The 111834-nt window shown below is 66.3% G+C and carries 107 protein-coding genes, 1 tRNA gene and 1 pseudogene (2 of these 109 running past the window's edge); 42 read left to right on the plus strand and 67 right to left on the minus strand.

Going from position 1 to position 111834, the window contains the following annotated elements:
- The 3 genes from hprK to VSR34_RS03820 form a co-directional block, all read left to right on the plus strand.
- Nucleotides 1–525, plus strand: the 3' portion of a protein-coding gene (hprK, locus tag VSR34_RS03810) for an HPr(Ser) kinase/phosphatase (RefSeq protein WP_028209343.1). Its footprint begins 444 nt before the window's first position; only the last 525 of its 969 coding nucleotides appear in the window; the start codon falls outside the window, past its left edge; it ends in the stop codon at nucleotides 523–525.
- A 103-nt stretch (nucleotides 526–628) separates the two neighbouring features.
- Nucleotides 629–1522, plus strand: coding sequence for an RNase adapter RapZ (rapZ, locus tag VSR34_RS03815; RefSeq protein WP_342961900.1), 894 nt, complete (start codon nucleotides 629–631; stop codon nucleotides 1520–1522).
- Between the two features lie 42 nt (nucleotides 1523–1564).
- On the plus strand, nucleotides 1565–2200 hold the full coding sequence (locus VSR34_RS03820) for an LON peptidase substrate-binding domain-containing protein (RefSeq protein WP_028209341.1): 636 nt from the start codon (nucleotides 1565–1567) through the stop codon (nucleotides 2198–2200).
- Between the two features lie 50 nt (nucleotides 2201–2250).
- Here the strand turns inward: VSR34_RS03820 and mutY are convergent, their stop codons facing one another.
- Together mutY and mutM are read right to left on the minus strand one after the other, a co-directional pair.
- A complete protein-coding gene (gene mutY, locus VSR34_RS03825) occupies nucleotides 2251–3384 on the minus strand; it encodes an A/G-specific adenine glycosylase (RefSeq protein WP_081723310.1) in 1134 nt (377 codons plus the stop codon).
- Between the two features lie 14 nt (nucleotides 3385–3398).
- Entirely contained in the window at nucleotides 3399–4229 is an 831-nt protein-coding gene (gene mutM / locus VSR34_RS03830; RefSeq protein ID WP_028209339.1) for a bifunctional DNA-formamidopyrimidine glycosylase/DNA-(apurinic or apyrimidinic site) lyase, read from the minus strand.
- A gap of 122 nt (nucleotides 4230–4351) precedes the next feature.
- Between mutM and VSR34_RS03835 the strand changes: the two genes are divergently transcribed.
- From VSR34_RS03835 to hisC, 8 genes are all read left to right on the plus strand, one after another.
- Complete coding sequence (locus tag VSR34_RS03835) at nucleotides 4352–6166, plus strand: tetratricopeptide repeat protein (protein ID WP_342961901.1); 1815 nt, start codon at nucleotides 4352–4354, stop codon at nucleotides 6164–6166.
- 29 nt (nucleotides 6167–6195) lie between these two features.
- Nucleotides 6196–6828 (plus strand): lipoprotein insertase outer membrane protein LolB, encoded by a 633-nt coding sequence (gene lolB / locus VSR34_RS03840; RefSeq protein WP_342961902.1) that lies wholly within the window; start codon nucleotides 6196–6198, stop codon nucleotides 6826–6828.
- Nucleotides 6829–6903: 75 nt separating this feature from the next.
- The gene (ispE, locus tag VSR34_RS03845; protein ID WP_028230019.1) at nucleotides 6904–7806 is read left to right on the plus strand and encodes a 4-(cytidine 5'-diphospho)-2-C-methyl-D-erythritol kinase; all 903 of its coding nucleotides are present in this window, start codon (nucleotides 6904–6906) and stop codon (nucleotides 7804–7806) included.
- 52 nt (nucleotides 7807–7858) lie between these two features.
- Nucleotides 7859–7935 (plus strand) — tRNA-Gln (locus VSR34_RS03850).
- Between the two features lie 87 nt (nucleotides 7936–8022).
- Entirely contained in the window at nucleotides 8023–8979 is a 957-nt protein-coding gene (locus tag VSR34_RS03855) for a ribose-phosphate pyrophosphokinase (protein WP_028209335.1), read from the plus strand.
- A gap of 166 nt (nucleotides 8980–9145) precedes the next feature.
- Nucleotides 9146–9754 (plus strand): 50S ribosomal protein L25/general stress protein Ctc, encoded by a 609-nt coding sequence (locus tag VSR34_RS03860; RefSeq protein ID WP_028209334.1) that lies wholly within the window; start codon nucleotides 9146–9148, stop codon nucleotides 9752–9754.
- Between the two features lie 146 nt (nucleotides 9755–9900).
- The gene (pth, locus tag VSR34_RS03865) at nucleotides 9901–10503 is read left to right on the plus strand and encodes an aminoacyl-tRNA hydrolase (protein ID WP_028209333.1); all 603 of its coding nucleotides are present in this window, start codon (nucleotides 9901–9903) and stop codon (nucleotides 10501–10503) included.
- A 13-nt stretch (nucleotides 10504–10516) separates the two neighbouring features.
- Entirely contained in the window at nucleotides 10517–11596 is a 1080-nt protein-coding gene (gene hisC / locus VSR34_RS03870; protein ID WP_028230018.1) for a histidinol-phosphate transaminase, read from the plus strand.
- Between the two features lie 69 nt (nucleotides 11597–11665).
- Here hisC and VSR34_RS03875 read toward each other — a convergent pair whose 3' ends face one another.
- The 3 genes from VSR34_RS03875 to rsmD form a co-directional block, all read right to left on the minus strand.
- Nucleotides 11666–11926 carry a YfhL family 4Fe-4S dicluster ferredoxin gene (locus VSR34_RS03875; protein ID WP_028230017.1) on the minus strand — a complete coding sequence of 87 codons (261 nt, stop codon included), beginning with the start codon at nucleotides 11924–11926 and terminating at the stop codon, nucleotides 11666–11668.
- 87 nt (nucleotides 11927–12013) lie between these two features.
- The gene (gene coaD, locus VSR34_RS03880; protein WP_028209330.1) at nucleotides 12014–12511 is read right to left on the minus strand and encodes a pantetheine-phosphate adenylyltransferase; all 498 of its coding nucleotides are present in this window, start codon (nucleotides 12509–12511) and stop codon (nucleotides 12014–12016) included.
- A gap of 108 nt (nucleotides 12512–12619) precedes the next feature.
- The gene (gene rsmD / locus VSR34_RS03885) at nucleotides 12620–13258 is read right to left on the minus strand and encodes a 16S rRNA (guanine(966)-N(2))-methyltransferase RsmD (protein WP_028230016.1); all 639 of its coding nucleotides are present in this window, start codon (nucleotides 13256–13258) and stop codon (nucleotides 12620–12622) included.
- A gap of 285 nt (nucleotides 13259–13543) precedes the next feature.
- Between rsmD and ftsY the strand changes: the two genes are divergently transcribed.
- A complete protein-coding gene (ftsY, locus tag VSR34_RS03890; RefSeq protein WP_342961903.1) occupies nucleotides 13544–14707 on the plus strand; it encodes a signal recognition particle-docking protein FtsY in 1164 nt (387 codons plus the stop codon).
- An 81-nt stretch (nucleotides 14708–14788) separates the two neighbouring features.
- On the opposite strand, the gene maiA is transcribed toward ftsY, so the two are convergent.
- Both maiA and VSR34_RS03900 read right to left on the minus strand, forming a co-directional pair.
- On the minus strand, nucleotides 14789–15436 hold the full coding sequence (maiA, locus tag VSR34_RS03895) for a maleylacetoacetate isomerase (protein WP_342961904.1): 648 nt from the start codon (nucleotides 15434–15436) through the stop codon (nucleotides 14789–14791).
- A 58-nt stretch (nucleotides 15437–15494) separates the two neighbouring features.
- Complete coding sequence (locus VSR34_RS03900) at nucleotides 15495–16193, minus strand: fumarylacetoacetate hydrolase family protein (protein WP_342961905.1); 699 nt, start codon at nucleotides 16191–16193, stop codon at nucleotides 15495–15497.
- A gap of 304 nt (nucleotides 16194–16497) precedes the next feature.
- Here VSR34_RS03900 and ybiB point away from each other — a divergent pair, with 304 nt between their 5' ends.
- Both ybiB and leuA read left to right on the plus strand, forming a co-directional pair.
- A complete protein-coding gene (ybiB, locus tag VSR34_RS03905; RefSeq protein ID WP_342961906.1) occupies nucleotides 16498–17463 on the plus strand; it encodes a DNA-binding protein YbiB in 966 nt (321 codons plus the stop codon).
- Nucleotides 17464–18014: 551 nt separating this feature from the next.
- Nucleotides 18015–19661 (plus strand): 2-isopropylmalate synthase, encoded by a 1647-nt coding sequence (leuA, locus tag VSR34_RS03910; RefSeq protein ID WP_342961907.1) that lies wholly within the window; start codon nucleotides 18015–18017, stop codon nucleotides 19659–19661.
- A gap of 153 nt (nucleotides 19662–19814) precedes the next feature.
- Here the strand turns inward: leuA and VSR34_RS03915 are convergent, their stop codons facing one another.
- On the minus strand, nucleotides 19815–20198 hold the full coding sequence (locus tag VSR34_RS03915; protein ID WP_028209323.1) for a nuclear transport factor 2 family protein: 384 nt from the start codon (nucleotides 20196–20198) through the stop codon (nucleotides 19815–19817).
- Between the two features lie 559 nt (nucleotides 20199–20757).
- Between VSR34_RS03915 and rpoH the strand changes: the two genes are divergently transcribed.
- From rpoH to cydB, 4 genes are all read left to right on the plus strand, one after another.
- Nucleotides 20758–21693, plus strand: a complete 936-nt coding sequence (gene rpoH, locus VSR34_RS03920; RefSeq protein ID WP_028209322.1) for an RNA polymerase sigma factor RpoH — start codon at nucleotides 20758–20760, stop codon at nucleotides 21691–21693.
- Nucleotides 21694–21897: 204 nt separating this feature from the next.
- Nucleotides 21898–22182, plus strand: a complete 285-nt coding sequence (cydP, locus tag VSR34_RS03925) for a cytochrome oxidase putative small subunit CydP (protein WP_028230009.1) — start codon at nucleotides 21898–21900, stop codon at nucleotides 22180–22182.
- Entirely contained in the window at nucleotides 22169–23758 is a 1590-nt protein-coding gene (locus VSR34_RS03930; protein ID WP_342961908.1) for a cytochrome ubiquinol oxidase subunit I, read from the plus strand. The genes cydP and VSR34_RS03930 overlap by 14 nt, the downstream gene beginning before the upstream one ends.
- 31 nt (nucleotides 23759–23789) lie before the next feature.
- Nucleotides 23790–24926: a cytochrome d ubiquinol oxidase subunit II gene (gene cydB / locus VSR34_RS03935; protein WP_342961909.1), complete on the plus strand. Its 1137-nt coding sequence runs from the start codon at nucleotides 23790–23792 to the stop codon at nucleotides 24924–24926.
- Between the two features lie 374 nt (nucleotides 24927–25300).
- Here the strand turns inward: cydB and nagE are convergent, their stop codons facing one another.
- The 11 genes from nagE to VSR34_RS03990 form a co-directional block, all read right to left on the minus strand.
- Nucleotides 25301–27061, minus strand: a complete 1761-nt coding sequence (nagE, locus tag VSR34_RS03940) for an N-acetylglucosamine-specific PTS transporter subunit IIBC (RefSeq protein ID WP_342961910.1) — start codon at nucleotides 27059–27061, stop codon at nucleotides 25301–25303.
- 149 nt (nucleotides 27062–27210) lie between these two features.
- The gene (gene ptsP / locus VSR34_RS03945; RefSeq protein ID WP_342961911.1) at nucleotides 27211–29802 is read right to left on the minus strand and encodes a phosphoenolpyruvate--protein phosphotransferase; all 2592 of its coding nucleotides are present in this window, start codon (nucleotides 29800–29802) and stop codon (nucleotides 27211–27213) included.
- Nucleotides 29803–29814: 12 nt separating this feature from the next.
- Nucleotides 29815–30822 (minus strand): SIS domain-containing protein, encoded by a 1008-nt coding sequence (locus tag VSR34_RS03950; protein ID WP_028230004.1) that lies wholly within the window; start codon nucleotides 30820–30822, stop codon nucleotides 29815–29817.
- The gene (gene nagA, locus VSR34_RS03955) at nucleotides 30815–31918 is read right to left on the minus strand and encodes an N-acetylglucosamine-6-phosphate deacetylase (protein ID WP_342961912.1); all 1104 of its coding nucleotides are present in this window, start codon (nucleotides 31916–31918) and stop codon (nucleotides 30815–30817) included. Before nagA ends, VSR34_RS03950 begins: the two co-directional genes overlap by 8 nt.
- Before the next feature lie 96 nt (nucleotides 31919–32014).
- Nucleotides 32015–32749 (minus strand): GntR family transcriptional regulator, encoded by a 735-nt coding sequence (locus VSR34_RS03960; protein WP_342961913.1) that lies wholly within the window; start codon nucleotides 32747–32749, stop codon nucleotides 32015–32017.
- A 521-nt stretch (nucleotides 32750–33270) separates the two neighbouring features.
- Complete coding sequence (locus VSR34_RS03965; RefSeq protein WP_028230002.1) at nucleotides 33271–34083, minus strand: MetQ/NlpA family ABC transporter substrate-binding protein; 813 nt, start codon at nucleotides 34081–34083, stop codon at nucleotides 33271–33273.
- Nucleotides 34084–34251: 168 nt separating this feature from the next.
- Complete coding sequence (locus tag VSR34_RS03970; RefSeq protein WP_342961914.1) at nucleotides 34252–34893, minus strand: SCO family protein; 642 nt, start codon at nucleotides 34891–34893, stop codon at nucleotides 34252–34254.
- 4 nt (nucleotides 34894–34897) lie between these two features.
- Complete coding sequence (gene cyoE, locus VSR34_RS03975; RefSeq protein ID WP_028209311.1) at nucleotides 34898–35803, minus strand: heme o synthase; 906 nt, start codon at nucleotides 35801–35803, stop codon at nucleotides 34898–34900.
- A 9-nt stretch (nucleotides 35804–35812) separates the two neighbouring features.
- Nucleotides 35813–36922 carry a COX15/CtaA family protein gene (locus VSR34_RS03980; RefSeq protein WP_028209310.1) on the minus strand — a complete coding sequence of 370 codons (1110 nt, stop codon included), beginning with the start codon at nucleotides 36920–36922 and terminating at the stop codon, nucleotides 35813–35815.
- A 36-nt stretch (nucleotides 36923–36958) separates the two neighbouring features.
- Nucleotides 36959–37612, minus strand: a complete 654-nt coding sequence (locus VSR34_RS03985) for a cytochrome C oxidase subunit I (RefSeq protein ID WP_342961915.1) — start codon at nucleotides 37610–37612, stop codon at nucleotides 36959–36961.
- A gap of 103 nt (nucleotides 37613–37715) precedes the next feature.
- A complete protein-coding gene (locus VSR34_RS03990) occupies nucleotides 37716–38498 on the minus strand; it encodes an SURF1 family protein (protein WP_051390680.1) in 783 nt (260 codons plus the stop codon).
- Nucleotides 38499–38603: 105 nt separating this feature from the next.
- Here VSR34_RS03990 and VSR34_RS03995 point away from each other — a divergent pair, with 105 nt between their 5' ends.
- Nucleotides 38604–38813: a twin transmembrane helix small protein gene (locus VSR34_RS03995; protein WP_028201826.1), complete on the plus strand. Its 210-nt coding sequence runs from the start codon at nucleotides 38604–38606 to the stop codon at nucleotides 38811–38813.
- 123 nt (nucleotides 38814–38936) lie between these two features.
- Here VSR34_RS03995 and VSR34_RS04000 read toward each other — a convergent pair whose 3' ends face one another.
- From VSR34_RS04000 to VSR34_RS04035, 8 genes are all read right to left on the minus strand, one after another.
- Nucleotides 38937–39794 (minus strand): cytochrome c oxidase subunit 3, encoded by an 858-nt coding sequence (locus VSR34_RS04000; RefSeq protein WP_028209308.1) that lies wholly within the window; start codon nucleotides 39792–39794, stop codon nucleotides 38937–38939.
- 100 nt (nucleotides 39795–39894) lie between these two features.
- Complete coding sequence (locus VSR34_RS04005; RefSeq protein ID WP_036017473.1) at nucleotides 39895–40116, minus strand: DUF2970 domain-containing protein; 222 nt, start codon at nucleotides 40114–40116, stop codon at nucleotides 39895–39897.
- Nucleotides 40117–40177: 61 nt separating this feature from the next.
- Complete coding sequence (locus VSR34_RS04010; RefSeq protein ID WP_042288253.1) at nucleotides 40178–40756, minus strand: cytochrome c oxidase assembly protein; 579 nt, start codon at nucleotides 40754–40756, stop codon at nucleotides 40178–40180.
- Nucleotides 40757–40795: 39 nt separating this feature from the next.
- Complete coding sequence (locus VSR34_RS04015; RefSeq protein ID WP_209439859.1) at nucleotides 40796–40936, minus strand: cytochrome oxidase small assembly protein; 141 nt, start codon at nucleotides 40934–40936, stop codon at nucleotides 40796–40798.
- 133 nt (nucleotides 40937–41069) lie between these two features.
- The gene (gene ctaD / locus VSR34_RS04020; protein WP_028209306.1) at nucleotides 41070–42683 is read right to left on the minus strand and encodes a cytochrome c oxidase subunit I; all 1614 of its coding nucleotides are present in this window, start codon (nucleotides 42681–42683) and stop codon (nucleotides 41070–41072) included.
- 184 nt (nucleotides 42684–42867) lie between these two features.
- Complete coding sequence (gene coxB / locus VSR34_RS04025) at nucleotides 42868–44517, minus strand: cytochrome c oxidase subunit II (RefSeq protein ID WP_028209305.1); 1650 nt, start codon at nucleotides 44515–44517, stop codon at nucleotides 42868–42870.
- A gap of 88 nt (nucleotides 44518–44605) precedes the next feature.
- Nucleotides 44606–45082: a DUF2244 domain-containing protein gene (locus VSR34_RS04030; RefSeq protein ID WP_028209304.1), complete on the minus strand. Its 477-nt coding sequence runs from the start codon at nucleotides 45080–45082 to the stop codon at nucleotides 44606–44608.
- Nucleotides 45083–45349: 267 nt separating this feature from the next.
- Nucleotides 45350–46327, minus strand: coding sequence for a methyltransferase domain-containing protein (locus tag VSR34_RS04035; protein WP_028209303.1), 978 nt, complete (start codon nucleotides 46325–46327; stop codon nucleotides 45350–45352).
- 207 nt (nucleotides 46328–46534) lie between these two features.
- Between VSR34_RS04035 and VSR34_RS04040 the strand changes: the two genes are divergently transcribed.
- Complete coding sequence (locus VSR34_RS04040; protein WP_342961962.1) at nucleotides 46535–47278, plus strand: ComF family protein; 744 nt, start codon at nucleotides 46535–46537, stop codon at nucleotides 47276–47278.
- A gap of 45 nt (nucleotides 47279–47323) precedes the next feature.
- The gene (gene trmL, locus VSR34_RS04045; protein ID WP_028209301.1) at nucleotides 47324–47794 is read left to right on the plus strand and encodes a tRNA (uridine(34)/cytosine(34)/5-carboxymethylaminomethyluridine(34)-2'-O)-methyltransferase TrmL; all 471 of its coding nucleotides are present in this window, start codon (nucleotides 47324–47326) and stop codon (nucleotides 47792–47794) included.
- Between the two features lie 14 nt (nucleotides 47795–47808).
- On the opposite strand, the gene VSR34_RS04050 is transcribed toward trmL, so the two are convergent.
- From VSR34_RS04050 to VSR34_RS04070, 5 genes are all read right to left on the minus strand, one after another.
- Nucleotides 47809–48336, minus strand: a complete 528-nt coding sequence (locus tag VSR34_RS04050; protein ID WP_028209300.1) for an O-acetyl-ADP-ribose deacetylase — start codon at nucleotides 48334–48336, stop codon at nucleotides 47809–47811.
- A 96-nt stretch (nucleotides 48337–48432) separates the two neighbouring features.
- A complete protein-coding gene (locus VSR34_RS04055) occupies nucleotides 48433–49431 on the minus strand; it encodes an NAD(P)H-dependent glycerol-3-phosphate dehydrogenase (RefSeq protein WP_028209299.1) in 999 nt (332 codons plus the stop codon).
- A gap of 43 nt (nucleotides 49432–49474) precedes the next feature.
- Nucleotides 49475–49939 carry a protein-export chaperone SecB gene (secB, locus tag VSR34_RS04060; RefSeq protein WP_028209298.1) on the minus strand — a complete coding sequence of 155 codons (465 nt, stop codon included), beginning with the start codon at nucleotides 49937–49939 and terminating at the stop codon, nucleotides 49475–49477.
- 169 nt (nucleotides 49940–50108) lie between these two features.
- On the minus strand, nucleotides 50109–50369 hold the full coding sequence (gene grxC / locus VSR34_RS04065; RefSeq protein WP_028209297.1) for a glutaredoxin 3: 261 nt from the start codon (nucleotides 50367–50369) through the stop codon (nucleotides 50109–50111).
- Nucleotides 50366–50791 (minus strand): rhodanese-like domain-containing protein, encoded by a 426-nt coding sequence (locus tag VSR34_RS04070; RefSeq protein ID WP_028209296.1) that lies wholly within the window; start codon nucleotides 50789–50791, stop codon nucleotides 50366–50368. The genes grxC and VSR34_RS04070 overlap by 4 nt, the downstream gene beginning before the upstream one ends.
- A gap of 179 nt (nucleotides 50792–50970) precedes the next feature.
- Here VSR34_RS04070 and gpmA point away from each other — a divergent pair, with 179 nt between their 5' ends.
- The 3 genes from gpmA (at nucleotide 50971) to moeB (ending at nucleotide 54636) form a co-directional block, all read left to right on the plus strand.
- Nucleotides 50971–51717 (plus strand): 2,3-diphosphoglycerate-dependent phosphoglycerate mutase, encoded by a 747-nt coding sequence (gene gpmA, locus VSR34_RS04075; protein WP_028209295.1) that lies wholly within the window; start codon nucleotides 50971–50973, stop codon nucleotides 51715–51717.
- A gap of 390 nt (nucleotides 51718–52107) precedes the next feature.
- A complete protein-coding gene (locus VSR34_RS04080; RefSeq protein ID WP_028209294.1) occupies nucleotides 52108–53679 on the plus strand; it encodes a S41 family peptidase in 1572 nt (523 codons plus the stop codon).
- 195 nt (nucleotides 53680–53874) lie between these two features.
- Entirely contained in the window at nucleotides 53875–54636 is a 762-nt protein-coding gene (gene moeB, locus VSR34_RS04085) for a molybdopterin-synthase adenylyltransferase MoeB (RefSeq protein ID WP_342961916.1), read from the plus strand.
- 84 nt (nucleotides 54637–54720) lie between these two features.
- Here moeB and ptsP (VSR34_RS04090) read toward each other — a convergent pair whose 3' ends face one another.
- From ptsP (VSR34_RS04090) to VSR34_RS04120, 7 genes are all read right to left on the minus strand, one after another.
- Nucleotides 54721–56460 (minus strand): phosphoenolpyruvate--protein phosphotransferase, encoded by a 1740-nt coding sequence (gene ptsP, locus VSR34_RS04090; protein WP_028209292.1) that lies wholly within the window; start codon nucleotides 56458–56460, stop codon nucleotides 54721–54723.
- 231 nt (nucleotides 56461–56691) lie between these two features.
- Nucleotides 56692–56961, minus strand: a complete 270-nt coding sequence (locus VSR34_RS04095; protein ID WP_028209291.1) for an HPr family phosphocarrier protein — start codon at nucleotides 56959–56961, stop codon at nucleotides 56692–56694.
- A gap of 96 nt (nucleotides 56962–57057) precedes the next feature.
- Nucleotides 57058–57636, minus strand: coding sequence for a PTS sugar transporter subunit IIA (locus VSR34_RS04100; protein WP_081715779.1), 579 nt, complete (start codon nucleotides 57634–57636; stop codon nucleotides 57058–57060).
- Between the two features lie 482 nt (nucleotides 57637–58118).
- Nucleotides 58119–59072, minus strand: coding sequence for a glutathione synthase (gshB, locus tag VSR34_RS04105; protein WP_028209290.1), 954 nt, complete (start codon nucleotides 59070–59072; stop codon nucleotides 58119–58121).
- A gap of 111 nt (nucleotides 59073–59183) precedes the next feature.
- Nucleotides 59184–60473 (minus strand): glutamate--cysteine ligase, encoded by a 1290-nt coding sequence (gene gshA / locus VSR34_RS04110; RefSeq protein ID WP_028209289.1) that lies wholly within the window; start codon nucleotides 60471–60473, stop codon nucleotides 59184–59186.
- A gap of 415 nt (nucleotides 60474–60888) precedes the next feature.
- Nucleotides 60889–62406, minus strand: coding sequence for an ammonium transporter (locus VSR34_RS04115; protein WP_342961917.1), 1518 nt, complete (start codon nucleotides 62404–62406; stop codon nucleotides 60889–60891).
- 37 nt (nucleotides 62407–62443) lie between these two features.
- Nucleotides 62444–62782, minus strand: a complete 339-nt coding sequence (locus VSR34_RS04120; protein WP_028209287.1) for a P-II family nitrogen regulator — start codon at nucleotides 62780–62782, stop codon at nucleotides 62444–62446.
- A 523-nt stretch (nucleotides 62783–63305) separates the two neighbouring features.
- Between VSR34_RS04120 and VSR34_RS04125 the strand changes: the two genes are divergently transcribed.
- Together VSR34_RS04125 and VSR34_RS04130 are read left to right on the plus strand one after the other, a co-directional pair.
- The gene (locus VSR34_RS04125) at nucleotides 63306–63563 is read left to right on the plus strand and encodes an accessory factor UbiK family protein (RefSeq protein ID WP_028209286.1); all 258 of its coding nucleotides are present in this window, start codon (nucleotides 63306–63308) and stop codon (nucleotides 63561–63563) included.
- A 282-nt stretch (nucleotides 63564–63845) separates the two neighbouring features.
- A complete protein-coding gene (locus tag VSR34_RS04130) occupies nucleotides 63846–65510 on the plus strand; it encodes a YifB family Mg chelatase-like AAA ATPase (protein WP_342961918.1) in 1665 nt (554 codons plus the stop codon).
- Between the two features lie 423 nt (nucleotides 65511–65933).
- Here VSR34_RS04130 and VSR34_RS04135 read toward each other — a convergent pair whose 3' ends face one another.
- Nucleotides 65934–66530, minus strand: coding sequence for a hypothetical protein (locus VSR34_RS04135; RefSeq protein ID WP_238327579.1), 597 nt, complete (start codon nucleotides 66528–66530; stop codon nucleotides 65934–65936).
- Nucleotides 66531–66676: 146 nt separating this feature from the next.
- On the opposite strand from VSR34_RS04135, the gene VSR34_RS04140 reads away from it, so the two are divergent.
- Nucleotides 66677–67210: a TlpA disulfide reductase family protein gene (locus VSR34_RS04140; RefSeq protein ID WP_028209283.1), complete on the plus strand. Its 534-nt coding sequence runs from the start codon at nucleotides 66677–66679 to the stop codon at nucleotides 67208–67210.
- An 83-nt stretch (nucleotides 67211–67293) separates the two neighbouring features.
- On the opposite strand, the gene VSR34_RS04145 is transcribed toward VSR34_RS04140, so the two are convergent.
- The 9 genes from VSR34_RS04145 to VSR34_RS04185 form a co-directional block, all read right to left on the minus strand.
- Complete coding sequence (locus VSR34_RS04145) at nucleotides 67294–68643, minus strand: sigma-54 dependent transcriptional regulator (protein WP_342961919.1); 1350 nt, start codon at nucleotides 68641–68643, stop codon at nucleotides 67294–67296.
- 98 nt (nucleotides 68644–68741) lie between these two features.
- Entirely contained in the window at nucleotides 68742–70619 is a 1878-nt protein-coding gene (locus VSR34_RS04150; RefSeq protein ID WP_036017470.1) for an ATP-binding protein, read from the minus strand.
- A 302-nt stretch (nucleotides 70620–70921) separates the two neighbouring features.
- On the minus strand, nucleotides 70922–72208 hold the full coding sequence (locus VSR34_RS04155; RefSeq protein ID WP_081715790.1) for a dicarboxylate/amino acid:cation symporter: 1287 nt from the start codon (nucleotides 72206–72208) through the stop codon (nucleotides 70922–70924).
- Between the two features lie 298 nt (nucleotides 72209–72506).
- The gene (locus VSR34_RS04160) at nucleotides 72507–73394 is read right to left on the minus strand and encodes an ABC transporter permease subunit (RefSeq protein ID WP_342961920.1); all 888 of its coding nucleotides are present in this window, start codon (nucleotides 73392–73394) and stop codon (nucleotides 72507–72509) included.
- The gene (locus VSR34_RS04165; protein ID WP_028209279.1) at nucleotides 73391–74182 is read right to left on the minus strand and encodes an ATP-binding cassette domain-containing protein; all 792 of its coding nucleotides are present in this window, start codon (nucleotides 74180–74182) and stop codon (nucleotides 73391–73393) included. The genes VSR34_RS04160 and VSR34_RS04165 overlap by 4 nt, the downstream gene beginning before the upstream one ends.
- Before the next feature lie 35 nt (nucleotides 74183–74217).
- Nucleotides 74218–75300: a taurine ABC transporter substrate-binding protein gene (tauA, locus tag VSR34_RS04170; RefSeq protein WP_342961921.1), complete on the minus strand. Its 1083-nt coding sequence runs from the start codon at nucleotides 75298–75300 to the stop codon at nucleotides 74218–74220.
- Nucleotides 75301–75538: 238 nt separating this feature from the next.
- Nucleotides 75539–76528 (minus strand): lipoyl synthase, encoded by a 990-nt coding sequence (gene lipA, locus VSR34_RS04175; protein ID WP_342961922.1) that lies wholly within the window; start codon nucleotides 76526–76528, stop codon nucleotides 75539–75541.
- Between the two features lie 13 nt (nucleotides 76529–76541).
- A complete protein-coding gene (lipB, locus tag VSR34_RS04180; RefSeq protein ID WP_342961963.1) occupies nucleotides 76542–77408 on the minus strand; it encodes a lipoyl(octanoyl) transferase LipB in 867 nt (288 codons plus the stop codon).
- A 158-nt stretch (nucleotides 77409–77566) separates the two neighbouring features.
- Entirely contained in the window at nucleotides 77567–77893 is a 327-nt protein-coding gene (locus tag VSR34_RS04185; RefSeq protein ID WP_028209276.1) for a DUF2917 domain-containing protein, read from the minus strand.
- A 101-nt stretch (nucleotides 77894–77994) separates the two neighbouring features.
- On the opposite strand from VSR34_RS04185, the gene VSR34_RS04190 reads away from it, so the two are divergent.
- On the plus strand, nucleotides 77995–78972 hold the full coding sequence (locus VSR34_RS04190) for a transcriptional regulator GcvA (protein WP_028229990.1): 978 nt from the start codon (nucleotides 77995–77997) through the stop codon (nucleotides 78970–78972).
- Between the two features lie 79 nt (nucleotides 78973–79051).
- Here the strand turns inward: VSR34_RS04190 and VSR34_RS04195 are convergent, their stop codons facing one another.
- The 10 genes from VSR34_RS04195 to VSR34_RS04240 form a co-directional block, all read right to left on the minus strand.
- On the minus strand, nucleotides 79052–79342 hold the full coding sequence (locus VSR34_RS04195) for a DUF493 family protein (protein ID WP_238327578.1): 291 nt from the start codon (nucleotides 79340–79342) through the stop codon (nucleotides 79052–79054).
- On the minus strand, nucleotides 79339–80319 hold the full coding sequence (locus VSR34_RS04200; protein WP_342961923.1) for a D-amino acid aminotransferase: 981 nt from the start codon (nucleotides 80317–80319) through the stop codon (nucleotides 79339–79341). The genes VSR34_RS04195 and VSR34_RS04200 overlap by 4 nt, the downstream gene beginning before the upstream one ends.
- Nucleotides 80316–81533, minus strand: coding sequence for a D-alanyl-D-alanine carboxypeptidase family protein (locus VSR34_RS04205; protein WP_028229989.1), 1218 nt, complete (start codon nucleotides 81531–81533; stop codon nucleotides 80316–80318). The genes VSR34_RS04200 and VSR34_RS04205 overlap by 4 nt, the downstream gene beginning before the upstream one ends.
- 292 nt (nucleotides 81534–81825) lie before the next feature.
- Nucleotides 81826–82467 (minus strand): alpha/beta hydrolase, encoded by a 642-nt coding sequence (locus VSR34_RS04210; RefSeq protein WP_342961924.1) that lies wholly within the window; start codon nucleotides 82465–82467, stop codon nucleotides 81826–81828.
- Between the two features lie 37 nt (nucleotides 82468–82504).
- On the minus strand, nucleotides 82505–82831 hold the full coding sequence (locus tag VSR34_RS04215; RefSeq protein ID WP_028209271.1) for a ferredoxin: 327 nt from the start codon (nucleotides 82829–82831) through the stop codon (nucleotides 82505–82507).
- A gap of 197 nt (nucleotides 82832–83028) precedes the next feature.
- Nucleotides 83029–84411 (minus strand): VanZ family protein, encoded by a 1383-nt coding sequence (locus VSR34_RS04220; protein WP_342961925.1) that lies wholly within the window; start codon nucleotides 84409–84411, stop codon nucleotides 83029–83031.
- Nucleotides 84412–84505: 94 nt separating this feature from the next.
- Nucleotides 84506–85204: an ABC-type transport auxiliary lipoprotein family protein gene (locus VSR34_RS04225; protein WP_342961926.1), complete on the minus strand. Its 699-nt coding sequence runs from the start codon at nucleotides 85202–85204 to the stop codon at nucleotides 84506–84508.
- A 26-nt stretch (nucleotides 85205–85230) separates the two neighbouring features.
- Entirely contained in the window at nucleotides 85231–86196 is a 966-nt protein-coding gene (locus tag VSR34_RS04230) for an MlaD family protein (protein WP_028209268.1), read from the minus strand.
- Nucleotides 86197–86254: 58 nt separating this feature from the next.
- Nucleotides 86255–87172: an ATP-binding cassette domain-containing protein gene (locus VSR34_RS04235; RefSeq protein ID WP_042288267.1), complete on the minus strand. Its 918-nt coding sequence runs from the start codon at nucleotides 87170–87172 to the stop codon at nucleotides 86255–86257.
- Entirely contained in the window at nucleotides 87169–88302 is a 1134-nt protein-coding gene (locus tag VSR34_RS04240; protein ID WP_028229984.1) for an ABC transporter permease, read from the minus strand. Before VSR34_RS04240 ends, VSR34_RS04235 begins: the two co-directional genes overlap by 4 nt.
- Before the next feature lie 353 nt (nucleotides 88303–88655).
- On the opposite strand from VSR34_RS04240, the gene VSR34_RS04245 reads away from it, so the two are divergent.
- From VSR34_RS04245 to VSR34_RS04255, 3 genes are all read left to right on the plus strand, one after another.
- Entirely contained in the window at nucleotides 88656–89567 is a 912-nt protein-coding gene (locus tag VSR34_RS04245; protein ID WP_342961927.1) for a biotin--[acetyl-CoA-carboxylase] ligase, read from the plus strand.
- Nucleotides 89564–90355, plus strand: coding sequence for a type III pantothenate kinase (locus tag VSR34_RS04250; RefSeq protein ID WP_028209264.1), 792 nt, complete (start codon nucleotides 89564–89566; stop codon nucleotides 90353–90355). Before VSR34_RS04245 ends, VSR34_RS04250 begins: the two co-directional genes overlap by 4 nt.
- Nucleotides 90356–90426: 71 nt before the next feature.
- A complete protein-coding gene (locus tag VSR34_RS04255; RefSeq protein ID WP_028209263.1) occupies nucleotides 90427–90666 on the plus strand; it encodes a hypothetical protein in 240 nt (79 codons plus the stop codon).
- 160 nt (nucleotides 90667–90826) lie between these two features.
- Here the strand turns inward: VSR34_RS04255 and rfaE2 are convergent, their stop codons facing one another.
- The 7 genes from rfaE2 to VSR34_RS04290 all read right to left on the minus strand — a co-directional run bounded on the left by rfaE2 (nucleotide 90827) and on the right by VSR34_RS04290 (nucleotide 98249).
- On the minus strand, nucleotides 90827–91318 hold the full coding sequence (gene rfaE2, locus VSR34_RS04260) for a D-glycero-beta-D-manno-heptose 1-phosphate adenylyltransferase (RefSeq protein ID WP_342961928.1): 492 nt from the start codon (nucleotides 91316–91318) through the stop codon (nucleotides 90827–90829).
- Between the two features lie 136 nt (nucleotides 91319–91454).
- Entirely contained in the window at nucleotides 91455–92324 is an 870-nt protein-coding gene (locus VSR34_RS04265) for an acyl-ACP desaturase (protein WP_028209261.1), read from the minus strand.
- Nucleotides 92325–92751: 427 nt separating this feature from the next.
- Nucleotides 92752–93957, minus strand: a complete 1206-nt coding sequence (locus tag VSR34_RS04270; protein WP_342961929.1) for a patatin-like phospholipase family protein — start codon at nucleotides 93955–93957, stop codon at nucleotides 92752–92754.
- 102 nt (nucleotides 93958–94059) lie between these two features.
- A complete protein-coding gene (locus tag VSR34_RS04275; protein WP_342961930.1) occupies nucleotides 94060–94812 on the minus strand; it encodes a PhaM family polyhydroxyalkanoate granule multifunctional regulatory protein in 753 nt (250 codons plus the stop codon).
- Between the two features lie 217 nt (nucleotides 94813–95029).
- Entirely contained in the window at nucleotides 95030–95854 is an 825-nt protein-coding gene (locus VSR34_RS04280) for an enoyl-CoA hydratase/isomerase family protein (RefSeq protein ID WP_028209259.1), read from the minus strand.
- A gap of 56 nt (nucleotides 95855–95910) precedes the next feature.
- Nucleotides 95911–97083 (minus strand): ABC transporter substrate-binding protein, encoded by a 1173-nt coding sequence (locus VSR34_RS04285; protein ID WP_342961931.1) that lies wholly within the window; start codon nucleotides 97081–97083, stop codon nucleotides 95911–95913.
- A gap of 179 nt (nucleotides 97084–97262) precedes the next feature.
- Nucleotides 97263–98249, minus strand: a complete 987-nt coding sequence (locus VSR34_RS04290) for a fumarylacetoacetate hydrolase family protein (protein WP_342961932.1) — start codon at nucleotides 98247–98249, stop codon at nucleotides 97263–97265.
- A gap of 124 nt (nucleotides 98250–98373) precedes the next feature.
- On the opposite strand from VSR34_RS04290, the gene VSR34_RS04295 reads away from it, so the two are divergent.
- The 7 genes and pseudogenes from VSR34_RS04295 to VSR34_RS04325 all read left to right on the plus strand — a co-directional run bounded on the left by VSR34_RS04295 (nucleotide 98374) and on the right by VSR34_RS04325 (nucleotide 107018).
- Nucleotides 98374–99291: an IclR family transcriptional regulator gene (locus tag VSR34_RS04295; RefSeq protein ID WP_342961933.1), complete on the plus strand. Its 918-nt coding sequence runs from the start codon at nucleotides 98374–98376 to the stop codon at nucleotides 99289–99291.
- Between the two features lie 129 nt (nucleotides 99292–99420).
- On the plus strand, nucleotides 99421–100824 hold the full coding sequence (locus VSR34_RS04300; protein WP_342961934.1) for a DUF3108 domain-containing protein: 1404 nt from the start codon (nucleotides 99421–99423) through the stop codon (nucleotides 100822–100824).
- 451 nt (nucleotides 100825–101275) lie between these two features.
- The gene (gene pcaD, locus VSR34_RS04305; RefSeq protein ID WP_342961935.1) at nucleotides 101276–102064 is read left to right on the plus strand and encodes a 3-oxoadipate enol-lactonase; all 789 of its coding nucleotides are present in this window, start codon (nucleotides 101276–101278) and stop codon (nucleotides 102062–102064) included.
- Nucleotides 102065–102237: 173 nt separating this feature from the next.
- Complete coding sequence (locus tag VSR34_RS04310) at nucleotides 102238–102495, plus strand: DUF3567 domain-containing protein (RefSeq protein WP_028209255.1); 258 nt, start codon at nucleotides 102238–102240, stop codon at nucleotides 102493–102495.
- 212 nt (nucleotides 102496–102707) lie between these two features.
- A complete protein-coding gene (locus VSR34_RS04315) occupies nucleotides 102708–103778 on the plus strand; it encodes a homocysteine S-methyltransferase family protein (RefSeq protein WP_028209254.1) in 1071 nt (356 codons plus the stop codon).
- Between the two features lie 33 nt (nucleotides 103779–103811).
- Nucleotides 103812–106547: pseudogene (metH, locus tag VSR34_RS04320) on the plus strand (methionine synthase); the annotation flags it as partial.
- A 267-nt stretch (nucleotides 106548–106814) separates the two neighbouring features.
- Nucleotides 106815–107018, plus strand: a complete 204-nt coding sequence (locus VSR34_RS04325; RefSeq protein ID WP_028209252.1) for a hypothetical protein — start codon at nucleotides 106815–106817, stop codon at nucleotides 107016–107018.
- A gap of 142 nt (nucleotides 107019–107160) precedes the next feature.
- On the opposite strand, the gene VSR34_RS04330 is transcribed toward VSR34_RS04325, so the two are convergent.
- Nucleotides 107161–107490 carry a DUF1840 domain-containing protein gene (locus VSR34_RS04330; RefSeq protein ID WP_036044212.1) on the minus strand — a complete coding sequence of 110 codons (330 nt, stop codon included), beginning with the start codon at nucleotides 107488–107490 and terminating at the stop codon, nucleotides 107161–107163.
- A gap of 357 nt (nucleotides 107491–107847) precedes the next feature.
- Between VSR34_RS04330 and argS the strand changes: the two genes are divergently transcribed.
- The 4 genes from argS to VSR34_RS04350 form a co-directional block, all read left to right on the plus strand.
- Nucleotides 107848–109632 (plus strand): arginine--tRNA ligase, encoded by a 1785-nt coding sequence (argS, locus tag VSR34_RS04335; RefSeq protein WP_342961936.1) that lies wholly within the window; start codon nucleotides 107848–107850, stop codon nucleotides 109630–109632.
- A gap of 125 nt (nucleotides 109633–109757) precedes the next feature.
- The gene (locus VSR34_RS04340; RefSeq protein WP_028209249.1) at nucleotides 109758–110615 is read left to right on the plus strand and encodes an SPOR domain-containing protein; all 858 of its coding nucleotides are present in this window, start codon (nucleotides 109758–109760) and stop codon (nucleotides 110613–110615) included.
- A gap of 211 nt (nucleotides 110616–110826) precedes the next feature.
- A complete protein-coding gene (locus tag VSR34_RS04345; RefSeq protein WP_028209248.1) occupies nucleotides 110827–111480 on the plus strand; it encodes a thiol:disulfide interchange protein DsbA/DsbL in 654 nt (217 codons plus the stop codon).
- 11 nt (nucleotides 111481–111491) lie between these two features.
- Nucleotides 111492–111834: the 5' portion of an SDR family oxidoreductase gene (locus VSR34_RS04350; protein WP_342961937.1), read on the plus strand. It continues 434 nt past the right edge of the window; 343 of the gene's 777 nt are visible here — the first part of the coding sequence; it begins with the start codon at nucleotides 111492–111494; the stop codon falls past the right edge of the window.

Here is a 111834-nt window from a genome sequence, read left to right on the forward strand (position 1 = left end):
TTCCTCGACATCCTCGGCATGGGCGTGCTGCTCACCGGCGACTCGGGCCTCGGTAAAAGCGAACTGGGTCTGGAGTTGATCAGCCGTGGACACGGCCTCGTGGCCGACGACGCCGTGGACTTCGTGCGCCTCGGCCCCGATTTCGTCGAAGGCCGCTGCCCGCCGCTCTTGCAGAATCTGCTCGAAGTGCGGGGCCTCGGTCTTCTCGATATCAAGACGATCTTCGGTGAAACGGCCGTGCGCCGGAAGATGAAGCTCAAGCTCATCGTGCAACTGGTGCGCCGCCCGGACGGCGAGTTCCAGCGCCTGCCGCTGGAGAGCCAGACGGTCGACGTGCTGGGACTGCCCATCAGCAAGGTCACGATCCAGGTGGCCGCGGGCCGCAACCTCGCCGTGCTGGTCGAGGCCGCCGTGCGCAACACGATTCTGCAATTGCGCGGCATCGACACGCTGCGCGACTTCATGGACCGTCAGCGTCTCGCCATGCAGGATCCCGACAGCCAGTTTCCCGGCAAGCTGATCTGACGCTACCGCGCGGCCGGTCAACACACGCCGCGCGGCCCGGAGCGCCAATACGGGCGCGCGTATCGGATGCTATGATGACCCAATCGGGTTCATCGACTTTCCCATGCGTATCATCCTGATCACCGGCATTTCGGGCTCCGGCAAGTCAGTGGCGCTCAACGCGCTCGAAGACGTCGGTTACTTCTGCGTCGACAATCTGCCGCCGCGCTTTCTGCCTCAGCTCGCGCAATATTTGAGCGACGACGGTTACGAGCGCCTGGCGGTTGCCATCGACGCGCGCTCGAGCGCCTCGTTCGACGATATGCCGGAGATGATCCGCGACCTCGCGCTGCGCCACGACGTGCGCGTGCTGTTCCTCAACGCGAGCACGCAATCGCTCATTCAGCGCTTTTCGGAAACGCGCCGCCGCCATCCGCTGTCGGGCTCCGTCGCCCACGACGCCAATGTGGGCATGCTCAAGTCGCTGGAAGAAGCGATCGAGCACGAGCGCGAACTCGTCTCGAACCTCGCCGAATTCGGCCATCAGGTCGATACGAGCAATCTCAGCGCGAACGCGCTGCGCCAGTGGGTGAAGATCTTCGTCGAGGGCGAGCGCGGCTCGCTCATGCTCACGTTCGAATCGTTCGGCTTCAAGCGCGGCGTGCCGCTCGACGCGGACCTCGTATTCGACGTGCGCACGCTGCCGAACCCGCATTACGACGCCCGCTTGCGCCCCCTCACCGGACTCGATCGGCCCGTGATCGACTTTCTCAGCGCGCAGCCGGCCGTTCACGAAATGATCGACGATGTGTACGCGTTCGTTGCGAAGTGGCTGCCGCATTTTCGCGCCGACAACCGCAGCTATCTGACCGTCGCGATTGGATGCACCGGCGGCCAGCATCGCTCGGTGTACATCGCCCAGACGCTCGCCACGCGCTTTGCCGGCGGGGCGAACGTTATCGTGCGTCACCGCGACGCGCCTCTCGATGTCGGAGAGTCGTCACGGCTGATCGCCTAACCGGCTGCGCATCGCGCGGCCCTTAACCGAAAGCGTTGCGCTATGTCCTCGTCTCCTGCCGTGCTTGCCGATTTGCCGCTGTTTCCGCTGCATACGGTGCTCTTCCCCGGCGGCCTGCTGCCGCTCAAGATCTTCGAAGCGAGATACCTGGACATGGCGAGCGAGTGCCTGCGCGAGCACACGCCGTTCGGCGTGTGCCTGCTCAAGAGCGGCGCCGAGGTCGCGCAACCCGACGAGCCTGCCGTGCCTGAGACCGTTGGCTGCCTCGCCGTCATCGAGCAATGTGATGTCGAAACCGTCGGCATGCTGCACATCCAGGCGCACGGCACCCAGCGCTTTCACCTGCTCTCGCACCGCGTGCAGGCCGACGGCCTGCTCGTGGGCATGGCCGAGTTGCTCCCCGAAGACATACCGCTCGAAGGCGGCGAACAGCTCGCGAAGTTCGGCGCGTGCTCGGAAGTGCTCGAGCGGATCATCGCGACGATACGCGAGCGCGACCCGGCGAGCCTGCCGTTCGCGGAGCCGTTCCGCTTCGACGATCCCACGTGGGTGTCGAACCGTCTCGCCGAAGTGCTGCCAATTCCACTGCGCGCGCGCCAGAAGCTCATGGAGCTGAACGACGCGGGCGCGCGCATCGACATCGTGCATCACTACATGCAGCAGCATCAGTTGCTTTGAAGACGGGCTGAAGCCGATCTGGGCCGGCCTCGCGCCGACTCAGCGCCGACTCAGATCAGCGGTCCACGCAACCCGTCGAGCAATTTGCGCACAGGCGCGGGCACGCCATACGCGTCGATCTCGCCCAGCGGCACCCATGCGGTTTGCGTTTCGTTCGCTTCGAGCAACGCCGCTTCGCCCTGCAGTTCAACGACTCGCGGTTCGATGTCGAGCTTGAAATGCGTGAACGTGTGCGCGAGCGGCGCGAGCGGCGAAGCCGCCGCCGCGCGCTCGCGGCTCGCGCCCAACGCCTGCGCGCGCTCGGCGAGCGCCGCTTCGTCGGCGGCTTCGGGCAAGCTCCACAATCCGCCCCAGATGCCCGATGGCGGGCGCTTCTCCAGCATGACCGCGTCGCCGTCGAGCAGCACGAGCATCCAGGTGCGCCGCGTGGGCACGGTCTTCTTCGGGCGCGCGGCGGGCAGCTCGCGCTGGCGCCCCGTCGTCTTCGCCACACAGTCATCCGCAAACGGACAGCGCGCGCAGTCGGGCTTGCCCCGCCCACAGAGCGTCGCGCCCAGATCCATCAAGCCTTGCGTGTACGCGCTCACGTCGGCGTCGCTTGCCGTGGAACCCGGCACCAGCGATTCGGCCAGCGTCCACATCGCGTTCTCCACGCGCTTCTCGCCCGGAAAGCCTTCCACGCCGAACACGCGCGCGAGCACGCGCTTCACGTTGCCGTCGAGGATCGTGGCGCGCGCACCGAATGCGAACGACGCGATCGCCGCCGCGGTCGAGCGGCCGATGCCGGGAAGCTCCGCCAGCGCCTCGACCGTCGATGGAAACTTGCCGCCGTGCGTTTGCGCCACGACCTGCGCGCAGCGATGCAGGTTGCGCGCGCGCGAGTAGTAACCGAGGCCGGCCCAAAGGGCCATCACGTCGTCGTCGGGCGCGGCGGCGAGCGCCTCCACCGTGGGGAAGCGCTCGAGAAAGCGCGCGTAGTACGGAATCACGGTCGAGACCTGGGTCTGCTGCAACATGATTTCCGAGAGCCAGATGCGGTATGGGTCGCGCGTGTTCTGCCATGGCAGGTCGTGACGGCCATGCTCGCGCTGCCAGGCGATCAGACGTGGCGCGAAGCCCGTGAGCAGTTGTTGGGGATACGCGTTTTCAGGAAGCGCCGCGGACGCATTGGAAGTTCGGTACATGGAGAAGCTTGCGGTCAGCGCTGGCAGCGCGGACAGAAATAAGTGGAGCGCTGGCCCTGCACGATCTGCCTGATCGGCGTGCCGCACACGCGGCAGGGTTGGCCCGCACGGTCATAAACGAAGTATTCGAGCTGGAAATAGCCGCTTTCGCCATTGCTGCCGACGAAATCGCGCAGCGTGCTACCGCCCTTCTCGATGGCCGAGGCAAGCACGGCGCGCACGGCGTCCGCGAGGAGTTCGTAACGCGCGAGCGAGACGCGCCCCGCAGGGGTCGTCGGCCGGATTCCCGCGCGAAAGAGACTTTCCGAGGCGTAGATATTGCCCACGCCCACGACGATGTCGCCCGCGAGCAGCGCCTGTTTGACGGCGACCTTGCGACCGCGCGTCTCGCGATAGAGCAGCGCGCCGTCGAACGCAGGCGCGAATGGCTCGATGCCGAGCGTCGCCAGCAGCGGATGGCCCAGCACGTCGCCGGCTTCGCGCGGATGCCACAGCACGGCGCCGAAACGGCGCGGATCGCGAAAGCGTAGCGTGAAGTCGTCAAAGTACCAGTCGACATGATCGTGCTTTTCCGCAGCGGGCGGCTTGGGCAGATTGCGCAGCACGCGCAGCGTCCCGGTCATGCCGAGGTGCACGATGAACCAGCCGTCGTCGACTTCGAACAGCAGATACTTGCCGCGCCGCCCCACGGAACGGATCGTGTGACCGCGTAGCGTGCGCGCAAGCGTGGCCGGCACCGGCCAGCGCAAAGCGGGGTTGCGCACCTCCACGCGCTCGACCCGGCGGCCCGCGACCCACGGCTCGATCCCCCTTCGGGTAACTTCGACTTCTGGCAACTCTGGCATATCTCGCGGCCTGATTGGGATGCGGATCCGGGCTGGTCTACAACTTGCCCAAACGCGTGTGCGCGTTGTGCGCGTATTGTAGCCAGCGCGTTACAATCGACCGAAACATTCGACGGAATTCCATGGAACTGTCTTTCGTTAAGCTGTTCGCGAAGCGTCCCGCAACGCCCCGCGTGCCCTCCGCCATCGCGCGCCGCCTCGTCGGCGCCGCGGTTGTCGCGGCTTGGGCACTGACCACGTCGAGCGCGTACGCGCAGGATACGTCCGTCACGATGCCGGACGCCTTCGGCCCCGCGTCGCCCGACGAGAAGAAGGATCTGCCGGGCGTGCCGCTGTCGAGCCAGATCGTCTTCCAGGTGCTCGCCGCGGAAATCGCGCTGCAGCGCGACCAGCCCGCGCCCGCCTTCCAGACGTATCTCGCGCTTGCGCGCGATACGCACGACCCGCGTATGGCGCAGCGCGCCACCGAGATCGCGCTCGCGGCGCAAAGCCCTTCTGACGCACTGACGGCCGTGCAACTCTGGCAGCAGTACGCCCCCGATTCGGAACGCGCCGCGCAACTCGACGCCTCGCTGCTGGTGCTCGCCGGCAAGCCCGACGACGCCCAGCCGCTGCTCGCGCGCGAACTGGCGCGCGTGCCGGCCGACAGCCGGGGCCAGGCGATCCTCTCGCTGCAGCTTCTGCTTTCGCGCGGCCCCAATCGCGTGGGCGGCCTGAATGTGCTCAAGACGCTGCTCAAGAACGACATGAATCGTCCCGAGGCGCAGCTCGCGATCGGCCGCCAGCAACTGCTCGCCGACGACGTGCCGGGCGCGCGAAAGTCGTTCGAGCAGGCGCTCGCGCTCAAGGCCGACTACCTTCCTGCCGCGCTGATGCTGGCCCAGATGGGGCCGGAGGAGCGTGCCGAAGGCATCGCATCGATCGAAAGGTACGTCCAGCAGAACCCGAAGTCGCGTGAAGGCCGGCTTGCGCTCGCACAGACCTACCTCGCCGCCGACCGCCTCGACGACGCGCAAAAGCAGTTCGAGATCCTGCACAAGGAGAACGCGACCGACCTGATGCCGCTCATGGCGCTCGCGCTCATCAGCGTGCAGCAGAAGAAGTTCGACGCCGCCCAGAAGTACCTGGCGCAATACGCGCAGATCGCCGAGAAGAATCCGGCTGCGGACCCGGGCCAGGCCTATATCTACCTTGCGCAACTCTCGGTCGAGCAGAAGGATGACGCCGGCGCGCAAAAGTGGCTCGACAAGATTCAGCCCAATAGCCAGCAATACGTGCCGGCCCAGATCACGCGCGCCCAGATTCTCGACAAGGAAGGCAAGACCGACGCCGCGCGCCGCCAGCTCGCGAGCATCCAGGCCGACGACCCGCGCGACCAGGCGCTGATCGCACGCACCGATGCCGCGATCCTGTTCGACGCGAAGCGCTACCCGGAGGCCGAAGCGCGCCTCGCGAAGGCGACCGGCGACTTCCCGGAAGATCCCGATCTCACCTATGACTACGCGATGGCCGCCGAAAAGACCGGCCATTACGACGTCATGGAAGCGCAGCTGCGCAAGCTGATCAAGACGCAGCCCGACAATCCCCAGGCTTACAACGCGCTCGGCTACTCGCTCGCGGACCGCAACCAGCGCCTCCAGGAAGCCGACAAGCTCGTCGAGAAGGCCTCGGCGCTCGCGCCCGACGACGCGTTCATCATGGACAGCGTTGGCTGGGTGAAATTCCGCCTCGGCGACAACGCGAACGCAATCAAGCTGCTGCGCAAGGCGTACAGCCTCCAGCCGAACGCCGAAATTGGCGCGCACCTGGGCGAAGTGCTCTGGAAGAATGGCGACCAGGATGGCGCACGCGCGGCCTGGCGCGAGGCCCGCAAGCTCGAACCCGATAACGACACGCTCCTGAAGACGCTCAAGCGCTTGCAGGTCAACGATCTCTGATGGCAGATTTTTTCACGTCAGTTCCCCCGATGGCCCTCCCCGCAGCGCGCGTCGCCCGTTTCGCGCGGCGCGCGTCGCTCGGCGCCGCGGCAGCGGCGCTCCTCGTGCTCGCAGGGTGCGCCACGCAGCAACCGCCGCGTCAACCGTCCACCTCGAACGCCACGACCTCGCTCAGCACGCAGACGAACCGCGCCTATCACGGCCGCTTCGCCGTGCAGTACGTCGACCAGAACGGTCAGCAGCGCAATGCCTACGGCAACTTCGACTGGCACGAGACCGACTCCACGGTGACGCTGCAACTGCTCAACCCGCTCGGCCAAACGCTTGCGCTCGTGACTTCCGCGCCTTCCCAGGCCACGCTTGAGCTGCCGAACCGCCAGCCGCTCACGGCCGACAACGTGAGCACGCTCATGCAGCAGGCGCTCGGTTTCGCGCTGCCCGTGGAAGGACTGCGCTACTGGCTGCAGCCGTCGGTTGCGCCCACGTCGCACGCGCGTACTGCGCCCGACCCGCAGGATCCGCAACGGCTCTCGCAGATCGAGCAGGACGGCTGGACCATCGATTACGTCGCTTACGCCGATGCGCCCGCGACCGCCGTGAAGCGCGTCAATCTCACGCGCGACGAGCCGCCGTTGCAGATCAGGCTGGTGCTCGACCAGTAAGCGCGCAGGCGCGCCTCCGGGGCGCTACCCATCACCCGTATTTCCGGGCCGGCACTCGCCGGCCGCGAAGGTATCATGATCGAAACCCAGGACTCGCTGCGCGACTGCCTCGCGCCCGCGAAACTCAATCTCTTCCTGCACATCACGGGCCGCCGCCCCAACGGCTACCACGATCTGCAAACCGTGTTTCAGCTTCTCGACTGGGGCGACACGCTACATTTCACACGCCGTCGCGACGGCCGCATCACGCGCACCGTCGAAGTGGAAGGTGTACCTGCCGAAGACGACCTCACTGTCCGCGCGGCGAAGCTGCTCAAGGAGTACACGGGCACGACCGAAGGCGTCGAAATCGATATCGAAAAGCGACTGCCGATGGGCGCCGGACTCGGCGGCGGCAGTTCGGACGCGGCCACCACGCTGCTCGCGCTCAACCGTCTCTGGAAGCTCAACTTGCAGCGCGAGGCGTTGCAGGCGCTCGCACTCAAGCTGGGCGCGGATGTGCCGTTTTTCGTGTTCGGAAAAAATGCGTTCGCCGAGGGTGTTGGCGAAGCCCTCGAGGCTGTACAATTGCCCCCGCGTCATTTTTTGGTGGTGACGCCGCGGGTACATGTTCCTACTTCTGAGATTTTTTCAGAAAAGTCATTGACAAGGGACACAAAGACCTGCACAATAGCAGTCTTTCTTGCACAGCATGCAACGCAGAACGGATGGCCAGATAGTTTCGGTCATAACGATATGCAAGCGGTTGTCGCGGGAAAATACGCGGAAGTAGCGCAGGTGCTTCGATGGTTTGAAAGTGTTTCAAACAGTATCGCGCCAGCGCGGATGACCGGATCGGGTGCCAGCGTTTTTGCAGCATTCGCCAGTCGGTCCGGGGCAGAAGCGGCGCAAGCCAGACTGCTCGCGGAACAACCGGACTGGAGAAGCGCGGTAGCCTCGAGTCTGGATACGCATCCACTCTTCGCTTTCGCGGCATAGTTTTGCGTGGCTGATCGGACCTAGCCGGCCAGCCAGGCTCAAAGTTGAGTGTAGGGGAGTCGCCAAGTTGGTTAAGGCACCGGATTTTGATTCCGGCATGCGAGGGTTCGAGTCCTTCCTCCCCTGCCAAGATTTCAGGCAGTTCGCTCTGTGGGTTACCCGGAGCAATTCGCCTAAGTAGTTCCTCTCGCCCCCCAAGTCCGCAGCAGGTGCATGATGAGCAGCCATGACGGCCTGATGGTTTTTACTGGCAACGCAAATCCGGCGCTTGCTCAGGAAGTCGTCAAGATCCTCGGTATTCCCCTCGGCAAGGCTATGGTTAGCCGCTTCTCCGACGGTGAAATCCAGGTCGAAATCCAGGAAAACGTGCGTGGCAAGGACGTCTTCGTCCTCCAGTCGACCTGCGCACCGACCAACGACAACCTGATGGAACTGATGATCATGGTCGATGCGCTCAAGCGCGCATCCGCAGGCCGGATCACTGCAGCCATTCCCTACTTCGGCTATGCCCGTCAAGACCGCCGCCCCCGTTCGGCGCGCGTCGCCATCTCGGCGAAGGTCGTGGCGAACATGCTGGAAATCGCCGGCGTCGAGCGGATCATCACGATGGATCTGCATGCCGACCAGATCCAGGGCTTTTTCGATATTCCCGTCGACAACATCTACGCTACGCCCGTGCTGCTCGGCGATCTGCGCAAGCAGAACTACGAGAACCTGCTGGTCGTTTCGCCGGACGTCGGCGGCGTGGTGCGCGCCCGTGCGCTCGCCAAGCAACTGAACTGCGATCTCGCGATCATCGACAAGCGTCGTCCGAAGGCGAACGTCGCCGAAGTGATGAACATCATCGGTGAAGTCGAAGGCCGCACCTGCGTGATCATGGACGACATGGTCGACACCGCCGGCACGCTCTGCAAAGCCGCGCAAGTGCTGAAGGAACGCGGCGCGAAGAAGGTGTTCGCTTACGCCACGCACCCGGTTCTCTCGGGTGGCGCGGGCGAGCGCATCGCCGCATCGGCGCTCGACGAACTGGTCGTCACCGACACGATTCCGCTGGGCGCCGAAGCGCGTTCGTGCGCGAAGATCCGCTCGCTCACGAGCGCAGGCCTGCTCGCCGAAACGTTCTCGCGTATCCGCCGCGGCGACTCGGTGATGTCGCTCTTCGCGGAAAGCTGACAAGCATTGACGCGCAAGGCGCGGCGTTCGCAAGAATGCCGCGCTTTTGCACGTAATCGGCGCGAACGGACGAAGGTTCGCGCTGCATCGCCGGGGGCCCGAAGGCAGTCATTTGCTGAAGGCCCCGTTTTACTGCCTGGTCGCGGGCAGTGCATTGGAGAATCAAATGAAAGTCGTCGCTTTTGAGCGTAGCGTGCAAGGTACGGGTGCGAGCCGCCGCCTGCGCAACGCTGGCAAGACCCCTGGCATCGTGTACGGTGTCGGCGCCGAGCCGCAACTGGTCGAACTCGACCACAACGCGCTGTGGCACGCCCTGAAGAAGGAAGCCTTCCACTCGTCGATCCTCGACCTCGAAGTGGCCGGCAAGTCGCAGCAAGTTCTGCTGCGCGACGTGCAATACCACCCGTTCCGTCAGCTCGTGCTGCACGTGGACTTCCAGCGCGTGGATCCGAACAAGAAGATCCACACGAAGGTGCCCCTGCACTTCATGAACCAGGAAACCAACCCGGCCGTCAAGCTGGGTGGCGCGATCATCTCGCACGTCCTCGCCGAAATCGAAGTGGTGTGCCTGCCGGGCGCGCTGCCGGAATTCCTCGAAGTCGACCTCGCGAAGATCGAAGCGGGTCAATCGCTGCACGCCAAGGACATCACCCTGCCGGCAGGCGTGACGCTGGTTGCGCACGTCGAAGCGGAAAACCCGGTCGTCGCGTCGGCACCGGTGCCGGCTGGCGCCCAGGCCGCTGCTGAAGGCGAAGAAGCGCCGGCTGCGGAGTAAGCGCAGCGGCGAAGAGCCGATCCTCTCGATCCGTTTCCCTGAAACGGACGACGTGACCCGCCGCGGTTCGCCCCGGCGGGTTTTTTTTCGCACTTTTTCGTACACTTGCGGATCGATTCAGCGATTCACGCAGGCGGAACACCACAATGATCAGGTTGATCGTCGGGCTCGGCAATCCGGGCGCCGAATACACGGCGACGCGCCACAACGCGGGCTTCTGGTTCGTGGACCAGCTCGCGCGCGAAGCCGGTACGACGCTGCGCGACGAGCGGCGCTTCCACGGCCACTATGCGAAGGCTCGCCTCTACGGCGAGGAAGTGCATCTGCTCGAGCCGCAGACGTACATGAACCGCTCGGGCCAGTCGGTCGTCGCGCTCGCGAACTTCTTCAAGATCCTGCCCGACGAGATCCTCGTCGCGCACGACGAGCTCGACTTGCCGCCCGGCTCGGTCAAGCTCAAGCTCGGCGGCGGCAGCGGCGGCCACAACGGGCTGAAGGACATTTCCGCGCATCTTTCCACGCAGCAGTACTGGCGTCTGCGCGTCGGCATCGGTCACCCGCGCGACCTGATTCCCGAGGGCGCACGCGCGGGTGCGAAGCCCGATGTCGCGAACTTCGTGCTCAAGCCCCCGCGCCGCGAGGAACAGGACGTCATCGATGCGTCGATCGAGCGCGCGCTCGCGGTCATGCCGACCTTCGTGAAAGGCGAGGCTGAGCGCGCAGTCATGCAGCTGCATCGAACCAGCTGAAAAGGAGAGCGTTTTGAGTCGTTACTGGAGTGACATCGTCCACAGCCTCGTGCCCTACGTGCCCGGCGAACAGCCCGCGCTCGCGAAGCCGGTCAAGCTCAACACCAACGAGAATCCGTATGCGCCTTCTCCCCGCGTGCTGGAGGCGATCCGACACGAGTTGGGAGAAACGGGCGAGTCGCTGCGCCGCTATCCCGATCCCGTCGCGAAGCGACTGCGCGCCGCAGTCGCTGCGCATCACGGCATTCGCGTGGAGCAGGTATTCGTCGGCAACGGCTCCGACGAGGTGCTCGCGCACGCCTTCCAGGCGCTCCTCAAGCACGACAGGCCAATACTTTTCCCCGACATCACCTACAGCTTCTACCCGACCTATGCGCGGCTCTATGAAGTCGAATACCGCACCGTGCCGCTTACCGGGGAGTTCGCGATTCGCATCGACGATTACCTCCCGCGAGCCGGCAACGAGCATGGCGGCGTGATCTTCCCGAATCCGAACGCGCCCACGGGCCATGCGCTGCCGCTCGCCGAGATCGAGCGGCTGGTAGCGGCCAACACGGAAACGGTGGTGGTGATCGACGAGGCGTATGTGGATTTCGGCGCGGAATCGGCAATCGCGCTGATCGACCGCTATCCGAATCTGCTCGTCGTGCACACGACGTCTAAATCGCGTTCGCTCGCGGGCATGCGCGTGGGTTTCGCGTTCGGCCACGCCGACCTGATCGATGCGCTCAATCGCGTGAAGGACAGCTTCAATTCGTACCCGCTCGACCGGCTTGCGCAGGCCGCCGCGACGGCCGCTTATGAGGATGACGAGTGGCTGCGAATGACTAGCGCGCGAGTAATCGCCAGCCGCGAGCGGCTCACGACCGCGCTCGCGGCGCTCGGTTTCGAAGTCGTTCCCTCGGCGGCGAATTTCGTCTTCGCGAAGCATCCCGCGCACGATGCGTCAGCAATCGCGGCCCGGTTGCGCGAAAAAGAGATCTTCGTGCGCCACTTCAACGCACCGCGCGTGAACCAGCACTTGCGGATTTCGATCGGTACGGATGCCGAATGCGATACGCTCGTCGACGCGTTGAAGGGCATCGTCGCGTAACAGCAGGGCAAGACGGAATAAAAAACGCGCCGGTTGGCGCGTTTTTTATTTGCCGTTCGATCTGGCGCGTCAGGCGTTGTTCTTCGCCGCCATCAGCGCGTGGTACTTCTGCATCAATTGCTCCGGCGACTCGATGTGCTCCGGATTCCTGGGGATGCACTCCACGGGGCACACCTGGATGCACTGCGGCTCGTCGAAATGACCGACACACTCGGTGCACTTGCCAGGATCGATCACATAGATTTCCGGGCCCATCGATATCGCGTCGTTGGGGCACTCGGGCTCGCAGACGTCGCAATTGATGCACTCGTCGGTAATCATCAGGGCCATGCTTATCTCACTTCCTGCCGGCGCGCGGGCCGGTAACACACGTTGCTCGACCCGATAGTTTACGCTTGTTTCGCCATGCGTTCACGCCTACGCAACGGGGCCGCCCATCGAAGCCACCTTGTCCTCCAAACGCTTTTCCACCGAAGGAAACACGAACTTGCTGACATCCCCGCCCAGCTGGGCGATTTCACGCACGATCGTGCCCGAAATGAACTGGTACTGGTCAGAGGGCGTCATGAACATCGTCTCGACGTCGGGCAGCAGGTAGCGGTTCATGCCCGCCATCTGGAACTCGTATTCGAAGTCCGACACCGCCCGCAGGCCGCGCACGATCACGCGCGCATTGTTGGTGCGCACGAAGTCCTTGAGGAGCCCCTTGAAGCTCATGACCTGGACGTTCGGGTAGTGACCGAGCACCTCGTGGGCGATTTCGAGCCGCTCGTTGAGCGAGAAGAAGGGCTTCTTGTTGCGGCTGTCCGCAACGCCGACTACCAGCGTGTCGAAAATGCTCGACGCGCGCCGCACGAGATCCTCGTGACCGCGTGTGAGCGGATCGAAGGTACCGGGGTACACGGCGACTACCATGAGGCTTCTCCTCTCAACGGAAATGGGGCGCAATGCAGCGCCGTGGCGACGCATGCGCATTCGCGTGCGTGACGGCCAGGCCGCCCGCCTCTTCTTATCGAACGCGCATTATTCCTCATTTTCGCGCTGCAGCAAATGATAGTGAACCGCCCCTGCCTTGCCTTCGCGCGCCACGACCCAGCCCGCCAGCGCAGGCTGCGCGGCCGGATCGATCGCCTGGCCCGACTCGACGTAGAGCCAGCCGTCCGGGGCGACCAGCGGCGCGGCCAACTCGAGCGAGCGATCGAGCAGCGCGGTGTCGCCAAACGGCGGATCGAGGAAGACGACGTCGAACGAGCCCGGCGCGAGATTGGCCGCGAGGCGCAGCGCATCGGCCTCCGCGATTTCGATCGTGCGCGCGCCGAGGCGCGCCTGATTCGCGCGCAACTGCGCGGCCGCGCGTGCGCTGCGCTCCACCATCACGACGCGCGCCGCGCCGCGCGAGGCCGCTTCGAAGCCAAGCCCGCCGCTGCCCGCGAAGAGGTCGAGGCAGCGCAAGCCGTCCAGCCGCTGACCCAGCCAGTTGAAGAGCGTTTCGCGCACGCGGTCGGGCGTCGGACGTAGGCCGTCCAGATCCAGCACCGGCAGCGGCGTGCGTTTCCAGTCGCCGCCGATGATGCGGATCGTGTGCGTGCCGCCGCCACGTGCGCGTGGATCGGACTGACGGGAGCGGGCGCCCTGGCCGCGCGGAGAAGAAGAACGGGTCATGCGTTGGGTCGTATGGCTTGTTTGTACTGCACTTGACCGCAGGCATTCAGCCTGCCGGCGGAACTGGAATGCGGTGGCCTGGCGCAACGTTTTCGCATCGCGCCCTCCAATGCGCGCACGTTACCACAGGGGCGCTCACGTGCCGCACGGACGCCGCAACGACGCGGCAGCGACTCCGGCGAATGCGCCTGATAAAATGCCGTGTTTTCCGCGCGTTACCTCCTCCCATGCCGTCGCTGACCGCCCCTCGGTCCGACCCGCAACGCGCCTGACCCACCTCAGACCATGTTCAGTTTCTTCAAACGATTCCGCGGCTCGAAGGACGCCGAAAACGCGCCGACAGACGCCGCCGACGTCGCCGACTCCCCCGGCGCGCCCGAAGCGCCGGCCGCCGAGGCACGCGAGGCGCCGTCCATTTCGCCAGCCGTAACCGCGCCGGCCGCGAGCGCCCCGGCGAAGCCGATCGAGCCGCCGCAAACCACCGGCCCGGACGCCGACGAACCCGAAGCGGTCGAGATCGTCCCGCCGCCCGCGCCCGAGCCCGCGGCGAAGCAATCGTGGCTCACGCGCCTGAAGTCGGGCCTGTCCAAAACGAGCTCGAATATCCAGAGCATCTTCGTCAATGCGAAGATCGACGACGATCTCTACGAAGAGCTCGAAACCGCGCTGCTGATGTCGGATGCGGGCGTCGACGCGACCGAATATCTGCTCGAACAGCTGCGCCAGAAAGTGCGCGCCGAGCGCCTGACCGACGCCCAGCAGGTGAAGAACGCGCTGCGCGAGCTGCTGATCGGTCTGCTTGAGCCGCTCCAGAAGTCGATGATGCTCGGCCGCGCGCAGCCACTCGTGATGATGATCGCGGGCGTGAACGGCGCGGGCAAGACCACGAGCATCGGCAAGCTCGCCAAGCACCTGCAGCGCTTCGACCAGAGCGTGCTGCTCGCCGCCGGCGACACGTTCCGCGCGGCCGCGCGCGAACAGCTCGCCATCTGGGGCGAGCGCAACAACGTGACGGTCGTGCAGCAGGAAAGCGGCGACCCGGCCGCGGTGATCTTCGACGCGGTGAGCGCCGCGCGCGCGCGCCGCATCGACGTGGTGATGGCCGACACCGCAGGCCGCCTGCCCACGCAATTGCACCTGATGGACGAACTGAAGAAGGTCAAGCGCGTGATCGGCAAAGCGTTCGATGGCGCGCCGCACGAGGTGCTGCTGGTGATCGACGCGAATACCGGCCAGAACGCGCTTGCCCAGGTCAAGGCATTCGACGACGCGCTCGGCCTGACCGGCCTCATCGTCACGAAGCTCGACGGCACGGCCAAGGGTGGCATTCTCGCCGCGATCGCGCGGCAACGGCCTGTGCCCGTGTACTTCATCGGCGTGGGCGAAAAGGTCGAAGACCTCCAGCCGTTCGTGGCCGAAGAGTTCGTCGATGCGCTTCTTGGCAGCTAAAGGCGCGCTATTGTCCGGCTTTGAATGCAAGCAGGGCGTCGTTCTCGCGAACGACGCCCTTTTTTTGTGCACGCCTGAGGCTTACTCCGAATCGGGCTGCACGCCCGGCTCGGCGCGCGCGAACGCATCGAGCGTGAGCGCGTAGTCGTTGATGCGCTGAATGGTCGGGTAACGCGTCGTGTCGATCTTGAAGCGGTTCGCGTTGTAGACCTGCGGCACGAGGCAGAGGTCGGCGATGGTCGGCGTGTCGCCATAACAGAGCTTGCCCGTGCGCGCATCGCCGGCGAGCCGCTGTTCGAGCGTCGCGAAACCCGACTCGATCCAGTGGCGGTACCAGGCGTCCTTCGTCGCATCGTCGACGCCCACCGAATGCTTGAGGTACTTCAGCACGCGCAGGTTGTTCAGCGGGTGAATCTCGCACGCCACCTGCAGCGCGAGCGAGCGCACGTGCGCGCGATCGGCGGGCGACTTCGGCAGGAGCGGCGGCTCGGGGTGCGTCTCCTCGAGGTATTCGATGATCGCGAGCGATTGCTGGATCGTGTGCGCTTCGTCGTCGACGAAGGTTGGCACGATCGCGTCAGGATTGACCTGGCGGTAGGCCGGCTTGAGCTGCTCGCCGCCTTCGCGCACGAGGTGGACGGGCACGTATTCGTACGGCAGGCCCTTCACGTTCAGCGCAATACGTACGCGATACGACGCCGAACTGCGGAAATAGCTATAAAGCTTCATGCTCCTCTTGCTCCTCTTGTCTCGAATCTGGATGCGGCTTGCGCCCGGTTTGCGCCGCTCAAACGACCCGCACGGCGAATTCGCCGATACCGTCCACGCCGCCCGTCATCACGTCGCCCTTGACCACGGCGCCCACGCCTTCGGGCGTGCCAGTGAAGATCAGGTCGCCGGCCTTCAGCTCAAACAACGTCGAAAGAAACGCGATCGTGTCGGCGACCGGCCAGATCATCTGCGAAATATCTGAACGCTGTTTGTCCTCGCCGTTGACGGCGAGCCAGATCTCGCCTTTCGCGAGCTGCCCGATCTGCGAAACCGGGTGTATCGGACCAATGGGCGCGGAGTGGTCGAAGCCCTTTGCCGTGTCCCACGGACGGCCGAGTTTCTTCGCTTCGCCTTGCAGGTCCCGGCGCGTCATGTCGAGACCGAGCGCGTAGCCGTAGACATGGTCGAGCGCGCTCGCGACAGGAATGTCCTTGCCGCCCTTGCCGATCGCCGCGACGAGTTCCATTTCGAAATGCACGTTTTGCGACTGCGCGGGATACGGGAACTCGGCGGTCGAGCCGGGCGCGACGTAGAGCAGAGCATCGGCGGGCTTGGAGAAGAAGAACGGGGGCTCGCGCTCAGGATCGTGGCCCATCTCGCGTGCATGCGCCTCGTAATTGCGGCCAACGCAGTAGATGCGCCGCACCGGGAAGCGTTGGTCGCTGCCGGCCACCGGCACCGAGGCGAGCGGCGTCGGTTCGAATACATACGTCATGGGAGTTCTCCGTCTTTGTGATGGGGCGGGCGCGAGGCCCGCGGGCCAGTGGACTTGCGAGGCTCGTCAGGCGCGGCGGCGGGGCAGGCGCCCCGCCCGGAACATCCGCGAGTGTAACGCGCGACAGTGGGCATGCGCGGCGCAGCTTTCGCGCGGCCGACGGCCAGGTACGGCGGGCAAGTTGTGCCACGCTCATGCGATACTTGGCCGATCCCCATTCCTGTACGACGGCGGCCTGCTGCGTCGCGTAGCGTTTGCCGCGCTCGATGCAACCGCAATGCCGCTGAACGAACCACGCTTGCCCATGACGACCGCCGACTCCATCGACATCTTTCCCTGCGCCCGCTTCATCAAGGAGATCGGCCGCGGACCGAATGGCGCGCGCGCTCTCTCACCCGAAGACACCCGCGCGCTCTACGCCGCGATGCTCGAAGGGCGCGTGCCCGAACTGGAACTCGGTGCGGTGCTGCTCGCTTACCGCCTCAAGGGCGAGACCGCGGACGAGCTCGCAGCCATGCTGTCGGCCGCGCACGCCTCATTCGCGCCCCTCGTGGTACCGCATGGCGACTACCGGCCCGTGTCGATCCCGAGCTACAACGGCGCGCGCAAGCAGCCGAATCTCGTGCCGCTGCTCGCGATGCTGCTCGCGCGCGAAGGCGTGCCGACGCTCGTGCACGGCGTCACCACCGATCCGGGCCGCGTGACGAGCGCGGAAATTTTCGCGGCCCTGAACCAGCCCGAAGCGCGCGATCACGCCGGGATCGAGGCGCTGCTGGCCTCGCGCCGCGTGGCGTTTGCATCGATCGAGACGCTCGCGCCGCAACTCGCGCGCCTGCTCTCGCTGCGCCGGCGCATGGGCGTGCGCAATTCCACCCACACGCTCGTGAAGCTGCTGCAGCCGTTCGCCGAGCCGGGCCTGCGGCTCGTGAACTACACCCACCCGCCGTATCGCGAGAGCCTGAGCGCCCTCTTCGCGGCGCATCCGGAAGCCGCGGCGGGCGGCGCGCTGCTCGCGCGCGGCACCGAAGGCGAGGCGGTCGCAGATACGCGCCGCCAGGTCCAGGTGGACTGGCTCCACGACGGCATATGCGAGACGCTGATCGCCCCGGAGCGCTCGTCGCCTGAGGCCCCCGATGTCGATCTTCCTGAAGGCCGCGACGCCCCCACTACCGCCGCATGGATCAACGCCGTGCTGCGGGGAGAAGCACCGGTGCCCGAAGCACTCGCGCGCCAGGTCGAGACGATCAAGCGGATCGCGAAGCGCGCCTGACTTCGCCGCCCGCGCGTGCGCCGTTCGCGAAACGCGCGCAAGCGCCTTCAGCAAGCTTTTGCGCTGATCTTCGTGCATCTTCACTCGCACCTGCCGCCCATTCGCCGTTGACACATCCGCCCAACCTGGCTTACATTGGACAAATGCGTTCCTTCCCGAACACCCTCCGAATTACCTTCGGCCGTCTAGCGGCCCTATCGCTACGTCTAGCGTAAGCCAGGCGTAGCGCTGCGCGACCACCTCTTCGGTCGTGTAGTCCTCCCAAAGCAGTTCTCGCAGTACCCCAAACCCGTAGTTTTCTTACAACCTGTCGTCTCTATTCGTCCGTTTACCGCCCGGACGAGTCGCGAGGGTCAAAATGCACGTTGCATGGGCATCGTTTTCGTCGTCTTCGTTCGCAGCCGCGATGGCCACCACCATCGCCATCATTGCCGCGTTCGTCACGTCGGTTCGTTCCACCCGTTCGTCTGCAGCCGTGCCGCCCCGTCGTCAGCAAGCGAGCCGCCCGCTCACGACCGCCATCGCACACGACAAAACGAACGAGGCATGCCATGTTGCGTAATCCCGCCGAGAAGTACCGCCCCTTTCCCGCCGTCCGTTTGAATGGCCGACGCTGGCCCACGCGCACCGTCGAGCGCGCGCCGATCTGGATGAGCACGGACTTGCGCGACGGCAACCAGTCGCTCATCGAGCCCATGAACATCGCGCAGAAGACCGAGTTCTTCGAGATGCTCGTGGCGATCGGCTTCAAGGAAATCGAAGTCGGCTTTCCGTCGGCGTCGCAGACCGACTTCGATTTCGTGCGCAAGCTGATCGAGGAAAAGCGCATACCCGACGACGTGACGATCGAAGTGCTCGTGCAGTCGCGCGAAGACCTCATCGCACGCACCTTCGAAGCGCTCGAGGGCGTGCCGCGCGCCATCGTGCATCTCTACAACGCGATTTGCCCGTCGTTCCGCAAAATCGTCTTCGGGCAATCGAAGGACGACGTGAAGGCGCTCGCGGTGGACGGCACACGCATGATCCGCGAACACGCGGACAAACATCCGGAAACGCACTGGATCTACCAGTACTCGCCGGAAACGTTCAGCATGACCGAGCTCACGTTCGCGCGTGAAGTGTGCGACGCGGTTGCACAAACCTGGCGCCCGACACGCGATCACAAGATGATCGTGAACCTGCCGGCCACCGTCGAAGCCGCGATGCCCAACGTCTATGCCGACCAGATCGAGTGGATGGACCGCAATCTCGCCTACCGCGACAGCATCATTCTCTCCGTGCATCCGCATAACGACCGCGGCACCGCCGTCGCCGCGGCCGAAATGGCGCTGCTTGCGGGCGCGGACCGCATCGAAGGCTGCCTGTTCGGCAACGGCGAGCGCACCGGCAACGTCGATCTCGTCACGCTGGCGATGAACCTCTACACGCAGGGCATCGACCCAGGCCTCGACTTCTCCGACATCGACGCCGTGCGCCGCGTGGTCGAGCGCTGCAACCAGCTTCCCGTGCATCCGCGCCAACCGTACGCGGGCGACCTCGTGTTCACGGCCTTTTCGGGTTCGCACCAGGACGCGATCCGCAAGGGCTTCGCCCAGCAACGCCCGGACGCCATCTGGGAAGTGCCCTATCTGCCGATCGATCCCGCCGACCTCGGCCGCAGCTATGACGCCGTGATCCGCGTGAACAGCCAGTCGGGCAAGGGGGGCGCCACGTATCTGCTCGAGCGCGGCATGGGCTTCACGCCGCCGCGCCGCGTGCAGATCGAGTTCAGCCACGCGGTGCAGAGCGTCGCCGATACATCGGGCGAGGAAATCACCGGCGATGCCGTATGCGCGCTGTTCGCTCGCGAGTACTTCGAGACACATGCGCCGGCGGCCCACGTGGGCGCGGGACGCGCGCGCTGGGAAGGCCGCGACGTGGCGATACCGTCCGCCGCCGGCGCTGACGAGGCGCATGCGCGAGCCGTCGCCGCCGCTATCGCGGCCGTGGCCGGCGAGGGTATTGAAATCGCGTCGTTCGAGACCGCGCACACGGCCCACGGTGCGACGGCCATATTCGTCGGCGCGCGCGTGGGGGGCCAGCCTTTGCGCCACGGCGTCGGCGTCGCCGACGACGCGGTCCATGCGTGCGTGGCGGCCGTCGTCAGCGCGGTCAATCGCGCGGACTGGCCGCACGTGGATCGCCGTGCGGCGGCGTGACGTGGGGCACGCAGGAGATTCGCGCGCAACACGGAAGATCGTTCGAGTTTCAGCAGGAAAGCGGCGGCATTGTTGAGCGCCAGCGGCAAACGGGCCGCCGGCGTGCGCCTGAAACGCCTTATCCGGCGCTTCAGCGAGTGGACTTACCGGTCGTCACTCGATCGCGCAACGGGTCGCCTGCCACGCGAGCAAACGCCATTGACCGTTCTCGTGCGTCAGGATCGCCGTGTAGGCGATGGGAAAGAGCAGCGCGCCGTTGTTCGCTTCCATTTCGATGAGCACGCGCCCCGACACGACGCAGGCTTCGTTGCCCGCGTGCACCACCTCCTGCGACTGGATCTCGATTTGCCGGTAGCGCCGGCGCCCGCCCGTGATCGCGTCGATGAACTGCTGCTTGGTCTCCCGTTTGCCGTTCGTATGGACGAACGTCGCCTGGTCGGACAACAACCGGTCCAGCGATGCGCCGTCGCCGTCCACCATCGCGCGAAAGCGCTCGCGCTCCAGACCGCGAATCGCATCGATTAGTTTTGCCGCCATCGATCGAGCCCCTTGCGCGCCGGTCCGCGCGGCTCCCGCGGACCGGCGCTGAAGATTATCTCCATGCGCCTCCGCTGCAATTTATACCAGGATTTGGCGCATGGATACTTGCGATCAAAGGAGCCACCCCCATCTGGAAACGGCATGCGGGCAGCGACCCGCTGGCGATGGCCGGCCCTCCCTCGCCGCGCCCTGACGTCGCAGTGCAGCACTTTCGGCTTTGTCCGATGTCTATTTGTCGATTGATGTCCGCGCGCGGCACGTCTACCGGAATTCGCTCATTCAACCCTTTTTTCCCGCTCGGCGCCTCGAATTCGCGTTCCGGTTCTAGAGTGTTCCTTCGGACCACCCCCAGCCCGAACCTGCGCTGGCTTTCGAGCCCCGCCCCGCTTGGCGCCCAGCTTTTGGTGTAATCTATCGATACATCAATGTCGATAGAAATCGAGGAACCTTGAAGCCCTACCAGACTCCAAGTATTAGCACTCGGTAATTCAGAGTGCTAACATCCACCGTGGAGTCGCTGTCTGACTTTTTGCAAGATTCCTGAGGAGTTCGCTACGTGAGCAACGCAATGACCATGACCCTTCCGAGTACGCTGAGCCCGTCGTCGGCCAAGGCCGGGGGTTCACTGGCGCTCGCGAATGCTTCCCTGCTGCCCGGCCAGCTGGGCAACATCGACGCCTACATCCAGGCCGTGAACCGGATCCCGATGTTGACGCCGCAAGAGGAGCGCCAGTTCGCGACCGAGTTTCGCGAGCAAAACAATCTCGAGGGCGCCCGCCGTCTGGTGCTGTCGCACCTTCGCCTCGTGGTGTCGATTGCGCGCAATTACCTGGGCTATGGCCTGCCGCACGCCGACCTGATCCAGGAAGGCAACATCGGCCTGATGAAGGCCGTGAAGCGTTTCGACCCCGAGCAGAACGTTCGCCTCGTGTCGTACGCGATGCACTGGATCAAGGCTGAGATCCACGAGTACATCCTGCGCAACTGGCGCATGGTGAAGGTCGCGACGACCAAGGCGCAGCGCAAGCTGTTCTTCAACCTGCGCAGCCACAAGCAGGGCCTGCAGTCGTTCACGCCGGAGGAAATCGACGGCCTCGCGCAGGAACTCAATGTGAAGCGCGAAGAAGTCGTAGAGATGGAAACGCGCCTCTCGGGCGCCGACATCGCGCTCGAAGGCCAGACCGAAGACGGCGAGGAGTCGTTCGCCCCGATCGCCTGGCTCGCCGACTCGCACAGCGAGCCGAGCGCCGTGCTGGCCGCGCGTTCGCGCGACCGCCTGCAATCCGACGGCATTGCGAGCGCGCTGGAGGCGCTGGACGCGCGCAGCCGCCGCATCATCGAGGCGCGCTGGCTCAACGTCGAAGACGACGGTTCGGGCGGCTCGACGCTGCACGAACTGGCCGACGAGTTCGGCGTATCGGCCGAGCGCATTCGCCAGATCGAGGCGAGCGCCATGAAGAAGATGCGCACCGCGCTCGCTGACTACGCGTAAGCGCCAGTCTCGAAGTTCCCCCGAAGCCCCGTTCACCGAACGGGGCTTTTCTTTTGCGCGCGCCGCGTCTCCCGGCGTCGGGCTGACAGCGCCTGCGCACCTTCGCGACGCCCTCGCTGATTCCGCCCTAAGATGATTTCGAGGTGATGAGCCCCAGACCGCCCTGCGGTCTGGCCTCGCAACGCGTTCGGGGGCACCAACGTCATGATCCCGGCATCTGGCCAACGCCAGCGCACACCGTCGCCGCTGCGCACGCGGATCCTCCAGTGGATGCGCGGGCCGACCTTCGCGCGCGACATCGCCCTCGTTCTCGCCGTCAAGCTCGTCCTTCTGATGGCGCTCAAATACGCCTTCTTCAATCACCCGCAGGCAGAAGACATGAACATGCCGCCTGCCGCCGTCGCTCGCGCCATTCTCGACGTGCCCGCGCCAACGGCGCCAGCGCGGGAAACGCCATCGCAACGAGGGGATCGCCATGCCCACGATTGAATCAGTGGATCTTTCGCGTCTTCAGTTCGCCATCACCGCGCTTTATCACTTTCTGTTCGTGCCGCTCACGCTCGGCCTCTCCTGGATGCTCGTCATCATGGAGTCCGTGTATGTCATGACGGGCAAAGAGATCTACAAGGACATGACGCTCTTCTGGGGCAAACTCTTCGCCATCAACTTCGCGATGGGCGTGACCACCGGCCTCACGATGGAGTTCCAGTTCGGCACCAACTGGTCGTACTACTCCCATTACGTAGGCGATATTTTCGGCGTGCCGCTCGCCGTGGAAGGACTCGCGGCCTTTTTCCTCGAATCGACCTTCGTCGGGCTGTTCTTCTTCGGCTGGAACCGTCTGTCCAAAGGCGCGCATCTTCTCACCACGTTCCTCGTCGCGCTCGGCTCGAATCTTTCGGCGCTGTGGATTCTCATCGCCAACGCGTGGATGCAGAACCCCGTCGGCGCGGAATTCAACTACGAAACCATGCGCATGGAGCTCACCAGCCTGTTCCAGGTGATCTTCAACCCCGTCGCGCAGGTGAAGTTCGTGCACACGGTGTCGGCCGGCTATGTGACGGCCTCCATGTTCGTGCTCGGCATTTCGTCGTGGTATCTGCTGCGCCGCCGCGACGTGGAGTTCGCGCTGCGCTCGTTCGCCATCGCCGCTGGCTTCGGACTTGCCTCGACGCTGTGCGTGCTGCTGCTCGGCGACGAATCAGGCTATACCGACGGCGAAGTGCAGCAGGTCAAGCTCGCCGCCATCGAGTCCGAATGGGAGACCTCGCCCGCCCCCGCCCCGTTCACGCTGTTCGGCTTGCCCAACCAGCGGGAGGAGCGCACCGACTTCGAGATCCGCATTCCGTGGCTGATGGGCATCATCGCCACCCGCTCGCTCGACACACCGGTGATTGGCCTGAAGGACCTCATGGGCCGCGCCGAGGTGCGCATCCGCAACGGCATGCTCGCCTACGCCGCGCTACAGAAGATGAAGGAAGGCACCGCCGACACAGCATCGCGCAACGTGTTCGACGCGCACAAGGCCGACCTGGGCTACGGCCTGCTCCTGAAACGGTTCACGCCGAACGTCGTCGACGCCACTTCCGAGCAGATTCGGGCCGCGTCGAGAACGGCAATCCCGCCTGTCGCGCCCGTGTTCTGGTCGTTCCGTCTGATGGTGGGTCTCGGCATCCTGTTTCTCGGGACTTTCGTGCTCGCCTTCTGGTTCTGTGCGCAGCGCTCGCTGCTCAAAGGCAGCCGGCGCTGGTTCCTGCGCTGGGCCCTGCTGGCGATTCCGCTGCCCTGGCTCGCGGCCGAATTGGGCTGGGTCGTCGCGGAACTCGGCCGCCAGCCGTGGACCATCGCCGAAGTGCTGCCCACCCGTCTCTCGGCTTCGAGCCTCGCGCCCGGCGACGTCATGCTCAGTATCGGGGGCTTCGTGTTTTTCTACACGCTGCTCTTCATCATTGAGATCACGCTGATGTTCAAGTACGCGCGCCTCGGCCCTTCGTCGCTGCATACGGGCCGTTACCACCACGAGCAGAACGTGGCCGAAGTGACCCGCAGCAGCAACGTCGCCTGACGCGCCCGCGAACGCCAAAAGGAACCACACCATGGACTATGACACGCTCAAATTGATCTGGTGGGTGCTGATCGGCGTGCTGCTGATCGGCTTTGCGCTTACCGACGGCTTCGACATGGGCGCGACCGTCCTGCTGCCCTTCATCGGCAAGACCGACGAAGAGCGCCGCATCGTCATCAACACGGTCGGCGCGACCTGGGAGGGCAACCAGGTCTGGTTCATCACGGCGGGCGGTGCGATGTTCGCCGCCTGGCCGCTTGCCTATGCGGCGTCTTTCTCGGGTTTCTATTTCGCGATGCTGCTCGTGCTCTTTTCGCTGTTCTTCCGGCCCGTGGGCTTCGACTACCGGGGCAAGCGCGTCGATGTGAGGTGGCGCCAGGGGTGGGACCTGGGCCTCTTCGTCGGCGGCTTCGTGCCGGCGCTCGTCTTTGGCGTCGCGTTCGGCAATTTGCTGCAGGGCGTGCCGTTCGCTTTCGACAGCGATTTGCGCGTGACGTATCACGGCAGCTTCTTCGGACTCCTCAATCCGTTCGCGCTGCTCTGCGGGCTCCTGAGCCTTTCCATGCTCACGGCGCACGGCGCCGCTTTCGTGAAAATGAAGAGCGACGGCGTCGTCGCCGCCCGCGCATCGAACGCACTGCGGCTCTTCGCGGGACTCACCATCGTGTTGTTCGTCGTCGCAGGCGCACTCGTGGCGACACTCATCGGCGGGTACACGATTACCTCGCCCGCGCCTCCCGACACGGTGGCCAATCCGCTGCTGAAAAGCGTCGACGCGGGGCCCGGGCTCTGGCTCGCGAATTACGGGCTCTATCCGTGGATGGCAGCGGCGCCGGTGGTGGGCTTGCTTGGCGGCGCGCTCGCCTTCGCGCTCGCGGGCTCGCGCTTCGAGCGGCTCGTATTTCTGTGCACCGGGCTTCAGATCGTCGGCGTGATTCTCACGGCGGGCTTCTCGATGTTCCCGTTCATCATGCCCTCGTCGCTCGACCTGCGTTCGAGCCTGACGGTCTGGGACGCGACCTCGAGCAAGATGACGCTCGAGATCATGCTCGTGGCCGTCGTCATTTTCCTGCCGATCGTGCTCGGCTACACCGCCTGGGTCTATCGCGTCATGCGCGGCAAGATCACGTCCCGTGCGATACGGGAAAACGAGCACACGTTGTACTAGGGCCTGTTCACGCTAATAACAGGCTTGCGAACGTGCCTTCCCGGCTGCAGTGCAAGGAGCAAGGAGCGCCGTTGTTTTGGCCTTGCCAGACAAGCGACGCGCGAGCCGCAATGCGGCCGGCAAGGCACGTTCCCCAAACTTGAATTTCATTCCAGGGGCTGGCCGCCAGAAGGGCCGATCGCTGCGTCATGCTCCTCACGAATACGTCGAGTATTCGCTTCGTCGCAATCCCTGCGATCGGCCCTTCTGGCGGCCAGCGCAAGCCTGTTATTAGCGTGAACAGGCCCTGGCGTCGAGGCTCGCTTTAGCAGGTGGCAAAACAGAAACGCCGCGGCATTGGGCCGCGGCGTTCTTCATCGGCTTACGCGCCCCGATTAAGCTGGCTGCAAAGCCAGCTCACGCGCATAGCGTGCCGCCGCGTCACCCACGACGATGTGCAGCGTATCCGCCGAGACCCACGCCACGTCGAGCGCCGCGAGCTTCTCGCGATCCACGGCCGCCGCATCGCGCACGATCACGCGCAGGCGCGTGGCCGCGACCGCATCGAGCGAAACGATGTTGCCGACGCCGCCGAGCACCGCGAGCCAGCGCGCCGGATCCGGATCGAGCGGACCCGTTACGCCACCCGCGTTTGCGGCCGCTGCCGCCTGAACTGCCTGGGCGCCGTGCGAGCCAGGAGCTATGGGTTGAGCCACCGGCACCGCGCCGCCGCGTGCGATCTCGCCGCGGATTTCATCGGCGATGATGTCGGCTTCCGGCCCGATGATGACCTGCACGCTTTCGCCGCCGCGCTTGAGCACGCCGCGCGCGCCAATCGCCTTCAATGCCGGCTCCGAGACATGCGCCGGATCGGCCACCGTGAGACGCAGGCGCGTCGTGCATGCGTCGACCACCTTCAGGTTGGCCGCGCCGCCGAGCGCATCGATATAGCGCGCGGCACGCGAGAGCGAGGCCGCCGGGGCCGCGCCGCCAGCCGGCACTGCAACGCCCGACATCGACGAGGCGATCGCCGTGTCGCCCGCCGAGGCTTCACGGCCCGGCGTGGGCAGATTGAAGCGGCGGATGAAGAAGCGGAACAGCGCGTAGTACACGACGGCATAGGCCACGCCGAGCGGAATGGCATACCAGCCGTGCGTGGAGAGCCCGAAGTTCAGCACATAGTCGATCGCGCCAGCCGAGAACGTGAAGCCGAGCTTGATGCCGAGCAGCGAGCAGATCGCGAGCGAGAGCCCCGTGAGCACCGCGTGGATCGCGTAGAGCACGGGCGCGAGGAACATGAACGTGAACTCGATCGGCTCGGTCACGCCCGTGAGAAATGAGGTGAGCGCCATCGAAAGCAGCAGGCCCCCGACCATCGCGCGCTTTTCCTTCGGCGCCTCGTGCAGCATGGCGAGGCACGCCGCCGGGAGGCCGAACATCATGACCGGGAAGAAGCCGGCCATGAAGCTGCCCGCCGTCGGGTCGCCCGCGAAGAAGCGGTGCAGGTCGCCCGTTACCGCAGCGCCGCCCGCCGGCGTGAACGAGCCGAACACGAACCATACGAGCGAGTTGAGGATGTGATGCAGACCGGTGACGAGCAGCAGGCGGTTGAGCAAACCGTACACGAAGGTGCCGATCGCGCCCGCAGTCGTGAGCCAGTGGCCGGCGGTGTCGATCACGCCCTGCACGGGGCCCCAGATATAACCGAAAACGACGCCCAGCACGACGCATGTGAGCCCGGTGACGATGGGCACGAAGCGTTTGCCGCCAAAGAACGCGAGGAACTCGGGCAGCTTGATGTCCTTGAAGCGGTTGTACAGCATGCCCGCGACGATACCGGCCACCACGCCGGACAGCACGCCCATGTTGAGCTTGTCGTTGATGTCCTTCATCACGGCCGTCTGGACCAGATAGCCCAGCGCGCCCGCGAGCGCCGCGACGCCGTTGTTGTCTTTCGCGAAGCCCACGGCGATGCCGATCGCGAACAGGAGCGGCAGGTTATCGAAGATCGCGCCGCCCGCGTCGGCGATGATCTTGATGTTGAGCATATCGGCCTGGCCGAAGCGTAGCAGGATGCCGGCAACCGGCAGCACTGCGATCGGAAGCATCAGCGCGCGGCCGAGGCTCTGTATCTTGAGAAACGGATTGCCATCCATTGAACTGCCTCCAGTCCCTGTCTCTTGCGTGACGTGGTTGGTGAGAGAGGCCGGCGCACATTGACCGCGCACGCCGGCGTGATTTTAAGGATTACTTACGGTGTCGAGAATCGAACGGATGAAACCGGTTAGAAACGCATGAAGCGCAGTCAGTCGAGCGGCCAGCTTTCGCGGCTCGCGGCGCGCACCGCTTGCGCCGATTCGAGCGCGAGCGCCTGCTGCGCGCGCTCGCGACATTCGTCGTAGTCGAGCTTGCGCACACGTGCCTTGATCGACGGCACCGAAACCGGGTCGACGGAAAGCTCGGCCACGCCAAGGCCCACGAGCAGCGGCACGGCGAGCGGATCGCCCGCCAGCGCGCCGCACACGCCCACCCACTTGCCGTGCTTGCGGGCGCCTTCGACCGTCGCCGCGACGAGCCGCAGCACGGCCGGGTGCAGGCCGTCGGCCTGCGCCGCGAGATCGGGCTGGCAGCGATCCATGGCGAGCGTGTACTGCGTGAGGTCGTTGGTGCCGATCGAGAGGAAATCGGCGTGGCGGGCGAGCTGGTCGGCGAGCAGCGCCGCCGAGGGCACCTCGATCATCACGCCCACTTCGATCGGCTCGGTGCGGCCCGCTTCGCGTGCGAAGGCGTCGATGCGTTCGCGCAAGCGCACGAGCTCGCCCACATCGGTGACCATCGGCAGAAGGATGCGCACCTTGCCCGCCGGCTTGACAGCCACGAGGCCGCGCAACTGGTCGTCGAGCAGATCGGGGCGCACCTGCGCGAGGCGGATGCCACGCAGACCCAGCGCCGGGTTCGGCTCGGGCGGGAGCGTCAGGTAGTCGACTTCCTTGTCCGCGCCCACGTCGAGCGTGCGGATGATCGCCGTGCGGCCCGCGAGCGCGTCCGTGATCGCCTGGTAGCTCTGGCGATGCTCTTCCACCGTCGGCGCGGCCTGGCGATGGATGAACAGCAGCTCCGTGCGCAGCAGACCCACGGCGTCGGCGCCGTTTTCCACCGCCGTGCTGGCGTCTTCGAGCGTCGCGATGTTCGCGGCGACTTCCACCGCGTGGCCGTCGCGCGTGGCCGCGGCCTCGTGCGACGTGCGGCGGTTCGCTTCGCGCACGCCCGCGAGGCGCTGCTTCTCGCTGCGCGCGCGTTCGACGTCGAATGCGCTCGGCGTATAGGCGAAGCGGCCCGCGCCCGCATCGACGACGACTTCCGTGCCCTCGGGCACCGCATGGAGCGCGTCGCCGAGCGCGACGATCGCCGGAATGCCGGCCTGGCGCGCGATGATCGCCGCATGCGAGGTGGCGCCGCCGCGCGCCATCACGAGCGCGGTCACGCGTGCGCGGTCGAGCGTAGCGAGGTCGGACGGCGTGAATTCGTCGGCGGCTAGCACGGCTTCCTCAGGTAGCGTGCGCGCGGCCGTGTTCGAGAGGCCGAGCGCGCGCAGCACGCGCTTTTCGAGGTCGCGCAGGTCGGCGGCGCGCTCCGCGAGCAACGGATCGTCCACCTTGCCGAGCACCGCGATCTGCGCGCGGATCGCTTCGCGCCACGCGTAGCCCGCGCTATTGCCGAGGCTGATGGCATCGCGCGCGGCGTCGACGAGCGTCGGGTCTTCGAGCAGCACGCGGTGCATCGTGAAGATGCCCGCCTCGCCAATCGCGCCACGCTGCGAAGCGGTGCGCACGCTCTGGTTCAGCTCGGCATCGACGACGGCAATCGCCTTGTCGAGCAGACGGCTTTCCGCCGCCGAGGTGCCGCTCGCGAGTTCCGGCGGCGTGAGTTCGGCTTCCTCCCAGCGCACCAGCTTGCCCACCGCGACGCCCGGCGCGGCGCACACACCCGCCAGCACGCCGGGCTCGGCCGAAGAGGCTGCCGCGACAGCCCGAGGCTGCACGGGCGCGGGCGAAAGCTGCCGCGCCGGCGCTTCGCCACCCTCGCCCGGCGCTTCGCGCAGGAGTTCGTTCGCGACGGCATCCACGGCGCGCTGCGCGTCCTTGCCGATGCCGACGAGTTCGATGGTCGCGCCCTCGCCCGCGCCCAGACCCAGCAGGCCGACGACGCTCTCGATGGCGGACTTGCGCTCGCCGAAGCGAACCTCGACGCGTGCGTCGATGCCGCGCACGGCTTCGCGCGCGCGTGCCGCCGGCCGCGCATGGAGGCCGCCCGCATGCGTGAGCGTGACGCTGCGGCGCACTTCGTTCGCGACCAGGTCGGTATGGGCGACGACCTCCACGCCTTCCCGTGCGCGCAGCACGAGCAACGCCGTGGTACCCGCTTCGACGTGGCCCGCGCCCGCGCGCCGGACCACCTCGAATGCGTCCGAGTTGGCCACCGCGACGACCGAGACGAGGCTCGGCGCGCTGCACGCCACGACGTCGAGATCGAACTCGATGAGCGTGTCGCCGCGGCGCACGTGCGCACCCTGCGCGACCTTCGGCGTGAAACCCTTGCCGTTCAGTTCGACCGTGTCGATGCCGATGTGCACGAGCACCTGTGCGCCTTCGACCGTTTGCAGCGTGACGGCGTGGCCGGTGCGCGCGAGATGCATGACGACGCCGTCGCACGGCGCGACCAGCCGGCCGACGAGCGGATCGACGCCGATCCCGTCGCCGAACAGCCCTTCCGAGAACACGGGATCGGGCACCGACGCGAGCGGCACGACCGGCCCGGTGAGCGGCGAGACAATCAGGATGTGCCCCTCGACGCGTGTATGCGGATCCATCAGGCGAGACTCCTCGATGCGTTCCATTCGCTTTCCAATCTAGTGGGTTTCGGTGACTTTGTTCAAATAGCGCGGCTCGTCCGGATTGCGGCCGCGCGCGGCGGCAAGGCGCGCCGCCATCACGTAGAACGAGAGAATGGCCGCGATGGGATCGAGCGCGGCGTCGGCCGTCGTCGCGAGCGGCAGCGCTGCGCCGGATACGTCGGCGGGCGCGGCGAGCAGCACGCGCGCACCGCGCTTTTCCATGTCGCGGGCGAACTCGATCAGGCCCGCCTGCTCCGGCCCGCGCGGCGCGAACACGAGCAGCGGATAGTCGCGATCGATCAGCTCCATCGGGCCATGCCGCACTTCGGCGCTCGAAAACGCTTCGGCCTGAATACCCGAGGTTTCCTTGAGCTTGAGCGCCGCTTCCTGGGCAATGGCGAGGCCCGGTCCACGACCGATGACGATCATCTGCGTGACGTCGCGCAGTTCCTCCACGGCCTTCGACCAGTCGAGCGTGCCCGCGCGCTCGAGCGCGTCGGGCAGCGCGCGCACGGCATCGAGCAACCCGCTGTCGCGCTGCCAGAAGCCGACGAGTTGCGCCGACATCGCGAGCATGGCGATATAGCTCTTGGTGGCGGCCACGCTGAGCTCGGGACCGGCGAGGAGCGGCAGTTCGGTGCCGGCGGCCTCGGCGAGCGGCGAGCCCGCGACGTTGACCATGGCGGCCGTCAGCGCGCCGGCTTCGCGCAGCGCCTTGATCGTCGCGACGAGGTCAGGACTCCTACCCGATTGGGAGAAAGCAAGGGCGAACTGGCCGCGCACGCGTAAGGGCGCCTGTTGCAGCGTGGCGATCGACATCGGGATCGAGGCCACCGGCACGCCGATGCGGCTCATGGTGAGCGCGGCGAAGTAGCTCGCCGCGTGGTCCGAGCTGCCGCGCGCGACAGTGAGCGCGACGTGGCGCGGCTCGGCTTCGAGCACGCGGGCGAGCGCCTCGACGCGCGAGGTGTCCGCGAGTTGTGCGGCGACGACGCCGGCCGAGGCCAGCGCTTCATTAAGCATATTCGACAATCGATTCTCCTTCGACATAGGTCGCGGTGAGCGCCAGCTCGCGATCGAACACGTTGACATCGGCCCATGCGCCGCGCACGAGGCGGCCACGGTCTTCGATGCCGAGGTAGTCGGCGGCATAGCGCGACAGACGCGCGGAAACATCGGCGATCGGCAAGCCGATCGAGACGAGGTTGCGCAGCGCCTGGTCCATGGTGAGCGTGCTGCCCGCGAGCGTGCCGTCGGCGAGGCGCACGCCGCCGAGGCATTTCGTCACGCGCTGGCTGCCGAGGCGGTATTCGCCGTCGGGCATGCCGGTGGCCGAGGTGCTGTCGGTCACCACATAAAGGCGCGGAATGGCGCGCAGCGCGGCGCGGATCGCGCCCGGATGCACGTGCAGCAGGTCGGGAATGATCTCGGCGTACTCGGCATGCGCGAGCGCCGCGCCAACGACGCCCGGATTGCGGTGATGCAGCGGCGACATCGCGTTGAAGAGGTGCGTGAAGCCGCAGGCGCCGTGCTTGAGCGCGGCCACGGCGTCGTCGTAGGTGGCGAGCGAGTGGCCGAGTTGCACGCGCACGCCGCGCGCCGCCATCTCCCCGATGATCTCGATGTGACCGGCGATTTCGGGTGCCACGGTCACCACGCGGATCGGCGCAATCGCGAGGTACTTGAGCACTTCGTCGAGCACGGCCGAAACAGCGGCGTCGGGTTGCGCGCCGAGCTTGCCCGGGTTGATGTACGGCCCTTCGAGGTGCACGCCCAGCACGCGCGCGCCGCCCGCCGTGCGGTTGCGCGTGACGTTGCCGAGGCCCGCGACCACGGCCATCAGCTCGTCGCGCGGCGCCGTCATGGTGGTGGCGAGCAGGCTCGTGGTGCCGTAGCGGGCATGCGTGCGTGCGATGGTTTCCATTGCATCGCCGGCTTCCATGACGTCGGCGCCGCCGCCGCCGTGCACGTGCAGGTCGATGAAGCCCGGCAGGATGTAGGGCGCGTCGTTCTTCGCCGGATCGGTGGCCTCGCCCGTGATCGCGGTGATGCGTCCGTTCTCGAACGACAGCGTGCCGTGGATCCAGCCTTCAGGGGTGAGTATGTTTCCGCTCAGCATGAGATTTTTCCGATGAAGTGCATCAAAGCGCGGTAGGACGTTTCGGTGAATTGCATGAGAGAGAGTGCGCCGGCGCTCCGTTCCTGCGGGCGGCGCTCACTGGCGCAGCTCCGCAACGAAGTCGTAATAGCCGTCGCGGCAATAAGTGTCGGTCAGCTCGATGGCGCGCTGATCGGCGGAAAAGCCCACACGCGTGATGACGAGCAGCGCCGCGCGCGCCTCGACGCCCATCAGCGCGGCGATCTCGCCGGTCGCGTTGACGGCGCGAAAGTGTTGCAGCGCGCGCACCACGGGCACGCGGCGCTGCTCCAGGTAAGCGTACAGCGAGCCGTCGATGGCTTCGGGGTCCGGCACGATCGAAACCGGCAGCGCCGAATGCTCCACGGCCATCACGATGCCGTCGGCGCGCCGCAGCCGGCGCATGCTGGCCACCGAGGCGGCCGGCGAGAGCCCGAGCTGCACGATCTCCTCGCGGCGCGCGGGGCGCACTTCGCGCTCGAGCCATACCGAGTCGGGCGTGAAGCCCCGCTGTTCCATCTTCTTCGTGAAACCGGTCAGGCGCGAAAGCGGGTCCTCCACGTGCGGCGTGATGAAGCTGCCCGCGCCGCGCGCGCGCCGGATCAGCCCCTGCTCCACAAGCAGCTCGATCGCCTTGCGCGCCGTGATGCGCGACACGCCGATGGCGTCCGAAAGCGTCCGCTCCGAGGGCAGCGCCTCGCCGGCGGACCACACGCCGCAATGAATGGCCGTGGCAAGGTTGTGCGCCAGCTGCAGATAGAGCGGCGTCACATTGCGCGCATCGGGCATCAGGGCAGACCAACGGGTTTCCATGGACTTGGCGCCAGCGGTTGGAGAGATCGTGGAGGGCCGGGCCGGCATGCCTTGTGGCGATGCAGTGGGTTCCGGCGCGAATGAGAGCCCATTATATAACCACAATAAGACCAGTCAACACATGAGAACCGGCAACAGGCAGGCTTGAAATATCCCTTAAAATCAAAAACTTATACGAACACACAAGGCGCGGAGCGCACACTGCATAGCATCGGGATTTACCCTGAAAAGAGCTTTTTCGGGCTCCGCGAGGAGACCAGATTGGTTTCATACAGGTCATTGTGGATAGCCCAGCGTAATACCGGCATAGCACCAGCGACATGGATTCGCGAGAAAGATAGCGCGCGCCCAGGAGATCGCCGGGCGGGCGCCGTCAAACCAGCGCGCCTGGATCGGCACGATCCATCGACTCGCCACAATTCGTGCGCAATAAAAAACGCCGCGGCTCTCGCCACGGCGTTCGGATCCTGCAAGGGCTGCCCGCGTCGACTAGACGCAGGCCCAGGCTTCTCGAATAGTCCTTAGAACGACGGAACCATCGACCCCTTGAATTCACCCTTGATGAACTGACGCACGTCTTCGGACTGATAGGCGGCGACCAGCTTCTTCACCCAGGGCTTGTCCTTGTCCTGCGTGCGCACCACGATCACGTTCGCGTAGGGGCTGCGGATGTCTTCCAGCGCAATCGCATCTTTCGTCGGCTGCAGGCCGGCGGCCAGCGCGTAGTTCGTGTTGATGACGCCCGCGTCGACGTCGGCGAGCGAGCGCGGCAGTTGCGCGGCGTCCAGTTCGACGAACTTGATCTTCTTCGGGTTCTCGGCGACGTCGAGCGGCGTGGCGTTGCTGCCGTTCACGCCAGCGCCCGCGCGCAGCTTGATGACGCCCTTCGACTGCAGGAGGAGGAACGCGCGGTTCTCGTTCGACGGGTCGTTCGGCACCGCGATCTTCGCACCTTGCGGGAGGTCGTTCAGCGACTTGAGCTTCTTCGAGTACACGCCGATCGGCGAGATGTACGTGAGACCGACGCTCTGGATCTTGTAGCCGCGCTGCTTGACCTGGCTGTCGAGGTAGGGCTGGTGCTGGAAGCTGTTGGCGTCGAGGTCGCCGGCGTCGAGCGCGGCGTTCGGCTGCACGTAGTCGTTGAATTCGACGACCTTGACGTTCAGGCCTTCGCGCTTCGCAACCTTCTGGACGACGGCCCAGACCTTGGCGTCCGGACCCGAAACGGTGCCGACCTTGATGGTCTGGTCGTCGGCGCGGGCGCCGAAGCTGGCTGCGAGCGTGGTGGCGGCTACGCCGGCGAGGAGTGCTTTAATCAGATTTCTGCGCTGCATGGAGGGTGATGTTCCTGCGTGGTTTGTTGTCGCTCCGGTTGCGCGGCGTTGTGCGCCGTCCGCCGGACGATATAAATCGTCTCATATGGACCCAGCTCTGCGAAATAAAGAATTCGCATACTGGTATGCCGGCGGGCAAGGAGGCGCCCGCGGCGGCGGGCTTCTCCTTCAGGCGGGATTTGAGCCGAGGAGGATCTTCAGGTCGTGCAGCCAGGGCGTGACGCCCTGCCCGTCGCGCGCGAAAAGGCGCAGCTTGCCGGTCGTGTCGAACACGTAGCTCGCGGCGGTGTGGTCCATCGTGTAGCTGTCCGGCGCGTTGCCGGGCACCTTCGCGTAGTAGACGCGGAAGTCCTTCGCCACTTGCTTGAGTTGCGCGTCATCGCCGGGACGCAGTCCGACGAAAGTCGGATTGAACGCGGCCACGTACTGGCCGAGGATCTGCGCGGTGTCGCGCTCGGGATCGACGGTGACGAACAACACCTGCACACGCTTCGCAGCATCGGGCCCCAGTTGCTGGAGCGCCTGCGAAAGCTCGGCCATGGTGGTCGGGCAAACATCGGGGCAATGTGTGTAGCCGAAGAACAGCACGACCACCTTGCCCCGGAAATCGGCGAGCGTACGGGTCTTGCCGTTCGCGTCCGGCAGCGAGAAGTCCTTGCCAAACTGCGTGTTGCCGGTGATGTCGAGGTTCGAGAACGACGGCGGCTGCTGCCCGCAGCCTTCCAGAACCAGCGTGCCCCCTACCGCGCCCGCTACGGCGAGCGCAACGAGCGTGGCACGCGCCACGCGCGCGAACGTTGAGCGCGCCATATCGTTACGCTCCGATGAGCGCATGCACGTAATGGTCGACGAGCAGCGCCGCGAACAGCAACGACAGGTAGACGATCGAATAGCGGAAAGTCTTGCGCGCGAGCGCGTCCGAGTACTCGAGATAGATCTTCCACGCGTAGGCGAGGAACACCGCGCCGAGCAGCACGGCCGCAGCCAGATACAGCACGCCGCTCATGCCCGAGATGTACGGCATCAGCGTGACCGCGAACAGGATCACGGTGTAGAGCAGGATATGCAGGCGCGTGTATTTCTCGCCGTGCGTGTTGGGCAGCATCGGCAGGCCGGCGTTTTCGTAGTCCTTGCGGCGGTAGAGCGCGAGCGACCAGAAGTGCGGCGGCGTCCACACGAAGATGATGAGCACGAGAATCCAGGCGTCGCCGGGCACGTGGCCCGTCACGGCGGCCCAGCCGAGCGCCGGCGGCATGGCGCCCGAGGCGCCGCCGATCACGATGTTCTGCGGCGTGGCGGGCTTGAGCAGCAGCGTGTAGATGATCGCGTAGCCAACGAAGGTCGCGACGGTCAGCCACATCGTGAGCGGATTGGTGAACGTGTACAGCACCCACATGCCGAGGCCGCCGATCACCGCGGAGAAGATCAGGATCTGCATGCTCGTGATCTCGCCGCGGGCCGAGGGACGCCAGGCCGTGCGACGCATGCGCGCATCGACCTTTTGCTCGACCAGGCAGTTGATCGCGAAGGCCGCGCCGGCCGTGAGCCAGATGCCGACGGTGCCGCCGATCAGCTGTTTCCAGGGCACCATGCCCGGCACGGCGAGGAACATGCCGATGACGGCGCAGAACACGGCCAGTTGCGTGACGCGCGGCTTGGTGAGCGCGAGATATTGGGAAATCCGGCTACCGGGCGTCTGGGAGAGGGTTGTACTTTCCATAGGGCGGGATCACACCGCAGCGGTGTCGCGCGCAGGGAGTACGGCGCGGCCGGGGCGGCTACAAGCAATTCGAAAGTTTAGCACGACGACAAGAAGCAGCAGGATCGCCGCGCCACCGTTGTGCGCCACGGCGACAGGCAGCGGCCACTGCAGCACGATGTTGGAAAGTCCTGTCAGGAACTGGATCAAAACAATAATGAGAACCCAGTTCGCCGGGCGTCGCAACGAGGCGTAGCGCCGCATGCGGAGCGCGAACCATACCAGATAAGCGATCACCGCGAACGCGAACGTGCGGTGCGTCCAGTGGATCGCGACGAGCGCGTCCTGCGTGATCACGTCGCCGTTGCCGTCCATGCCGAGCGCGCGCCAGAGGTGGAAGCCGTGATGGAAATCCATCGGCGGAATCCATGCGCCGTTGCAGGTCGGGAAGTCGGTGCAGGCGAGCACCGCGTAGTTCGTGCTGACCCAGCCGCCCAGCGCGATCTGCGCGACCAGCAGCCCGAGCGCCGCCAGCGCGGCCACGCGCCAGCGCGCGGCGTCGGGCTCGAACGCGGGCAGCGGCGTCATGCGCGCGGCGAGCCACGCGAGCGTGCCGAGCAGCGTGAGACCGAGCAGCAGGTGTGTCGTGACGATGATGGGCTGCAGCTTCATCGTCACCGTCCAGGCGCCGAACACGCCTTGCACGAGGATCAGCCCGAGCAGCGCGGTGGGCCACCAGGGCGACACATGCAGCGGCAGGCGCTTGATACGCGCACGCCAGGCAATCGCCACTTGCGCAATGATCAGGATACCGATCGCCATGGCGAAATAGCGGTGGATCATCTCGATCCACGCCTTCGTCATGCTCACGGGGCCGCTCGGCATGGCAAGATGCGCTGCGGCAATTTGCGCATGGGCGATGAACGGCGACGACGTCCCATAGCACCCCGGCCAGTCCGGGCAACCGAGACCCGAATCGGTGAGACGCGTGAAGCCGCCGAACATCACGAGGTCGAGCGTCATGAATGTCGTGAGCCAGACGAGCTTGCGAAACTTGTTGTCGTCGGCCTTCACCCAGACCCATGACAGCGGCAGCAACGCGATGCACAGGCCGATCAGGGCCAGCTCCAGGATAAACATCTCTCTACTCTTTCTGTCAGATTCGCGCTGCGCACCTTAACCGATGCGCGACCACTTGAGGAGTTTAGTGACGTCCTGTTTGATTTTCGACGGATCGGCATTCGCGGGGAACCGCATCATCAGATTGCCGTTCGGGTCGATCAGGTAGACGTGATCGGTGTCTTTCGTCGCATCCGTGGCGGGCAGCCACGCCGCGACCGCACCCGGATCGACGCGCAGCATGCGCGTGTCCGCGTAGGCGCCCTTGATCTTCGCGGGAACGCTCGCGTCGTCGGTGCGCAGCCAGACCGTGACGATGCGCTCGCGCTCCGGCCCCTGCGTCGCTCGCACCTGGCGCATGAAATAGAGCTTCGTCGCGCAAGCTTCACCGCAGGCTCCGCTGTCGACCGACACCATCAGCCAGCGCCCGCGCAGCGAGGCGAGCGGCACTTCGTGGCCGTCGTCGCCCATTGCCATGAGCGCGTCCGGAATGGGCCGCTGCGGCTCGATCAGCGCGCCGTAACTCGTCGTGCCGCCCTTGGGCTTGATCACGTAGTACGTGAAGTACGAAAGCACGATGGGCGCGCCGCAGATCAGCACGATCAGAAGGAGTATCCAGCGGCCGCGCCGCCGCGAGCCTTTCGGGCCCTGGGCGGCATGCGGGCCGGCCTTCTGCGCGACCCGGGGAGAACGGGGGGATTGCGTCGACACTCTCGTGGAACCTCACATCTGTCGCTTTCGGTTGTTCATGAACTGCATCAGCAGCGCCGATTTCTGGGTATGTCCGGATGAAATCGGTTCGTCCGACGAATCATCAGGCGTCCTTCGCGCTGCCTTCTTTTTCCCGGCCGGGATTATCGACGCGCGCTTCGGCTTCGCCTTCGCCGCGCGCTTTTGTCGCAGCCTTGCGGGCCGCAAAAAGACCGAACCCGAGCGCCGCGAGGGCCATGCCCCACCACTGGAGCATGTAGCCGTAGTTGCGCTCGACGTCGGTATCCGGCACGGGCCAGTCGCGCACGAGGCCGTCCTTGAAGGACGGCACGAAGCCGGTTTGCTGGATCACGAACGGTTGCAGCGGCAACCCGGTTTCCGCTGCATAGGAAGCGACGCCGAGATTCTGCCGTATCTTCTGATGCGCTGCAGAGCCGCCCGCACCGAGTTCGAATGCGCGCGAGGCGTTCGCGCGCGCAATGCCCACCACTTCGACGGGTCCCGGCTGCGTGACATAGGGCGCGATCGCGGTGCGGTCCGCGATGTTGCGCGGCAGCCAGCCGCGATTGACGAGCACGTACCCGCCGCCTTCGAGTTTAAGCGGCATGACGACATAAAAGCCCGGTTGATCGTTATACGGACGATTGTCGAGATACACGACGCGCTCGGGCACAAAGGTGCCCTTGGCACGCACGCGGTGGAACTCGATGTCCTTCAGCGCGAGCGGCGTGGCGCCGACCGTTTGCGGCGTGGACGATTCGTATTGCGTGATCTGCGCCTGCAGCACCTCCTTCTGATGCGCGCGATCGCGCTGCCAGAAGCCGAGCCGGATCGTGACGGCCATCACGATCAGGATCAGCAATGCGGGGACGAGCCGGATCTTCATGGGGCACGTCCGATGCGAGCCTGGCGGCGGATCGAACCCCGCGCGACGCAGCGCGGTGCGATAATGAGACAGACGTTTTCAGGCATGCCAAATTCCGTGAACTTCATGCACATACTGGTCCCCGTCGCGTTCGCGCTGATCATCGCGAGCATGATCTCGGCGCTCTACTTCATGATGCACGACCGGGGCCGCACCAAGCGGATGGTCTGGTCGCTCGCCACGCGCGTGGGCCTTTCCATTTCGCTCTTTCTCTTCATCCTGTTCGCGCACTGGATGGGCTGGATCCAGTCCACCGGGATTCCTTACGGCCGCTGAGCGCAGCGCCAAAAGTCACCGCATCGCGCAAAACACAAGGCGCCGCGTCGACGAGGTCGGGCGGCGCCTTGCTTCGTTCCGGTTCTCCTTTCTTGCGCCGCGAAAAATGCGGCGCGCGAGGCGTCACAGCCAGTACACGACGACGTAGAGGCCGAGCCAGACCACATCGACGAAGTGCCAGTACCACGCCGCGCCCTCGAAGGCGAAGTGATGGTCGGCGGTGAAGTGGCCGCGAATGAGCCGGATCATCACGACAGTCAGCATCGTGCCGCCCAGGAACACGTGGAAGCCGTGAAAGCCCGTGAGCAGGAAGAACGTCGAGCCATAGATGCCCGAAGCCAGCGTGAGGTTCAGTTCGCCATACGCATGGATATATTCGAACGCCTGCAGGAAAAGGAAGCACACGCCCAGCACGATCGTCGCGGCGAGCCAGGCGATGGCCTTGGTGCGATGATTGTCGCGCAGCGCGTGGTGCGAGACCGTGAGCGTCGCGCCTGACGAAAGCAGCAGCGCCGTGTTGATGGTCGGTACGGGCCACGGCGTCATCGAGCGGAAATGCGATACGAGTGCTGCCGGGCCGGTGTTCGGCCACACCGCCGAGAAGTCCGGCCAGATGAGCTTGTAGTCAAGGCTGCCGAGCTGGTGCAGAGCGATCGCGCGCGCGTAGAACAGCGCGCCGAAGAACGCGCCGAAGAACATCACCTCGGAGAAGATGAACCAGCTCATGCTCCAGCGGTACGACACGTCGACGCGCTTGCCGTACATGCCGCCTTCGGACTCGGCGATGGCGTCGCCGAACCAGTGCCACAGTGTGAAGAGCAGCCATAGCAGGCCGACGAGCACGCCGATCGGCCCCCACGACTCGCCGTTGATCCACGACGCGAGCGACGCGAGCATGATCAGCAGACCGATGGACGCGCTGATCGGATGCCGCGACGGGTGCGGTACGAAGTAGTACGGGCTATCGTTTTGGCCGCTCATGCCTCTTTCTCCAGTTTCCAGTTGCGCCGGACGCCGCCGGCTGCATTGACTCGAGTGTGTCCTCGTTATTCACTGCTTCGCGCGCGAGATTGCACACGCTTCATCCCACCACCGCGTGCACGATCAACAGCAGCACGACGATGAACAGCACCGCGCCAACGATTCCCGCGATGATCAATTGCGCGGGATGCAGGTTCGCGGCGTCGGCTTCGAGGTCGGCGCGCTTGCGCACGCCGAGGAAGGACCAAGCCACCGCCTTCATCACTTGCAGGATGCCGCCTTTCTTCCTGGCCGGCCCTGCTCCGCCGCCTTCGTCGCTCATGCGCCATTCGCCTCTTGAGCCTCTTGCGCTCGTTGGTCCCGTCGATCTCGCCACCCGTGCCTCATGCGCCCGCCGGCTGCTTCGGCGGCGGCGGCACGGCCGGCTTGTTCAACTCGAAGAACGTGTACGACAGCGTGATCGTCTTCACGTCCTTCGGCAGCTTCGGATCGATCACGAATACCACCGGCATGCGCTTCGTCTCGTTCGCCTTCAAGGTTTGCTGCGTGAAACAGAAGCACTCGATCTTGCGGAAGTACTCCGTTGCCTGCTTCGGCGCGTAGCTCGGAATGGCCTGCGCGTCGATCGTGCGTCCTTCGTTGTTCGAAATGTCGTACATCACCGTCATGACTTCGCCCGGATGCACGTCGAGGCTCGTCTGTTCCGGCTTGAAGCCGAGCAGCCCGCGCGCATTCGCGTCGAACTCCACCGAGACCGTACGCGTCATGTCCACCTGCGTGTTGCGCGCCTCGCGCTCCGTGGCGTCGCGCTGCACGAGGTTGTTGATCCCGGTGACCTGGCAGATCGCGCGATACATCGGCACCAGCGCGAAGCCGAAGCCGAACATCAGCAACGCCACGACGACGAGCTTGACGAGCATCGACCGGTTGATTGCGCGATCACTTCGAGCTTGCGTGGACATCGAACTTCCTCGAACGGTCTGCCGGCACACGCCTTGGCGTCAGTGGCCGGGGAAATACACCTGCTTGACGACGGCAGCCACAAAGAATCCGACTACGACCGCCAGCAAAACGAGGCCGAGCCGCAGATTGCCCGCGCGGATCTGCGCAGGCGTGCGTCTTTTTTGTGGATCCCGGGTCATGCGTTCAGCGCGGTTGGCCGCGGCTTCTCCTTGCATCGTGAATCACCCTTCGTGCCTCTCGCGCATCGGTCGATAAAGACTGCGACTTCGCTCGCGTCCGGCTGCCCGCAGCCGGACGCTACGACTCAACGGCTCATTCGACCGTCGGCGGATTCTCGAACGTATGGAACGGGGCCGGGCTCGGCACGGTCCACTCGAGGCCCGTCGCGCCGTCCCACGGCTTGTCGCTGGCCTTCTCCAGTTCGCCGCCGCCGCGATAGGCGGGCAGCGCCACGGCAAACAGGAAGTACACCTGAGAAAGCCCGAAGCCGAAGGCGCCGATCGAGATCACCTGGTTCCAGTCGGTGAACTGGGCCGGATAGTCGGCATAGCGGCGCGGCATGCCGGCGAGGCCGACGAAGTGCATCGGCAGGAACGCGAGGTTGAAGAAGATGAGCGAGCACCAGAAGTGGATCTTGCCGCGCATCTCGTTGTACATCCAGCCGGTCCATTTGGGTGACCAGTAATACCACCCGGCGAATAGCGCGAACAACGACCCCGCCACCAGCACGTAGTGGAAATGCGCCACCACGAAGTAAGTGCCGTGGTACTGGATGTCGAGGGGCGCCATCGCGAGCATCAGGCCCGAGAGACCGCCGAACGTGAACACGATGAGGAAGCCCACCGCGAACAGCATCGGCGTTTCGAAGCTGAGCGAGCCGCGCCACATCGTGGCGACCCAGTTGAACACCTTCACGCCCGTGGGCACGGCGATGAGCATGGTCGCGTACATGAAGAACAGTTGTCCCGTGACCGGCATGCCGGTCGCGAACATGTGGTGCGCCCAGACCATGAACGAGAGAATCGCGATCGAAGCGGTGGCGTACACCATCGAGCTATAGCCGAACAGCGGCTTGCGCGAGAACGCCGGGATCACCTGCGAAACGATCCCGAACGCGGGCAAGATCATGATGTAGACCTCGGGGTGCCCGAAGAACCAGAAGATGTGCTGGTACATGACGGGGTCGCCGCCGCCCGCCGCGTTGAAGAAGCTCGTGCCGAAGTGGCGGTCGAACAGCACCATCGTGATCGCGCCCGCGAGCACCGGCATCACGGCGATCAGCAGATACGCGGTGATGAGCCACGTCCACACGAACATCGGCATCTTCATGAGCGTCATGCCCGGCGCGCGCAGGTTCAGGATCGTCACGACGATGTTGATGCCGCCCATGATCGACGAAGCGCCCATGATGTGCACCGCGAAGATCGCCAGGTCCATGCCTGGACCCATCTGCGTGGAGAGCGGCGCGTACAGCGTCCAGCCCGCGGCGGTCGCGCCGCCCGGCGAGAAGAACGAGCCGACCAGCAGACACGCGGCGGCCGGCAGCAGCCAGAAGCTGAAGTTGTTCATGCGCGCGAACGCCATGTCCGAGGCGCCGATCTGCAGCGGGATCATCCAGTTCGCGAAGCCCACGAAGGCCGGCATGATCGCGCCGAACACCATGATGAGGCCGTGCATCGTGGTGAGCTGGTTGAAGAACTCGGGGCGCATGATCTGCATGCCCGGCTCGAACAGCTCCGCGCGAATCGCGAGCGCCATGACGCCGCCCGAGAGGAACATCACGAACGAGAACAGCAGATACAGCGTTCCGATGTCCTTGTGGTTCGTCGCCAGCAGCCAGCGCCGCCAGCCGTGAGGCGTGGCGTGCGCGTGATCGCCGTGCACGTGGCCGTGCCCCCCAGCTACATCGTGTCCGATGCTAGACATGACTATCTCCTGTCGGTCCGGTGCCGGCGCTGTCGCGCCTGACTCCTGCCCCATGCAATTGAGTTGCGGAAGCGAATTGCCTTTGCGTCTCTTGCTGCGGCGTTTGCCTGCTTTGTTATGTGCTCGCGCAGCGCTTGTCCTGCGTTTCTTGCTGCTTGCCGTACTTGCGCCCGGCCCTGGCCCTTCAGGCCGCCGTGCCGATCTCCACCCGGCGCGCTTCCTTCGCGTTCGCGCCGCCCGTGATCGTTTCCGGCTTCTTCAGAATGATGTGGTCTTCGGCGATACCGGCCGCCTTCATTGCGTCGCGCACCGCTTGCGCACGGCGCTTCGCGAGGTCGGCGTTCGTGCTGGCGTTGCCGCTCGAATCGGTGTAGCCCGAGAGCGTGAACTTCGCATCGGGGTGTGCCTTCGCGTAATCGGCGGCGGCCTGGATGGCGTCCTTCGCGTCGGCGGGCAGCGTGCTCTTGCCCACTTCGAAGTAGACGCTCGCCGGCAGCGCCGCCGTGGTCTGCGCCGCGCCGGAAGCCTGCTCGGCGCCGCTTGCCGCGGTCGTGCCGCTCGCCGCACTCGCTTCGGTGGCACCGCTTGCCGCGCCGGCCTCTGCCGCGCCGCTCGCCGCGCCCGCTGCGGCGGTGTGATCGCCGCCCTCGGGCATCTTGCCGTTGCGCGCGTCGGTGACCTGGCGCGGCTGCAGCACGTCGCCCGTATGGTTGCCCCACGAGTTGCGCTCGAACGTGATGACCGAGGCGATCTCGACGTCGTTGAGCGTGGGCGCCCACGAGGGCATGGCGTTCTTGCCCTGCAGGACGATGCTCACGTGCTGGGCGAGCGGGCCGTTGGCGACCTTGCTGCCGTCGAGCGCCGGGAACGCGCCCGCGCCCTTGCCGGTGGGCTGGTGGCAGACCGCGCAGGTCGACGTGTACACCTTCTCGCCACGCTCCTTCAGCTCGGCCAGCGTGTAGGTCTTGTTCGGGTCGTCGTTGGCGGCGGCCATCTTCGCCTTTTGCGTCTGCACCCACTTCGCGTAGTCGTCGTCGGACAGCACTTCGACCACGACGGGCATGAATGCGTGCTCCTTGCCGCACAGCTCCGTGCAGAAGCCGCGATAGGTGCCGACCTTGTCGGCCTTGAACCAGGTGTCGCGCACGAAGCCCGGAATCGCGTCCTGCTTCACGCCGAACGCGGGCACGTACCACGAGTGCACGACGTCGTTGGCCGTGGTGATGATGCGGATCTTCTTGTTGACCGGCACGACGAGCGGGTTGTCGACTTCCTGGAGATACGTATCCGTGATCGGCACACGGTTGTTCACCTCGGAGCGCGGCGTGCTCAGCGTGGAGAGGAAGTTGATGCCCTCGCCCGGCCCCTTCACGTAGTCATAGCCCCACTTCCACTGGTAGCCGGTGACCTTCACGGTGAGGTCGGCGTTGGACGTGTCCTTCATCGCGACGACGGCCTTGGTGGCGGGCAGCGCCATCAGCACGACGATGATGAACGGCACCACCGTCCAGATGATCTCGACCGTGGTGCTTTCATGGAAATGGGCGGCCTTGTGGCCCTTCGATTTGCGGTGCGCGTAGATCGAATAGAACATGACGCCGAACACACCGATGAAGATCACGGTGCATAGAAGCAGCATCATCATGTGGAGGCTGTAAAGCTCTGAGGCGATGCGCGTGACGGGCGGCTGGAAATTGATCTCGTTCACCGCAGGACCGCCGGGGCTGTCTCCGACTGCGAGTGCCGCGCCGGCGACGAGGAATCCGCTGCACGCCAGCACCCCCTGGAGGGCTCGCTTGATTGTTTTCATAGCTTCCTTACCCATAATTTCCATTCAAACCCTCGACCCCGCAGGAAGGTTTTGCAACCAGGGCGCCCCCTGGGACGCTCACGCCGCGCCGGCCGTGCTCACGCGCCGCGCATCAAGCCGCGCGCGCAAGCCAGATGCGCAGTTCCCGCGCGAACTGCGCACGCCGATATTGCGGCAGATGCAACCCGACAGCGACCGCCTGGCCGCGGGACACGAGACGCACCGGGTCGCGTGGGGTCGCGCCCGGCTCGACCCGGACCCAGCGGGGATTGAATTCGAACTGCACGAGCGCGTTGGCGCTCATCTGTTCGATCACCAGCCGGTTCGGATAAAGCCTGATACGTTCGTAATCGACAGCATGGCGCGCATGAATGACAAAAGCGCCGCCTACTACCAACAGATCGATACCGGTAAACGGCAAAACCAGCCAGGCGCCGTGGATCAACAACAGAACGGCGATCGCGATGGAAACCAGCGCCAGCGACACATAGAAGAACACGAATTGCCTGGGCGAAACCGAACAGTTGCGCTTCATGGTCCAGTCCTGCAGGACCGGCTCCGCACTCGCCAGCAGATCAGACGCCTGCATCGCTCGCTTCCCCCCACAACAACCTCGCCAGACTATCGCCGTGCCGCGCCGCGCACAACTACGGGGAGATCTGGACTTGCCACAGCGGATTTTGGGGACCCTTCCGTGCAGCAAACTGACGCATTATAGGCGCGATCCCAAGCCCTCACAAGCAACGCCCAATCGCCAGCAAACCCATACAGGACGGGCATTTCAGCGATTTTTCAGGCATTCCCGGGGGGCTTTTATGGCGCTAATTTCAGGCATAACGAAAGCCCCCTTACCGCATTACCGATTCCTTGCCGGACCGCGTCCGATGTCTTCGATGCGCACGATGCCATGGCCTTCGGCGGTCATGCGCGGCACGGCCTTCCACGCATGTCCGTAGATGATCTCGAAGGTCAGCGGGATCGTGCCCGCGTGCGGTCCGTCCGTGCAGCGGCGCGCCTCGAGCGCGGCGACGAGCGCCCGGTGCAGGCGCCGCGCGCCATGCACGCCGTCACCCTCGCGCTCGAACGGGTAGGCGCCCCAGCGGCGCACGTCGGCGAGCAGTTTCTCAGGCGTCGTGTAAGTGACGGTGAGCGTTTCCTGGTCCATCACCGGAATCTCGAAACCGTTCTCGACGAGCATGTCGCCGAGATCGTGCATGTCGACGAAATCGACGATGTGCGCACGCGTCGGCACGCCGTGCGCGGCCTCGACTTCGGCGAAGGCGCCGCGCAGTTGCTTGAGCGTGTCGGGCCCGAACGTGCTGAACATCAGCAGGCCGCCCACCTTGAGCACGCGCTGCCACTCGCCGAACACGAGGTCGGGGCGCGGATGCCAATGCAACGCGAGATTGGACCAGAGCAGTTCGAACGCGCCATGGGCGAACGGCAGTTCCGCGAGGTCGGCCTGCGCAAAACGCGGGCCGCGCGAGCCGAGCGCGCGGCCAACCGATGCGGGCAGAAAGCGGCGCCAGCTCGTATCGGCGGCATCGTTTGCGCGCGCGCGGCGCAGCATGGCGAGCGAGAGATCGGTGCCGAACACGGGCGCTTCGGGAAAGCGCTCGCGCAAGCCTGGCAGGTCGTCGCCTGGGCCACAGCCGACGTCGAGCACGGCTGCGGGGCTCACCTTGATGTATTCGAGCCGCTCGCGCATGCGCTGCGCGATTTCACGCGGAAGGAAGGCAACCTCGTCGAAAGTCGCCGCACGGCGATCGAAGATGCGCCGCAGGTGCCGGGTATCGTAGTCCGGACGGCCAGTTCTTGCGGGAGACGGGGACATGTCGGTCGTATTGGCGAAGTCGGCGAAGTATACTCGCTCACTCCCATCCTTTCAGTTGCACGCCCTTGCCGGGGCCGTCCTTCAATGCCGCTGCGCCTTTTTTCACGCGCGTCACGCCATGCATCGCGTGTCATGACACCCGAATCGAACCGCATACGTCTTGCGGGCGCAGTGCGCGCGTGTCGGGAAGCGCGCGAGCAAGTGGCAATGCGGCTTGCGCCGCGTTTATCGCAGCTGGCCCACTTCGCGTTGCCTAACCTTTGTCCATTATGCGGCAATTTGTCGCGAACCACGCTCTGCGTGTGCTGCGATGCGGCGTACTGCAACGAGGCGCGCCTGCGCTGCACGGTGTGCGCCATGCCGCTCGCGCACCGGCGCCGCATGAGGGGGCCAACGATGGGAAGCACTCGCTACCGCTGCGAAGCCTGCATCGAGACGCCGCCAGCGTTCGACGCGACGCTCGCGCTCGCCGATTACCGAGCGCCGCTCGATCTGCTCGCGCGCGGCCTGAAGTTCCGTGCGCGCCTTGCGCTCGGCGAGGAGTTCGCGCGACGCCTCGCGCTCGCGGCGCAAGACAACCTCGACCCGCACACCAGGCCCGATATCGTCGTGCCCGTGCCGCTTTCGCGCGAACGCCTCATCGAGCGCGGCTACAACCAGGCGTGGGAGATCGCGCGGCCGCTCGCGCGCCGGCTCGGCACGCCGGCGGACGCCACGCTAGTGCGACGCACCCTGCATACGGCGCCGCAATCGAAGCTCGATCGCGAAGCACGCCGCCGCAATGTCGGGCGCGCGTTCGCGCTCGCGCGGCCCGTCGCCGGGCAGCACGTGGGCGTGGTCGACGACGTGATGACCTCGGGCGCCACGCTCGATGCGCTCGCGCACACGCTCAAGGCCGCAGGCGCACGGCGTGTGACCAACTTCGTCGCGCTGCGCACGCCGAAAGACTGACCGGCACCATCCCTATCCAGGACATATAGAAAGAGTTTCATCGTCATGTTCAACGTCGTTCTCGTCGAGCCCGAAATTCCGCCGAACACTGGCAACGTCATCCGCCTGTGCGCGAACACGGGGGCGCGGCTGCATCTGATCGAGCCGCTCGGCTTTCCCCTCGACGACACGAAAATGCGCCGCGCGGGCCTCGACTATCACGAGTACGCGCAGATGCACGTGCACGGCAACTGGGAGGCGTTCATCGCGAAGGAAGCGCCCGATCCGTCGCGCATGTTCGCGTTCACGACGCGCGGCTCGGGGCGCTTTCACGCACACGCCTTCCAGCCCGGCGACTGGTTCGTTTTCGGTGCAGAAACACGCGGCCTGCCCGACGCGGTGCTCGATCGCTTCGAGACGCAACAGCGCGTGCGCCTGCCGATGCGGCCCGGCAACCGCAGCCTGAATCTCTCGAATACGGTGGCGGTCGTGGTATTCGAAGCGTGGCGCCAGGCGGGGTTCGAAGGCGGCGAATGACCCCGCGTGGGGCGCTACGCCTTGCTGGCCAGCTCGCGCTCGTAGCGCGTCAGCATCGACTGGTCGAAGCACGCGAAGATCACTTGCGCGAGCGCAGGCGACTTCGGCAGCTCGTCCATCACGGTCGCGACAGCGATGGTCACGGCGTCGTCGGCGGGAAAACGGTAGATGCCGCAACTGATCGCCGGAAACGCGATACTCGTGACACCTGCCTCGCGAGCGCGTTCGAGCGAGCGCCGGTAACACGAAGCGAGCAGACGCGCCTCGTCATTGCCGCCGCCGTACCAGACGGGGCCCACAGTGTGGATCACGTGTTTCGCGGGAAGGCGATAGCCGCCGGTGATTTTGGCGTCGCCGGTCGGGCAGCCGTCGAGGGTCTCGCACTCGCGCAGGAGGTCCGGCCCGGCAGCGCGGTGGATCGCGCCATCGACACCGCCCCCGCCGAGCAGTGAGGAATTCGCGGCGTTGACGATCGCATCGACGGCCAGCGTGGTGATGTCCACGGCTTGCGCCTCGATGCGGCAGCTTCCGATGATCAGCATACGGTCCTCCTTTGCCTCGGCACTTGCTCCGGCCCCACGCAGGGCTTGCGTGCCCCACACAGGGCGCAGCAGGATCGCCCGACGCGCAAACGCGCCCTATTCGGCCTTCGCGTCGCGTCTGAGCAGCGCGCTCACGGCGTCGCGCGGCGCGACACCGTCGAAAAGCACGGCGCATACCGCCTGGGTGATCGGCATGTCGATGCCATGATCGCGCGCCAGCGCGAGCACCGCCTGCGCACAGCGCACGCCTTCGGCCACATGGCCGAGCGCGCCGAGGATGTCGTCGAGCGTGCGCCCGCTCGCGAGCTGCTTGCCCACGGTGCGGTTGCGCGAGAGGTCGCCCGTCGCGGTAAGGATCAGGTCGCCGAGGCCGGTCAGGCCCGTGAAGGTTTCCGCGCGCCCGCCGAGCGTGACGCCAAGGCGCGTCATCTCCGCGAGGCCGCGCGTGATCAGCGCGGCGCGCGCATTCAAACCGAGGCCCAAACCGTCCGAGATGCCGGTCGCGATCGCAAGCACGTTCTTGACCGCGCCGCCCACCTCCACGCCCACGACGTCGTCGCCCGTGTAGATGCGCATGGCGCGGTGGTGGAACGCGGCGAGCGTGCGTTCGCGGCACACCGCCGAGGCGCTCGCCACCGTCAGCGCGACGGGCAGGCCCTCGCTCACTTCGCGCGCGAAGCTCGGCCCCGACAGCACACCGTTGCTCGCGTGGCCCGGCAGCTCAGCCGCCACGACCTGGTGGGGCATCAACTGCGTTTCGGCTTCGAAGCCCTTGCAGAGCCAGATGAAGTGCGCGGGCACGCGGCCCATGTCGCGCAGCGTGCAAAGCATGCCGCGCAGGCCCGCAACGGGCGTGGCGAGCACGACGAGATCCGCCTCGCCCGACGCATGGTCGAGCGCGGCGGCGAGATCCGTTTCGTAGTGGAGTGTCGTGGGCAGCGCAATGCCCGCGAGATAGCGGGCGTTTTCATGCGTCTTGCGCAAGGTGTCGACGAGCGCGCCATCGCGCGCCCACAACACCGTGTCATGCGCCTGGGCGAGATGCCCTGCCAGCGCGGTGCCCCACGCTCCGGCGCCGAGAACGGCGATGTTCATTCCGATACTCCGCACCGGTAGTTCGTGGAGACGATCGACGCAATCAGTGCGTCGCGCTGCTTGCGCCGTCCTGCTGGGCGAGCTGCTGCAGGCGTTGCTCGTAGAGCGCCTGGAAGTTGATCTCGGCCAGGTGGATCGGCGGGAAGCCTGCGCGCGTGATCGCGTCGGCGATGTTCGAGCGCAGGTACGGGAACAGGATGGTCGGGCAGGCGATGCCGACGAGCGGGTCCACCTGCTCGGCCGGAATGTTGCGGATATCGAAAATGCCGGCCTGCTTGGCTTCGATCAGGAACGCAACCTTGTCCTTGACCTTGGCCGTGACGGTGCCGGTGACGAGGATTTCGAACACCGACTCGGCCAGGCGCTCGGCCTTGACGTCGACTTCCACTTCCACCGAGGGCATGTCCTGCTCAAGGAAGATGGCCGGCGAATTCGGCTGTTCGAGCGACATGTCCTTGAGGTAGATGCGCTGGATGTTGAAGAACGGCTGGTTGTTCTCGTCAGACATGATGTATGGCTTCCCTGATTGAATGGATCACGGCCGCATTATCGTGACATCTCGAAGTCCCGAAAAGGCGCCGCGCTACGGCAATGAACGGCAACAGGCCCGCGCAAGCCTTGGGGGCTCGCGCGGGCCGCAATCCTGCGGCGCTAGGTCGCTACGTCGTCAGGCTGGGTCAGGCGGCTTCGAGCAGCGGCATCAAGCCGCCCGCCCGGTCGAGCGCGGAGAGGTCATCGTAACCGCCCACGTGCGTCTCGCCGATGAAAACCTGCGGCACGGTGCGCCGGCCGGTGCGCGTCATCATCTCGTCGCGCCGCGCCGGATCCCGGTCGATCAGCACCTTTTCGATGTGCTCGACGCCGCGCGACTTTAAAAGACGTTCGGCCATCTGGCAATACGGGCACACCTGGGTGCTGTACATGACGACTTTGCTCACTTCAAACCTCCTTGTTTCACGACCGGCATACCGGCCTGCTGCCAGGCGTTGACGCCGCCGTCCAGCACGTGGACCTCGGCAAAACCGGCGTCCTTCACGAGGCGCATGGCCTTGTGCGACTGCTGGCCCGTCTGGCAGACCAGCAACACCGGGTTGCTCTTGTTCTTCACGAACTGGCCGATCTTCGCCTCGAGCTCGCCGAATTCGATCTGGCGCGCCGAAGGCAGATGGCCCTTCGCGAATTCACCCGCGGGGCGCAGGTCGATCACCACCGCGTTGCGGCGGTTGATGAGCTGCGTCGCCTCGGCGGTGGAAACACCGCCGCGCCCGCCGCGCTTGAGCGACGGCCACAGGAGCAACCCTCCCGAGATGAGGACGATCGCGATGAGTACAAGGTTGATGTAATTGGTGAAGAACGTCACGGAGAGTCCGCCGGAAAAAGGAAAGTCGGAGAAATCGGATTCGGGCAATCCGCTCATTATAAAATAAGCGTTTTGTCGCAGGGTGACCGCCCCCCAGCCCGGGCGCGCCGCCCGCGGGACCGGGCCGCCGCGGCTGTGTCCCCGATTAACTGCTTCCCTTACTACCGACCGGCATCTTCATGTACAAACTCGTACTCATCCGCCACGGCGAATCGACGTGGAACAAGGAAAACCGCTTCACCGGCTGGGTGGACGTCGACCTCACCGAGCAGGGCAACCGCGAAGCCCAGCAGGCGGGCCAGCTGCTCAAGGAGTCCGGCTACACGTTCGACATCGCCTACACCTCCGTGCTCAAGCGCGCGATCCGCACGCTCTGGCACGTGCAGGACCAGATGGACCTGATGTACCTGCCCGTGGTCCACTCGTGGCGCCTGAACGAGCGTCATTACGGCGCGCTTTCGGGCCTGAACAAGGCCGAAACGGCGGCAAAGTTCGGCGACGACCAGGTGCTCGTCTGGCGCCGCAGCTACGACACGCCGCCGCCCGCGCTCGAACCGACCGACTCGCGCACGTCGTACGACGACCCGCGCTACGCCCGTGTGCCACGCGAGGAACTGCCGCTCACCGAATGCCTGAAGGACACGGTGGCGCGCGTGCTGCCCGTCTGGAACGAGTCGATCGCGCCCGCCATCAAGTCGGGCAAGAAGGTGGTGATCGCCGCGCACGGCAACTCGATCCGCGCGCTCGTGAAGTACCTCGACAACATCTCCGATGACGACATCGTCGGCCTGAACATCCCGAACGGCGTGCCGCTCGTGTATGAGCTCGACGAGAGCCTCAAGCCCATCAAGCACTACTACCTGGGCGACGCCGAAGCCATCGCGAAGGCGCAGGCCGCCGTGGCCAACCAGGGCAAGAAGGCCTGACGCCTTTCCGCCCGTGCCTTATCGGCCGTTCGGGCAGCTGCCGCGCGCGGCGGCTGCCCGGGGGCCATGCGCACCGGCCCGAGCCGCCCTGCCGCTGCCTTCCGCCGGGGATCAGCGGCCGTTGCAGCACAACTGGTTGCACACTCCCCTTTTCATTTCCCGCCGTTTCACGCCGCAACTGGCAGAACTGCCAGCTTCCTGTCAGCGCCGCGCCAGGCCTCGCTTTGCGACGCACGTCTTGCGAACCACGCTGCGCCGCCGCTGTCTTACCCCGTTCTTACACACCCTATGCACAGCCTCGGCAGGTGTGCAGTTATACTTGTCCGTCGCTTTTCCATTAGACGCTGCCACGCGCCTTCCGACGCGCCTCGACCGCACGCAACATTCTCTATGCGAAAAAACCTGAAAAACATCGGCCTGATTGCCGCTGGCCTTGCGACCGGCGTATTTGCCACCCTGCAGATTTCCGCCTCCGCGCAGCAAACCCAGCAGACGGTCGTAGAACCGCTGCCGCTCGATCAGCTGCGGCTCTTCGCCGAAGTGTTCGGTCAGATCAAGCATGAGTACGTCACGCCGGTCGACGACAAGAAGCTTCTCACCGCCGCCATCAAGGGCATGGTGTCGAGCCTCGACCCGCACTCGTCGTATCTCGACAAGACCGATTATCAGGAGCTCCAGGAGCAGACCAAGGGTCGCTTCGCGGGCCTCGGCATCGAGATCTCGTCGGAAGACGGCCTGATCAAGGTCATCTCCCCCATCGAAGACACGCCCGCGTACCGCGCCGGCATCCGTCCGGGCGATCTCATCACGCGCATCAACGACAAGCCCGTGCGCGGCATGACGCTCGACCAGGCCGTCAAGCAGATGCGCGGCGAGCCGGGCACCAAGGTCACGCTCACGATCTTCCGCAAGACCGACGACCGTACCTTCCCGCTCACGATCACCCGCGCCATCATCAAGGTGCAGAGCGTGAAGGCGAAGATCCTGCAGCCGGGCTACGCGTACATCCGCATCACGAGCTTCCAGGAGCGCACGGTCCCCGACCTCGCCGCGAAGCTGCAGGACATCGCGCGCCAGGAACCGAACCTGAAGGGCATCATCCTCGACCTGCGCAACAACGGCGGCGGTCTGCTGCAAAGCGCCGTGGGCGTGGCGGGCGCGTTCCTGCCGCCGGACTCGGTCGTCGTCTCGACCAACGGCCAGATCCCGGACTCGAAGCAGGTCTACCGCGACACCTACGACAACTACCGCCTGCCCTCGTTCGACGGCGACCCGCTCAAGGGTGAAGCGGCCCAGTTCAAGACCGTGCCGATGATCGTGCTGACCAACGCCTATTCGGCGTCGGCCTCGGAAATCGTGGCGGGCGCGCTGCAGGACCAGAAGCGCGCGCTCATCGTCGGCAAGACGACGTTCGGCAAGGGCTCCGTGCAAACGGTGCGCCCGATGACGGCCGACACCGCGCTGCGTCTGACCACGGCGTACTACTACACGCCGAGCGGCCGCTCGATCCAGAACAAGGGCATCCGTCCTGACATCGCAGTCGACCAGTACTCCGACGGCGACCCGGACGACGCACTCGTCACGCGCGAAGTGGACTACCAGAACCACCTCGCCAACACGCAGGACCCGGACGAGAAAAAGGAGCAGGAAGTGCGCGAGCAGGAGCGCATGGACATGCTGCGCCAGCTCGAAGAGCAGAACGACAAGAAGACGCCGGAACAGCGCCAGAAGGATCGCGAGCGCAAGCCCGTCGAGTTCGGCTCCACCGACGACTTCCTGCTCCAGCAGGCGCTGAACAAGCTCCAGGGCAAGCCGGTGAGCGAATCGAAGTCGCCGATGGAACGCCGCCTCGCGCAGCAGAAGCCGCCCACCTCGGCTTCGGCGCCGATCGCCGTGAAGCCCGGCGCGCTCATCATGGTCCCGGGCTCGGCCCCTGCGCCGGCCTCGGCTCCGGCGAAGTAACAGGCTGCACCTGCGTTGTACCTGCCTCGCGGCCCGCGCCTCTCGTGCGCGGGCCGCGGGCCCCCTCCTCCAGCCGCTGGCGTCGTTACAATAGGCGACACCGTATTTCCCCGGCGCGCGTTTCTCCATTAAGAGCCAACGAGGCTCTCCAGGTCCATCGCAGCGCCATCGACCCAGCGCACCCGAGCGCCCGCGATGAACGACGACCAACTCCTCCGCTATTCCCGCCATATCCTCGTCGACGAGATCGGCATCGAGGCGCAGCAGCGCTTTCTCGACGCGCATGCGATCGTCGTCGGCGCAGGCGGCTTGGGGTCGCCTGCCGCGATGTATCTCGCGGCCTCGGGCGTGGGCGCGCTCACGCTGGTCGACAACGACACCGTCGACCTCACCAACCTGCAGCGGCAGATCATGCACGAGACGGCATCGGTCGGCCGCGCGAAGGTCGAGTCGGGCCGCGACGCCATCGCGCGCCTGAATCCGGAGGTGAAGGTGAACGCGCTGCAAACGCGCATCGACGACGCCTGGCTCGACACCCACGTGCCGGGCGCGACCGTCGTGCTCGACTGCACCGACAACTTCGCCACGCGCCACGCCATCAACCGCGCGTGCGTGAAGCACGGCGTGCCGCTCGTGTCGGGCGCGGCGCTGCGCTTCGACGGGCAGATCAGCACGTTCGACTTCCGCGACGACGCGTCGCCCTGCTATGCCTGCGTGTTTCCCGAGGATCAGCCGTTCGAGGAAGTGGCGTGTTCGACCATGGGCGTCTTCGCGCCCACTGTCGGCATCATCGGTGCGATGCAGGCCGCTGAGGCACTGCGTGTGATCGGCGGCATCGGCTCGCCGCTCGTCGGGCGGCTCATGATGCTCGACGCGTTGCGCATGGAGTGGAACACGATGCGCGTGGCACGGCAGCCGGATTGTCCGGTGTGCGGCGAGCGGCGGGCGCACGCTTGAGTTTTGTTGGAACCATCCTGCAAAAAGCCCCGGACACGCCGGGGCTTTTTTTCATCGATGCCGCCCGTGCTTGCGGGCAGCGGGTCACGCCTGTGCCACTCTGCGCAGCGCCGCCTGCAGCTCCTCGGGCTCGTAAGCCGCCAGCACCTCGGCCACCGGCTTTTCGAGCGACTTGAGCTGCGAGCGCAGGATCTCCTGCTTCACCACGAGCAGCTGGCTCGGATGCATGGAAAACTCGGTGAGCCCCATGCCGAGCAGCAAGCGCGTGTACGACGGGTCGCCCGCCATCTCCCCGCACACCGAAACGGGCACGCCCGCGCGCTTCGCCTCGCGCAGCGTATGTGCGATCAGCTGCAGCACGGCAGGATGCAGCGGATCGTAGAGATCGGCCACTGCGTTGTCGGCCCGGTCGATGGCGAGCGCGTACTGGATCAGGTCGTTGGTGCCGATCGAGAGGAAGTCGAGCCGGCGCAGGAACATCGGCAACGCGAGTGCCGCCGCCGGGATTTCGATCATCGCGCCAACCTGAATGTTGGGATCGTAGGCGAGGCCGGCGTCGTCGAGCTGGCGCTTCGCCTCGCGGATCAGGTCGAGCGTCTGGTCGATCTGCTGGGCGTGCGCGAGCATCGGGATCAGGATCTTGACCGAGCCGAACGCCGAGGCGCGCAGGATCGCGCGCAGCTGCGTGAGGAACATCTGCGGCTCGGAGAGGCTCCAGCGGATCGCGCGCAGCCCGAGCGCCGGATTCGCGGCGGTTTCGTAGCCGTCCCCGGCGCTCATGGAGTCGAGCGGCTTGTCGGCACCCACGTCGATCGTGCGGATCGTCACGGGCAGTCCGTTCATGAGCTCGACCGCGCGGCGGTAGGCGGCGAACTGTTCGTCCTCCTCCGGCAACTGGTCCTTGTGGTTCATGAACAGGAACTCGGTGCGAAAGAGGCCCACGCCCGTCGCGCCCGAGTCGAGCGCGGCCTGCGCGTCCTCGGGCAGCTCGATGTTCGCGTAGAGCTGGATCTTCGTGCCGCACAGCGTTTGCGTGGGCGAGAACTTCAGCCGCTGCAGCTTGCGCCGCTCGAGCGCCATCTCGCTTTGCCGGTAGGTGTACTCCTCCAGCACGATGGGAGCGGGATCGACGATCACGATGCCGTGGTCGCCATCGACGATGATGAGATCGTCCTGGCGGATCAGCGCGCTCGCCTGCTGCACGCCCACGGTCGCGGGAATGCCGAGGCTGCGCGCGACGATGGCCGTGTGCGAAGTGCGGCCGCCCAGATCGGTCACGAAGCCCTGGAAGGTTTGCCCCTTGAACTGCAGCATGTCGGCGGGCGCGATGTCGTGCGCGACGACGATCATCTCGTCACAGCCGCCGTGCAGCGCAGCGGGCGTCGCGCCCGCGAGCGCCTTCAGCACGCGCTCCACGACCTGCTCGATGTCGGCCTTGCGCTCGCGCAGATATTCGTCCTCGACGTCGTCGAAGTGGCGCGACAGGCGTTCGAGCTGTTCGGTAAGCGCCCACTCCACATTGAAGCGGCGCGTGCGGATGAGGTCGATGGTCTCCTGCACGAGCATCACGTCGTTCAGGATCATGAGGTGAACGCCGATGAACGCGCCCATTTCAGAGGGAGCGTCGGCGGCCAGGTCGGCGCGCAGCGTGTCGAGCTCGCGCTCGACGGACGCAAGCGCCGCGCGAAAGCGCACGATTTCCTCTTCGATCTGCGCGTGCTCGATGAGGTAATGGTCGACGTCGAGCGCAGCCGGGGCGATCAGATACGCGCGCCCGATGGCGATACCCCGTGAAACGGGAATTCCATGCAGCGTGAACGGCACGCGCACCTCCTCTGGTTATTTGATGCTGCGGCAACCCGCTGCAATGCGCTCTCTCAGACCCCGGTCATGATTATAAATTCCACGGCGGCCGATTGTGGTCATGCACACGTCTTCGCGCCTGACTGCGGCCATGTGCAGTAGGGCCCGCACGCGTTGCGAGGCTGGCGCTTCAAATGCAAAACGCCGCGGCTGACCGCGGCGTTCCGATGACGCGCTACGACTACGCGCCGTTCACTGACCTTCACCGAACTTGTCGGCGATCAGCTTGAGCAGCGCGCTCATGGCGTCGGCCTCGTCCGGGCCTTCGGTTTCGATCACCACCGTGCTGCCGATGCCGGCGGCCAGCATCATGACCCCCATGATGCTCTTGGCGTTGATACGGCGGCCGTTGCGGCTCATCCAGATTTCCGACTGAAAGTTGCCTGCCAGCTGCGTCAGCTTCGCCGACGCCCGCGCATGCAGGCCGAGTTTGTTCACGATTGTCGTTTCTTGTTGCAGCATGGTTCGATCGATCCGGACGCAGTGTATGGAAGTGGAGCTAGGTTCTTTCGGTTTGCCTTCTCGTGGGCAGCGTGGCTGCGTGGGCTCGCGCCGGACTCAGGTGGTACCCGCGGGCCGGAGCACGCCGGCCGCAACGCCGCCGGTGTCACCCGGGCCACGCGCCGCGCTGGCTGCGGGGCTAACTGCCGTGCTCACTGCCTGGTTTGCGGTGCGGTCTGTGGCGGCAGCTACGGCCTCGGCACAGGGAGCAGGCGGACAGCCGCACGCCGCGTCGGCGGCAGCCGGCATGGTCGGCCCGATGGTCTGGACGCCCTTGCTCGCACCGGCCAGCGCCTTTTCGACGAGCGTATCGAGCGGCGTTGCGCGGTAGCAGACGGCGCGCACCAGCATCGGCAGATTCACGCCGGCGAGCACGCGCACCTCGGGCACGGTGGCGAGACGCGCCGCGATGTTCGAAGGCGTCGCGCCGAACATGTCGGTCAGCACGAGCGCGCCGTTCTCCTCGCGCAGTCGCTCGATCTCCGCATTCGCCTGCGCGACCACTTCCGCCGGGTCGCTGTCGGGGAGCACGTCGAGCGCGCCGATTCGCGCCGGACAACCGCCGTAGATATGCGCGATGCACTCCCGCAGCGCGGTGGCGAGCGGTGCGTGTGCGATGATCAGAATCCCTGCCATGTCAGTACTCGCCGGGTCGCCCCGAGAGGACCGACACCCCTTTGCGGGGCAGCGACCGTAGGGCGCGTTGGGGATGGTTCATATCAGCTTGACCGCAAGCGGCTCCTTTGATCCACTGGATCGCATCCAGCAGCGCCGACCCTGCCGCCAGCCGTGGGCTCGCAGGGTCGGAACACGCGCCGTGGCGACGCCGTCCTGCCAGCCCGGAATTCAGGCTCGCGGCATTGTAGCAGGGTCATTTTCGCGCATGCGAGGCGGTTCTGCTCACGGCAGTCGCCTCGCAGTCGCCTCTGTGGCGCGCGGGCTCCGGGCGCCTCGGAGAACCCTTCGTGGTCCGAACCTGCCGCCCGCCAGCATGGGGCGCATCGAGCGCTGCCCCGGAAGGCGCCCACACCGGGCAGATGCCGCCATACACGCGGCATTCAAGCCCGAATACCAGGTACGCACTTCAAATGCGCCTGCCCAGCCACCACCAGCCGGACTCAGGCCGCTGCGCGCTCCAGCGCGTCGATGAACATCGCGGCCACGTCGAAGCCGGTCTGCTCCATGATTTCGCGAAAGCACGTCGGGCTCGTGACATTGACCTCGGTGAGCCAGTCGCCAATCGCATCGAGCCCAACGAGCAGCAGGCCCCGCGCCGCCAGCGCCGGCCCGAGCGCTCTCGCGATTTCCATGTCGCGCGCGGTGAGCGGCTGCGCGACGCCGAGGCCGCCCGCGGCCAGGTTGCCGCGCACCTCGTTGCCTTGCGGAATGCGCGCAAGCGAATACGGCACCGGCTCGCCGCCGATCAGCAGAATGCGCTTGTCGCCGGCCTTGATCTCGGGGATGAACTTCTGCGCCATCACGCTGCGTGTGCCGTCGTGGCTCAGCATTTCGATGATCGAGCCGAGGTTCATGCCGTCCGCCTTCACGCGGAACACACCCATGCCGCCCATGCCGTCGAGCGGCTTGAGGATCACGTCCTGGTGCTCCTCATGGAACTTGCGCAGACGCGCGGCGCTGCGCGTGACGAGCGTGGGCGCGACGAACTGCGGAAATTCGCCGATGGCGAGCTTTTCCGAATGGTCGCGAATCGACTGCGGCTTGTTGAAGATCTTCGCGCCCGCGCGCTCGGCGATCTCCAGCAGCCACGTGGACGTCACATACTCCATGTCGAAGGGCGGATCCTTGCGCATGACGACGGCGTCGAAGCCGGTGAGCGCGCGCGCATCGGGCGTGTCGTCGAACCACGTTGCGCGATGCAGGTCCGCCGTATCGCCGACGATCGTGAAGCGCCGCACATCGGCTTCGACCCGGCCGTTCACCCAGGCGAGGTGCTGCGGCTCGCACGCAAAGAGCGTGTGGCCGCGCTTCGCGGCCTCGGCCATCATCGCGTAGGTCGAGTCCTTGTAGATCTTGAACCGCTCGAGCGGATCGGCGATGAAAAGAATGTCCATATCGTCCCTGCCTTGTCCCTGTCGTGTCCCCGCGTACTTGCGGGTGTCATGACGGCAGCGCCCGCACGGTGGCGGGCGCTGCGTTCAATTGTGCGAATGATGACGGCCGGATCAGACCTGGATCGCCTCGGGATCGGTCTTCTCCAGCTCGACCGAAGCCGCCAGCAAACCGAGTCGCGCCACCACGCCGTACATGTAGAAGCGGTTCGGCGGCGCCGCACCGGCCTTGGCCCGCGTGTCGGGCAGCGCCGTGTGCTCGAAGCCGAGCGGCACGAAGTGCATGCCCGGCGCGTTCAGGTTCTGGTCGCGCTCGCGGCTGCCGTGCGCGCGGTAGAAGCCGCCCACCACGTAACGGTCGATCATGTAGACGACCGGCTCGGCCACTTCGTCGCCGATGTGCTCGAACGTGTAGACGCCTTCCTGCACGATCACGTCGCGCACCTCGAGCCCGTCCTTCGTGGCCGACATCTTCGCACGTTCGCGCTTCGTGAGTGCGGCGACCTCGGAGGCGTCGTGCACGGTCATCACGCCGCGGCCGTCCGTGCCGGCATCCGACTTGATGACGACATAGGGCTTTTCGGTGATGCCGTACTCGCGGTACTTCTTCGCGATTTTCTTGAGCACGACGTCGATGGCGGCGGCGAGCGGCTCCTCGCCCGTGCGCGCCTCGAAGTCCACGCCTTCCACGTGCGCGAAGTACGGGTTGATCATCCACGGGTCCACGCCCACCATCTTCGCGAACTTCTTCGCCACGTCGTCATAGCAGGAGAAGTGCGTGGACTTGCGGCGCACCGCCCAGCCCGCGTGCAGCGGCGGCAGCAGGTATTGTTCGTGGAGATTCTCGAGCACCGGCGGAATGCCGCCCGAAAGATCGTTGTTCAGCAGGATCGAGCACGGATCGAAGTTTTTCAGACCCAGGCGGCGCTGCGAACGCTCGAGCGGCTCGAGCACGATTTTCTGGCCGTCCGCCAGCGAAATCGTCACCGGCCCGGCGATGCTCTCGTCGAACGTGCCGAAGCGCACGTTCAATCCCGCCTGGCGCATGATCGTGGCGAGACGCGCGACGTTCTCCAGATAGAACGCGTTGCGCGTGTGCATTTCCGGAATCACGAGCAGGTTCTTGGCGTCCGGGCAGATCTTTTCGATGGCCGCCATGGCCGCCTGCACGGCGAGCGGCAGCACCTCCTGCGGCAGGCAGTGGAAGGCGCCGGGAAAGAGGTTGGTATCGACCGGCGCGAGCTTGAAGCCGGCGTTGCGCAGGTCCACCGAGCAGTAGAACGGCGGCGTGTGCTCCTGCCATTCGAGGCGGAACCAGCGCTCGATGGCCGGCGTCGCATCGAGGATGCGCTGCTCCAGTTCGAGGAGCGGGCCGTTCAACGCCGTAACCAGATGCGGGACCATAAGGGGTGACTCGCGGACGAAATGCTTGAATTGTTGGGAAACCGGTCGCGTATCTGGGGACGATTACATCAGATGCAAGACGGGCTGCCCTCGTGAATCCCTCGCGAGTCCCTTGAAACACCAAGGTCGCTCGATCCAGCCGGGCCCAAAGCGGCCCACTCGGGAATCCACGCCGGATATCCATTCTGGACCGCCTGCTGCACCCAGCGCAATTGTGCACACGATTTGAAGGGGCACTATGCCAACGCGCGAGCGGGACGCTTATTCCCGCCCGGATCCATCGGCGGCAGCAAAGGCCGCACCCGGCGCGGGAGCCCAAAAAAGAAAAAGGGCCCGCCAAGACGGCGGGCCCAGGTCGCTGCTACTTGCTCCCCTACTGGCTCAAACGAGCTTCAATGCATGCTGAGCGGCTTGCTTACTCCACGCGCTCGCCATGCAGGATCACATCGAGACCTTCGCGCTCTTCTTCTTCCGTGACGCGCAGGCCCATGACCATGTCGATCACCTTCAGGAGGATGAAGCTCACCACGCCGCTGTAGATGAGGGTCGTGAGCACACCCTTGGCTTGCAGGATGAGGCTGCCATCCGCGCCGCCGATATCCTTCACCGCGAACACGCCGGTCAGGAGCGCGCCGATGATGCCGCCGATGCCGTGCACGCCGAACGCGTCGAGCGAGTCGTCGTAGTTGAACTTGTGCTTGAGCCACGTGGCCGACCAGAAGCAGACCACGCCCGCCACCACACCGATCACGAGCGAGCCCAGCACGCCGACGAAGCCCGATGCCGGCGTAATGGCCACGAGACCCGCCACGGCGCCCGAAGCGATGCCGAGCACCGACGGCTTGCCCTTGGCGATCCACTCCGCGAACATCCAGCCGAGCGCCGCGCAGGCGGTGGCGATTTGCGTCGTGAGCATCGCGAAGCCGGCACGGCCGTCAGCCGCGACTGCCGAACCCGCGTTGAAGCCGAACCAGCCCACCCACAGCATGGCCGCACCCATCAGCGTGAGCGTGAGGTTGTGCGGGGCCATCACTTCGCGGCCGTAGCCAACCCGCTTGCCGAGCACGAGGCAGCACACCAGACCCGCGATACCGGCGTTGATGTGCACGACCGTGCCGCCCGCGAAGTCGAGGATGCCGGCGCTGGCGAGCCAGCCCGTCGGTTCCCAGACCATGTGCGCGATCGGCGAGTAGACGATGATCGACCACAGCGACATGAACACGAGCATCGCCGAGAACTTCATGCGGTCGGCGAACGCGCCGGTGATGAGCGCCGGCGTGATGATCGCGAACGTCATCTGATAGACGAAGTACACCGTCTCGGGGATGGTCGGCGCGAGGTGGCTCACGGTGAGCGTCGTCGCCTTGTCGCCCTTGATGTAGTTCATGCCCTCAAGGAAGATGCGCGAGAAGCCGCCGATGAACGAACCGCCCGGCGTGAACGCGATGGAGTAGCCCACCACCGTCCAGATCACCGTGACGACGCAGGTGATCGCGAAGCTCTGCATGAGCGTCGCGAGCACGTTCTTCTTGCGGACCATGCCGCCGTAGAAGAGCGCGAGGCCCGGGATCGTCATGAACAGCACGAGCGCGGTGGAGGTCAGCATCCACGCAGTGTCGCCCGAGTTGATCTTCGACGAATCGAGCGAGAACGGCGCGGTCGGCGCGGCGGGTGCGGCTGCGGCGGCAGCCGATGCGTCGGCCGGGGCGCTCGCGGCGGCGGCCGGGGCCGATGCGGCGTCGGCCGCGGGTGCCGAAGCAGGTGCCGCGGCCGGTGCCGAAGCGGGAGCCGCGGCGGACGCGTCAGGCGTCGAAGCGGTGGCCGCAGGCGCGGAGGCCGCGGCCGGTGCCGATGCGTCGTCCGCCAGCGCGGTGCCGACGCCGGCGGCCAGCAGCGAGCCGGCCATCAGCAAGGACATGATGTGTTTGCGCATCTTGGTTTCCTCTTGTCTCTCTGGTCTCGTAATTCCGTTACAGCGCGTCGGCGCCGGTCTCGCCGGTGCGGATGCGGATCACTTGTTCGATCGGCGTGACGAAGATCTTGCCGTCGCCGATCTTGCCCGTGCGGGCTGCGCGCTCGAGCGCTTCAATGGCCTGCTCGACGATGTCGTCGGCCACGGCGGCCTCGATCTTCACCTTCGGCAGGAAGTCGACGACATACTCGGCGCCGCGGTACAGCTCCGTGTGCCCCTTCTGGCGCCCGAAACCTTTGACCTCCGTCACCGTGATCCCCGAAACGCCGATCGCCGAGAGGGCTTCGCGCGCCTCATCGAGCTTGAACGGCTTGATGATTGCTGTAATCAGTTTCATGTAGTCCTCGCTGTGGTTGCTTCATCCCTTTGTTCGCGTCTGCGACGGGCGCCTTGCGAACGGCGCGTGATGCTTCGCCGTGTCGCCGGCGCACCGTGAGCAACAGTCGTTCGGTGCGCGGGGCAGTATTAGCAACACCCGTGCCAATCCGTTGCGGACCGCTTCGAACACCGATGCCCCGAGATTCGATGCAAGCTCGCCCAAGGCCGTGGACAATGCCGGTCGCGCCTTGAGGGGCGCGGCGCACAAGCCCCTGGCCGAACGGCCAGCGCGGTGCGCGCGCGGTGGCGGGGCGCCAGGATCGTTGCTACAGTGTTCTCAGGCTTCGCTCGCGCGCAGCGTCGCGCGGAGGCGGAAAATGGCCACCCACGCGGCGGCGCGCAGCACACTGGCCAGTCGCGCGCACCAGTTGCGCGCACACTCCCAGGCGCCCCGTCAACGCGCACCAAGATCGACCACGATCCGGCACGGGGCACAGGCAAAACGAAATTTGCACACTTTGTGTGCAGCGAAGGGGAATCGAATGAAGCAACCCAACGACGTATTCAATGATCTGCAGGCACGCGTGAGCGACCTGTTCAAGAACTCGCCCGCGCGCGATGTCGAACGCAATGTGCGTGCAATGTTGTCGCAAGGCTTTTCGAAGCTGGACCTCGTCACGCGCGAGGAATTCGACGCACAAACGCAGGTGCTCGTGCGCACGCGCCAGCGCCTCGAAGAACTCGAGCGCCGCGTAGCCGAACTCGAGCAGAAACTGCCGGTGACTAGCCAGTCCTCCTGATTATTTCCTCGCGCACCTTCATGTTCCATGAAGTGCGCAGTCGAGGGCGGCCACTGCGGTCGTAACCGCGGTGGTAACTGCGGTGGTAACTGCGGCACCGCACCGCAAGCGATCCGTACGCGAAACGCAATCGAACCGTAAAGGGGCATGGGCCTCACCAGCCTGGCGCATGCATGGCGCGCGCGTACCGCCTGCGAAACGGGTACGAAGCGGGTACGAAGCGGCTGCGAAGTGGCTGCAAAGCGTGCCCCAGTCCTGCATGCGTCCTTTCCGGAGAATCCCATGTCGCTTGCCGTGGTGCGCAGCCGCGCGCCGGCTGCCGGCCGCGCGCCCGAAGTCACCGTCGAAGTCCATCTCGCCAACGGGCTGCCGTCGTTCTCTATCGTCGGACTGCCCGACCTCGAAGTGCGCGAAAGCCGCGAGCGCGTGCGCGCTGCGCTCTCCAACTGCGGCTTCGATTTCCCGGTGAGGCGCATTACCGTCAACCTGGCGCCCGCCGATTTACCAAAGGAATCGGGCCGCTTCGATCTTCCGATCGCGCTCGGCATACTCGCTGCGAGCGGTCAGATTCCGGTCGCGGCGCTCGCGCATCGCGAGTTCGCGGGGGAACTGTCGCTTACCGGCGCCGTGCGACCAATGCGCGGCGCGTTCGCCATGGCGTGCGGCACGGCACGCGCGCAAAGCAGTGGCTCAGCGTGCGGCGAGGCGCCGGCGCTTTCCCGCGGCAATGCGGCCGGCGAAAACGAATTCGTTCGTCATGCTGACGTTTCTGCCGACGAATCGCGGGTCGCCGTTGCGTCTGCGCGGCGCGAACACCATGGCGTGCACGAGCTTTATCTACCCGCGCAAAACGCAGCCGAAGCGGCGCTCGTGCCGGGCGTCGCGGTTTACGGCGCAGCGGACTTGCGCTCGCTGTGCGCCCACCTCGCCGGCGAGGATCCCGACGCGCGTCTCGCGCCCGTGCATGCGAGCGCGTTCGATGCCGCGCCGGCCGCCCCGCCCCCCGACATGGCCGACGTCATCGGCCAGCGCGGCGCGCGCCGGGCGCTCGAAGTCGCGGCGGCGGGAGGTCATCATCTCCTGATGGTGGGTCCACCCGGCGCGGGCAAGTCGATGCTCGCGGCGCGCCTGCCCGGCCTGCTGCCGCCCATGACCGACGACGAAGCGCTGGCGTCCGCGGCGCTGCTCTCCGCCAGCGCGATCGGCTTCACGCCGCAGCAGTGGCGGCAGCGGCCGTTTCGCGCGCCGCATCACTCGTCGAGCGCGGCTGCGCTGATCGGCGGGCGCAATCCGCCGCAACCCGGCGAAATCACGCTGGCACATTTAGGTGTGCTATTTCTGGACGAGTTGCCCGAATTCGATCGACATGTGCTCGAAACCCTGCGCGAGCCGCTCGAAGTAGGCGCAATCACGATTTCGCGCGCCGCCTGGCAAACCGACTTTCCGGCCGCCTGCCAGCTCGTTGCCGCGATGAACCCCTGCCCCTGCGGCTGGCGCGGCGATCCGGCAGGGCGCTGCCGCTGCACGCCCGAAAGCGCCGCGCGCTACCTGCGCAAGCTCTCCGGGCCGCTGCTGGACCGCATTGACATCCAGATCGAAATTCCTGCGCTGCCACCCGCCGAACTGGCCGCTCGCGCTAGCGCGAGCGCAGAATCGAGCGCCGCGATCGCCTTACGGGTGCAGGCGGCGCGCAAACGGCAACTGGCGCGCCAGGGGAAGACCAATCGCGAACTGACTGGCCGCGAGACCGATGCTGTTTGCCGGCCGGACGCCGCCGGTGAAACGCTGCTGCGCGAAGCGGGAGAGCGCTTCGGCTGGTCGGCGCGCGCGCATTACCGCGTGCTCAAGGTCGCCCGCACGATTGCCGATCTCGCGGGCATGCCGACGCCCGAAGCCGCACACGTTGCGGAGGCCGTGCAGTATCGGCGGGTATTCGCCGAGCGATAGGAAAACGCAACGGCAAATCAACGGAAACCCCCGGCGATGCTTGCGCCGCCTGAGCATCCCAATCGCGCCAATAAATCGAAGTCAAGGCTTGACTTATGCACACATCGTCGTGTTAAGGCCCGTTTTATGCCGAGTCCTCCCTCCGCTCGCGCGGTTTCTATAAGCCATTGATTCTTCTAATTTTCTGGATTTCCCGAAAAGCGGCCAAAACTAACAGGAAGCCCACAGGACGGCACTTTCCAGCTTGCGGGCGGCTTTTTTCCACAAAGTTACCCACAGGTCCTGTGGGTAACCCGTAAACCTTCAATCAAATCTGGTAATTAGCGCGTTTACCTGCAGCGCAACCTTCATTTCGGGCCGCAATCGCCCGCCGCTCGGTGTGGCTGCCCTGTGCCGGCGAGGCGTGCTGCGGGGTCCAGAATCTCAGTAGAGCTTGAAAGATCCGAAGAATTGGTCAGCCTGCTCGACCGGCGGTTCGGCGCGACCGACGATCGCCACCTGGTAGGCGCGCGCGCCCTTCGCCACGAGCCGCGCGTGAATCGTGCGAGCCTCGCCGTTGGCGCCTGCCTTGCCGGCCATGCGCATCTCCATGCCCTCGATCGAACCGCCCGCCGCGAGCGGCACGGCCACGGCATGCGCCTGCGCAGGTGCGCCGACATTGCGCGCGAGGCCCGCGCGCAGGAAGTCGAGCGCCTTTTGCTGCGTCGCGGGCTGTGCGTCGGGCAAGTCGAGCGTGCCGACCACGAATACGTCGTCGGCAACTTCGGCTGTCTGCACTCGCATGCGCATCGGCGTCCCGTTCACGTCGATGCTGCGCTCGTCCTTGCCCGGCTTGGCCGGCAGATCGACGGTGTAGCCGCTCTCGTTGCTGGAGACCGTGCGCCAGTCGTAGGTGGGCGAGCAGGCGGCCAGCGCGAACGCCGTCGCGAGCGCGCCCAGCGCCGGCGCACCGGCCGCCGTGAGAGTGCGCACCGGTGCGGTCAGCGAACGGCAGGCGCGGGCATGAAAGGCGGAAAACATGAGGCGAATCGTCATGAGCGTGAAAGGTGGGTGCCATTATCCGTCGGCACATACCGGTGTGTCGTTCCACAACGTCTATGCCGTGAAATTCGGCGCTACAATGATCTGGCTTCACACCCGCGCCCTTCGGCGCAAAGGCGAGACCCATGACCGCTGCATCCCCGAATTCCTCGAACGCGCGCTCCGGCGCGATGCGCAGCATCGTCGCGGCGGTCGTGGTCGTCGCGATCGCCGTGGCAGGCTATTTCGCGTTCTTCGGCAGCCCGCCGCACGTGCCCGATGCGACCTTCACGCTGCTGTCCGGCCAGAAGGTCTCCACGAGCGACCTGAAAGGCAAGGTGTACCTCGTCAACTTCTGGGCGACGAGTTGCTCGACCTGTATGGAGGAAATGCCGAAGATGGTCCAGACCTATAACCGCTTCAAGGGCGAAGGTCTCGAGTTCGTGGCCGTGGCGATGAATTACGACGCGCCGATGTACGTCGCGAACTACGCGCAAACGCGCCAGTTGCCGTTCAAGGTGGCAATGGACGACGGCTCGGCGGCGAAGCAGTTCGGCAATGTCCAGCTCACGCCTACCACTTTCGTGATCGGCCGCGACGGCAAGATCCTCAAGCGCTACGTGGGCGAACCCCAATTCGCGGAACTCGACCAGTTGTTGCAGAAGGCGCTTGCGACTTGATACGCGCCTGATGGTGTGTGTCAACAAAAAAGCAGCGGAAACCCCGCTGCTTTTTTTACGCCTGCTTGCTCCGTCACGCGCTGCTATCCCTCGCCACGCACCGCCAGCCCATAGCGTCGAATCTTCTCGTATAGCGTGGCCTTCGCCATCTGCAGCCGCTCGGCGGCCTGGGCGACTGCACCGTTGCTCTGCTGCAACGCATCGGCGATCAGTGCGCGCTCGTATTGCTCCACGCGCTCCTTGAGCGGCAGCGCATCGTCGTCGCTGCCCGCCGCGGCCGCCGAGAGATCGTCGGGAATCCCGAGCACCCGGCGATCAGCCGCGTTGCGCAGCTCGCGCACGTTGCCCGGCCAGTCGCGCTGCGTGAGCCGCATGCGGTCGCGCTCGGTGAGGAGCGGCGCGCTGCGCTGGTAGCGCACTGCTGCGTCGAGCAGGAAATGCTCGAAGAGCGGCACGATATCCTCGCGCCGTTCGGCGAGCGGCGGGAGCGCGATCGTCACGACGTTCAGCCGGTACAGCAGGTCGCGCCGGAAAGTCCCCGCCGCGACGTGCTCGCTCATGTCGCCCTTGGCCGCCGCCACCACGCGCAAGTCGGCGCGCACGGGCTGGTTCGAGCCCAGGCGCTCCAGCACGCCATCCTGCAACACGCGCAGTAGCTTCACCTGCAACGAGAGCGGCATGCTCTCGATCTCGTCGAGAAAGAGCGTGCCGCCGCTCGCATGCTCGAGCTTGCCGATCCGGCGTTTGGCCGCGCCCGTGAACGCGCCGGCCTCGTAGCCGAACATCTCCGACTCGAACATCGGTTCCGGCAGCGCGCCGCAGTTCACCGCCACGAACGGCTTGTCGTGGCGCGACGACAGCTCGTGCAGGCTGCGCGCGATCAGCTCCTTGCCCGCGCCGGTGTCGCCGTTGATGAGCACCGAGGCGTCCGTGGGCGCGACGTTCGCGATGAGCTTGCGCACCTGCTCGATGGCCGGGCTCTTGCCGATGATGCGCGGCGCAAGCGCGTTCTGCCCCGCCAGCTCGCGGCGCAGCGCGAGGTTCTCGAGCACCAGGAGGCGCCGCTCCAACGCACGCCGCACCGTTTCGATGAGGCGCTCCGAGGCGAACGGCTTTTCGATGAAGTCGTACGCGCCGTCGCGCATGGCCTGCACGGCCATCGAGATATCGCCGTGGCCCGTCACGAGGATGACGGGCACATCGGGCGCGCGCTCGTGGCACTGCGCGAGCAGGTCGAGCCCGCTCATGCCGGGCAGACGGATGTCGCTCACCACGACGCCCGCGAAATCGGCATCGACGAGCGGCAGCGCGCCTTCGGCGTTCGCGAAACCGGCGGCGTCGAAGCCTGCGAGCTGCAGGCTCTGCACCCCCGCGCGGCGCACGAGTTCGTCATCCTCTACATAGAGCACCCGGCCGGGCGTTGCATTCACCATGTTCGTTCGTCATCCTGATTCATGAGCCAGCGTTACCTGGGTGCTCCACAAGGCGCGTTTCACAAGCCCGCTTCACAAGCCCGCTTCTCAAGCCCGCTTCACAAGCCCGCCGCACGCGCCGCGCTCGCGGCGTCCGCGCGGGCGCGGCGCAGCGTCAGCACGAAGCGCGCGCCGCCTTCCGGTGCGTTGCTCGCGGTGAGCGAGCCGCCGCAGTCGCGTGCAATCGACGAGGAAATCGCGAGCCCGAGGCCGAGCCCCTGCCCCATCTCCTTCGTCGTGAAGAACGGCTCGAACAGGCGCGGCAAGACCTCCTCGGGAATGCCAGGACCATTGTCGCGCACGGCGATCTCGAGCGTCGCGGCGCTCGCCTGCACCTCGATCGCAATGCGCGGCGACGGCACGCCCGCCACGGCGTCGAGCGCGTTGCCCACCACGTTGATGAGCACCTGTTCGAGCCGCAGGTCGTCGCATTGGGCGCTCAGGTCCGGATAGTCCGCGTCGGGATCGAGCGGCGCGGCCGGCGCGCCCTCTTCGAGCAGCGTGAGATCCACGCGCACGCCGTCGAGCCGCTTGCCGAGCAGCGCAAGCGAGTTGCGCAGCGCCCGGGCGACCGGTGCGCGCGCGCTCCTGGGCCGCGCGCGTCCGACGAACAGCTTGAGCTGATTCACGATCTTGCCCATGCGCTCGGTGAGCGAGGCGATTGCCTCCAGATTCTCGGTGGCCGCGGCGTACTGCCCGCGCTCGAGAAACACGCGCGTGTTGTCCGAGAAGCTGCGCAGCGCCGCGAGCGGCTGGTTCAGCTCGTGCGTGATGCCCGCCGCCATTTGGCCGAGCGCGGCGAGTTTGCTCGCCTGGATCAGTTCGTCCTGGGTCGCGCGCAGCTCGGCTTCGGCGCGCGTGCGTTCCGCCACCTCGCGCTGCAGGCGCTCGTTCGCCTGCGAGAGATCGGCGGTGCGCTCGGCCACGCGCTCGTTGAGCATGGCATAGGCCTTTTGCAGCATCGCGCGGCTGCGCATCACCTCCTTCACGCGCGCGCGCCGCATGCGCCAGTAGAAACCGAGGAGACACAGCGAAACATAGCCGAAGCCCGTCATGATGGTCGCATTGCGCGAGGCCTCGAGCACCGGCCCGATCGACGACATCGTGACGAGATGCCAGTCGGGCTCGCCGAGCGAGCGGCGCGTTTCCAGGTAGCGCGGCGCGCGGATGCCCGCTCCCATGCGCACGATGTCGGCGTCGCCCGGCAGCACGCGCTCGACGCTCGCGGGCAGCGGCGCGATCGGCTCGCTCGCGTACTGGCGCGTGGCGTCGATCGAGGCGATCACCGCGGGCGGCAGCGGCCGCACCGTGCGGTACTTCCACGCGGGCACCGAGGAGAGAAAGATCACGCCGTGATCGTCGGTGACGAGGAGCGGCTCCGAGGCATCGGTGCCCGGAAACCATTCGAGATTGAGCTTCACCACCGCCACGCCGACGATCTTGCCGTTGCGCCGCACGGGCTGCGAGACGTAGTAGCCCGGGTCGTGCGAGATCGTGCCGATGCCGAAGAAGCGGCCCACGCGGCCGTTCATCGCGTCGATGAAATACGGACGGAAACGGTAATCGGCGCCGACGAAGCTATCGGGATCGCGCCAGTTGCTCGCGGCGATGCTCAAGCCGTCGGCACGGATGATGTAGGTCGTCGTGGCGCGCGCGTGGCGGTTCACGTCTTCGAGATAGCGATTCGCAGCGGCCACCCACTCGGGCCGCTGGTCGACGAGCACGTCCTGCACGACCGGATGCTCGCCGACGATGTACGGCAGCGAGTCGTAGCGCTCGAGCGTGCTCTTGAGCGACGCCGCGGTACGGTCGCCGCGCACGGCGGCGTTGCGGCGCAACTGGTCGATACCGCTCTGCCACGTGAGCGCCCAGGTGAGCGCGCAGACCGCGACGAGCCCGGCAGCGAGCGCGAAGAGGATGATTAGGCGGCGCGTCACGTGAGCGGCTTCCAGACAGTGGAGGGGTCGAGGCGGATGAGGGAGATTGTGGCACACGGCCGCGCCGTAGCGTCCGGGCGGGACGGCTGGCTTCTGGCGCAGGCGGGCAACGTGAGGCAAAGTCGGACGGGAAGCGCAAAAACGGGCGACGCGGACGCAGGGGAAACGGCGCGCCGCCCAGCGGCCCAAGCCGCGAAAGACACATCGAAACATCGTCGGGCGGCGCGCGCCTCCCTGGCTTGAGCGCACCCCCGCAAGGCGGGCAAGGCGCGCCATCGGCAGCGCGCTCCGCCCAGCGCGGCTTATGCGCCTGCGCTTTCCTTCACTTGTTCCACATCGCCGGAGAGCACGGCGCGCAACTTGCTGCGGTCGAGCTCCTTCTCCCACGCCGAGACCACGACCGTCGCCACGCCGTTGCCGACGATGTTGGTCAGCGCGCGGCACTCGCTCATGAAGCGGTCGATGCCGAGAATCAGCACCATGCCCGAGAGCGGAATGGTCGGCACGACGGCAAGCGTTGCCGCGAGCGTGATGAAGCCCGCGCCGGTCACGCCGCTCGCGCCCTTCGAGGTGAGCATCGTCACCGCGAGCAGCGTGAGCTGCTGCGTCCACGTGAGGTCGGTGTTGGTCGCCTGGGCGATGAAGAGCACCGCCATCGTCATGTAGATGTTGGTGCCGTCGAGGTTGAACGAATAGCCGGTCGGCACCACGAGGCCCACCACAGAGCGCGAGCAGCCAAGGCGCTCGAGCTTCTGCATCAGTTGCGGCAGCGCCGATTCCGATGAGCTCGTGCCGAGCACGATCAGCAGCTCTTCCTTGATATAGGCAACGAAGCGGATGATCGAGAAGCCCGTGAAGCGCGCGATCGCGCCGAGCACGACGAGCACGAACACGATCGACGTGAGATAGAACGTGCCGATCAGCTTGAGCATCGGAATCAGCGAGCCGACGCCGTACTTGCCGATGGTGAACGCCATCGCGCCGAACGCGCCGATCGGTGCGAGCTTCGTGACGATCTTCACGACGCCGAACAGCACGCGCGACACGCCGTCGATGAACTCCGTCACCACGCGGCCGCGCTCGCCCAGTTGCGTGAGCACGGCGCCGAACAGCAGCGCGATCAGCAGGATCTGCAGGATTTCACCCTGCGCGAACGCCGACGTGATCGTGTCGGGAATGATGTGCATGAAGAAGTCGACGGTGCTCTGGCCGTGCGCCTTCTCGGCGTAGCTCGCCACGGCCTTGGCGTCGAGCGTGTGGACGTCGACGTTGAAGCCCGCGCCCGGCTTCAGGACGTGCGTGGCGATGAGGCCGAGCACCAGCGCGAAGGTCGAGACGATCTCGAAGTAGAGCAGCGCCTTGCCGCCCACGCGGCCCACCTTCTTCATGTCCTCCATGCCGGCGATCCCGGTCACGACGGTACAGAAGATGATCGGCCCGATCACCATCTTGATGAGCTTGATGAAGGCGTCGCCGAGCGGCTTCATGTCGATGCCGAGGGCGGGCCAGTAATGACCGAGGATCACGCCGATGACGATCGCCACGATCACCTGGACGTAGAGGACTTTGTGGAGAGGTTTCTTCACGATGGTTCCTGCGAATGAGTTAAGCCAATGGCCGCGCACTTTCGAGCGCCATGCCGCGACAGGTCGAAACGGGGGATCAGCGAAACCGGAAGATGGGATCGGACATCGGCTGTCTCCTTGATTCTTTTTTTTGTCGCGGCCGGGGTTGGCCGCGCATATCTATTTGCAAGGTCGATGCCAGCGCGCGCCCGCAGGCGCGGCCTTGATTTATAAGGATTTTTTGTGGTCGCGCGCGGGCGATCTTATGGATTTCCGGAAATCCGCTCGGGGGGCGTATGGCTTTCCGTAAGGAACAGCGAGGTCAGCCGCGCCCCTTCCACGGCACGAGCCGCTTCTCGAGCGCGCGCATGCCCAGGTCGAAGCCCCAGGCGATCAGCCCGATCAGCACGATGCCCATGACCACGACGTCGGTGCGCAGGAAGCTCGACGCGTTGAGCACCATCTGCCCGAGGCCCGCCGTGGCGGCGACCATTTCGGCGGCCACGAGCGTGGTCCAGCCAAAGCCGATGGCGATGCGCAGGCCCGTGAGGATCTCCGGCAGCGCGGCGGGCAGCACGACGAAGCGCACGATCTGCGCGAAGCCGCCGCCGAGCGACGCCGCCGCGCGGATCTGCTCGACGCTCGCGCTCCTTGCGCCGGCGCGCGCCGCCATCGCAATGGGCGCAAAGCAGGCGAGCCAGATCACGACGATCTTGGCGGTCTCGTCGATGCCGAACCAGATCACCACGAGCGGCAGGTAGGCGAGCGGCGGTAGCGGCCGGTAGAACTCGAGCGGCGGATCGAGCAGGCCGCGCGCGATGCGCGACACACCCATCAGAATGCCGACGGGAACGGCCGTCACCACGGCGAGCAGGAACGCGCCGAACACGCGCAGCGCGCTCCAGAGCAGGTGCTCGGAGAGCGGCAGTCCGCCCTGAATGCGGCCATGCCAGGCGTCGGTGAAAGCTTGCCAGACGGCTTCGGGTGTCGGCAGGAAGAGCGGCGGCAGCCAGTGCAGATGCGTGGCGAGCCACCAGAGCAGCGCAAGCGCCGCGACCGAGGCCGCGCTCAGCGCCGCCGTCGGGCCTTCGCCCGGCATGCGCCAGACTGTCGAGCGCGGCGTTTGCGCGGCGCGCGCATCGTCGGTTCGGCGCGCCGCGTGTCGTCCCTCAGGCGCGACGTCTCTCAACGATTCCTGCGGCACACTCATGCTGCCTCCGTATCGGCGTGCAGCAAGTCCACCAGCCGCTCGCGCCACGCGATGAATTCCGGCGACGACTTCACGGCGCGCGCATCGCGCGTCGCGAGATACTGCCGCGCGAACGGCACTTCGTACTCGCGCTCGATGCGGCCCGGCCCCGGCGTCATGACGACGATGCGCGTCGCCAGAAAGAGCGCCTCCTCCACGCTGTGCGTGATGAAGAACACCGTCTTCTGCGTGCGCGCCCAGACGTCGAGCACGAGCGTCTGCACCTGCTCGCGCGTCATGGCGTCGAGCGCGCCCATCGGCTCGTCCATCAGCAGGATCTGGGGGTCGCTCGCTAGCGCGCGCGCAATGCCCACGCGCTGCTGCATGCCGCCCGAGAGCGCATACACGCGCTCGCGCGCCTGCGCCTCGAGACCCACGAGCGCAAGCTGCTCGCGCGCGATGCGCTCCCTTTCGGCCTTCGGCACGCGCCGAAAGCGCAAGCCAAGCGCGACGTTCTCCAGCACGTCGAGCCACGGCAGCAGCGCATGCTTCTGGAACACCACGCCGCGCTCCGCGCCCGGCCCCTGCACGCGCGCGCCGTTCACGCGCACCTCGCCCTGTGCGGGCTCGATAAAGCCCGCGATACAGTTGAGCAGCGTGGTCTTGCCGCAGCCCGAGGCGCCGAGCGCCACGACGAACTCGCCGCTCGCCACTTCGAGGTTCACGTCCGCGAGCGCCACGTTGGGCGCGGCGTCGCGGCGCGCGCCTTCGTAGACGACGGTGAGATCACGGATCGCGAGCGCGCTCATGCCAGCCCCCCTTTTCGTCAGTGCGGTCAGTGCGCTCAGTGTGCGGCGATGCGCTGCACGTACTGCGGATCGACGCCCACCGAGTAATCGGGCAGCACGTTCTGGATCGTGCCCTGCTGCTTGAGGAAGGTCGCCGTGGCGAGCAGCGACTGCGCCGCCCCCGATTGCGCGCCGCCGCCCAGCCATTGCTTCGAGGCCTGCTCGGCGGGCGTGGGGAACGCGTAGAGCGCGAGGCTCGCCGGGACTTCGCCGGCATTCGCTCCGGACTCCTTCGCGACGGCCTGCACCTGCGGCGAGGCGGCATTCCAGGCGGTGCGATGCGCGCTGTAATCGGCATCGGCAGCGGCGAGCACCTTCACGAACTTCGCGACGAAATCGCCGTTGTCTTTCGCGAAGCGTCGGTCGACCACGAAGCCGTCGAACGTCGCCTTGCCCGTGGCCTTCGCCACCTGGCCCGACGTGATGAGCACCTTGCCGTTCTTCTTGACCTGCGCGAGCACGGGATCCCAGATGTACGTGGCGTCGATGTTGCCGCGCTGCCAGGCGGCCGCGACTTCGGGCGGACGCAGATTGACGATCTTAACGTCGGCGGGATTCACGCCCGCGTTCTGCAGCGCGACGAGCGCGTGAAAGTGCGAGGTCGAGACGTACGGCACGCCGATCGTCTTGCCCTTGAGACCCGCGATGCTCGTGACGCCCGAGCCGTCGCGCGCGACGAGCGCTTCGGCGTCGTTGATGTTGTCGAGAATCCAGAAGAGCGAAAGGTCCACGCCTTGCGAGAGCCCCGCCGCGATCGGGCTCGAGCCGGCCTCGCCGAGCTGCACGGAACCCGAGGCGAGTGCGCGGATCACGTCGGCGCCGCTAGCGAGCTTGCGGTAGGTGACCTTGTATCCCGTCTCCTTCTCGACTTCGCCCGTTGCCTGCGCGTAGCGCCACGGCACCACCATGTCCTGATACGCAATCACGACCTCGTGCGTTTGCGCGTGCGCGCCCGGCGCGCCGAACGCGGCGGCGAAGCAGGCGGCGGCGAGCGCAAAAGCGAGCAAACGGGGACGGTGCTTGAGTGCATCGCCGCCAAAGGCGGCGGAACGCGGCGAGGTGGGAACGCGAAGGTTCATCGAGAGACTCCGGCGGAACGACGTTCGAGTGAAGGAAGGTTCCGACTATAGGGAGTCTCGCGGCGCGCGGTTCTAATTTATCCGCGTTAGCTAATGACGCCGCTGGAGCATTGCTTTTCGTGCGGGAGTGGATCGTGCGATCGATACGTGGGCCCTGCTATCCGGGTGCCAGCGCACAAACGAAAAAGCCCGCTTTTCAGCGGGCTCCTCGTTGCATGCGTGCAAGAACGCTGGTGGCTTAAACCACCCCCGCCCCATGCGCCTGCACATCGGCGTGATAGCTCGAACGCACCATCGCGCCGACGGCCGCGTGCGTGAAGCCCATCTTGTACGCCTCTTCCTCGTACATCTTGAACGTGTCGGGATGCACGTACGCACGCACCGGCAGGTGGTGCTCCGAAGGCTGGAGGTACTGGCCGATCGTCAGCATGTCGACGTCGTGCGCGCGCAGGTCGCGCATCACCTGAAGAATTTCCTCTTCGGTTTCGCCGAGGCCCACCATCAGGCCCGACTTCGTCGCGACTTCGGGATGCAGCGCCTTGAAGTCCTTGAGCAGCTTGAGCGAGTGCGCGTAGTCCGAACCCGGGCGCGCTTCCTTGTAGAGACGCGGCACCGTTTCGAGGTTGTGGTTCATCACGTCGGGCGGCGCCGCGTTGAGGATCTCCAGCGCGCGGTCGAGTCGGCCGCGGAAGTCGGGCGTGAGAATCTCGATACGCGTTTGCGGCGACTGCTCGCGCACCTGGCGGATGCACTCCACGAAGTGACCGGCGCCGCCGTCACGCAGGTCGTCGCGGTCCACGCTCGTGATCACGACGTACTTGAGCTGGAGCGCGCCGATGGTGCGCGCGAGGTTGGCCGGTTCGTCGGCGTCGAGCGGATCGGGGCGGCCGTGGCCGACGTCGCAGAACGGGCAGCGGCGCGTGCACTTGTCGCCCATGATCATGAACGTCGCGGTGCCCTTGCCGAAGCACTCGCCGATGTTCGGGCAGCTCGCTTCCTCGCACACGGTGTGCAGGTTGTGCTCGCGCAGGATGTTCTTGATTTCGTAGAAGCGCGAGTTGCCCGTGGCCGCCTTCACGCGGATCCACTCGGGCTTCTTGAGCTTCTCGATGGGAACGACCTTGATGGGAATGCGCGAGGTCTTGGCCTGCGCCTTCTGCTTTGCGGTGGCGTCGTAGGGAACGGCGTCGGCGTTGGTGCCAGCGGGGTTCGCAGTGATGTCAGTCATGCTTTCGATCCAGTCAGGCCGCCGGTGCAACGCCAGCCTGCGGTTGCGGCGGTTCCCCGCCGGAGACGGCCGATACGGCCGGTTGCATCGCGGCCGCGCAAGCGGCCGCTTCGTTTTCAGCCGCACCTGCGTCGGGGGTCGCCCCGCCCGCTCCGTCTGAAGGGTTTGCGGCAGCCGCTTCGGCTACCAAACGAATTGTTGCTGCGTGCGCCGCGAGATTCGCTTCCAGCCGCGCCGCCAGCGTCGCGGCCACCTCGCGCCAGCTCGCCGCTACACCGAGCGCGGCCATGTCGACGGTTTCGAGACCGGCATATCCGCACGGATTGATCGCGAGAAATGGGCTCAGATCCATCGACACGTTCAGGCTCACGCCGTGATAGCTGCAGCCGTTGCGAATCTTCAGCCCGAGGGCGGCGACTTTCGCGCCTGTGTGCGCGGCGCTCGCGCCGCTGGCGTCTTGCGGCACGTAAATGCCGGGCGCGCCGGCCTTGCGCTCGCCCGCGAGATTATACGCCGCCAGGGTTTCGATCACGGCGTCCTCGATGAGCGTGACGAGCTCGCGCACCATGAGCTTGCGGCGCCGAAGATCGAGCAGCAGGTAAGCCACCACCTGGCCCGGCCCGTGATACGTGATCTGGCCCCCGCGATCGATCTGCACGAGCGGAATGCCGCTGTTGGCCACGAGCAGGTGCTCGGGCTTGCCTGCCTGACCCAAGGTGAAGACGGGCGGATGCTCGACGAGCCAGATTTCGTCGGGCGTTCCGGCGTCACGGGCGGCCGTGAACTCGCGCATGGCGTCGAAGCTCGCTTGATAAGCCTCGTTGCCGCGCCAGCGCACGACGATGGGGGAAAGTGGCGTTTGAGGAGCAGCCGCGGGCATGCCGGGGTCGGAAGGACTTTGCGAGGGTGAAACTAGCGTGGCGCACATGATCTCGCGAGTTTACCGAATTCGGGACAAGCGCGCCGGGCATGCTGCGGATAACGGCGGCGGCGGGTTGCCTTCCCGCCGCCGCGATTTTGAAACGGTCCGCTACGTCCTCAAACGGTGCGCCAGCCGTCGCCGATATGAACGCCCGCGCGTTGTGCGGCGCGCGCTGCCCAATCGACCAGGCGCTCGCTCACACGCGCAGGCGCGGCGAACGCAACCCACGCGGGGGCGTTGCCTTCCGCGCCGATCCACAGCCGCTCGCCGCGCCGCAGCCGCAGCGTATGGCCGGGCTCGAGCCAGTAATCGGCGGTGTCGTCGCTGCGCGTGACCCATACGGTGCCGCACCGCACGGTCAGACGCGTGCTGCGCGTCACGCGCACCGAAGCCATGTGATCAGCCGCCACTTCAAACGTGATATCCGAAGAAATCTCTCTCATTTTCGCCTCCGAACGACCTGCTCTCATGGCTACAATCGTAGATACCATAAGGGCTAGAGCCAAACGATCAATTTTCACGGCTATGTGAGAAAAAATACGATATGGATCTGCGCCAGTTACCTGCGCTCAATGCGCTCAAGGCCTTCGAAGCCGCCGCCCGCCACGAAAGCTTCTCGCGTGCCGCCGACGAACTCTTCGTCACGCACGGCGCCGTGAGTCACCAGATCCGCGCGCTCGAAGCCGAACTGGGCGTGGCGCTCTTCGCGCGCGACGGCAAGCGCGTGCGCGTGACCGACATCGGCCGCCGCTACGCGGGCCAGGTGCGCGATGCGCTGAGCCAGCTCGCGCACGCCACCCAGGAGATCCGCGCCGGCGACCGCGACCGGCGGCTCGTCGTTTCGATGCTGTCGTCGTTCGCCGCGCGCTGGGTCACGCCGCGCATCGGCCGTTTCATCGAAGCGCATCCGCAGTGGGACGTCGAGCTGCAATCGACGAATTCGCTCACCGACTTCGCGCGCGACGACGTCGATGTGGCCATCCGCTTCGGCTACGGCCACTATCCGGGGCTGCACGCCGAACTGCTGCTCGACGAGATCTTCTTTCCCGCCTGCTCGCCCGATTTCAACGGCGGCAAGCTGCCCGTCGACCCGCACGAACTGGCGAGCCTGCCGCTCCTGCGCTCCGACGACGAACTCTGGCGACCGTGGTTCGACGCGGCGGGCCTCGCGGATCTGCCCGAACCGAAGCGCGGCGTGCTCTACCAGGACTCGTCGAACCTGCTCCAGGCGGCCATGGACGGCCAGGGCATCGCGCTGGTGCGCCGCTCGCTGGCCATGCACGAGATCACGCTCGGGCGCCTCGTGCGCCTCTTCAAGGACATCGACGGCCCGAGCCCGTGGCGCTACTACTTCATCTGCCCGCCGCAGCGCATGCAGACCGAGCGCGTGCAAGCCTTCCGCGACTGGGTGTTCGACGAGGTCGCACGCTTTCGGCGGCTCTACGAGGACGCCTGCGAGGCGGGCCCGCTCATCACGGCCGCCGCGGCGGCGCAACGCGCGCGCGCGGGCGACGTGCCCTGAAAACCGCAGACGTGGACGTGACAAGGGCCGCTCATGGCGGCCCTTGACGTTTGAATCGCAGCCAGCGAAGCGCGGCCGCTTACAGCACGATCTTCACCATCGGATGCCCGGTGAGCGCGCGATAGATGTCGTCGAGATGCGCCTGGCTCGTCGCGCGCACCGTCACGGTAAGGCCCGTGTAGTTGCCGCCGCTCGACGGGCGCGACTCGATCGTCGTCGCGTCGAAGGCGCCGTCGAACTCGCGCAGCACGGTCACGATGGTGTCCTGGAATTCCGGATGCGTCTTGCCCATCACCTTGATGGGAAAGTCGCACGGAAATTCGATCAGCGATTCTTTCGCCTCGGGGTTGCCTGTCTGGGCCATATTCATTTCTCCACTTCCTGTAGCTCGGCGGCGGTTGTGTGCGGCGCCTGTGCCTGTAACTGCGACTGCGCTTCGCGTTGCTTCTCGCGCTGGTATGCCGCATAGAGCGCGGCGTAGACCGGGCCCGGCTTGCCGTCGCCTACGGGCTTGCCGTCGAGCGAGACGACCGCCAGCACTTCCTTCGTCGCGGACGTCAAGAGAATCTCGTCCGCTTCGCGCAGTTCGGCCTCGGCGACCTCACGCGCTTCGAAGCGCACGCCGCATGCTTCGGCCAGCTCCTCGATCAGGCCGTAGCGGATGCCTTCGAGAATGCGGTTGCTGCGCGGCGGCGCGAAGAGCACGCCGTCCTTCACGACCCACACGTTCGACGAAGACGCCTCGGTCAGCCAGCCGTCGCGCAGCTGGATCGTCTCGAACGCATCGTTTTCCGCCGCGTGCTGCGCCATCAGCACGTTGCCGAGCAGCGAGGTCGACTTGATGTCGCAGTTGAGCCAGCGCTTGTCCTCAGCGGTGACGCAGCGCACGCCGCGCTCGCGCTGCGCGTTCGCGGGCAGCTTGAGCGGGTTGACCATCGCGAACACGGTGGGCGTGGCCGCCGCCGGGAACGCATGGGCGCGCGGCGCGACGCCGCGCGTGACCTGCATGTAGACGTTGGCGTGCCCATCGCGCGCAAGCGCGCCCGCCGCTTCGTTCGCCTCGATGAGACGCGCGATCAGCGCGCGCCAGCCCGCTTCGTCGAACGGATTCGCCATGCCGACTTTCTCGAGCGAGCGCGCGAGCCGCGCCAGATGCTGCCCGATGCGAAACGGCACGCGCACGCCGCCTTCGCCCTCGCCTTCGCCAACGGCGAGCACATAAACGGGCACGACCTCGTAGATGCCGTCCCCGAAGAGGAAGCCGCGATCGAGCACGGGAATCCGCGCTTCGGACAGCGGCGTGAGCTCGCCGTTGAGCCAGACGAGCGGCTCGGCAATGCCGGTCATCCCTTCTTCTTGTTGACCATGAGCATCAACGAATCCCACACGCGGCCGACGATGCCGGCCTGCGGCACCGCTTCGAGCGCGACGAGCGGAATCTGCGCGAGGACCTTGCCGTCCGCGCCGACGAACTTCGCGGTGCCGACCTGCTGACCGACCGTGAGCGGCGCGATCAGCGGGCTGTTGAGTTCGACCTGCGGCTTCGCCTTGTCGGCGGCGCCCTTGGGCAGGGTCACGAACTGGTCCTTCTGCACGCCGACCTTCACGGCGCCGAGCGTGCCCTTGTAGACGCGCGGCGTGGCCACGGCCTGGTTCGCCTGATAGATGCGCGTCGTGTCGTACGCGCTATAGCCGTAGTTCAGCATCTTCATGCTGTCCTGAACGCGGTCGTGCTCCTTCTGCTCGCCCATCATCACGGAGACGAGACGGCGGTCGCTGCCGCCCATCATCGGACGCTTGGCCGATGCGATCAGGCAGTAACCCGCCGCCTGGGTGTGGCCGGTCTTGAGACCGTCGACGGTCGGGTCGATCCACAGCAGGCGGTTGCGGTTCGGCTGCTTGATGTTGTTGTACTTGAATTCCTTGACCGAGAAGATGCCGTAGTACTCGGGAAAGTCGCGGATCAGGCGCGCGGAGAGCGTGGCGAGGTCGCCGGCCGTCGTGTAGTGCTGCGGGTCGGGCATGCCGTTCACGTCGGCGAAGTGCGTGTGCGCCATGCCGAGCTTCTGCGCCTCGGCGTTCATCAACGTGACGAAGTTCGACTCGCTGCCGCCCACGAGTTCGGCGAGCGCGATGGCGGCGTCGTTGCCCGACTGCACGATCATGCCGTACACGAGGTCATGCACCGACACCGGCTTGTTCGCTTCGATGAACATGCGCGATTCGGCGTTTGTCACGCGGCGTACGGCTTCGCTCGGCGTGACGATCTGATCCATCGTGATCTTTTTCGTCTGCAGCGCCTCGAACACGAGGTACGCGGTCATGAGCTTCGTGAGCGACGCGGGCTCGACGCGCTCATCGGCGTTGCCGGCGGCGAGCACCTGGTTCGCGGTGGCGTCGACGAGCACCCACGAACGCGCGTTCACCGCGGGCGGCGGCACCTGCGCGAACGCGCTCGCGCTGGCGAGCAGCGTGGCGGGCAGGAGCGCTGCGAGCGTGGCGTTGCGGACGAGGGAAGGGGAAACGAAAGAAGACGGCTGGCCGGAGGAGAGAAAACGCATAGGTTCAGGTCGGGCTGAATGGGGACGGGATGAACGTAGCGCGCCATGCGGCGCACGGTCGGTGAAAGCCGGAAAGCTCGTGCCGCGCGGCGCGGATGGCGCGCCGCAGCAAGCACAAAATTGGCGAACATTATACGCGTCGCTTCGTGGCGAATTTTCGCGATGTCACACGTTTGCGCGTACCTGTCGTGCATTTTTCACGCATTTCGCCGGCATACGGGCGATGACGAACCGCTTGCATTGCGACCCTGAATTGCGTGATCCGGCGTGATTTCGGGGCGAGGAGCAGGCCTCAGCGCCAGGCGTCCACGATGATGCGCTTGAGAATGTGCAGCTTGCGATGCAGGAAATGCTCTGCCCCCGGAATGACGACGATGGGCAGCTCCTGCGGACGCGCCCATTCGTATACCGAGAGAATCGGCACGGTCTCGTCGAGTTCGCCGTGAATCACGAGCGTGTCCTCGCGCACGGGCGCGACTTCCCAGCGGCTCGCCGCGGTGCCGACGAACACCATGCGCTCGATCGCGCCGCCCGTTTCGAGGTAGCGCTTCGCGACGTGCGAGAGCACGAAGGTGCCGAACGAAAAGCCGGCAAGCACGAGCGGCGCGTGCGCCTGGCCCGCCTGTTCCGCTTGCGCGCGCATGTACGCGATCAGCGCGAGCAGGTCGTCCTGTTCGCCGATGCCGTTGTCGTGCGTGCCCGCCGTTTCGCCGACACCGCGAAAGTTGGAACGGTAGGTCGTGTAGCCGAGCTGCACGAGCGTGCGCGCGAGCGTTTGTGCGACCTTGTTGTCCATCGTGCCGCCAAAGAGCGGGTGCGGATGCGCGACGAGCGCGATGCCGCGCGGCGTCGTGCCGGCCTCGGGCACGTCGAGCGCGCATTCGATCTTGCCGACGGGACCGTCGATCTGGAATTTTTGTGTCGGGGCGTTCATCGTTCGGCAGTCCTTGCGGGTCGTGCTTTCAGGGGCATCAGCGGTCGATTTTCAGGCGCTCGACCACCTGGCCGTTCTGCAGATGCGAGACCACGATTTCGTCGATGTCGCTCTCGTCGACGTAGGTGTACCACGTGCCTTCCGGATACACGACGACGGTCGGGCCTTCCTCGCAGCGGTCGAGGCAGCCCGCCTTGTTGATGCGCACCTGGCCCGGCCCGGCGAGGCCGAGCTGCTTCACGCGCTTTTTCGCGTATTCCTGCATGGCCTGCGCGTTGCAGTTCGCGCAGCTCGGGCGGTCCGCGCCGGGCTCGCGCTGGTTCAGGCAGAAAAAGACGTGGTACTTGTAGAACGAATCGGTCATGACATGGGGTACCGGTGAGTGTCGTGCAGCGAAGGCCGGCTCCCTGAAAGTGAGCGGCCGCCCTGAGACAGTGCGTTGGCATGGCGATGGCCGCGAGCGCGGCTGCGCGGCGATGCGCTCGATTATAACGAGCGCGGCCGGAATGCTCCGGCACGCCCAGGCCGGCGTCGCGCGCGCCGATGGGGGCTAACGGGAACTCATGCGCCCTTGCGGGCGCCCTTCGCGGCCTTGCGCGCGCGCCGGATGAGCCACGCGCGTTCGAGCGAGAACGCGGTCCATGCGAGCGCGGCCCAGGGCCAGGTCCATGCCAGCCAGCGCGCGAGCCCGTTGAAGTGCAGATAGCGGCCCTGACGCCAGTCCGCGAGCACGACATCGAAATACGGGTTCACGGGCAATACGTTCACGAGGACGAGGGCGACGGCGAGCGCGAACGTCGCTGCCGCGGCGCGCGCGGCGCGCGGCAGGCGCAAGCCGAGGACCGCGAGCAGCGTCCCGCACACGAGGCCGGCGAGCGCCCCTGGCGTCGCCCAGTCGAAGATGAGCCCGCTTTGCGATTGCAGGAAGGTAGCGCCGACCTTGACGATGAGCGTGGCCGCAATGAGCACCATCACGAGTCGCGCGCGCGGCGCCCGCGAACGCATGGGCAGCGTGGCGAACGCCGCCGCGCCGAAGAGGTTGAGCGTCGCGACGATCGCCTCCCAGCCGCTGTCGGGCAAACATGCCGCGAGCATGTCGGGCAGCGAGCGCAGATGCCAGGCGGCCGGCGTCCACGCGAGCACGGCGTCCTGCATCGAGCCGTCGAGGCGCTGCCACAGCGCGCGCGGCCACTCCCCGAGGCCGAACAGGCGAGGCGTGGGGTACATCGTCGCGAACGGCCAGAGCGCCGCCAGCACCATCAGCACGGGCGCATCGCGCTCGAACCAGCGAAAGCGCAGCCGGCGCAGAAAGCCGCGCTCGAGCAGCGCGCCGGTGGCGGGCGCCGCGACGAGCGCGCCCGCCAGCGCCCCGAGCGCGTTGGAGGCGAGATCGAGGTTGGACGCGACGCGCGTGGGCAGCCAGGTCTGCACGGCCTCCATCACGCCCGAGAGCAGCGTGCCCGCAACGGCGGCGAGCAGCACCGCGAGAAGCCCGCGCCAGCGCGGCCAAGCGGCAAGCACGACGAGCGCGCCGAACGGCATGTACCCAAGCACGTTGGTGACGACGTCGAATACGGTCCAATAGCGCGGCCAGGGATCGCCGAGGTAGGCGAAGGGACCGAGGCCGAGCGAGCGCCACCCGGAGAACGGATACCACGAGCCGTAGACGATCAGCGCCGCGTAAAGCGCAAGCGCCTGGCGCGCGAGCGTCGAGCCCTGGCTCGCGATTGGCTCACGGGCAGCGCCCGGCGGAATCGACGATGGGAAACCCGCTGGCGTGGCGGCATGCGCAGCGTCCGGTGCGCGCGAGCCGCCGCTCGAGGTCGAGCCGTGCCTTTCGCCCGCGCTGCGCTCACCGCCGCCGTTTTTGCCACCCTCGTCGCCGCCCATCCCGTGCCGTCCGCCGTGCGGTGCGTGCAACCTCAGCCGTCCCGCTTCGATCATGCCGCTATCCCACCGCCTTGCCCGCCGTTGCCCCCGCCGTTGCCCTCCGTTGCCGCGCCGCGCGCCGTCCTTGCGCGGCGCAGGTGTGCCGCCATCAAGGCGTGCCCGCGAACGACTGCGCGCTCAACCACGCGCCCAGCTGGTTCGCGAAATCGTCGCTGGCCGTCTGCAGCGCGCGCACGCCGCCGGCTGCGTCCGGTGTGCTCGCCGGGGCGCGCGTGACGAACGAGCGCTGCGCCAGCACCTTGCCGCCCTGCAGAAGCGTCGCGCGGGCGGACAGGACGCCCGAGCTTTCGGTCGGGCTCTCGAACACCTGCTCGAACTCATAAAGCTCGACCTTGAGCAGCGGCGCCTGCACGGCGTCGGAGCCCGAAAGCACCGTTGCCTGCGCGCCTAGCGAGGTGCGCAGACGCTCCGTGAGCAGCCGCGCGGGCGACATCGTCCAACGGCTGTTCGCGTAGCGCGCCATGCGCTGCGAGTCGAAGTTCATCCGGTAGAGGATGCCGTCGTTGTCGAGCGGCGGCGGCGCAATCACACCCAGCACCTTCAGCGGCGGCTTCGCGCCCGAAGCGGCGAGGGCGGCGGGGGCAGCGGGCACGCCCTGCGCCGCCTGCTCACGCTGCGCCGACTGCAGACCGAGGTCGTAGCGAATGTCGGCGACCGTGCCCGCGTTGCCCGCGCAGCCGGCGAGGAACGCGCCGAGCGCTAGCGCTCCCAGCGCGGCCTGAAGCCTGGCGCGGCCGCTCGGGGCGGCGCGTTGCGTCGATGGTGGCAGGCGTGATGTCCGTGGCATTGCGGTTCCTTCTTTTTGCTGATGACCTACTTCGCCGCAGAGGTGGCAGGCCAGGTGAAGCCGGGTTCGCCGGGCCCCGGCATGGGCTGCGCCGCGCCGCCGAACAGCACGCTGCGCGGGTTCGTGCTGAACGTGTCTGCCGCGCGGTCCACGGAGCGCATGGCCGAGCGCACGTCTTCGGTCAGCGAATCGACGCGCGGCAGTGTGTCGTAACCCACGCGCGCCGAAAGATTCCCGATCGAGGCGTCGATCGAGGTGAGCGCCGCACCGGCCTGGGCCGCCGCGGTGCCGGCCTTGTTCAGGTTGGTCTGGAACGGCCCGTCCGGGCGGTTCATGCTCGTCACGAGCGCGTTGGTCGAGTGCAGCGTGCGCTGCAGCTCGGTCACCGCGCCCGGCAGCTGCTTCGTGGTGGGCTCGAGCTGCTGGGCAAGCCCGTTCACGCTGCTCGCGGCCTGCTGCAGGCTGTTGACGGCCGCCATCACCTGTTTGCGGTTGTCTTCGGACAGCATCGCGTCGATGTCGCCGGCAATGCGGTCGAGCTTGCGCAGGAGCGCGTCGCCGCGGCGCTGGAGCTGGTCGAGCAGGCCCGGGCGCAGCGGGAGTTCCGCCACGTGCGCCTCCGAGGAAATCAGCGGCGAGAGGTCGAGGCCGTTGTCGTCGAGCTGCACGAAGGCAATGCCCGTCACGCCCTGCAGCTGGAGCGTGCCGAAGGTGGAGCGCGTCATCGGCGCCCTCTTGTCGACGAGGATGCGAATGCGGATCGTGCCGGGCCGCTTCGCATCGAATTTGATCGACTGCACCTTGCCCACGTCGATGCCGCGATAGCGCACCGCCGCGTCCGGCGACAGCCCCGTCACGCTCGAACGCGAAATCAGGTCGTACGGCACGCGCACCGCACGGTCGGCGCTGAAGAACACGACGGTCAGCCCCACCACGATCAGCAAGCCTATCGTGAACATGCCCGCCCAGAACGCATGCGGTTTGTTTTCCATCGTCAGATTCCTTCGTTGGCGGCCGTGGCGCGCCGCCAGGGGTTGGCGTAAGCGGGCCCTAGCACGGCTTGATTCCCACGGCGGCCGGGGCTAGCGCCGCCGGCGGCAGGTTCGCGCGCCGCTCGGGCGGCAGCGCCTGGAGCGCACGCCGCCCGCGCATGCCCAGAAAATATTCGCGGATGAACGGATGATCGACGCACGCCGCCTCCTCCACGGGCGCCGCCACGAGCACCTTGCGCTCGGCGAGCACGGCCACGCGCGTGGAGAGCGCGACCATGGCGTCGAGGTCGTGCGTGACCAGCACGACGGTGAGTCCGAGCGCGCGGTGCAGCGTGCTGATGAGTTCCACCACTTCGTCGGAGGAGCGCGGGTCGAGGCCGGCCGTCGGCTCGTCGAGAAAGAGCAGCTCCGGCTCCAGCACGATCGCGCGAGCGAGGCCCACACGCTTGATCATGCCGCCCGAGAGCGCGGCGGGCATCTTCGAAGCGTGCTTGCACGGCAGCCCGACCATTTCGAGCTTGAGCATCACGATGTCGCGCATCAGGCCGGCCGGCACCTTGCCGAGCTCGCGCACCGGCTGCGCGATGTTGTCGAACACGGTGAGCGACGAGAACAGCGCGCCTTGCTGGAACAGCATGCCGGTGCGCGTGCGCATGAGGCGCGCGCGCTCGGCGTCGATGGTCGTGATGTTCTCGCCGAACATCTTGATGGTGCCCGAGGTCGGCTTCTCGAGCCCGAGGATCTGGCGCACGAGCGTGGTCTTGCCCGAGCCCGAGCCGCCCACCAGCGTGACGATCTCGCCGCGCCGGACCTCGAGGTTCAGATGCTGGTGGATGATGTTGCGCCCATAGCGCTTCGTGAGGTCTTGCACCTCGATCACCGGCTCGCCGATCGCGGGCAGCGGCAGGTCCTGCACGACCTCCCGCAGCGGCGTGGTGAGCGTGCCGGTCGTCTTCGTCGCGGTAATCGTGCTCATGACAGCCCCACGTTCTGGAACAGAATCGCGAACACGGCGTCGGCGAGGATCACGATCGTGATCGACGTGACGACCGAGGTGGTCGTGCCTTCGCCCAGGCTCTGCGAGTTCGCCTTGATGCGAAAGCCGAAGTGACAGCCCACGATCGCCACCAGCATGCCGAACGCCACGCCCTTGCCGAGGCCAATCCAGAGGTTGGCGATCGGCACGACGCTGGGCAGCGAGCGGAAGAACCACGAAATGTCGATGCCCAGCACGATCTTCGCCGCGATTGCGCCGCCTAGCAACGCAATGATGTCGGTCCACATCACGAGCAGCGGCATGGCGACGCCGAGCGCGATCACGCGCGGCAGGATGAGGCGCAGGCCGTGCGAGATGCCCATCACGCGCATGGCGTCGAGTTCCTCGGTCACGCGCATCACGCCGATCTGCGCGGTGATGGCCGAACCCGAGCGCCCCGCCACGAGAATCGCCGAAAGCACGGGCCCCAGTTCGCGAATCACGGCAAGACCCAGGATGTTGACGATGAACTGGTTCGCGCCGAACAGCATCAACTGCTGCGCGGAGAGATACGACAGCACGACACCGATCAGGAACGCAACGAGCGCCGTGATGGGCAGCGCGCGCGCGCCGGCGTTGTAAACGTTCGCGGAAATCTCGATCCAGGGCGTGAGCTTCGGGCGGCGCAGCACGAGCAGCAGATCGAGAATCACGCGCCCGAACATGGCGATGCCGCCGTACAGGTGGTCGAGGAACGAGAAGATCCCGAGGCCGAGCTGCGTGACCGGATCGACGCGCACGATGCGCTCGACAGGCTCGCGCACGGAATCGAGCAGCGCGATGCGCTCGAAGATGTCGCGCTGCGTTTGCGTGAGATCGACGAGGTCGACGGGCAGCTTGTGGCCCCAGATGTTCCAGAGCGCCTGGCCACCGACGTGGTCCATTCGCTCCACGCGCGAGAGATCCCATTCGCCGACGTGCTCGTCCGCGAGCGCGCGAAGACGCACCGCCGCGCCGCCGTGATCGCGGTCGCGCGCGAGCGCGAGCGCCGTCCACTGGCCGGACAGGCGCACGGTCTTTCCGCGGGTGCCGGCGGAGACTTCGAGGCCGGGCGGCGTGTCTTGATTCAAGGGCGAGGACTCGACGAACGGGTGAGCAAACATTGTAGCGAACGCGCCCCGTTTCGTCGGTCCGGGCGCGCACGCCAACAGAGGGAATGACGGCCGAACTGTGGGTAACGTTCTGGATAACTTGTGGATTGCCTGTGGGTGAGCTGTGAATTGCCTGCAAATTAATCAATTTGCGCGGAAATCGGCTGCGAGAGCAGGCCGCCGAGCCTGTGGATGATTTCGTGGATAAGCTGTGGGCGGCCTGTGGGTTTGTTGTGGACGAGCGACGAGCCGCACGCATCTCGAACTGCGGAGAGCGGCCCAAACCCGCCGCAAGCGCTGCTGCCCGCCCCCCACCCACTACAATATGAGACATGAATGCGACGCCCCCCACCCCCGATACTCCGAGCGCCGGTGACTGGCGCATCGACCGCAACCGCGCGATCACGCTGTTCGGCCCGGCCGCGCACGACTGGCCCATTGAGATCGTCGAGGAGACCGGCTCGACCAACGCCGATCTGATGGCGCGGCTGAAGGCGCTCCCGCAGAAACCCGACGCGCTCGCGCGCCCGATCGTGAGAGTGGCCTACCTGCAAACGGCGGGACGCGGGCGGCGCGGGCGCACATGGGTTGCGCAGCCCGGCGACGCGCTGCTGTTCTCGATCGGCTGCGTGCTGCCGCGCCCGATCGAAGGTCTCGCGGGCCTGAGCCTCGCCGTCGGCTCGGCGCTCGTGGACGGCCTGCGCACGCTGCCCGTGACCGCACCCGGGCAGATCGCGCTCAAGTGGCCGAACGACGTGCTGCTCGAAGGCGACAAGCTGGTGGGCATCCTCGTGGAGACGGCCTGGAGCACCGCCGACGCCACGGCGGTCGTGATCGGCATCGGCACGAACGTGCGCGGCGAAGACGCGCTCGCGGCCAAGGTCGAGGCGCTCAACGCCGCGGCAGGCAGCGCGGCGGCCGTGCCGGGCACGGCGCCCACGGCGCTCTCGCGCGCCTGGCCGAACGCCAACCTCACGGACACACTCGCGGCGGAACTCAACGCGCTCGAAGCCGCGCTGCAACGCTTCGGCGCGGCGGGCTTCGCGCCCTTCCAGGCGCGCTGGAACGCCTGCCACGCCTACGCGGGCCGCGAGGTCGCCATCTACGAACAGGGCAAGGAGCTGCTGCGCGGCACGGCGGCCGGCGTGGACGAGCGCGGCCAGCTGCTCGTCGATACGCCGAACGGGCGCGAGACCGTCACGACCGGCGACGTGTCGCTGCGCCTCGCGGACGGCGGTGCATGAGTCGCGGCCCCCACCTCCTGATCGATGCAGGCAACAGCCGGATCAAATGGGCGCTCGTCACGCAGGACGGGTCCAGACTGCATGCGGGCGCGATGGATCACGTGCACGAGGACGCCGGGCAACCCGACGCCGCAACCGGCCCTGATGAATGGTCCGCGCTGCCGCGCCCTGGCGGGGCATGGATTTCAAATGTCGCTGGCGCGTCGGTCGGCGAACGCCTCGGCACGCTGATCGATGCACATTGGCCGGGCCTCCCGCGCACCGTGGTGCGGGCCTGCGCGCAGCAGTGCGGCGTGACGAACAGCTATGCCACGCCCGACGCGCTCGGCAGCGACCGCTGGGCGGGCATGATCGGTGCACGCGCCGCGTATCCGGGCGAGCCGCTGCTGATCGCGACGTTGGGCACGGCCACCACGCTCGAAGCGCTGCGTGCCGACGGGACGTTCGTCGGCGGCATGATCGCGCCGGGCTTCACCCTGATGATGCGCTCGCTCGGCGAGCACACCGCGCAGCTGCCCGTGGTCGCCGGCGGCGTAGCCGACGCGCCGCATCCCGGCATCGCCTTCGCCACCGATACGCGGCGCTCGATCTCGGCGGGCTGCGCGCTCGCGCAGGCGGCGCTCATCGAGCGCGCCTGGGCCGATCTGCAGGACGCGTGGAAAATGCCGGTGCGGCTCGTGGTGAGCGGCGGCGCGGCGGCGGAAGTGACGGCGGCCCTCAAGGTGCCGCATACTCGGCACGATGCGCTGGTGCTCGCGGGCCTCGCGCTCATCGCGGCGCAGTCCTGACAGGCGTGCCGCTCTCGCCGGGTCTCAAGGCTGGCCTCTGGAAATGAACGACTTCGAAGGAGCTTCACACGATGCTGCGCTGGCTGATCGCCATTCTGATTCTCGCCAACGGGCTGGCCTTTGCCGCCATTGCCGGCATGTTCGGCCCGACGCCCTCGTCGGGCTCGCGTGAAACCCAGCACCTGAACCGCCAGATCCACCCCGAGCGGCTCTCGGTGAAGGCCATCCGGCCGTCGGAATCGGCCGATGTCCCAACCGTCGGCGGCCCGGTGGCGGCCCCGGCCGTGCAGGCGTCGAACCTCGCCCAGTAAGCGCGAACTCACGCGCCTACCGTCCTCGAACGTCCTCAACCGTCCTAAACGCGGTCCTCAAGCGCGACCGGCCGGAGATCGGGCGCGCCCATGCCCCGGGCGGCCCGGCCTCCGGCCGGTTCGCATCGTCCGCCCGCAACGCGCGGACGTCTGCCGGAACCTACTGCGAACCTTCCTGCGCGCGCACCTTCTGCAGCAGCTTGGTGGTCGAGCGGTCGTGCTCGAAAGGAATCGCGAGCGCGCGGCCGCCCCAGCCGCGCACCAGCGCCGACTCGGGCAGCGAGTCCATGTCGTAGTCGCCGCCCTTCACGAGAACGTCCGGGCGCACGGCCTCGATCAGTTCGACGGGCGTGCGCTCGCCGAACTGCACCACCCAGTCCACGCTCTCCAGCGCAGCGAGCAGCGCCATGCGGTCGTTTTCGTTGTTGATGGGTCGGTCGTCGCCCTTGCCGAGCATCCTCACCGAGGCGTCGCTGTTCACGCCGACGATCAGCGTGGCGCCCAGCGCCTTGGCATCGGCGAGATAGGTGACGTGCCCGCGATGCAGGATGTCGAAGACGCCGTTGGTGAACACTACGGGGCCGGGCAGCGAGGCGCGCAGTTGCGCGAGCGCCTCGCGGGTCGTGATCTTGCGTTCGAAGGAAGCGGGCATGGAAGGAGACTCGGATAGAAAACAGGCGCCGACCGGACGAAGGAGGGCCGCCAATGAAAACGGCCCGTCACGCGTGAAGCGCTTCGGGCCGTCCCGGTCGCGGCGCGCCACTGCGGGTGCGCACGCGAGAGGCGCGTCAGGCCGGCTGCTGCGAGCCCTGCTCGGCCTGCAGGCGCTGTACCACCTCCTTGCGATAGCGGTTCAGTTCCTGCGCCGTGCTGAACGTGCGCTCGAACAGGATCGAGAGGTTGTGCAGAATACGCTCGACCACCTTCTTTTCCCAGCCGTCGTCGAAACGGATCTGCTCGTCGAGCCAGCGCTCGAGCCATTCCGGATCGGGCAGGCGCGACTGCACGGTGTCGCGCGGGAACAGCGCCTGGTTCACGTGCAGGTTCGTGGGGTGCAGCGGCTTTTCGGTGCGGCGCGCGGAAGCCATGAGCACGCCGATCTTCGCAAACGCCGCGCGCGCGACGTCGCCGAAGTTGTTGAGCGCCTTCTTCATGTAGCGCAGGTACGCGCCGCCATGGCGCGCTTCATCGCGCGAGATGGTTTCGTAAATCGCCTTGATGACCGGTTCCGTGTGCCATTCGGCGGCACGGCGATACCAGTGGTTCAGCCGGATTTCGCCGCAGAAGTGCAGCATGAGCGTTTCGAGCGGCGGCGCCGGATCGAACTCGAAGCGCACGGCGTGCAGCTCTTCCTCGGTCGGCACCATTTCCGGCTTGAAGCGGCGCAGGTACTCCATGAGCACGAGCGAATGCTTCTGCTCTTCGAAGAACCACACGCTCATGAACGCCGAAAAGTCGCTGTCGTGATGGTTGTCGCGCAGAAACATTTCGGTGGCCGGCAACGCGGACCACTCGGTGATCGCGTTCATCTTGATGGTCGCGGCCTGCTCGTCGGTAAGGAGCGACGCGTCGAACTTGTCCCAGGGAATGTCCTTTTCCATGTCCCATCGGACCGATTCGAGCGATTTGTAAAGTTCCGGATAAAGCATCGTGTTCATAGTCCCGCCCCTGATCTGCGCCAACGCGCGCATGACGAATTCGTAGCGTGCCGGGGAGCCGCGCAAGAAGCGGCCGTCCAGGCAAAAGCATTTAATTTTACGCGGTATCCGGCTCTCTGGACGCGATCTCGCGATGGGGAACGCCCGGGCGTTGCCCTGCGACAACCCAGCCAACCGGAAGATGGAAGGCGCCGTCGTGGATTCTGGGTAGTTGCTCCGTGCCTCGAACCCGGCCGCCTGATACCGCTGATCACTACCGATAACCGCTTGTCTGCCAGACGTTGCTGCGCTTTTGGTGCAGCGCGCCGTGCAACCGGCGAGGCCCGCGAGGCGTCGTGGCAACCCGACTGCGGCGATGCGCCGCAAGGCCATCGCAACTCCCACAAAAGGCCGGAAAAACCTTACACAATAATAGCATGCCGGTCTTTCAGCTCCGCCGCAGCGCAAGATCGTCGATCAGGCCGTCCGCCGGAGCTTTGAGCCAAGTCAAAAGAACGTCACGTTGGGCTAGCGTATCGCGATAACCAAGCTCGATTAGCTCGCTGGTGAATTCCCGCTCGAAGAGCAAATAGCTCGCAAACGCGGCACCCGACGCACGGTTGCCGCCCATGGCGCCCAACAGCATGCGCACGGAACGCGGAAGCTGTCCCAGGTGGCGCGCGGCGATCAGCTCGATACGCTCGCTCGGCGCAATCGCGAGCACGTCCACATGCCGCCAGCCGCTTTCCGGCGCCACCGTGTGCGGCAACTGCAGCACCATGCGGTTCACGTGCTCGACGCGCTCGATGTCGGCGCCGAGCGAATCGAGGAACACGCTCGCGAGCACCTGCTGGCCGATCTGCGCGAGCGTCGGGTAGGCCTCGATAGCGGGGCGCGCGGGCGGCACTTCCGGTGTCGGCGCGGCCGCGCCCAGCACGACGATGCGCTGCGCGCCGAAGTGGATGGCGGGTGAAAGCGGCGCGATCTGCCGGATCGAGCCGTCGCCGAAATATTCGTGGCGGCCGTCGAGTTCGAGGCGCACCGCCGGGAACAGGTACGGAATCGCCGCCGAAGCGAGCAGGTGCCTGGGCGTGAGCGCCACCATGCGCGCCGTGCGCTGCGCGCGCCGCCACGCGGTGATCGGCTCGCTGGCCTGGTAGAACGTGACGTGCCGCCCCGACGAATAGCTGAGCGCCGTGACGGCGAGCGCGAAGAGCAGCCGCTCGTCGAGCATTTGCTCGATGCGGTGGAAGTTGAGCGTTTGCGGGAGCATCCGCGCGAGCGGCGTGCTGTCGAAGAGGGTGCGCGGCGCGGCGCGCGCGCCCACGCTGCCGGCCGCCCAGCCGAACGCGAGCGCGCCGAGCCAGCGCGCGCCCGCCGCGGCGACGCCTGGCCAGTCCGTGCGATAGACCTGGCTTGCGCGCATGTTCGACCAGAGCTCGACGAGGTGCGCCGCGCCGTGCGCGAAGTGGTCGGCGTGGCTCGCGATCGAGGTGGCGTTGATCGCGCCCGCCGAAGTGCCGCAGATCACCGTGAAGGGCATGGCGCGGCGCGCGGGCTCGGCCGCGCGGGCCAGTTCGGCAAGCGCGCGCAACGCGCCGGCCTGGTAGGCCGCGCGCGCGCCGCCGCCCATCATCACGAGCGCGAGCCGCATGATGCCGACGCTCCCCGTTTTTGCCTTTCTGTTGCCTTTCTGTTGCCCCTCTTTGCCCTGCTGCGGCATCCGCCAGCACGATGCTGCGTGACGCGGCGGGCCTTACTCCGGCCGTGCCGGCGCCTTCTTCGCGCCGCGCGGCGCGCTGCGGCCCGCGCCGCCGTTGCTTTCGCTATTCGCGTTGCCGCCGCTTCGTTTGGCGGCGCTGCCGCCGCTGCTGCGTTTGGCCGTCGCGGCCTCGGTTTTCGCCTGCGCTTCGCTGACCGCGTCGGCGGCAGCTTGCGCGGCCTGGGCCGCGGCGGCGGGCTGCGCCAGGGCGAATTGCGCGAGCTGGTTGAACTGCGCCTGCACGAGGTTCCACCACGAGCCCGCATCGAAGCCCGGCGCGGCGGAAGCGGACCCTTCGGGCGCTTCGCCGGCATTCGCGGCTCCGGGTCCGGCGGCCCGCTCCTGCGCAGCGCCCGCTTTGGGCGGTTCGGGTTCGGGGGTGGACGGATTCATCTGCGCCTTCGCGAAGGCCCCGAACGCGCGGAGCGTGGAGAGCGTCGCGCGCTGCACCTCGAGCGCCTGGGTGGCGGACTGCAGCATGCCGAGATTGAGCTTGAGCCATTGCTCGACGGCGCGCAGATCGGTGATGCGCTTGTCGAGTTCCTCGATGCTGGTGAGCGGCGTCATCATGTCGGTCATCATCGACAGCGGTGGGCCGAAGGCTTGCGCCGCGCCTGCCTCGGCTCCCGGAAATGCGCCGCCGAACGGCGTGAGGCGCATCATCCCCCACATCTGGTCGAGCATTTCGGCGGGCGGAAAGGCGGGAAAGCCCGGGAACGGCGGCATTGAGCCTGCTGGGTCGGTCATGCGGATCTCCCTCGCGTTAATAGGTGCATGGATAAAGTGGTCGGACGCCCGCGCGCGACTTCGCGGCATGTCATGTGCATGAGGGCACGAGCGTTTGCGCGTAATCGGTGTCTTCGATGATAGCGCGCGCATGGCGCCGCGTCGCATGAACATCGTGCGATGCAATAGCTGTGCGCGTTTCCACAATCAAACAAAGCAAGCCGCGATTCAGCGCAGTTCAGAACGGATCGCCTCCCGGAAACTCCGGCGTGCGCCGCTCGCGCAGCGACTGCACGCCCTCGCGCACGTCGGGCCCGGAAAAGCCCATGAATTCGAGCGCGAGCGAAGCGTCGAACGTGGGCCCCGCCGTGCGCAGCCAGTTGTTGAGCGCGTACTTGGTCCAGCGCACCGCGGTTTGCGAGCCGTTGGCAAGACGCTTCGCCACTTCGAATGCCTTCGGCAGCAAGTCGTTTTCGTCCACGGCGAGCGAAACGAGGCCGATGCGCTCCGCCTCCTCGCCGCTCACCGGCTCGCACAGCAGCAGGTAATACTTCGCCTTCGCCATGCCGCACAGGAGCGGCCAGACGATCGCCGCGTGGTCGCCGGCCGCGACGCCGAGGCGCGTATGGCCGTCGATGATGCGCGCCGACTTCGTGGCGATCGAGATGTCGGCGAGCAGCCCCGCGACGAGCCCCGCGCCCACGGCGGGACCGTGCATGGCCGAGACGATGGGCTTGCCGCAGTTGATCACGTTGTAGACGAGGTCGCGCGCTTCGCGCCACACGCGCGCGCGCACGTCGAAATGCGTGGCCATGTCCTCGACGAGCTGCAGGTCGCCGCCCGCCGAAAAGCCCTTGCCCTCGCCGCGAATCACGGCGACGCGCGCGTCGGGGTCGCGGTCCACGTCGCGCCAGATTTCCGCGAGTTCGCGGTGCATCTGGGCGTCGGCGGTGGCGAGGCCGCTCTTGTTCGCGCCCTCGCCGCTCATCACGATCTCGACGATGCCGTGCTCGTGCCGCCGCACGCGCAGGGCGTGATAGCGGGCGTAAAAAGGATCGTTCACGGGCGGACCTCCTTTGCTTCGGATGACTGATTACGTGAATGCGACTGCAGTGCGGCTCATCGATGCGGCTGATAAACCCACTTGCCGTCGCGGATCTCGACCATCACGCGCGCATGCGGGTCGAGGCCGAGGTGATCGGTGGCGCTCATGTTGACGACGCCGTTGGTGTCATGCAGGTCGCGCGTCGCTTCGAGCGCGTCGCGCAGCGCGTGGCGGAACGCGGGCGTGCCGGGCGCGGCGGCCTTCAGCGCAACGGGGATCGCGTTGCCGAGCAGCAGGCCCGCATCCCACGTATAGGCGCCGAACGCCGACACGGTGCCCGCGCCATGACTTGCTTCGTAGCGCGAAATATAGTCGAGCGCGAGGCGTCGTCCGGGCTGGTCCTCGGGCAGCTGCGCCGCGACGAGCACCTGGCTCGCGGGCAGGAAGGTGCCGTTGCAGTCGGCGCCGCACACACGCAGGAAGTCGCGGTTGCCCACGCCGTGGTTGTGATAGACGAGCCCCTTGTAGCCGCGCTCCTTGAGCGCCTTCGGCGGCAACGCGGCGGGCGTGCCGGCCGCGCCGACCACGACCGCGTCGGGATGCGCCGCGACGATCTTGAGCACCTGGCCCGTCACGCCCGGATCGGTGCGATTGAAGCGCTCGTTCGCGACGAGCTTGATGCCGTGCTGCTGCGCGGCCTTCGCGATTTCGGCGTAGAAGGTTTCGCCGAGCGCGTCGGCCTGGCCGATATACGCGAGCGTCTTCACGTTGTGCGCGGCGGCGTGTTCCATGATCGCGCCGGCCATCATCGCGTCGGTTTGCGGCGTCTTGAACATCCAGTGGCGCTTGTCGTCCACGGGCTCGATGATCTTCGCCGACGAAGCGAGCGAAATCGTGGGCGTCTCCCCCTGCGCGATCACGTCGAGCATCGCGAGCGAGTTGGGCGTGATCGAGGAGCCGATGATCGCGTCGACATGCTGCTCGTCGATCAGCTTCTTCGTGTCCTGCACGGCCTGGGTCGTGTCGGAGGCGTCGTCGAGCACGATGTACTGGACTTTCTGGCCCGCGATTTCAGCGGGAAACATGGCGGCGGCGGTGTCGCGCGCGGGAATGCCGAGCGAAGCGGCGGGTCCCGTGAGTGAAAGCACGAGGCCGATCTTGACCTGCGCGAGCGCGAAGGCCGGCGAGAAAAGGCCGGCAAAAAGGGCAAAGCGTGCGGCAAGACGGCACGGGCGAGAGGCGTTCATTGTGTCTCCGGTTATCGAGCGTATTCTGCGTACGGCTTCGGATGCGGCTTGCTTCTACGGCTTGTGCTTCTGTTGGTCTCCTGCTGGTCTCGTCGACTCCCGCGAAGAAAACGGGCGTTCGCCAGTGTAGCGGCGCGCGCGGCGCGCGGCATCCGGCGAAACCCTTCAGCCCTCACGTGTCATTGCGCGAGCGGCGCCACCGCCTGATCGATCGCGCCGAAAATCGACTTGCCGGCTTCGTCGAGCATCTCGATCTTCACGCTGTCGCCGAACTTCATGAACTCCGTGCTCGCCTGCCCGTGCTCGATCATCTCGAGGCAGCGCTTCTCGGCGATGCAGCAGTACCCGCGCTTCGCGTCCTTGTTCGAGACCGTGCCCGAGCCGACGATGGCGCCCGCGCGCAGGTTGCGCGTCTTCGCGGCGTGCGCGATCAGTTGGCCGAAGTGGAACACCATGTCCGTGCCCGCGTCGGGCTGGCCGACCTTTTTGCCGTTCCAGTGCACGACGAGCGGCAGGTGCACGCGGCCCTCGCGCCAGTGCTCGCCGAGTTCGTCGGGGGTGACCGCGACCGGCGCGAACGCGCTGGCCGGCTTGCTCTGGAAGAAACCGAAGCCCTTCGCGAGTTCCGCGGGAATGAGGTTGCGCAGCGAGACATCGTTGACCAGCGTGACGAGACGCACGGCCCTGAGCGCTTCGTCAGGGCTCGCGCCCATCGACACGTCGCCGGTGACGACCGCGACCTCGGCCTCGAAATCGATGCCGAACGCCTCCGATGCGCACACGATGTCGTCGCACGGCCCGATGAAGTCGTCGCTCCCGCCCTGGTACATGAGCGGGTCGGTCCAGAACTCGGCCGGCATCTCGGCGCCGCGCGCGCGGCGCACGAGCTCGACATGATTCACATAGGACGAGCCGTCCGCCCACTGGTACGCACGCGGCAGCGGCGCCATGCAGTTGCGCGCGTCGAAGCTGAACGCGTTGCGGGCGCGCCCGGCGTTGAGCGCGTCATACAACTCGGCGAGCTGCGGCGCGTAAAAGCGCCAGTCGTCGAGCACCCGTTGCAGCGTGGGCGCGATGGCGTCGGCAATGGCGGCGCTGCGCAGGTCGCGCGAAACGACGATCAGCTGCCCGTCGCGGGTGCCGTCCTTCAGCGTGGCAAGTTTCATGGAGTGAGGCGTGAGTGACGATAAGGGAAATGTATTCTACGATGGTGAATCGGCGCGGCCCAAGCGGTTGCGCCGCTGCCTGCAGTCGGGATCCGCCCCGAACGCCCCAAACGACAACGTCTCCATGCCGCCTATCGCCCGATCCGCCTCGTCACGCGCGAGCGCCACCGCCACGAACGCCGAAGATCCCGGCGACGATCCTGCCAACCTCGCCGACGCCACTGGCGAATCCGCCGATTCGAACGAAGCCGGCGAGGAAAAACTGCGCTCCGGGATCCAGTCGATCGAAGTGGGTTTTCGCCTGCTGGAAGTGCTCACGAGCGAGCCGCGCGCAATGATGCTGCGCGACCTCGCGCAGCGCGCGGGCATGAGCCCCGCGAAGGCGCACCGCTATCTCGTGAGCTTCATGCGGCTCGGCATGGTCGCGCAGGACCCGCTCTCGGGACGCTACGAACTGGGCGGCTTCGCGCTGCAGCTCGGCCTCGCCCGCCTCGCACGCGTCGACGGCGTGAAGCTCGCGCGCATCGCGCTCGCCGAACTGCACGATGCGCTCGACGTCACCGTGGGCATCGCCGTGTGGGGCAACCAGGGGCCGACCGTCGTGCACTGGATGGAGTCGAGCCACCCCGCCAAGGCATCGCTCAAGCTCGGCGACGTGATGCCGATGCTCAGCTCCGCCACGGGCCTCCTGTTCGCCGCCTGGCTGCCGCGCAGCAAGACCGCCCCGATGATCGAGCGCGAACTCGCGCTCGCGCAGCACGACTCGCATGGCTCGACGCCGCGCACGACGCAAGCGCTCGAACTCGCGCTCGCGCAGGTGCGCGAGCACGGTGCGGCTCGCGTGGAAGGCATGCTGCTGCCGACCATCCACGCGTTCTGCATGCCCGTGTTCGATGCGAGCGGCGACCTCGCGCTCGGGCTCATCGCGCTCGGTCACGAAGGCGCATTCGATAGCCGCTGGAACGGCGCGGTGCATACCGCATTGCGCGCGTGCGCCGAGAAGCTGTCATACGAATTGGGGTACAGTCCGACGCCGCGCTGAACCCCGTGGCGATCGGGCCTCCTGGCCTATGCCCGCGAGTCACGTGCCGCGCTTTCTGCGGCCCCCCGGTGGGTTGTGTCACATTAACGTATCCATACGAACCGCCCGCACACCGCCACGAACCGCCCGATGTCCACGCCCGCCGCCTCCCGCGAGGCACGCCGCCTCGCCTGCGACAACCGCACGCCCATGCGCGTGCGCACCTGGCGCTGGGTCGGCGTTTTTATCGCGGTGACCGCCTTCCACTGGCTCGCAGCCGAGTGGTTCGAGCGGCATCACAGTGCGCCGCCGTCCGCCGCGCATGTGCGCGTGCCTGTGCAGGTGGCGCTGCTCAAGCCCGAGCGCATCGAGCGCGAAGCCCGGCCCGCGGGCCCCGCGGTTGCGCCGTCACATGCGGCGCCAAAACCCGCGCCGAAGCGCACGGAGCCGCATACGCTGCATGCCGTGACGCCGCCAAAGCCGCATCCGAAGAAGCCCGCCACGCCGAGCGCCGCCGCACCGGACACCGAGGCGGTCTCCGCGCCCGATGCCGCATCGGCCGCAGACGCCGCCGACGCCAACGCGGGCACCGCGGCAAGCGCGGCGCCCGGCAACGGCAAGCAGCCATCCGCGCAAGAGAGCCAGGCCTCGCATGGCCCGAAGTTCTCGGTCCCGCCATCGGGCGATCTGCAGTACGACACGTTCTACAACGGCGTGCGCAACCAGCCAGGCACGATCCACTGGTCGAGCGACGGACAGCGCTACGAGATGGTCGTCACCGTGCCTCTGCCCTTCGTGGGCGACTTCAGCTGGACGAGCAAGGGCCGCGTGGACGCCTTCGGCCTCGCGCCCGATCAGTACATCGAAAAGCGCGGCCATCGTCCCTCCGACGTGACGGTCTTCAATCGCACCGACAAGCAGATCGTCTTCACGCGCACGCCCAACTCGCTCGCTCTGCCCGATGGCGCGCAGGACCGTTTCAGCATGGTGATGCAGCTCGCGAGCCTCGTGCGCGGCAACCCCGACGCGTACACGCCGGGCGTCACACGCGAGTTCTATGTCGCCGATAACGACAGCGGCGAGACATGGCCCATCACCACGATCGGCGACGAAACCGTGAGCACCGATCACGGCTATCTCAGCGCGCGTCACTTCATGCGCCTGCCACGCCGCGAGGGCGACAAGCGGCGCATCGATGTGTGGCTCGCGCCTTCGCTCGGCTGGCTGCCGGTGCGGCTCCTGCAGACAGAGCCGAATGGCAATCAATTCGAGCTGGTGTGGCGCGGCCCCCTCACGGCGCCCGCCGCAGGCACCGCAACCAATGAGCCAGCACCGGCGCCCGAAGGCGCCGCGAGCGCTACGTCCGACACAACATCGGCACAATCGGCAAACCCGGGCATCACGCCTCCTGCTGCACCCGCATCGCCAGGCGAGGCGCAAGCGCAACCGCCCGTTCCCCCAGCCAATACGCAGACGGAATCCCTGCCGCAGGCACCCATGGACGACGCACAACCCACCCCGGCCTCTCCCGGCCCGGAGCCCGAACATCCTTGAGCGTGCGGCCGCACGAACTATTCGATTCAAGCGGCCCGCTTTACGACACAAATTCACAAAATGGCGCATACTGAACTGAAGCCACGTGAGAAGGATCGCGAGGCATCGCGCGCACCCTGAACGGCCAGGAACAAGCAGACAAAATACGGCAAGACCACGGCGCGCAGAAACCGGAACGAGCACCGAAACAGGTAGCGAAAGGCACGAAAAGCAGAAACGCAAATCGGGGACCATCACGATTCAACGCTGCAAACAATCGGAAAAAAAGCGGAAAAAGCAGCGCATACGAAGCAAACGACGCATCAAACAGGGACGCGACCGACACGGTAACGAACATCGCATCGCGCAATATCTGCGCACCTCGGGTGCGCGGCTTGCTCCACCAGCATCGCGTGCATGCAGTACCTCGCAAACGGCTTGACTCCCAGCCTGGAAGGCGAAGGAGGAACCCATGCAAGTGACTGTCAACGGCATCGATACGCACTATGTCTTCGACGACAGGAGCGGTGGGTCCGCGCTGGCGTTCATTCATCAGCTGGGCGGCGACCTTTCGGTGTGGGACACGCTAGCTGGCCATTTCCGCCATCGCCACAACGTATTGCGCTATGACATGCGGGGCCATGGCGCGAGCGCCGTCGCGAGCGAGCCCTTCGGCATGGGGCAGCTCGCCGCCGATCTCGATGCGCTTTTCGAGGCCAACGGCATCGAGCATGCGCATGTCGTCGGCATCTCGATGGGCGGCATGATCGCGCAGCAGTTCGCGCTCGATTACCCCGAGCGCGTCATCACACTCACGCTTTGCGACACGGCAAGCCATACGCCGCAAGAAGCGCGCGCAACATGGAACGATCGCGCGGCCGCCGTGCGACGCGAAGGTCTCGGGGCCCTCGCCGATGCAACGATGACCCGATGGTTCACCGCGGATTTTCGTCACACGCACGCGCCGACCGTCGAGCGCATATGCGAGGTTTTATTACGGACCCCTTCGGAAGGCTATGCGATGGCCTGTGAGGCGCTGCGCGACTTCGACGTGGAAAAGAGGCTCGCGCAACTGCGCGTGCCGACGCTCGTGGTCGCGGGCCGCCACGACAGCGGCACACCGATGGCAATGACACAGGCGCTCGCGAGGGCCATAGAGGGGTCGCATTTCGTGGTGCTCGATGCAGCGCATCTGGCCCCGGTAGAAGAGTCGCACCGTTTCACAGCGTTGCTCGAAACGTTTCTCAAGCAGTTGGCCTAAGCAGTTCGAATCAACGGCAGCGACGCAGTCGCGGCAGACGCAGTCGAGAAGTGAACGAAAGAGGGAGAGCAGTTCTCATAAGAGGTGATGCGGGACCCACCCCTTGAATTCCAGAACGAACGCTCCAAGTATTGGCCGAGAGGTCAGGGAGCACAGGAAAAAGGAGTGTCGCCATGCAAATGATCTACAACAGTCCCAACTATTGCGTCGTCGAGTTTCCACCGCAGGACGGCCACAGCGCCATGCGCGCTGGCGGCTACGAGATCGTCGACAAGAACGCGCGCCGCGAGCTCTTCATCGACGGCGCGATGGCGGCACGTTTTCGCGAAGACGTGCAAAAGCTGATGGATGCGGAACAAGGGCTCGACGAGGTCGACGAATTCCTCGGACAGTTCGACATCCTCATGCAGCAACCCGTCGTGCTTCACTGACGCTCGCGTACCCAGCGGCACTCAGCGCGCAGCGTTGTTCACACGAAACCCCGTCCGGCTTGCCGGGCGGGGTTTTTCTTCTTTGGCCCCCGGCCATTGCCTGTCATTGCCCGCCGGGTACCGCCGGCGTTTGCCCGGCCAGCGGGCCGCCCCGGCTGCGGCTACAATGTGAGGTTTCCCAGTTCAACCGGCTCCATGCCCGTCCGCGATCCATGAACCAGCCCGCCGCCCTTGCCTCGCACCCCGCCGGGGATGCCAAATACACGCGCGGCGCAGCGCTTCCCGCGCTGCTCGCCTCGCGCATCCTCATCCTCGACGGCGCGATGGGCACGATGATCCAGCGCTACAAGCTCGACGAAGCCGCATACCGTGGCGAGCGCTTCAAGGACTACCCGCGCGACATCAAGGGCAACAACGAGCTGCTGTCGCTCACGCAGCCGCAGATCATCAGCGAGATTCACGAGCAGTACCTCGCGGCGGGCGCGGACATCATCGAGACCAACACGTTCGGCGCGACCACCGTGGCCCAGGACGACTACGGCATGGGCGATCTGGCCGTCGAGATGAACGTCGCGTCGGCGAAGCTCGCGCGCGCCGCGTGCGACAAGTACTCGACGCCGGCCAAGCCGCGCTTCGTCGCGGGCGCGATCGGGCCGACGCCGAAAACGGCGAGCATCTCGCCCGACGTGAACGATCCGGGCGCGCGCAACGTCACGTTCGAAGAGCTGCGCCGCGCGTACTACGAGCAGGCGAAGGCGCTCATGGAGGGCGGCTGCGACCTCTTCCTCGTCGAGACGATCTTCGACACGCTCAACGCCAAGGCCGCGCTCTTCGCGCTCGACCAGCTCTTCGAAGACACGGGCGAGAACCTGCCGATCATGATCTCGGGCACGGTCACCGACGCCTCGGGCCGCATTCTCTCGGGCCAGACGGTCGAGGCGTTCTGGAACTCGCTGCGCCACGCGAAGCCGCTCACGTTCGGCCTGAACTGCGCGCTGGGCGCTGCGCTCATGCGTCCGTACATCGCCGAGCTCTCCAAGCTGTGCGATACGTACGTCTCCTGCTATCCGAATGCGGGCCTGCCCAATCCGATGAGCGACACGGGCTTCGACGAAACACCCGCCGATACATCGGGACTGCTCAAGGAATTCGCGAGCGCCGGTCTCGTGAACGTGGCGGGCGGCTGCTGCGGCACGACGCCCGAACACATCGCCGCCATCGCGAAGGCGCTCGCCGACATCAAGCCGCGCCGCTGGCCCGGCCAGTATCGCGACGCCGCCTGACGACGAGCCCGCTCCGCTCACACCCGACAACATACGATCCGGTCCCACGCCATGACTGACCATACCCTGCGCCTTTCCGGCCTCGAACCCTTCAACGTGACCGAAGGCGCGCTCTTCATCAACGTTGGCGAGCGCACGAACGTGACCGGCTCGAAGGCATTCGCGCGGATGATTCTCAACGGCCAGTTCGACGAGGCGCTCGCCGTCGCGCGCCAGCAGGTCGAAAACGGCGCGCAGGTCATCGACGTCAACATGGACGAAGCCATGCTCGACTCGAAAGCGGCGATGGTGCGCTTCATGAACCTGATCGCGTCCGAGCCCGATATCGCGCGCGTGCCGATCATGATCGACTCGTCGAAGTGGGACGTGATCGAGGCGGGCCTGCAGTGCGTGCAGGGCAAGGCCATCGTCAACTCGATCTCGCTGAAGGAAGGCAAGGAGCAGTTCGTTCATCACGCGAAGCTGATCCGCCGCTACGGCGCGGCCAGCGTGGTGATGGCGTTCGACGAGCACGGCCAGGCCGACACGTTTGCGCGCAAGACGGAAATCTGCAAGCGCTCGTACGACATTCTCGTGAACGAAGCGGGTTTCGCGCCCGAGGACATCATCTTCGATCCGAACATCTTCGCGGTGGCGACGGGTATCGAAGAGCACAACAACTACGCGGTCGATTTCATCGAAGCCACGCGCTGGATCAAGCAGAACCTGCCCTACGCGAAGGTGAGCGGCGGCGTCTCGAACGTGTCGTTCTCGTTTCGCGGCAACGACCCCGTGCGCGAGGCGATCCACACGGTGTTCCTCTACCACGCCATTCAGGCGGGCATGGACATGGGCATCGTGAACGCGGGCCAGCTCGGCGTCTATGCCGACCTCGACCCGGAGCTGCGCGAACGCGTGGAAGACGTGGTGCTCAACCGCCGCGACGACGCCACCGACCGCCTGCTCGAAATCGCCGACAAGTTCAAGACGGGCGCCGCAAAGAAGGAAGAGAACCTCGAGTGGCGCAACCAGGACGTCGAAAAGCGTCTCGCCCATGCGCTCGTGCACGGCATCACGAACTTCATCGTAGAGGACACCGAAGAAGCGCGCCAGAAGATCATGGGCGGCGGCGGCCGCCCGATCAACGTGATCGAAGGCCCGCTCATGGACGGCATGAACATCGTCGGCGACCTGTTCGGCCAGGGCAAGATGTTCCTGCCGCAGGTCGTGAAGTCGGCGCGCGTGATGAAGCAGGCCGTGGCGCACCTCATTCCGTTCATCGAGGAAGAAAAGCGCCTGCTCGCTGAAGCGGGCGGCGACGTGCGCGCGAAAGGCAAGATCGTCATCGCCACCGTGAAGGGCGACGTGCACGACATCGGCAAGAACATCGTCTCGGTCGTGCTCCAGTGCAACAACTTCGAAGTGGTGAACATGGGCGTGATGGTCCCGTGCAACGAGATCCTCGCGAAGGCGAAGGTCGAGGGCGCGGACATCGTCGGCCTCTCGGGGCTCATCACGCCGTCGCTCGAAGAAATGGCGTACGTCGCGAGCGAAATGCAGCGCGACGACTACTTCCGCATAAAGAAGATTCCGCTGCTCATTGGCGGCGCGACCACTTCGCGCGTGCACACGGCCGTGAAGATCGCACCGAACTACGAAGGACCGGTCGTGTACGTGCCGGACGCGTCGCGTTCGGTTTCGGTGGCGTCGAGCCTGCTTTCGGACGAAGGCGCGGCGAAGTACCTCGACGAGCTCAAGGCCGACTACGAACGCATTCGCGACCAGCACGCGAACAAGAAGGCGCAGCCTTTGGTGACGCTCGAAGAGGCTCGCGCGAACAAGACGAAGATCGACTGGACGAACTTCAAGCCCGTGAAGCCGAAGTTCATCGGCCGCCGCGTGTTCAAGAACTTCGACCTCAACGAACTGGCGAACTATATCGACTGGGGCCCGTTCTTCCAGACTTGGGATCTCGCGGGCCCTTATCCGCAGATCCTCAACGACGAGATCGTGGGCGAGTCGGCGCGCAAGGTGTTCTCCGATGCGAAGTCGATGCTGTCGCGTCTGATCCAGGGCCGCTGGCTGCAGGCCAACGGCGTGATCGCGCTGCTGCCCGCGAACACGGTCAACGACGACGACATCGAGATCTACACCGACGAGTCGCGCAGCAAAGTGGCGCTCACGTGGCGCAACCTGCGCCAGCAGTCCGTGCGCCCGGTGGTCGATGGCGTGATGCGCCCGAACCGCTCGCTCGCCGACTTCATCGCCCCGAAGGATTCGGGCGTGGCAGACTATATCGGCATGTTCGCGGTCACGGCGGGCATCGGCGTCGACGTGAAGGAAGCGCAGTTCGCGAAGGACCACGACGACTACAGCGCGATCATGCTCAAGGCGCTCGCCGACCGTTTCGCGGAAGCCTTCGCCGAGGCCATGCACGCGCGCGTGCGTCGCGACCTGTGGGGCTACGCCGCGAACGAAGCACTCGACAACGACGCGCTGATCGCCGAGAAGTACGTGGGCATTCGCCCCGCGCCCGGCTATCCCGCCTGCCCGGACCACCTCGTGAAGCGCGACATGTTCGACTTCCTGCAGGCCGGCGAAGTCGGCATGAGCGTGACGGAATCGCTCGCCATGCTGCCGGCCGCGAGCGTATCGGGCTTCTATCTCGCGCATCCGGACAGCACGTACTTCTCGGTCGGCAAGATCGGCCAGGACCAGCTCGCCGACTACGCGCGACGCATGGCGCTCTCCGACGAAGACGCCCGCCGCGCCCTCGCACCGCAGCTTTAAGCCGAAGTTTCGGGCCACAGCGCGCCGTCGAAGCGGCGCGCTTCCCGCGGGCTGCGTTGCGGCACGGCCCGACATACGCCATCCGGGAAGACGAAAATTACGCGCGCGCGATTTTTCGGCTTTGTAAGATGGCCCGGCAAGACCCTTCGTATCGCCTGCATGACACCCGGCCGGGCGCGGCGCCGCGTTGCGTGCGCCGCCGTGCCGGCTCGATCATCAGCCAATCCTTAAAACGCAAAATTGAAGCAACCTCGACGGAGAAATCGTATGAAGAAGCTGATGTTGATGTTGACCGCCTTCGGCGTCGCGGCCATGGCGCAGCCGTCGTTCGCGCAGCCGGCCGCACCGGAGCAGGCGAGCCCGGTGTCGTCGTATTCGGCGCCCACCGAAAAGCACGTGAAGAAGCCGAAGAAAAAGAAGGCCAAAAAGTCGGAGGCCTCAGCGGCCGAGGCAGCGCCCGCCAGCGAGTGATGTGAACAAAAGCAAAGAGCCCGCGGATTGCGGGCTCTTTGCTTTTGGTGCATGGAGGCGGGGGAAACGCTATCGTGGCCGTCGCAACGCTGTGGGTGCGTCGGATGGACGCACCTGGCCTGCGTGCCGGACACTGCGTGCCTCAAAGCCCCCAGACGATGTCGTTCCCTTCCTTCTTCGCGGCGCGCAGCATGTCGAGGAACGGGAACGCGCGCTGGGCGAGACCCACCGCCGGTTCATGGTGATGCTCGCGGCCGTCTTCGCCTTCGTGAAAGTGGCCTTCGTGCTCGGCGCGCTCTTTCTTGTCCGTGGCAATGGCCGTCTCGAGCTTCGTGATGGCGGTGTCGAGCTCGTCATGGGTGATCACACCGCGCGGGCCGAGCCGCTTGCCGATGATGCCAAGAAGGTATTGTGCGAGGTTCTCAAGCATCGTGACGTCAGGCGCCGCGTGACACTTAAAAGTAACCAGCATGTCTGCTCCCTTTATGATTTTCCGGATCCGCGCTTGACGCTCCGGCCTCCGAAGCCAGGCGGGCCAAGGCGGCCCGCGACGCGCTACCTCATTTCACATATTAGCACCTGCTAAAATCCGTCAGGACGGAATTAGCCGCAGGGCGCGGCACCTGGGCGTCCCGGCATCAGGTACGCCGCCGCGCCGCCTGCCGCAACGCGGCCGCCCGCGCATCGTTGTACCCGGGCTGGCCCGCCGCGGACGGCGCGCCCCCAGTCGTTCCAGCGGCCGGCGCCGGCAGCGCCCAGGCTCGAGCCCCGCCTGGACTTTGCCGGCGCCGGCCCCGCATCCCTTTACCCGCACAGGACCTGCAACAGCATGCTGCCCGCACAGAAACACACCCTGGAGACCCTGCTCGCGCGCGCCGTCGCCCAGGTGGCAAAGGCCACCGAAGGCGCGAGCGAAGCCGCATTCGTCGTGCCGCCGATCGCGCTCGAGCGCCCGAAGGTCGCCGCGCACGGCGACGTGGCCTGCAACGTCGCGATGCAGCTCGCCAAGCCCATGCGCGCGAACCCGCGCCAGCTCGCGCAGCAGATCGTCGAGGCCACGCTCGCACAGCCCGAGGCCGCCGGCCTCGTCGAAGCCGCCGAAGTGGCCGGCCCCGGCTTCATCAACCTGCGTCTGACGGCGGACGCCAAGCGCGCCGTGATCGGCGCCGTGTTCGAACAGGGCGAGGCATTTGGCCGCTCGTCGCGCGAAGCCGGCAAGCGCGTGCTCGTCGAGTTCGTCTCTGCGAACCCCACGGGCCCGCTGCACGTGGGCCACGGGCGCCAGGCCGCGCTCGGCGACGCCATCTCGAACGTGCTCGCCTCGCAGGGCTACGACGTGCACCGCGAGTTCTACTACAACGACGCGGGCGCGCAGATCGGCAACCTCGCCGTCTCCACCCAGGCGCGCGTGCGCGGCTTCAAGCCCGGCGACGCCGAGTGGCCCGAGGCCGCGTACAACGGCGAATACATCGCCGACATCGCGCGCGACTACCTCGCGGGCGAAACCGTCGCCGCGAAGGACGGCGAGCCCGTGAAGGGCGCGCAGGATCCCGACGATCTCGAGGCGATCCGCCGCTTCGCCGTGGCCTACCTGCGCCACGAACAGGATCTCGATCTGCAGGCGTTCGGCGTGAAGTTCGACCGCTACTACCTCGAATCGTCGCTGTACACGGAAGGCCGCGTCGAGAAGACGGTCGAGGCGCTGGTCGCATCGGGCGAGACCTACGAGCAGGAAGGCGCGCTGTGGCTCAAGACCACCGACTACGGCGACGACAAGGACCGCGTGATGCGCAAGTCCGACGGCACCTACACGTACTTCCTTCCCGATGTCGCGTACCACGTCACCAAGTGGGAGCGCGGCTTCACGAAGGTCATCAACGTGCAGGGCTCCGACCACCACGGCACCATCGCGCGCGTGCGCGCGGGCCTGCAGGCGCTCGGCATCGGCATTCCGAAGGGCTATCCCGACTACGTGCTGCACAAGATGGTCACGGTGATGCGCGACGGCCAGGAGGTGAAGATCTCCAAGCGCGCGGGCAGCTACGTGACGGTGCGCGACCTGATCGAATGGTCGGGCGGCGCGAACCCCGGCAGCGAGGTCTCGCCCGACCTGCTCGACGAGGCGACCATCCGCCGCGGCCGCGACGCCGTGCGCTTCTTCCTCATCTCGCGCAAGGCCGACACCGAATTCGTGTTCGACATCGACCTCGCGCTGAAGGAAAACGACGAAAACCCCGTGTACTACGTGCAGTACGCGCACGCGCGCATCTCGTCGATCCTCGGCGACTGGCAGGGCAAGTTCGGCGGTGACCTCGCCGCGCTGCCCAAGGTCGATCTCGCGCCGCTGTCGAGCGAGCGCGCGCTCGCGCTCATCGCGAAACTCGGCGAATTCCCCGACATGCTCACGCATGCGGCCAGCGAGCTGGCGCCTCACGCCGTGGCGTTCTACCTGCGCGAACTCGCCGCTGAGTTTCACTCGTTCTACAATGCCGAACGCGTTCTCGTCGACGACGTCGCCAAGCGCGACGCCCGCGTCGCCCTGCTCGCGGCCACGCGCCGCGTGCTGGCGAACGGTCTCGCCCTGATCGGCGTGTCGGCGCCGGAGCGCATGTAAGCGGATTGCGGGCCGCCGCCTCGCGCGGCGGCGATGCCGCTGTGCCGGCCGCCCGCGCGCAGCGCACGAAGCAACATGTTTGGGGCCGCCGCCTCGCGCGGACGGCCATTCCAGAATTCTCTTGTTTGCAGGTGATTCAGACGATGGCAAAACCGCGCCGCACTACAAAGCAGCAGTCGAAGCAGTCCGGGGGCACCTTTCTCGGCATCGTGCTGGGCCTGATCGTCGGCCTCGCGATCGCGGTGGTGGTGGCGCTCTATATCACGCGCGCGCCCACGCCGTTCGTCTCGAAGGTCGCACCGCCGGCCGCTTCCGAAGTGAGCCAGAACAACGAGCAGGTGGACCCGAACCGCGTGCTGCAAGGCAAGTCGCCCGGCCAGCCGGTGCCGCAGGCCGCGCAAAGTACGCCGCCCAACACGGCGCCAGGCCAGACCACGAGCCAGTCGCAATCTTCGGGCATGCTCGAAGAGCCGCAGATCGTCGAGGTGCCGCCCGCCGGCTCGAACAACAACGCGGCGAACAACAACGGCGTGGCAGTCGCGCCGCAACCGTCGACCGGCGAAAGCGTCACGGGCGGCACCGCCATCGCGAAGAAGCCGCAATCGGCCGGCAATTCGACCGCCAACTCGGCCAGCAACGCCGCGCAGATCCTCGCTAACAACTCGCCGCAGAAGCCGGCCAACGCCGTGCCCACGCCGCCGGCCGCCAAGCCTGGCAGCGCCACGCCGGCGCCGGGCGACGCCAACACCGGCTACTTCCTGCAGGTGGGCGCGTACAAGACCTCGGGCGACGCCGAGCAGCAGCGCGCGCGCCTCGCGTTCCAGGGCTTCGAATCGAAGGTGACGCAGCGCGACGCCGGCGGCGTCACGTACTATCGCGTACGCATCGGTCCGTTCACGAAGTTCGATGAGATGAACTCGACCCGTCAGCGCCTGTCCGACGCCGGTATCGATACGGCCGTCATCCGTTTCACGAAGCAGTAAGCGCCGTCCGCGCCGCGCACTGCGCGCCCGCTCCTCCGAAGCTTCGCGCCATCGGAGAGGCCGGGCGGCTGTTCCCGGCGCGGGCTCATCGATACGTAGCACCCGCCAGACGCAAGGCGTCGCGCCCGCGCAAACCCTGCGCAGCGTGGCCGCCTGCCGGTGCGGCAAACCACCGGTCGCCGCCGGTTCAAGAACAACGGATTTCTACGCCATGAAACGACTTCTCGGTACGCTTTTGTTCTCGCTTTCGCTCATTGCGGGAGCCGCCCACGCCACGCCCGCCGCACCCGTGGCCGGCAAGGACTACACGATCCTGAAGACGCCGCAGTCGCTCGACGTGCCCGCCGGCAAGATCGAAGTGATCGAGTTCTTCTGGTACGGCTGCCCGCACTGCAACGCATTCGACCCGTACCTCGAAGCGTGGGTCAAGAAGCAGGGTCCGGACATCGTGTTCCGGCGCGTGCCGGTCGCATTCCGTGACGATTTCATCCCGCACTCGAAGATGTACTACGCGCTCGACGCGCTCGGCCTTGCCCAGAAACTCACGCCGGTCGTGTTCCGCGAAATCCACGTGAACAAGAACTATCTGCTCACACCGGAAGAGCAGGCGAAGTTCCTCGCAACCCAGGGCGTCGATCCGAAGAAGTACATGGAAGCGTACAACTCGTTCTCGACGCAGAGCGCGCTGCAGCGTGACAAGGCCCTGCTCGACTCCTACAAGATCGACGGCGTGCCGACCATCGCCATCCAGGGCAAGTACGAAACCGGCCCGGCCATGGTCCAGGGTCCGGAAAACACCGCGCTGCCCGGCACGACCCTGGTGATGGACCACATCATCTCGCAGATCCGCGCGAAGAAGATGTGATGCAAGGCGCCATGCAAGACGCGCCCCTGAAGGTCTTCATCACCGGCGCGTCGAGCGGCATTGGCGCCGCGCTCGCCGCCGAGTACGCGCGGCGCGGCGCCGTCCTCGGGCTCGTCGCGCGCCGCGGCGAGGCCCTTGCCGGCTTCCGGCAGTCCCATCCCGATCATCCCGTCTCCATCTATCCCGCCGACGTGCGCGACGCCGATGCGCTCGCCGCGGCCGCGCGCGATTTCATCGCGCAGCACGGCCTGCCCGACATCGTGATCGCCAATGCGGGCGTGAGCCGCGGCGCGCTCACGGGCGAAGGCGACCTCGCCACGTTCCGCGACGTGATGGACACCAACTACTTCGGCA

The sequence above is a fragment of the Paraburkholderia sp. JHI2823 genome, assembly GCF_038900695.1.
Classification (GTDB): Bacteria; Pseudomonadota; Gammaproteobacteria; order Burkholderiales; family Burkholderiaceae; genus Paraburkholderia; species Paraburkholderia mimosarum.

Excerpts from the sequence above, each read along its gene's own strand:
- rapZ (WP_342961900.1), top strand. The coding sequence starts at position 629 with ATGCGTATCATCCTGATCACCGGCATTTCGGGCTCCGGCAAGTCAGTG.
- VSR34_RS03820 (WP_028209341.1), top strand. The coding sequence starts at position 1,565 with ATGTCCTCGTCTCCTGCCGTGCTTGCCGATTTGCCGCTGTTTCCGCTG.
- mutY (WP_081723310.1), bottom strand. The coding sequence starts at position 3,384 with ATGTACCGAACTTCCAATGCGTCCGCGGCGCTTCCTGAAAACGCGTAT.
- mutM (WP_028209339.1), bottom strand. The coding sequence starts at position 4,229 with ATGCCAGAGTTGCCAGAAGTCGAAGTTACCCGAAGGGGGATCGAGCCG.
- VSR34_RS03835 (WP_342961901.1), top strand. The coding sequence starts at position 4,352 with ATGGAACTGTCTTTCGTTAAGCTGTTCGCGAAGCGTCCCGCAACGCCC.
- lolB (WP_342961902.1), top strand. The coding sequence starts at position 6,196 with ATGGCCCTCCCCGCAGCGCGCGTCGCCCGTTTCGCGCGGCGCGCGTCG.
- ispE (WP_028230019.1), top strand. The coding sequence starts at position 6,904 with ATGATCGAAACCCAGGACTCGCTGCGCGACTGCCTCGCGCCCGCGAAA.
- VSR34_RS03855 (WP_028209335.1), top strand. The coding sequence starts at position 8,023 with ATGAGCAGCCATGACGGCCTGATGGTTTTTACTGGCAACGCAAATCCG.
- VSR34_RS03860 (WP_028209334.1), top strand. The coding sequence starts at position 9,146 with ATGAAAGTCGTCGCTTTTGAGCGTAGCGTGCAAGGTACGGGTGCGAGC.
- pth (WP_028209333.1), top strand. The coding sequence starts at position 9,901 with ATGATCAGGTTGATCGTCGGGCTCGGCAATCCGGGCGCCGAATACACG.
- VSR34_RS03875 (WP_028230017.1), bottom strand. The coding sequence starts at position 11,926 with ATGGCCCTGATGATTACCGACGAGTGCATCAATTGCGACGTCTGCGAG.
- coaD (WP_028209330.1), bottom strand. The coding sequence starts at position 12,511 with ATGGTAGTCGCCGTGTACCCCGGTACCTTCGATCCGCTCACACGCGGT.
- rsmD (WP_028230016.1), bottom strand. The coding sequence starts at position 13,258 with ATGACCCGTTCTTCTTCTCCGCGCGGCCAGGGCGCCCGCTCCCGTCAG.
- ftsY (WP_342961903.1), top strand. The coding sequence starts at position 13,544 with ATGTTCAGTTTCTTCAAACGATTCCGCGGCTCGAAGGACGCCGAAAAC.
- maiA (WP_342961904.1), bottom strand. The coding sequence starts at position 15,436 with ATGAAGCTTTATAGCTATTTCCGCAGTTCGGCGTCGTATCGCGTACGT.
- VSR34_RS03900 (WP_342961905.1), bottom strand. The coding sequence starts at position 16,193 with ATGACGTATGTATTCGAACCGACGCCGCTCGCCTCGGTGCCGGTGGCC.
- ybiB (WP_342961906.1), top strand. The coding sequence starts at position 16,498 with ATGACGACCGCCGACTCCATCGACATCTTTCCCTGCGCCCGCTTCATC.
- leuA (WP_342961907.1), top strand. The coding sequence starts at position 18,015 with ATGTTGCGTAATCCCGCCGAGAAGTACCGCCCCTTTCCCGCCGTCCGT.
- VSR34_RS03915 (WP_028209323.1), bottom strand. The coding sequence starts at position 20,198 with ATGGCGGCAAAACTAATCGATGCGATTCGCGGTCTGGAGCGCGAGCGC.
- cydP (WP_028230009.1), top strand. The coding sequence starts at position 21,898 with ATGATCCCGGCATCTGGCCAACGCCAGCGCACACCGTCGCCGCTGCGC.
- VSR34_RS03930 (WP_342961908.1), top strand. The coding sequence starts at position 22,169 with ATGCCCACGATTGAATCAGTGGATCTTTCGCGTCTTCAGTTCGCCATC.
- cydB (WP_342961909.1), top strand. The coding sequence starts at position 23,790 with ATGGACTATGACACGCTCAAATTGATCTGGTGGGTGCTGATCGGCGTG.
- nagE (WP_342961910.1), bottom strand. The coding sequence starts at position 27,061 with ATGGATGGCAATCCGTTTCTCAAGATACAGAGCCTCGGCCGCGCGCTG.
- ptsP (WP_342961911.1), bottom strand. The coding sequence starts at position 29,802 with ATGGAACGCATCGAGGAGTCTCGCCTGATGGATCCGCATACACGCGTC.
- VSR34_RS03950 (WP_028230004.1), bottom strand. The coding sequence starts at position 30,822 with ATGCTTAATGAAGCGCTGGCCTCGGCCGGCGTCGTCGCCGCACAACTC.
- nagA (WP_342961912.1), bottom strand. The coding sequence starts at position 31,918 with ATGCTGAGCGGAAACATACTCACCCCTGAAGGCTGGATCCACGGCACG.
- VSR34_RS03960 (WP_342961913.1), bottom strand. The coding sequence starts at position 32,749 with ATGGAAACCCGTTGGTCTGCCCTGATGCCCGATGCGCGCAATGTGACG.
- VSR34_RS03965 (WP_028230002.1), bottom strand. The coding sequence starts at position 34,083 with ATGCAGCGCAGAAATCTGATTAAAGCACTCCTCGCCGGCGTAGCCGCC.
- VSR34_RS03970 (WP_342961914.1), bottom strand. The coding sequence starts at position 34,893 with ATGGCGCGCTCAACGTTCGCGCGCGTGGCGCGTGCCACGCTCGTTGCG.
- cyoE (WP_028209311.1), bottom strand. The coding sequence starts at position 35,803 with ATGGAAAGTACAACCCTCTCCCAGACGCCCGGTAGCCGGATTTCCCAA.
- VSR34_RS03980 (WP_028209310.1), bottom strand. The coding sequence starts at position 36,922 with ATGTTTATCCTGGAGCTGGCCCTGATCGGCCTGTGCATCGCGTTGCTG.
- VSR34_RS03990 (WP_051390680.1), bottom strand. The coding sequence starts at position 38,498 with ATGAAGATCCGGCTCGTCCCCGCATTGCTGATCCTGATCGTGATGGCC.
- VSR34_RS03995 (WP_028201826.1), top strand. The coding sequence starts at position 38,604 with ATGCACATACTGGTCCCCGTCGCGTTCGCGCTGATCATCGCGAGCATG.
- VSR34_RS04000 (WP_028209308.1), bottom strand. The coding sequence starts at position 39,794 with ATGAGCGGCCAAAACGATAGCCCGTACTACTTCGTACCGCACCCGTCG.
- VSR34_RS04005 (WP_036017473.1), bottom strand. The coding sequence starts at position 40,116 with ATGAGCGACGAAGGCGGCGGAGCAGGGCCGGCCAGGAAGAAAGGCGGC.
- VSR34_RS04010 (WP_042288253.1), bottom strand. The coding sequence starts at position 40,756 with ATGTCCACGCAAGCTCGAAGTGATCGCGCAATCAACCGGTCGATGCTC.
- VSR34_RS04015 (WP_209439859.1), bottom strand. The coding sequence starts at position 40,936 with ATGACCCGGGATCCACAAAAAAGACGCACGCCTGCGCAGATCCGCGCG.
- ctaD (WP_028209306.1), bottom strand. The coding sequence starts at position 42,683 with ATGTCTAGCATCGGACACGATGTAGCTGGGGGGCACGGCCACGTGCAC.
- coxB (WP_028209305.1), bottom strand. The coding sequence starts at position 44,517 with ATGGAAATTATGGGTAAGGAAGCTATGAAAACAATCAAGCGAGCCCTC.
- VSR34_RS04030 (WP_028209304.1), bottom strand. The coding sequence starts at position 45,082 with ATGCAGGCGTCTGATCTGCTGGCGAGTGCGGAGCCGGTCCTGCAGGAC.
- VSR34_RS04035 (WP_028209303.1), bottom strand. The coding sequence starts at position 46,327 with ATGTCCCCGTCTCCCGCAAGAACTGGCCGTCCGGACTACGATACCCGG.
- VSR34_RS04040 (WP_342961962.1), top strand. The coding sequence starts at position 46,535 with ATGCGGCTTGCGCCGCGTTTATCGCAGCTGGCCCACTTCGCGTTGCCT.
- trmL (WP_028209301.1), top strand. The coding sequence starts at position 47,324 with ATGTTCAACGTCGTTCTCGTCGAGCCCGAAATTCCGCCGAACACTGGC.
- VSR34_RS04050 (WP_028209300.1), bottom strand. The coding sequence starts at position 48,336 with ATGCTGATCATCGGAAGCTGCCGCATCGAGGCGCAAGCCGTGGACATC.
- VSR34_RS04055 (WP_028209299.1), bottom strand. The coding sequence starts at position 49,431 with ATGAACATCGCCGTTCTCGGCGCCGGAGCGTGGGGCACCGCGCTGGCA.
- secB (WP_028209298.1), bottom strand. The coding sequence starts at position 49,939 with ATGTCTGACGAGAACAACCAGCCGTTCTTCAACATCCAGCGCATCTAC.
- gpmA (WP_028209295.1), top strand. The coding sequence starts at position 50,971 with ATGTACAAACTCGTACTCATCCGCCACGGCGAATCGACGTGGAACAAG.
- VSR34_RS04080 (WP_028209294.1), top strand. The coding sequence starts at position 52,108 with ATGCGAAAAAACCTGAAAAACATCGGCCTGATTGCCGCTGGCCTTGCG.
- moeB (WP_342961916.1), top strand. The coding sequence starts at position 53,875 with ATGAACGACGACCAACTCCTCCGCTATTCCCGCCATATCCTCGTCGAC.
- VSR34_RS04095 (WP_028209291.1), bottom strand. The coding sequence starts at position 56,961 with ATGCTGCAACAAGAAACGACAATCGTGAACAAACTCGGCCTGCATGCG.
- VSR34_RS04100 (WP_081715779.1), bottom strand. The coding sequence starts at position 57,636 with ATGGCAGGGATTCTGATCATCGCACACGCACCGCTCGCCACCGCGCTG.
- gshB (WP_028209290.1), bottom strand. The coding sequence starts at position 59,072 with ATGGACATTCTTTTCATCGCCGATCCGCTCGAGCGGTTCAAGATCTAC.
- gshA (WP_028209289.1), bottom strand. The coding sequence starts at position 60,473 with ATGGTCCCGCATCTGGTTACGGCGTTGAACGGCCCGCTCCTCGAACTG.
- VSR34_RS04115 (WP_342961917.1), bottom strand. The coding sequence starts at position 62,406 with ATGCGCAAACACATCATGTCCTTGCTGATGGCCGGCTCGCTGCTGGCC.
- VSR34_RS04120 (WP_028209287.1), bottom strand. The coding sequence starts at position 62,782 with ATGAAACTGATTACAGCAATCATCAAGCCGTTCAAGCTCGATGAGGCG.
- VSR34_RS04125 (WP_028209286.1), top strand. The coding sequence starts at position 63,306 with ATGAAGCAACCCAACGACGTATTCAATGATCTGCAGGCACGCGTGAGC.
- VSR34_RS04130 (WP_342961918.1), top strand. The coding sequence starts at position 63,846 with ATGTCGCTTGCCGTGGTGCGCAGCCGCGCGCCGGCTGCCGGCCGCGCG.
- VSR34_RS04135 (WP_238327579.1), bottom strand. The coding sequence starts at position 66,530 with ATGTTTTCCGCCTTTCATGCCCGCGCCTGCCGTTCGCTGACCGCACCG.
- VSR34_RS04140 (WP_028209283.1), top strand. The coding sequence starts at position 66,677 with ATGACCGCTGCATCCCCGAATTCCTCGAACGCGCGCTCCGGCGCGATG.
- VSR34_RS04145 (WP_342961919.1), bottom strand. The coding sequence starts at position 68,643 with ATGGTGAATGCAACGCCCGGCCGGGTGCTCTATGTAGAGGATGACGAA.
- VSR34_RS04160 (WP_342961920.1), bottom strand. The coding sequence starts at position 73,394 with ATGAGTGTGCCGCAGGAATCGTTGAGAGACGTCGCGCCTGAGGGACGA.
- VSR34_RS04165 (WP_028209279.1), bottom strand. The coding sequence starts at position 74,182 with ATGAGCGCGCTCGCGATCCGTGATCTCACCGTCGTCTACGAAGGCGCG.
- tauA (WP_342961921.1), bottom strand. The coding sequence starts at position 75,300 with ATGAACCTTCGCGTTCCCACCTCGCCGCGTTCCGCCGCCTTTGGCGGC.
- lipA (WP_342961922.1), bottom strand. The coding sequence starts at position 76,528 with ATGACTGACATCACTGCGAACCCCGCTGGCACCAACGCCGACGCCGTT.
- lipB (WP_342961963.1), bottom strand. The coding sequence starts at position 77,408 with ATGCCCGCGGCTGCTCCTCAAACGCCACTTTCCCCCATCGTCGTGCGC.
- VSR34_RS04185 (WP_028209276.1), bottom strand. The coding sequence starts at position 77,893 with ATGAGAGAGATTTCTTCGGATATCACGTTTGAAGTGGCGGCTGATCAC.
- VSR34_RS04190 (WP_028229990.1), top strand. The coding sequence starts at position 77,995 with ATGGATCTGCGCCAGTTACCTGCGCTCAATGCGCTCAAGGCCTTCGAA.
- VSR34_RS04195 (WP_238327578.1), bottom strand. The coding sequence starts at position 79,342 with ATGAATATGGCCCAGACAGGCAACCCCGAGGCGAAAGAATCGCTGATC.
- VSR34_RS04200 (WP_342961923.1), bottom strand. The coding sequence starts at position 80,319 with ATGACCGGCATTGCCGAGCCGCTCGTCTGGCTCAACGGCGAGCTCACG.
- VSR34_RS04205 (WP_028229989.1), bottom strand. The coding sequence starts at position 81,533 with ATGCGTTTTCTCTCCTCCGGCCAGCCGTCTTCTTTCGTTTCCCCTTCC.
- VSR34_RS04210 (WP_342961924.1), bottom strand. The coding sequence starts at position 82,467 with ATGAACGCCCCGACACAAAAATTCCAGATCGACGGTCCCGTCGGCAAG.
- VSR34_RS04215 (WP_028209271.1), bottom strand. The coding sequence starts at position 82,831 with ATGACCGATTCGTTCTACAAGTACCACGTCTTTTTCTGCCTGAACCAG.
- VSR34_RS04220 (WP_342961925.1), bottom strand. The coding sequence starts at position 84,411 with ATGATCGAAGCGGGACGGCTGAGGTTGCACGCACCGCACGGCGGACGG.
- VSR34_RS04225 (WP_342961926.1), bottom strand. The coding sequence starts at position 85,204 with ATGCCACGGACATCACGCCTGCCACCATCGACGCAACGCGCCGCCCCG.
- VSR34_RS04230 (WP_028209268.1), bottom strand. The coding sequence starts at position 86,196 with ATGGAAAACAAACCGCATGCGTTCTGGGCGGGCATGTTCACGATAGGC.
- VSR34_RS04235 (WP_042288267.1), bottom strand. The coding sequence starts at position 87,172 with ATGAGCACGATTACCGCGACGAAGACGACCGGCACGCTCACCACGCCG.
- VSR34_RS04245 (WP_342961927.1), top strand. The coding sequence starts at position 88,656 with ATGAATGCGACGCCCCCCACCCCCGATACTCCGAGCGCCGGTGACTGG.
- VSR34_RS04250 (WP_028209264.1), top strand. The coding sequence starts at position 89,564 with ATGAGTCGCGGCCCCCACCTCCTGATCGATGCAGGCAACAGCCGGATC.
- VSR34_RS04255 (WP_028209263.1), top strand. The coding sequence starts at position 90,427 with ATGCTGCGCTGGCTGATCGCCATTCTGATTCTCGCCAACGGGCTGGCC.
- rfaE2 (WP_342961928.1), bottom strand. The coding sequence starts at position 91,318 with ATGCCCGCTTCCTTCGAACGCAAGATCACGACCCGCGAGGCGCTCGCG.
- VSR34_RS04265 (WP_028209261.1), bottom strand. The coding sequence starts at position 92,324 with ATGAACACGATGCTTTATCCGGAACTTTACAAATCGCTCGAATCGGTC.
- VSR34_RS04270 (WP_342961929.1), bottom strand. The coding sequence starts at position 93,957 with ATGCGGCTCGCGCTCGTGATGATGGGCGGCGGCGCGCGCGCGGCCTAC.
- VSR34_RS04275 (WP_342961930.1), bottom strand. The coding sequence starts at position 94,812 with ATGACCGACCCAGCAGGCTCAATGCCGCCGTTCCCGGGCTTTCCCGCC.
- VSR34_RS04285 (WP_342961931.1), bottom strand. The coding sequence starts at position 97,083 with ATGAACGCCTCTCGCCCGTGCCGTCTTGCCGCACGCTTTGCCCTTTTT.
- VSR34_RS04290 (WP_342961932.1), bottom strand. The coding sequence starts at position 98,249 with ATGAAACTTGCCACGCTGAAGGACGGCACCCGCGACGGGCAGCTGATC.
- VSR34_RS04295 (WP_342961933.1), top strand. The coding sequence starts at position 98,374 with ATGCCGCCTATCGCCCGATCCGCCTCGTCACGCGCGAGCGCCACCGCC.
- VSR34_RS04300 (WP_342961934.1), top strand. The coding sequence starts at position 99,421 with ATGTCCACGCCCGCCGCCTCCCGCGAGGCACGCCGCCTCGCCTGCGAC.
- pcaD (WP_342961935.1), top strand. The coding sequence starts at position 101,276 with ATGCAAGTGACTGTCAACGGCATCGATACGCACTATGTCTTCGACGAC.
- VSR34_RS04310 (WP_028209255.1), top strand. The coding sequence starts at position 102,238 with ATGCAAATGATCTACAACAGTCCCAACTATTGCGTCGTCGAGTTTCCA.
- VSR34_RS04315 (WP_028209254.1), top strand. The coding sequence starts at position 102,708 with ATGAACCAGCCCGCCGCCCTTGCCTCGCACCCCGCCGGGGATGCCAAA.
- VSR34_RS04325 (WP_028209252.1), top strand. The coding sequence starts at position 106,815 with ATGAAGAAGCTGATGTTGATGTTGACCGCCTTCGGCGTCGCGGCCATG.
- VSR34_RS04330 (WP_036044212.1), bottom strand. The coding sequence starts at position 107,490 with ATGCTGGTTACTTTTAAGTGTCACGCGGCGCCTGACGTCACGATGCTT.
- argS (WP_342961936.1), top strand. The coding sequence starts at position 107,848 with ATGCTGCCCGCACAGAAACACACCCTGGAGACCCTGCTCGCGCGCGCC.
- VSR34_RS04345 (WP_028209248.1), top strand. The coding sequence starts at position 110,827 with ATGAAACGACTTCTCGGTACGCTTTTGTTCTCGCTTTCGCTCATTGCG.